Here is a 115,343-nt window from a genome sequence, read left to right on the forward strand (position 1 = left end):
ACGTTGAGTTTCCCCGCGATAACGTTCCCAAAGTTAATGACGCGCTTCAGCTTGTTGAAGGAGACTTAGTCTTTGAAGTCCAACAACAGTTGGGAGACGGCGTTGTCCGAACCATTGCGATGGGTACAACCGATGGTTTAAAGCGCGGTGTCAAAGCTGAAAACACTGGCAAGCCTATCCAAGTTCCTGTAGGTAAAAAAACCCTGGGTCGTATTATGGATGTTTTGGGGCGTCCAGTGGATGATGCTGGTCCTATTGATGCAGATGAGACGTGGGCTATTCACCGTCAAGCTCCAAGCTATGAAGAACAAGCTGGAAGTCAGGAGTTGCTGGAAACTGGTATTAAAGTCATTGACTTACTCTGTCCATTTGCGAAGGGTGGTAAGGTTGGTCTCTTCGGTGGTGCCGGTGTAGGTAAAACCGTTAACATGATGGAATTGATTCGTAATATTGCTATCGAACATAGCGGTTACTCTGTATTTGCGGGTGTGGGAGAACGTACTCGTGAAGGTAACGACTTCTATCATGAAATGAAAGATTCTAATGTACTTGATAAAGTATCTCTCGTGTACGGACAAATGAACGAGCCACCTGGAAACCGTCTGCGTGTGGCATTGACTGGTCTTACTATGGCAGAGAAGTTCCGCGATGAAGGCCGTGACGTATTATTATTTATTGACAATATTTACCGTTATACTTTGGCCGGAGTTGAAGTGTCAGCTCTGTTGGGTCGCATGCCGTCTGCGGTAGGTTATCAACCGACATTGGCTGAAGAAATGGGTATGCTGCAAGAGCGTATTACCTCTACCAAAACCGGTTCTATTACCTCTATTCAGGCAGTCTATGTCCCTGCGGATGACTTAACAGATCCGTCACCTGCAACCACCTTTGCTCACTTGGATGCAACAGTAGTGCTTTCTCGTCAAATTGCTGAGTTAGGTATTTATCCAGCAGTAGATCCTTTGGATTCAACTTCTCGACAATTAGATCCGCTTATTGTTGGTCAAGAACACTACGATACAGCGCGTCGTGTACAGCAAACACTGCAACGTTACAAGGAATTAAAAGATATTATCGCTATTCTCGGTATGGATGAATTGTCTGAAGAGGACAAGCGAGTGGTATCTCGTGCTCGTAAGATCCAACGCTTCCTGTCTCAGCCATTTTTCGTTGCTGAAGTATTCACCGGTTCGCCAGGTAAGTACGTTTCATTAAAAGACACCATCAAGGGATTCCAGGGAATTCTTGCGGGTGAATATGATGATTTACCTGAGCAGGCATTTTATATGGTTGGTAGCATCGAGGAAGCTGTTGCTAAAGCTAAAACCTTATGAGGCAAACAGACATGGCAATAACAACGCACTTAGATATCGTCAGTGCTGAGCAGGAAATTTTCTCCGGTGTCGTCGAAATGGTCGTCGCCACTGGAGAGCTTGGGGAAATTGGAATTGTACCTGGACATGCGCCTTTGTTAACTCTTTTAAAGCCTGGGGAGATTCGCGTAACGTTACCAGGTGGTGCTCAAGAAGTTTATTATGTTTCGGGTGGAATGCTGGAAGTGCAGCCTTACTACGTCACTGTCTTGGCAGATGCTGTTGAGCGAGCTGAGGAAATTGATGAAGCTGCAGCTTTGGCTGCTAAAGCACGCGCTGAAGAAGCAATAGCCAGCAAAGGTGCGGATTTGGATTACTCAAAAGCCGCGGCTGAACTGGCAAGAGCTGTTGCCCAAATTCGTGCAATTCAAAAAATTCGTAAGCACGTTAAGTAAACCACAACTGAACTGCTCGTCAGACAGTTCAGTTATTCTCTAGTAACAAGAAGTATTTTTCGAATACCTTTCTGCGTGGATATTCTTATCCTATTATGACCTATTGTATTTTCCGCAGAAAGAGACATAATTTATCACGAATATTTATTTTGCACAGACTGTGAATAACTTTATAATTTCATTGGTAACTATTTTCCCTTTCTGATAACTACATGATTGAATATAAAAAAATTTAAAAAGAAAAACTTTTTACATTCAGTGCATGTGGATAACTTTGTGAATTTTATGAGAAGATGCAGTGAATAAATCGCTGCCATTCGCATCTTTACAGGCTTTATGCTAGATTATTCACATTAGCCAGGGTAAACGCATCTAATAAGGTATAGCCAATCACAATGTCCATGTTCCCCGCTTTAAGTGCGGTACGTAGATAGAGATGGATAAATTTGTGAGGAGCTCAGGCATAAAGCACGGCAAATAGACAAAGCAATCTGAGCTTATTTAGCCGTATTATTCTGCACATAGAGCCTTAAAGCAAGAAAGTTTGTTGGCTAATATTTTGCAAATAATTGTAATTTGCCCTTATTAACCCAATTTGCATTATCGCAAATTCAGCATGAATCATAAGACTTATGAACCAGCTTATCGAACGCAAACCATTAACTGAGTTTACTGAAAAAGCTTATCTTGATTATTCAATGTATGTCATTCTTGATAGAGCTTTGCCCCACATAGCCGATGGCTTAAAACCAGTGCAACGCCGCATTGTTTACGCGATGTCTGAGTTAGGACTAAAAGCAACGGCCAAGTATAAAAAATCAGCTAGAACGGTAGGGGATGTATTGGGTAAATTTCATCCTCACGGTGATTCTGCCTGCTATGAAGCCATGGTACTTATGGCGCAACCGTTTTCTTACCGCTATCCTTTTGTAGATGGCCAAGGAAATTGGGGATCTCCTGATGATCCGAAATCATTCGCCGCAATGCGCTATACAGAAGCTCGTCTATCTCCCTATGCCGAAGTAATGTTATCAGAATTACAACAAGGTACGGTTGACTGGGTGGATAATTTTGATGGGACTTTACAAGAACCAGCATTATTGCCAGCACGTTTACCCAATGTCTTACTTAATGGTGCAACAGGAATTGCAGTAGGAATGGCCTCCGACATATTACCACATAATTTAACGGAAATTGCTGACGCCTGTGTTTATTTATTAGACAACCCAAATGCTAGTCTGGACGACATATGCACTTATGTAAAAGGCCCGGATTTTCCTACGGAAGCCGAAATTATTACCCCAAGTCATGCCCTTCGCACAATGTATGAAACAGGAAACGGTTCAGTTAAAATGCGTGCCGTTTACCGTCAGGAAAAGCACGATATTGTAATTACAGCGCTTCCCTATCAAGTTTCTGGGGCAAAAGTTATTGAACAAATTGCACTACAGATGCAACAGAAAAAATTACCCATGATAGAAGATTTACGTGATGAATCAGATCATGAGCATCCTACTCGTCTCGTCATTGTTCCTAAATCAGCTCGAGTCGATATTGATGGAGTCATGTCTCATTTGTTTGCCACCACTGATTTAGAACGCAGCTATCGGGTCAACTTTAATATGGTTGGTTTAGATGGCAAACCGCGAGTGAAAGGATTAGTTACCATTCTGCAAGAGTGGTTAAGCTATCGTTTGTTGACCGTTAAAAAGCGTTTGCAATATCGTCTGGAAAAAATTCTGGATCGCATTCATGTTTTAGAAGGGTTGATCATTGCTTTTCTTAATATAGATGAAGTCATTGCTATTATTCGAGAACAGGAGAATCCTAAAGAAGGATTAATGGAGCATTTTAAACTCAGCGAAAGACAAGCCGAAGCTATTCTTGAGATGAAATTGCGACATTTAGCCCGGCTTGAAGAAATTCGGCTGCGAGCAGAGTTGGATGAATTAAGTAAAGAGCGTGATTCTTTACAGGCCATTTTGGCCAGCGAGAAGCGGTTAAGAACATTAGTAAAAAATGAAATTACTGCCGATAAAAAGCAATTTGGTGATGCTAGACGCTCACCTTTAGTAGAACGTCAGGATTCGCAAGCATTAAAAGAAGAAGATTTTCTACCCAATGAGCCTATCACGGTAGTGTTATCGCAAAAAGGTTGGGTTAGGGCTGCAAAAGGCTATGATATAAACGGCCGCGAATTAAACTTTAAAGCCGGGGATGATTTTAAAGCCCAAACCAATGCCAGGAGTAATCAGCAAGTACTGTTTTTTGATAGCGAAGGCAAGGTCTACACCCTGCCGGGCTACACATTACCTTCTGCCCGAGGACAAGGTGAGCCACTCACAGGAAAATTAAATCCTTCTGACGGAATGTTATTTGAAGCACTTATTGGAGGTGATGCGGAAGATTGGGTCGTATTGGCAAGTGATGCCGGTTATGGTTTTATTACGCAGTTAAAAGAGTTATATGTGAAAAATCGTAATGGTAAGGCATGCATTAAATTACCTGAAAATAGTCGTGTTTTACCTCCGCGCTTAATTAGCAATAAAGACGCACAGTATATTGCTTGTGTAACGAATGTAGGGCGTTTGCTTCTCTTCCGTGCCAGTGAGCTTCCTCAGCTTAGTCGTGGGAAAGGAAATAAATTAATTAATATTCCCACCTCCAAAGCTATTCAACGTGAGGAATTTGTCGTTGACTTACAGATATTGTTTTTGGAGGATGCACTGACCGTTCATGCAGGTAAACGACATTTCACCTTAAAAGCTGCTGATTTTGAACATTATCAGGGTGAGCGTGGTCGCCGAGGAAATCGCCTGCCGCGTGGTTTACAAAATGTCACCGCATTACAAATTACTGCAGCAGCTACCGAAAAATAACATGAAATTATCTGCCAGAACATTACGCCTTATTTTAAACTGCTACCCTCCGTTCTGGGGGGCTGGTATTAAAGTAGAAACAATCAGCAGCAATTTCTCCTTTGCAAGAGTATCAATGGCATTCCGTTGGTATAACAAAAACTACATGAGAACGCAGTTTGGGGGCAGCTTGTACTCCATGACCGATCCTTTTTTTGCGCTAATGTTAATCCAACGTTTAGGTTCTGAATTTGTGGTTTGGGATAAGCATGGTGAAATTAATTATATTAAACCAGGTGAAAGCCGGGTTTATGCCGATTTTATTCTCGAGGACGAGCAGTTGGAGCATATAAAAACAGCCACCGTAGAAAAAGGCAAATTCCTTCCTGTCTTTCATACTGAAATTTATGATGAAAAAAAACAGACCATTGCGACAGTAAAGAAAACACTTTATGTCAAACGAGTAGCAAAACACTAACGATTTGGAAGGTTTCCCGTGAAACAATGAAAATATCATGCTTTTATTAAAGTAATGCTTCTAGGTAGTAATCAAGCTGAACTTAAAAACTTTGGGTAATATCTATTGATTATTTTCATTGGAACAATTCGGCATGGAGTCTGAATTTAACTGTCTAGAGAATATCCCAAAGTTAGAATAGAGCAGGGCTTTGGCAGCTAAAGAGTCTTGATGATAAAAATCATTGTAATTAGCAATGTAAGAAGCAGGTGGATGAATATTATAATAAGCCAAACGCTCTTTAATAAGCTTATCGGTTGTTGTTGTTTTTTATCTCCCATAATAGGAATTGAGCCATTTGGGAACCTGGTGTTGATGGAGATTTAGCTGCAGCTTGTAAATAAAAGGGTAATGGCATCTTGCAGACGTTTTTCAAGATAAAGAAAATGTTTTCTTTCAGCATAATTTTCTATCTCTCCTTGTAATAGTAAGCCGCAAGCCAAAAGACTTAGCTCTGTATTCTTTTTCTCTAATATATCAATAAGGTGACCAAGCCAAATTGCATCAATTTCAAAGGGGAGACGTATTTTTAAAATTAAACCGCTTTTCCAATGGTTCGGTCAGTAGTTTGGTTAATTGTGAAAGTAATTCTTGAGCACCGAAGCCAGGGGTATAAATACCTGTATGAATACATATTTGTTGATAACGTTGTTCCATTTTTAGTATGTCGAGATTGTTTTTTAATCCCCATTTCAAAATTTGTTGATAGCTAAAAGTTTGTTGCTAATTTTTAAATGGCATCTGCAGCCATAAAATGGCGATGAAAATTAAAATTATAAGAATTGGCAGGATAATGAGTTCTGCCCTTTACATTCGGAAAGTTATCGATGTCGGTTGTTTTTAAGCTAAAATCTCTATTAATATCCTGATCAAGCCAATCCTTACCTAAGGAAAAAACAAACCATCTGGTAATGCGATAGCCTCTTTTTTGATGATTAATTAAACCCATCAGACTGACATGCTGCGGACAAGCATCATCATTTTCACTGATTACCTCAGCCACTAATTTTTCGGCAAAACTGTGAGATAACAAGGTTTCTACGCTAGGACAAACTATTTCTTTTTCTTGATAATCGGCAGGTGCTTGGCTGCTGTATGGCAGCATCGGTTTGAAATTTGGTGGATCAATTGAAACTGTACCTTGAATATTACTTTTGTCATCAAGAACAATATACTCTTCCGAAACACTCTCTCCTAATACCCTGCGCATGCGAACGCTGTATGCCACGACAAATATTGCGGATAAAGATGAGTAAGTTTGATTAATTGGTCGATATACACCAGTTTTTTGCGTGTTATCCGTGTCAATAAATCTAACAATAATCGAATCATGATGCGTGGAATGTTTAATTCTTAATTGGCTACTGTATAAAATCTTCACTGGCAGGTGTAATTTTAATAAAATTAATTGGCAATTATAGACCAATCGATACAAATCAATACATTATAATTGATGCAAATTTAATTGTTTCTCTTCATCAAAATTTGTTATAAGCAAGGTGGCGGCAGTATAAAGTAATAAGATGATCACAAAAACAATAAAATGATATAATTTCGATTTTAACAGTTATCGCCCGGTGCCGTGAACAACATTTCTTGTGAAGTGAAAAGGAGGCTAATTGGGTGCCAAAAGAGTTTGAATGCGGCAAATAGTGAGTTCTATTTAACGAACATAAAATATTTTGGCGCCAATTTAGTCCCCGTTGCCACCAATTAATTTGTTCACGGAAATGAGGGTGGTTAACATTTAGACTTAAATTTCTTTTTAAAACTCTGGAATTGGCAACTTAGATGAAGCAACGAGCTCTCTTTCTTGTGTTAGCGTTTATTTTTTTTGAATGGTTAGATTTCAGCCTTTATCTTTATTTGGCGAAATCTGTTTTTGCAAAAGAGTTTTTCCCTGCCTCGAATTACAGTTTAATATTATCGTTTACCTTATTTGCCGCTGCCTATTTTGCACGTCCCTTAGGTGGATGGTTTTTTGGTCGCGCAGCGGACCTAAATGGACGTCGTCATCCTATGCTTCTTTCTGCTGCTTTAATGGGAATAGCGACATTAGGAATTTGCATTCTGCCAAATTATCAGCAGATTGGATTAGCTGCAACTTGGGGATTATTATTACTACGCATTGCACAAGCATTAGCTTTAGGCGGGGAAATTAATACCTCAGCGATGTTTTTGGTGGAGCATCACCCAACCAAGCCCCTCATCGCCGGTGGGTTGGTGGCAGTCAGCAGTGCTTTAGGCATGTTTGTGGGCGGCTCTTTAGCAAGTCTCTTGCAACTAATCAATTTTGAACAGGCGTGGCGCGTCGTTTTTGCAATCGTTGGTCTATTGTCTTTATGGATTTGTCGCTTACGAAAACAATTGACAGAATCCCCTGAATTTCAAAAAAATTATGCTAAGGAAATTTATCCGTGGAGACCTTATTGGCAAGGATTGGTTAATATTGCTGCCATGGGAGTTTTTGTTAGTGTGATGGTTTATATTTGTAATGTTTTTTGGGTTTCTTTTGCAGTTGATCAACAATTTATGACAAGGACTCAATGCTCGTGGCTAGGTTCTCTGGCGCAATTTATTTCTGCGGCGTTGGCTTTACCGGTTGCTTATTTTAGCCGCCCTCAATATGCCTATCGTTTGATTCAGGTGAGTATGCTTATTCTCATGCTAACAGCGCCCTTGCTTTTCCATTTTACGACATTACATTATCGATCAGCGACACTGCTTTTTCTGCTAGCTTATGCGCTGTCCAACAGTTTACTTTGTGCTGCTCTTTATTACTTTCTCTACTTGCAGTTGCCATCCCAATATCGCTGCCGTGGTGTTTCTACAATTTGGGCTTTGGCTGCAAGTGTTGGTGCTATTAGTTTACCTTTGGCTGAGCAAGCCAAAATTATGGGCGTTTTGTGGCTACCTGGAATGTTTGTAAGTATTACCGCATGCGTCTGTCTTATGCTGCTTCATTTCTCACATGAAAATAGTAAACCACTCCTTGCTGCTTGGCGACCATCATTGCCTGTTGCTGATTAATTGTATTGTCACCTCATTTACAAGCCAGTCGAGTATCACTTATTGCTCACTGAATTTACAATGTATTTTATGCGAATGCATTATTGCTTTTAAAAATACTATTGAACTAGAGAAGCTTTTCTGCTTAATATGAATATTCAATAAGGGAAAAATGAATAAGGAATGAGCCATGCCACTGCCAGCGAAGGCGTTACGTTATGGCCAGTTAAAAAGAAAAACTGCTGGATCAGCAGTGCCGACATCAGGACATGAAGTTTACAAGGTTGAATTTACTGATACTGATGGTCAAATAAAAACTGGATTTTATAAAGAACTAATCCCCGATGGGATTGGGGACGGAAGCTATCCCGCGCTATTAGCCAAATACTCTGTAGCGGCTAGTATTCTGGTTCGTCTTGCCTTGGGTGAGCGTGCTGCTGAAGAAAGATTGGTGTTCGATGAGCATGGGCGAATTAAGGGTACCGTTTCAATTACTCTGCCGAATTACATCCCTTTGGCTGTCTCTGGTCAATCCTTGCCTGCCGATTTACAAGAAAGAGAATTAGTTTGCCCATCCACCGAAACCTTATTAAAATACAATGTTGCAGAGCTTTTAGTAAGTGCCTGGCGGATAAAATGTGATGATCGTCATCCCGGCAATTTTAGTCTCTTTGGTCTGATTGACTGGGATATGGCCCTTTACCCTTACACCTACATTATGAAAGGCAAGCGCTGGGTGGATGGTATACTTAAAGAACTACCAGAGAAAGGAATGAAATTGCTTTCGAAGGATTTGGATAATTTTCCTGTTATTGAAGGACGTACTCATACACCAACCAATTCCAAGCCTGGCAATATTAATCTGGCAAAGCGCTTTCAATCGTTTCTTGAGTTTCAGAAATTAGCTGCAAACCAGGCGCTAAAAACGGAAACAGGGGATATTTCCTGGCAAGAGCAATTTTTCAGTGCTCTTTTAAAAGAATTGCTTACTTTTGACCCTGATATGCTACGTGCGCGTCTGCAGGAATATTTTGGACAAGAGTACGCATTGTATTATTCTTCTATTCCGCAAGAACTACGAAAACGCTGGGAAGAAAGCTATCCAGATCTAACCAAGCATCTACAGAATTTTTTTGGTAAAGCTGACATTATTAACTTAGATTACCGTTATCTTTCAGAAGACAGACTAGAACAATTTAAGAAGACATATCCGGATGTATTTCATTATGTAGAAGAGCATTTTGAAAATGAGCTAAAGCTTAGCAGTTATTCACTACCTAAGGAGAAACGTGATGAATTGAAAATCCTTTATCCCGATTTAGTTAATGAGCTGGAACTTGATTTTTATGCGCTGCCACAACATAAAAGGGAACAATTAGAAAAAACCTACCCGGATCTCTTCAATGAGAAAACAAATACACAGTCTTTTGTTAATCACATTATGCAGGTTTTTCAACGAGAATATAATGAACTATACGATGCCGTGGTATTGTATGCAGGCTGTACGCAAAATAATAGTGGTGCTCCTGTAGTAGGCTTTAATCGTTTTTTACGCAATAAACCGTCTGTTTTTCACAAAATTCAAGCTTGGGCAGCAAGTGAGAATGAAAAAATGCAAGAGCATTGGGAGAGATACGAAAAAGAGAAAGAAAACCACAATGCCCTGAATGCTTACACGACACCACCAGGAGGTCGTTATAATCTGCAAAAGATGACACAGCGTTATCACCAAATTTGGCGTGATGCACATCGACAAACCATCAAAGCAATCATCAATAGTGGTGAAATTTTAATTCATGATTTCGCTAACGCATTGCGCAAAAATCCTTTGCCAATGGCAGTGAAAAACGAAACGGATGTCAGCACCCTAACAGAATCATTTGAGCTTATTGATGATCCAAAGTTAATTACGGAGTCAGAAACTGTAGATTGTGACGATGCCAGTAATTCGAAACAAGGATTAAAGGCTTTAGAGGCTTTTGTGTATGAGCTCCATCAATGTACAAAAAAATATTACTCCGTAAACACAATAGAGCTGCAGGCTAGTGATAATCAGGAATTTTGTACTGCTGTTTCACAATTAATTATTAAGTCAGAAACAGAAGTTTTACCCCATTTGACGAGTCCGAAATGGGCCCGGGCCTTTGCGGATTGTATTAAAGATCTGCAGGAATTTTATAATGGATTGCATTTTCAACGTCATCTGATTAGTAAGGATGTGGAATTGAATAAAAATGCAACACATGATTATTCGGCCTTGTTGAACAGGAAACATACTGATCGAGAGGTAATATCCACTTGTCTGAAAACTTTATTTATCTGGGTTAATACCTTAGAGGAAGAAATCTTTAATAGCATGATTCTCAATAGCATCGAAAGCTATAAGCCTGTTTTTTATAATGTAACTGCCCAACGCTATCGAGCTCCCCATGTAGAAGCTTATTTGAAATCTACCAAGCATACTTGTGCGAATCGCTTGGCAACTATTTTAAGTGAGGGGGGATTAGAGAGTTCTTCCTTGAACACGCATTTGATGAAAAATCTTATACCCATGATGATCACAGCAACAGAGGCCCAAGTTGAGGTTAATTTGTTAAGTGTGCGAAATGCGATTGAACATGGAAATTTTCAAGCTGAATTTTATGCAAAACAAGCACAAGAATATGTTAAAGAGGACGAGCAATTTATCATTCCTGTTTCTAAGGCTCGCATTAAACAATTTAATAATGCGATGTTTGTCTGGATTGCCAGGAAATCCGATAAATTTATCGAAAAACTAGTTACTTCTGCGAAAAAAGACTATAAAGGCTGGGGTTTTTTTGGTGGTTCGCGGGTGCTCGAAGTCAATGGTTTTCTAGAAGAATTTCGGGCGAAAAAATATTCAAAGGAAAAACTTATTGCCATGATTTTAACTAACGGTGGTAATGAAGAGAGTTCTTTAAATACCCACTTATTAAAAAGAATTCTTACAAACATGAAACAAGACAGCAGCTCTAAAAAGATACCATTGCCTGTCGATTTAAGTGACATCACTGAAGCACATCTGCCCTATTATGGCACCCAGCTTAAATTCTATGCAAAACCCAAAACCTATGAAAAAACAGCAGAATCTAAAGTAGCCACTGTAGAGCCTAATTATTAAGAGCAGGATACGCCGATCAAGATCTGCGGCAAATCTTACACGCTCTCTATTAATGAGTTAAGGTTTGGGGCATATAAAGGGATAAATCTTGATGAATCTCTACCAATTCATCATGGAGACTTTGCATTCCACTGACATCAAACTGCCCTTTCCCCGCCTTGCCAATTAAATGATTGTATTCTTCGTTAACAAAGGGCAAAGAATAATTATATTCCTCCACTTTTAACGTATCCTGTAAATTGTTTACCAGGCTTAATAAATCTGCTGTTTTAATTTTGATTGCTTCAAAATCTGAAGCCTCATAATTGCTGTTTTGTGCAGAAGGTTGCCAGGAATCATAGAGCAGCTTAAGTGCTAAAATACTTAAAGGCAGTAAGACTAAGAAGCCTAGAGCCACTCCAGCATACAGCATTGGAGCAGTAGAATTGCCTGCATTGTTTTCTGCAGCAGAGAGCATCGGTGGTGTCGCATTGCAAGAGAGAGAATTACAGGGTCGTGGTGCAGGAAGGTAAGTGACCTGTGGCTGTGACCAAAATTGAAAAGGAGTAAGTTTAGAAGTCGATGAAGTCAAAGCAGTAGGCTCTTTAATGATCAATTTTTGATGGTGAGAATAGGTAGGCTGCTCGGTTTTGGGAGTATCAAGCCCCCTCTTTTCAGCTATAGGATTGAGCTGCGGTTTTTCAGGAATGGGTAGCCCTTTTAGTTCATATTGCCGCCCTATCCAGGCATGCATGGAATTCATTAATTGTTCTACCATCTCTCGAGTGCTGCTTACCAACTGCAACTGACTGGTTTCACTAGCATGTTGTATTAATTGATTAACCACCTGATTGACCTGTTGTAGTAATTCTTTATTAGCCATCTGTAAATCAGCAGGAGTCGTGTCAAAGCGCGCCAAATTATCTTGATTTGCAATAAAATTATCCATTTTTTCTTGCCGTTGGGTTAGCATTTTTTCCCACCAACGCAAATCCTGCTTTGCTTGAATGAATTGATGGTAGAGGTTGGTATTCGCTTCTAGAACCTGCATAATATTATGCTGGGAATGTTGAATAAATTGTTCAATATTTTTTAGTAGCCCAAGCATTTGCTCCCGAAACTGAATTATCGTAAATACTTCGCCTGCCTGATCAAAAAGTTGCAGCAGCTGATCCAGGATCCCTTGAAAGCGCAAAATTTCCTGGAGATCAATTAAGCTATTGCGATAAGCATCCTGTACAGCTTCAGGTAAAGCGGCTACAAATTTAAAATCCGGACACTGGGAAAGTGTTTCAGCTGACAACTCAAGAACATTTAATTGTGGATTTATCGCCGATTCTTCATTTATTTTAGCAAGTTCATCAGAGCGCATTGTGCCACAGGCCTTGGCTGCTAAAGTAGGAAATTCTTTTTTTGAGTCAAGCTGAGGTTGTGTTGGTGTGGCGAAATGCTCCCAGTAAGGATGAGGATTAACAGCGGAATCAGATAGGGCAAAATGCAATATAGTATGTCTTAATTCTGCGACCTGATTTAATTGTTGCTGTACTTGATGTATTTGGGTCTTCAATTGTCGGGAGTGAATTTCATTTTCAATGGTTTGCTGTTGATGTTCGATTGTAAGGCGACAATCACTCAAAAAAAGTCGGTCACTACCAACAGTTGCAGAGGTATGTATTTCTACTGTTCGCAAATAGTTATGCAATAATTGCAATTGTTTGGTGACATATTCAGCATTATCCGTGACGGAGAGGCGTTTAAGTATACGGATAATATCCAGTAACACATAATTCATGGGTTGATTGAGATGACTCGCAGGCAAATTGCTATTACGCAGTAATAGATAATCACCTATGGTACGGGTCATGGTTGCCAGTTCTGGCCAATTTAATCGTTGATTATCCACCAGGCTAATGTGAAAATCTTCGGTGCTAAGTGATTCTCGTGGCCGATATTCTGGATAAAAAAACCAGGAATTCTCATTAATATTGGTGAAGGCAGAATCCTCGTTAGTAGAAAACCAGCTGTTACTCGTTTGTAACAGATCAGCGTCTAATCCCGAATTTGCTCTTGCGCTTAGAATTCGTGTTCTAAATTGTAATTCTTCAGCGGTGTAACATTCTTCATTGTGAAGAACACCAAAAATAAGTCCAAAACGTGATTGTGCAGGCATAGCACGATAATGAACATGATGATATTTACTGCGCATAAGCACTCTCCCTGTATTGGTTTTTTGTTATCTTGACTACCCTCCTGGCGGCCAACAAAACCCGATGAGTGAACACACTAATTGAAGCGATGACAGTGCAATCTCTAAGTTTTAATCAAGCTATTTTTTAATTTGCCATAAAATGACTGGCACTTACAATATGTGGTTAAATCATTCACTAAATCTGAAATATTGCACAAATATGTTAGACTCTTTGTTTGGAGATAATTTTTTAATATTGATTTTATCGTGATGCTTAATGATTATATAAAAACGCTGCCGCAATTTTTTATACCAAAACAGCTGTTAACCCAGCTTTCAGGACTTTTGGCGAATGTTCGCTCACCAGCAATTAAAAATTTACTAATTCGCCGCTTTATTCGGCAATTTTGCGTTGATATGCAAGAGGCTCAGGAGCAAGATCTGGAAAAATATGGCTCCTTTAATGAATTTTTTATCCGTCATTTAAAGGCAGAATGTCGACCCTTGGCTACTGCAGATATCGTTTCACCCGTCGATGGATTTATTAGTGAAATAGGAACAGTAAAGCAGGGACAAATTTTGCAGGCTAAAGGTCGTTACTATACGGTGGAGCAATTATTAGCCTGTCAACCGGCATTAAGTGAGCAATTTATTAACGGCTGTTTTGCCACACTTTATTTATCGCCTAAAGATTATCATCGCATCCATATGCCTATCGACGCCACGTTAAGAGAGATGATTTATGTTCCAGGCAAATTATTTTCCGTACAACCTGCTGTTGCCCGCGTTGTTCCTCATCTATTTGCTCGTAATGAACGGCTGGTTATTTTTTTCGATACCAAAGTAGGACTCATGGCAATAGTATTAGTTGGTGCTGCTATTGTAGGAGCTATCGGAACCAAGTGGCATGGTGACTTAAAACGCTCGCGCAAGAAGCAATTTTTTAGCTATGCAGATCTAGAGCAAACTAATATCGCCATGTTACAAGGTGAAGAAATGGGCTATTTTAAGTTAGGCTCCACGGTTGTCCTGCTATTTGCCGACGGGGAAAAAGTTCATTGGCTTGATAATTTATCAGCAGGTCAAAGCATTCGCTATGGTCAGGCGTTTGGGAGAATAGCTTCTAATAGCGATGGCGCTTCAAATTAAACAAGTCGTTGAATAATGACTATTGAAATAGATACTTTACCCATAGAATGGGTATAGCTATATACTTAGTATCATTAATCGTCCTGCTTATTTTCCTATTTTACCCGACATATCGGTTTTCACTGCCTCCAAGTTTTTTTCAAATTGCTCCAATATTTTGGTAGAAGCCGTTTTTATTTCTTCCTTGTTCTTGAAGAACATGCCCACATAGCCTTTTTTGGAAGCTATTTGTACGGCTAATGCAGGGATAACTGCTAAAGCTGAAAGAATACCGACGATGGCTCTGACAACTACAGGAAAGTCATGCCAACCCCGATGTTCAGCCAAAATTGGTTTGGCCTTCTCAAGCGCCTCATGACACTCTTTTGCAAAATTTTGAAATGATTCAGCTGTGATTTCGCTAAAGAAAAATTTATTTCTCGCATAGGCTAATTGAGAGCTTAATAGTTCAATTGCTTGTCTTGCAGTAGACGTGGAGTAATAGTTAAGTTTAAATTCTGCTGCTTTTATTTGTATTTTTTCAAGCAACTCATTAAATTGAGCTTGATAAGGAAGCAGTTGATCTAATAGTTGTTGCTGAGCAAACTGTTTCGTGGTGCGTTGGAAATCGTCCTCACTAACCTTTAATTGGGGGCAATGCTTTTGAAACATCTCCACTAATTTTAAATCGCCGCCCTCTATAGCCCGAGTTAAGTGGGAAGCATCAAACCGATTCTTATACTCAGGATCTGCTGCAAAATTTCTTTCCATTTGTTCATGATAATTATCAAATAAAGTCAGTATTAATGCTGAATTCAGAGGATCTTTCTCATTTAGGGCTTTAGCCCATTGCATAGCCGACCTTCCCATGGATGTTTCACTGCGGCTGTATTCATAATTCCAGGGAGCTCTTGTTCTGACATGAATATTGGCGCCTGCGTCCATTAAATATTTCACGACCTCTGCTTTCCCAGTTAAACAAGCCCAAAGCAAGGGGGTTTGTTTAAATTTATCTTCATATTCCAGTAATTCAGGCCTATGTTGAAGGATGAGTTTCACTTGTTCCAAGTCACCATCCCTCGCTGCCAGATGTAAATTCTTACCTTTAATATATCGGCTATATTCAGAGTCTGCACTAAGAAATGCTTTAACTAAAGCAGGGTCCTCATTTAAGGCAGTAACAAACGCATAAGGAAAAAATCCCTCGTTGCTGTTTTCAATTAAAAGTTGAGCGTGTTGAGATTTTTTTTCTTTAATCGCCTTGACCAAGAGTTCCTGCTTTTGATTGTTGGATAAATTTTTAATATGAGATATAAATTCTTGACGTATTTTTGGATCGGTTACATTTTTGGTGAATAAAGATTTTATCTGCTGAAAAGCACGGGATTCTTTGACATAGGCTTCGCGCTTATTGTAAAAAATCTCGAAATGCGAAGCAGAAACCTCTTTTTGCATTTTTGGACTGTTTATATTGGTATCTTCAGTAATGGGTGTGGTACTCCAGCAAAGACGACTACCCATAACAATATAGTGTGCATTGTCCAGTGATTGTGTGGTGCAGGCGATTCGTAATTCATCAAAATGATCGGCATCAATATGAGCCATAGCGATTTCATAAGTTGCATCAGCAACGGATTGATACTCCTCAGCGGATAAATAAAATCTATCACGCATCATGTTCATGAACTCTTTTTCATTCGTACATAACTGGGTTATCAGATGATGTAATTCGTTTTTATCCTGAAAAATTTTAAGGAAACTCTGTGCGCTCTCTTTATTTTTAATACGCAGTTTTATAGCACATAAATAGAGAAAGGTTTGTAAGGTAAACAACTGGAAAGTAGAGGTTCGCTGCAAGTTAAAATTTTGCGGATCCGGATTTCTTTCTTGATAGCCTGCAAGGGCCAATTGATAGATAATCTCAAACGTTTTTTGCTTAACTTCTGTTGGTTCCTGAAGTATGTTGGCTTGTTTAAATATCGATTGAATGGCTTCTATCCTGTTTTGCTCAGTCCAGCTCTCATGCGTCTCATCGTCATCAGCAACGTAAACAAAGGGCCAATTTTCTTCCATGTTTTTAAAAATTTCCGGTATTTGTTCTTTTAATGAAGGATCTTCTTTTCGCATCGCTTCATAAATTGCGATAAATAATTGCTTGGGGTTTTCATCTTCTCCACGTAAAAAAGCCTGACCTTCCGAGATGTTTTTAATAATCCTGGCAATTAAAGATATTCTGTCTACTTTTGCCGCAGTTTGAATATGAAATAATGCTTCGAGGCAATCCTCAAGCATTTCTGCGGGTATTATTTTTTGGTAAGCTTGAGCCGTATTACCAGACAGACTCATTATATTGGGTAGATCCAAGTGTCTCCAATAATCAGGTATAACGCTAACAATAAACTCACCCTTAGAAACAAAAATTTCATCGCTGTGCTCTAAATCATACTGCATTATCTGATGACCAGGATTTTTTATTTGAAACTCATTTGCTTTTTGCTGGAAATCATAAAGATTGCTTATTATTGTTTGCAGAAACTGTTGTTCATCGACTGTTATTCCAGAAAGGTTGTTCAGGTTATTTAATTCCCGGATAAGCGCAGGGAACAAATATTCAAATGCACTAGCATCTAACGCTCCAAAAAACTTTCTTCTTTCCAAATCAGATTTACAGGTATTATCGCCAAATAAATAAAGAGAAACATCTTTAGAAAAATTGTCAGTAATTCTTTGTGCCCCGGTTAAGGGTACAATAATAGAAAGATCACCCAACATATCTATGTGAATAAAAGGATATTTTTGAAGCAATTGACTTAAGCTGTTTTTAAAGTTCATGGCGTTATTTCTATGTTCGGTAGACCCCTCTTATTTACAGAGTATAGATAAAATACATTAAGAAATAATTAAGTTCAAATTGGTCAATATGTATTCGACATGCGCATAAAAAACTATTGGGAGATTGCTATTTGTGTAGATAGGGAAATTAAAATTGCCTTTCATTCTTAATTTAATTTTTAGTTTGGAGAAAAATGGCTGGATGATAGTTAAATAATAGTATTCATATATGAAGTGCTTTAAACTTATTCAATGGTACCGAGAAGAGGACTCGAACCTCCACGGGGTCACCCCCACTAGCACCTGAAGCTAGCGTGTCTACCAATTCCACCACCTCGGCATGGTCGCTAAAATACTCAAGATTGATAACGCTGTCAATTGTTCGTTAAAAATATTATGCAGCGGGTGCTGCGCGCTGCTGTTTCTGGAGCTCTTCAATCTCAGGGATTATATCTCTTTTAAAAGCATGCAGGTTTTTTTCTGCTTTCGAAGCAAATAAACCCGGCTGATAGGCTTTTTCGCTTCCGGTGAGTAACTTGTGTAATGGTTGAATGAGTTTAGTTTCAATAAACTGAAATAATTCTTTTAAAATCGGTATGGAATCTGTGAGTTTGGATAAATTGGTCGCAGAAAGTTGTTCTTTCACACTTTGATCCAAGTATTGAAGGGTTTCCTGGTTAATGCCAATCATCTCGGCAAGAAAGCCCTTTGCTGTTGTTAATTGCTGCTTGAGATTTGTAGTATCTCTTTTTGCTTGAAGCACTTCCTCTATTCTTTCTTTTGCTGAAGTTAATCTTGCTGTTACCTCAATAAAAGGAATTTTTAACTTTTTTAAAAACGCTATTCGTTCATCCTGCGGGTTATTTTTTTCTATCCTTGTTATTTCTTCTTCTATTCTCTGACAGATTTTATCCGCTAGTTTTATCTTAGGTTCCAATAGATTCTCATGTTGTTTTAACTTAAGGCTAACCAACCTTAGTTCTTTTATCCAATTTTGATGCTGAACATACGCTGCAATCGCTTTTTTATTCTCCTCAAGGATTTTTAAATTATTTTGCAGTTGGCTTAATTTTACTGGAGTCATAGTTGATAAATTAGCTGCGAGATTGGTTGTAAGCGTTTGTTGTGTCAAATTATAACTCTCAACCGTTGCTTTAATGCTAAGAAGTGGATATGCAGTTGATGCATATGTGAAAGAATGGTTCTCAATAGGGATTAATGGATAGTGGATTAATTGCTCTTGCAACGCTTGTACTTCTTTGGCTATCTGGCGTCTCTCTTTAGTATAGTTTTCTATAAATTCCTCAATAGCTGCGCGACTGTCGTGAAGTTTTACCAGCTCGGCTGTATAGTTAATAGCAGCATATCTTGTTTTAGCATCACCGTGGGCAAACGCACTTTTAATCCTTTGCTGTGCGATATGATAGTCATTCAGTGTCTTATTCCAGGACTCTTGACGGGGATATCGCTCTCCTTTATAGGTAAAATGGTTGTCAGTAAAAAAGAGTTCGGGAAAATCTCGTAGGAATGTTTCTTGGAAGCTCTTTAAATCTTCTTGTCGCATTTGAACGCTTGTGACGGCAGAAGCATTCATTAGTAAATGGTTTAAATGCACTATAAATTCTGGCTTATCAACATTCATTTGGAAATTAAAATTAATTGATTCTTTAAGCCTAAGGTAATAGGGCAATGAATTTCTCTTGCCAAATGCTGTTTCCAAGGCTGCACGTTGGAGGCAATATTCCAAATCTTCACCAATGGCTTCTTTTAAAGTTTTTTGATACTCAACAATTACTTTAACTAGCTCCTGTGCAACTTGCTCTTTTTCCTTGAGTTGTCGAAGTAATTGCTCACGCTCTGTTTTAACGGCGGTGCGCTGACTGGCATTGTCACTCCAATGTAACGTTGTAACGGGGATGGTAGGTTTAAAAGAATCCGCTGAAAACGTTAATTTAAAGTGATAATTTTCGTTCACTAGTAGCTCTTTAAAGCGATCAGACAAAGTCCCATGCTGTCTATGGGTAACCACTAATTGATAGGTTGCTTCTAAGTTATTATAAATATTTTGCAGAATTGTTGTTTTTTCTGCGATGGTTTGATCTTGAGTGATAATTGTCAGGCGATCTTCTATTAATTTGCAAATTTGCGTAACCGCAAAGGCTTGGTCATTTAGCTCATAAAGTAAATTTGCCAAATGAGTATATATTTCTTTTGTTATTATTCTATGTTCGGAGTTTCTGGCTATCTTCTCCATTTCTTGGGAAATAAGATTGGTTTGCGAGAGCAGGAGCTCAAGCTGTTTCAGGTCTTCGTCCAGCATTTTTTGGGTTGATGCATCACATTGCAACAGTTGGAATCTTAGTGCGCTGACCTGATTTTTTAGACTGACGTAGAGTTCTGATGCTGCTTGCTTCTTATTATAAAAGACCTGTTCTTCACGTCGTTCTGGGTATAAATCTTTTTCAATGATAGAAAGATTGTGATGCAATGTGGCAAGATTGACTGCACAGTTATGTAAAATTTGATTGCGTTTTTCCAATAAATTATGGCGCTGTTTCGAATTTGCTGGCGATGCATTTTGCCTTAGCTCGTCTAAACGAGCATCAATAGCCTGTAATTTTTCTTGTAAGTCTTCATTGGCTTTTTGTACTTCTGCCCATAATTTTTTTGCTTGCGTATTGATAGTAACAGCACGGTATGTAATTTTCTTAAAACCTGCGATTTCTGCGGTATATTTAAGTTCATCGGAGATTCTGTATCTGCTATTAATACCCTTTGCCAGAGGTAAATTATCAGCAATGTTAGTCTTTTTTACTTTTAATTTTGCATTTTCAGGCTTTGCCTCTTTTACACCATTACCCATGAGCGGTTTTCAGCCAGTTGGTTGTTTGTATTTTGATTATAGAGATCATTAATTAAGCATTTATTAACAGAAGTGTTAAGATTAGGTAAAATTGATTAAGAATTTCAGATAATATGAGAGAACATCTTATTAATAGGGTTTTTCTTTATTACTTATGCGATTCCTGGACTTTTTACAGAAATGCGTCGACTGGTATTTTGCCAGCCTCCCCAGAAAAAAACCCGACGACTTCTTAATAGAGAACGCTCGCCTTATTGCTCATCGTGGTGCTCATGATGGAAATAAACGTATTTTGGAAAATACTAATGAAGCCTTTGCACGCGCTTTAGAACTTGGATGCTGGGGCATTGAATTTGATATACGAGAAACTGCTGATGGAGTATTAGTCGTTAATCATGATGCTACTTTAAAACGCTTGTGGGGAAAGAATGTTGCTATTAAAAAATTAACTTTTCCAAAGTTACGTCAAATAGTGCCGCAAATCCCTAGTTTGAAGGAAGTGGTAGAAAATTATGGCAAGCGGATTCATTTCTTTATTGAACTTAAAGCCCCATTCTCGGCAGAAGCACAATTGGTTGAGATATTGCAAGCGCTTACACCTTGTGAGGATTATCATTTACTCAGCCTTGATGAAAACATTTTTGCTTCTTTCTCGCAATTTCCTAAAGAGGCACTACTACTCGTTGCGGAGCATAATAATGTAAAAAAATTTTGTGAACTCAGCTTGCAAAAACAATATGGGGGGGTGCTAGGGCATTATGCGTTGATGAATCAAAAGACACTTAAACAATTGCGTGCAGAAAAGAAAATAATCGGTGTGGGCATGGTGAATTCAAGGTTTAGTTTATATCGAGAATTAAATCGTGGAATTGCGTGGTTATTTAGTAATAATGTTGCCGCTTTAAGCTATTGTCTGCAACGATTGAAAAATACTCTCCACGATTAGGAGCTATTGTCATGCCAAGAGATCTTAATCGTGGAATAAATAACACTTAACCAGGATAAACCATCTCTTCAGGCTTCACATATTGCTTAAATTCTTCGGCCGTTAGAAAGCCCAGCTTTACAGCAGCTTCTTGTAATGAAATATTTTCATGATGAGCCGTTTTTGCAATTTTAGCCGCTTTGTCATAGCCAATATGTTGGTTAAGAGCGGTTACCAGCATCAGTGAATGTTGAAGGTAGTAATCAATTGTTGCCCGATTTGCTTTTAGTCCATCAACACAAAATTCTTGGAAAGAATGACAGGTATCTGCCAATAAGTTCAAGGAATGCAGAAGGTTAAAAATAATGACTGGTTTAAACACATTTAATTCAAAATTACCTTGGCTTGCAGCAATAGCAACCGTCGTATCATTTCCAATTACTTGTGCACAAACCATGGTCATTGCTTCACACTGAGTGGGATTAACTTTGCCCGGCATAATGGAGGAACCAGGTTCATTTTCGGGTAAAATTAATTCACCAATACCGCAACGTGGACCAGAACCTAACCAGCGTACATCATTGGCAATTTTCATAAGCGCACAAGCTAGTGCTTTTAAGCTGCTGTGAGCCATCACCAACGGTTCATGAGACGCGAGTGCTGCAAATTTGTTAGGAGCGGAAATAAATGGAAGTTGAGTTATCTTTGCAATATGTTTTGCTGCAGTAACGGCAAATTCAGGATGAGTGTTTAAACCCGTTCCTACCGCCGTTCCGCCGAGAGCCAGCTCATATAATTCGGGTAACACCACTTCAAAACGATGAAGACAGGCATCTAATTGAGCAACATAACCTGAAAACTCTTGTCCTAAGGTCAAGGGGACAGCATCTTGTAAATGAGTTCTGCCAATTTTTACGATGTCTTTAAATTTTTCGGCCTTTGCAGCTAAAGCATCACGCAAGTTACGCACCGCAGGTAACAACTTTTCATGAAAAGCTAAGGCCGCGGCAATGTGCATGGCGGTTGGGAAGGTATCATTGGATGATTGCGACATATTCACATGATCGTTAGGATGAATAGGTATTTTACTGCCTCTTGTTCCACCTGCCATCTCAATAGCACGATTGGAGATAACTTCATTCGCATTCATATTGGATTGGGTGCCACTGCCAGTTTGCCAAACGTGTAGGGGGAAGTGTTCATCTAATTGACCCTTTTGTACTTCTTCGGCAGCTTTGATGATTAAATCGGCTTTATCATGGGGTAATTTACCCAGTTCCAGGTTGGTCAAGGCCGCTGCTTTTTTTAAAATTCCAAAAGCATGAGTCACTTCACGTGGCATAATATCAGAACCAATATTAAAATGATGCAGCGAACGTTCGGTTTGCGCTCCCCAATATTTATCAGCGGCGACAGCAATTTCTCCCATGCTGTCAGTCTCTATACGCGTAGTGCTCATGTTACCGATTCTCCCCATATATAAAAATAAAAATTTTAGCACAGCCCTTTGGTTTAATTCACTTTAAAAATGGCTATCATAGGTAACTCATGAGTCTATAAGTACTCTTAATGCTGAATTCCTATAGTTGAGAGGGTGTCGTGAGAGAAGTTCGTATTTATGAACCTGGTGACTATGCGCCAGATCAGGAGTTTGAATTGTCGGCTGCTGCTGGACAGCATGTTGGTGTAGTCTTGCGCATGCAAGCTGGTGAAAAGATTACTTTGTTCCGTGGTGATAATTATGAATTTGAGGCAGCAATTGTCTCCGTCCATAAAAGAAAAGTGACTGTGGCAATTTTAAATCAACGTTTAGTCAATCGAGAGTCACCCCGCTCAATTCATTTGGCACAGGTGATTTCCAAAGGGGAACGTATGGAAATTGTTATCCAAAAAGCAGTCGAGTTAGGTGTTAGTCGCATCACACCGCTGATATCCGAACGCTCGGTGGTTAAATTAAATGAGGAGCGCATGGGGAAAAAACTGACGCAGTGGCAGGCTATCGCCATTGCTGCTTGTGAGCAATGTGGCCGCAATCAAGTGCCTGAAATTGAACCCATACTTTATGTAAATGATTATTTGCAGCATCCTTTAAGTGCCTTAAAATTTGTTCTTCATCCTGATATGGGGAAGCGTTGGCGAGATTATCAGTTCTCTGCGGATGAATTAACAGTATTGATTGGGCCTGAGGGTGGTTTTAGCACCAAAGAAATCCGCCAAATCTTGGCTTTTAATTTCAACCCCCTAAGCTTGGGGCCAAGAATTTTGCGAACTGAAACTGCTGCCATTGCTGCATTAAGTGTCTTGCAAGCAATTTGCGGAGATTTATAATCTCTGTCAAACTAAGTTTTAGTGTGGATTTTATTTTAATCAATAAAGGTGATTATATGAGTACGAATATTAAAACGGTAACGGATGCCAATTTTGAACAGGAAGTATTAAATTCTGGTAAGCCAGTGTTAGTAGATTTCTGGGCTGAATGGTGTGGTCCTTGCCGTGCGTTAGCACCCATTTTTGAAGAAGTTGCCGCCAGTCATAGCGACAACCTGGTATTTGCAAAAATTAATATTGATGAAAATCCTCAAACCCCTTCGAAATACGGTGTAATGAGTATCCCCACTCTTATTCTATTTAAGAATGGTCAGGTTGAAGCCGTTAAGATGGGTTTACTTACCAAGTCACAGTTAAGTGCTTTTGTAGAAAGTAATGCCTAATCTTGGTGAAAAGAGTGGATCTCTCTGAGAGACTGTGTTAATCTGGTCTCTCAAGTGTGGCTACTTCTCTGGCCGCCACTTTCATAATTCACTTTGCAACTGTATTTCTACCAATACCTGTAGCGCGCAGTTGTGCTAAAATGAATGTTGATACTGGCGAACTTAGGGTTGCCTCTAGGCAGCAGCTTCCCAAGCTGTCCTCCCAATAAATTTTCTCGGAAAAAATTCATTTCGTTTAACAACACATCAAGTGAGAAGTATGAATCTTAGTGAACTTAAGCAATTGCCCATTGCCGATCTTGTCAACATCGCACAGGAAATGGGGGCTGAAAATACCTCCCGCATGCGTAAGCAAGATATTCTTTTTGCTATCCTTAAAGCGCATTCCCATAAAGGTGAAGATATTCTTGGCGGTGGTGTCTTGGAGGTCTTAACCGACGGTTTTGGTTTTCTGCGCTCTGAAGATGGTTCTTATCAGGCTGGTCCTGATGATATTTATGTGTCGCCAAGTCAAATCAGACGATTTGGTTTACGCACTGGCGATACCATAACGGGTAAAATTAGACCTCCTAAGGATAATGAGCGTTATTTCGCTTTATTGAAGGTTGATCAGATCAATTATGATTCACCTGAAAGTGCCAAGCGTAAAATTCTATTTGAAAACCTCACTCCTTTATTTGCTACAGAACGTCTGGTAATGGAGCAAGGCAATGGCAGTACAGAGGACTTAACTGCTCGTGTTGTTGATTTATGCGCACCTTTTGGCCGTGGTCAACGTGGACTTATTGTTTCTCCTCCCAAAGCGGGTAAAACCTTAATGCTGCAAAATATTGCCCATTCAATCGAAAAAAATTACCCGGAATGTTACCTCATTGTTTTATTGATTGATGAGCGTCCTGAGGAAGTAACGGAAATGCAGCGCTCTGTGAAAGGGGAAGTTGTTGCAAGTACTTTTGATGAGCCAGCCAACCGTCACGTTCAGGTTGCAGAAATGGTGATTGAGAAAGCGAAAAGACTTGTTGAGCACAAACGTGATGTGGTGGTACTCCTCGATTCCATTACACGTTTAGCGCGAGCTTACAATACCGTGGTTCCTTCCTCAGGAAAAGTACTGACAGGAGGTGTTGATGCCAATGCTCTGCAACGACCAAAACGTCTCTATGGAGCGGCGCGAAATATTGAAGAGGGTGGTAGTTTAACCATTATTGCTACAGCCCTGGTAGATACTGGTTCTAAAATGGACGAAGTGATTTATGAAGAGTTTAAGGGAACCGGTAACATGGAAATACACTTAAGTCGTAACATTGCTGAGCGTCGTGTATTCCCAGCCATTAATATCAATCGTTCCGGTACGCGTCGTGAAGATCTTTTACTTACACCCGAAGAATTACACCGCACCTGGATTTTACGCAAGATTCTGCAATCCATGGATGAATGCGACGCGATTGAATTCCTGCTTGAGCGCATGAAAAATCACAAAACTAATGCGGAGTTTTTTGAAGCAATGAAACGCCAAGAGTAACGGCTAATAAACTTCGCTCAGGATGACGTGGCTCTGTTAGGGGTGTGGCTCTATAAAGTAGGTTGGGTCGTTTTTCGACCCAACGCAAATGCATGGGTTGCAAGGTTGGGTCACGACACAATCTACCCCTGTCTAAAATAATCAGGACGTCATTTTATAGAATAGTTTATAGGATGGATTGTTTCTGTCTATTACAGCCTGTGCGATAATCAGTAGAATTCTATTTTTAAATAGCTATTATGAAATATGCCGATCTTCGCGATTTTATTGCTCAATTAGAAACCCGTGGCTTGCTAAAACATATTGATTACCCTGTCTCTCCTTATCTTGAAATGACTGTCGTCAGTGATAAGGTGCTGCGAGCGGACGGGCCTGCACTTTTTTTTACGCATCCTCAAGGTTATGACATACCAGTACTAACTAATCTGTTTGGAACAGTAGAGCGCGTCGCTTTAGGCATGGGTGAAGAGTCAATTCATGCCTTACGAGAAGTAGGTCAATTACTCGCGGCTTTAAAAGAGCCTGAGCCACCAAAAGGATTTAAAGACGCATTTGCCAAATTGCCCTTGTTGAAACAAGCATTAAACATGGCGCCTAAGTATGTAAGTTCGGCCCCCTGTCAAACCCATATCTGGGAGAAAGAGGAGGTGGATCTTTTCCGCTTGCCCATACAAACTTGTTGGCCAGGGGATGCAGCACCCTTAATTACCTGGGGCTTGGTAACAACGAAGGGACCTTATCAAAATCGCGAGAATTTGGGTATCTATCGCCAGCAAGTTATTGCCAAAAATAAATTGATTATGCGATGGCTCTCTCACCGCGGAGGAGCTTTGGACTATCAAGCTTGGCAAGAAATTCATCCTGGAGAGCGTTTTCCAATTGCCGTCACCTTAGGTGCTGATCCTGCGACAATATTGGCTGCAGTTACACCAGTCCCTGATACCTTGTCGGAATATGCTTTTGCTGGAATACTACGGGGACAGCGTACTCAACTTATTTCCTGTATTGGTAATAATTTGCATGTGCCTGCTACGGCGGAAATTATTTTGGAAGGTTATCTTGAACCAGGCTTGGAAGCTGACGAAGGCCCTTTTGGTGATCATACAGGCTACTACAATGAAGTCCAATCCTTTCCCGTTTTCACAGTGGAGCGTATCACTCACCGCGATAAGCCCATTTACCACAGTACCTACACAGGACGTCCTCCTGACGAACCGGCTATTTTGGGTTTGGCGCTTAATGAAGTTTTCGTGCCCTTGTTGCAAAAGCAATTTCCTGAGATTGTTGATTTTTATTTACCTCCGGAAGGTTGTTCTTATCGATTGGCTGTGGTAACCATTAAAAAACAATATCCAGGGCACGCAAAGCGAGTCATGATGGCGGTTTGGTCTTTCCTGCGACAATTTATGTATACCAAGTTTGTAATTGTATGTGACGAGGATATTAATGCACGAAACTGGCAAGATGTTATTTGGGCCATTACGACAAGAATGGATCCACTACGTGATACAGTGATGATTGATAATACGCCAATTGATTACCTTGATTTTGCCTCGCCAATTTCTGGATTGGGTTCAAAGATGGGTTTGGATGCCACCAGCAAATGGCCTGGGGAGACTCAAAGAGAATGGGGGAAGCCAATTGTTATGACAAAGGAAGTATTACAACAAGTTGAAGCCTATTGGCCAGAGTTGGGATTAGAGGTATGAACAAACCAATCACTGCTCAGGTCGAGCGGATTACACCACTGACAGACAGTATTTTACAGATCATATTAAAACCTGCCAAATATTTTGATTATCAACCGGGACAATATTTACAAATCATTACTCATAGTGGTGAGTTAAGCTATTCCATTGCTAATGCACCTTTAGGCTCTCACCAGTACGAATTACATATTCGTCATAGCCAGGATAATGTCATTAATCAACAACTCTTGAGTGAAATTAAGCAACATGGTGCTGTAAAAATCCGCGTTCCTCAAGGCAACTGTCATCTAGATAAACTTTCTCCAAAGCGACCTATTTTGTTCATTGCGGGAGGAACAGGGTTTGCCCCGATTAAAGCCATGATTGAACAATTGTTGGCTACAGGTGATAAACGGTTGTTTGAATTATTCTGGGGGGCTCGCTCGCAAAGTGATTTATACATGGATGAAAAAGTGATGCAATGGCAAGCGCATGTAGAGCATTTTCGTTATTTTTCTTTACTTTCCAATACCAGTAAGGAAACATTAGCATCTGTGATTCTTGATCATCATCGCGATGATCTCCAACAATGGCAAATAGTTATTGCTGGGCCATTTGACATGGTTTATGTCATACGCGATGTTTTGCTTGCGCATGGAGTTCCACATAAGCAGTTATTTTCAGATGCATTTGCTTTTGAAGAAATGAAAAGGGGAGAATAATGGAGACGCTGTATCAAATTCTTGGGATTATCGGCGCTGGACTTATTGTCTGGATTTTATATCGAGCTATTAAAGGACGTCCTGAGCAATTTAGTCGCGAGAACTTTAGCAAAAGTTTTGCTACCATGGGAATGCTGGCTTTAATTTTAATCGCTTTTGTCGCTTTATTGGTCTTTATGGTAAGACATACTTAAAATGGTTTAATGTTGGCGACTATTGCTGTGGTAGTTGCCCTGATTTTCGTGTAAATAGTGACGAATATGTGGATTATCTATGGTCTGGTTACTGCAATCTTTAATCAGCAGACATTCTTCGACATAAGTCATTTGACTACTCTCATCAACCAGAAGTCGATACCAGGGATTACGTGTTGCGAATTCGCGTTTGTGCACTTGGGGATTAATACGTCCTGACGGTTGGAAAAATGGATCAATGTCAATGATTACGGCACGATATCCCTGCTGTTTGTGAATCACGCAGTCACCTACATTGAATTTTGCGTATTTGTTCATCATTTGCTCCATATTTTGGCCAGTTCTTGCCTTTTATGGTTAATATCGGTTAGCCTCGATGAATCTTGAATAGAAAATCATGAAGCGGATGGAAAAGGATTTGCGAGCGTATAAACTACGGTTTATAACGATTATATTGCTTATTGGCTATACTTTTCTCCATATCAAGCTGACTGGTCGTTACATTGATGCAACCTTCCAACAATTAGTTGAATTTTCTGCTCGTTTACCTTTCGGTCAACGATTGTTAATGCCAGCACTGGCACGTGGAATTAATTTTTTAATACCCTTAGAAATAAATGAATTATTTTTAATACTTGAGTTGATCACAATTAGTTTGACTTATCTGACGCTGATAAAATTGTTGCAACAAGAGTTTAATCCTCGTCAAGCGCAAGTGTTAAGTTGGCTACTCATTTTATTGCTACCGCTGGTTACTGTAGTAAATTATCGTTATTCCATTGCAGGAGAAGCTACAGTTTATTATCCCTATGATACCTCTTCGCTTCTTTTTATGATGGTTGGTTTTTTATGTTGTCTTCGTACTCAATGGTTATACTTTGTTCTTTTAGTATTTTTAGCCACCTTTAATCGAGAAAGTAGTTTTTTATTGATCTTGCTTATTCCTGCGCTTCATTGGCAACGATTATCCGTGATAATTAAACCGCTATTATTGTCAATTTTGGCTTATGGAATAGCCAGGTTAATCGTTCTGTGGTTAGTTCAAGATTTTCCAGGAACCCTTGTAGAATTCCATTATCGAGCCTCTCACTATACTCATTTTGAAGTCAATCTGGCCTGGTTATTTGCAGAAGAACACCTCTTATTATTTATTTTTTGCTTTTCTGGATTGCCTTTATTCTGGTTTGCGTTTTATGACTACATCCCTTGGCAGTATCGCCCGCTACGTTATGTCGCTTTAGTCTATTTTTTAATGCTATTGCTGGTGGGTAACTTTATGGAAGCGCGAATATTCATAGAAATTGTCGCCATTTTATATCTACCGGTTTGTAGTGCGGTTAATCGTTGGCTACAGGGTCAAGAGCCTTTTGTGCCGGCTTATTCGGGTTTTAGTTATTATCTGGATAGATACTTGGTAATACTGGTACTGGTACTGGTGATTGTATTCCAACGTTTAATCAACAGTCTCATTCTTTGGTTGCTACCATTTTCCTAAGCTTGGAGGTTTGGGTGAAGGCTGTTAAAAGAAGACCAAATTCATAAAGTAAGCAGAGTGGGACGGCCAACATAATCTGTGACAAGACATCGGGTGGTGTCAGTAACATTCCAATGGTAAAGGCCGCTACAATGGCATAAGGTCTAATTTTTTTAAGTAAAGCAAGATCTGCCCATCCCAACCGAACCAGAATAAGGCTCAATAACGGGATTTGAAAACAAAAGCCGAATACCATTAACATGCGTGTAATAAAGTCTAAAGCATAAGCTATATCCGGTAGCAATCGCACACCAGAAGGAACAGCATGAGCAAAAAATTGAAACATGAAAGGCAGTACAATGTAGTAACAAAACAATAAGCCTAATAAAAAAAGAGCCAAACTAATTAACAAAAAAAATCGCAAGTTATAACGCTCATGATAGTATAATGCAGGAGCGATAAACTGCCAAAGTTGTAACAAAATAAAGGGTGAGGTACAAAGTATTGCAGCGTTCGCAGCAAGTTTAAGTGGTGTTAGTACTGGGGAAGTAATCTGTGTCGCAATTAATGAATCATGAGTTCCCAAAGCCTGCAATAAAGGAGTGACCAGGATTTGAAATAAGTGATTGGCAAAGAAAAAGAATCCACAAAAAAATAACACAAAAAAACTTAAAACATAGATAGCACGACGGCGAAGTTCTAACAAATGATTCAGCATGATGAAATGACTCTTCTCTTGATGAGCTTAAGTTAGCATGTTCTTTCTATTTAACCATTGCAATTAATATTTTGTAAGCTCTTTCTTTATGCCGGCTATACAGTATTTAGGAATGGCGAGGATGTAACATCGAAAACGCAGTCCAGCTCTACTTTCCGACGTCCCGCTGCTTGTCCCTTTCAATTAGCCTTAAGTTTTTCTTGACATTTTAAAGGATGATAAAGGTTTTCACCGAACCGTTCGTGCTGAGGAGGCGCGCAGCGCCGTCTCGAAGCATTTCAGGACAGGCATTATTTTCCGCGTTTTGCATAATTTAATAAACTTGACAGTCTGGATCAGAATAATATCGAACCAGAATGTGAATGACTTTAATATAAATGAGGGAACCGAATCCCATCAAAATGAGGGATTATAATAACTCGTTTAAGCATTGCACGACTCTTGTAGACGATAGTGTGTATAGCGCCATCCCAACCCTCTCCATCATCTCCATATTTAGTTTGCTTATAGGCGCCATAGGGAGCAAATCCTATCGTTTTATCTGTGACTTGAGCCCGCTGCTTAAAGAGGCAATCGAAAGTCAATATATGTTGTACTGATGTTTGCCTTTGCATTAGTAGTTTTGGATTAGTATAAGGTATAACTCACTTAAAAAGTTTAACCTTCAAGTTGATGACTTTTTCAAAAAAAAGATAACGTTTCAAGATTTCCTGGTTTCAAGCTAATAATGGAGAGCCGAAATATAAAAGCATTTAACTGATATGCTTCGGAATTATTTGATACATAATAACTGGTTTAATTAGAAATTTTGCTAAAAATTTTATAATTGAAAAGCGTATATACATTGTATATACGAGACTGAAATGAAAGTTCAGACAAAAATTCAAAAATGGGGGGAATGGACTTGCATTACGTGTTGCGGGAGTAATGCGTGATATTCCACATTTTCAAGAAGGTACAATGGTTGAGGTAGACATTAATGAAACCGGATTTACTGTAATAAAATGTGAAGAAAGAAAAGCGTTTTCATTTCCCTTTAGTGAATCACAACTATTAGAAGGATTAACACCTGCATTGGCTCACGCTGATTTAGTCGTACCTCCTCTGGCAAGTGAGTTAGGTGAATAATAACAAAAATATATATTCCAGAGCGTAATCATATTGTTTGGATGGATTTTGAACCAACGAAAGGGAAAGAGATAGGGAAGTACCGTCTGGCTTTAATTTTATCATCCAGAGATTATAATAATACCACTGGTCTCGTTATTTGTTGTCCTATTAGTACAAGCATCCGTGGTGGAATAACTGAAGTAAAACTTAATAACTTAGATGAGCCATCTGTGGTGGCGGCAAGTATAATTCAAACATTATCCTGGAAAGAGAGAAAAGTTAAATTTATTGTCGAGGCAGAATTGAATGTCATGGACAATGTTTTGTTTAGAATCATTCCTTTAATAGGTGCCGATGAGTTATTTTGAATATAAATGCACGTGACTTGCTCCTGATATATGCTTCGAGACGATGCTAGCGCATCTCCTCAGCACGAACGGTTCGGTGAAAACCTTTATCATCCTTTTAAAATGTCAAGAAAAACTTAAGGCTAATTGGAAGGGCAAAGCCGCGGGACGTAGGCAGAGATGTATTTAAGAAAGCTGCTTGTTACCCGGAATTTCGCATAAAGGAGGAATGATGCGCTTTTGCCAAGGATTGAAATAAGGGTGCTTCTAACATTCGTTCTATTGTTTTCCCTATATTCTCTTCATAGGTAGCAAGCACGCGATCAGCCATACGGCAAAGCCATGTACTGTTATCATTTACTATTTGCAGAAAAGAAGAAAGCTCTTCTGCCGCAGTAACTTCATCGGTATTGGTTATGGCGGATGGTGGGAGTGCATTGATTATTAAGCCTGTTTCGTAGATAGGAATGGAATCAAAATTCACAGTGACAGGTATTGGTTTAAAAAATCCAGTAACGAATTGTCTAACTGGTAAGTGATGACGAGTAGTTAATGCGAAAAGATGCTGTGAATGGATATCGGTAATTTGTGCGGGCTTTGGGTCTAATGTTAATTTTTCATTACTTATTAGTTTCAAGCAGGTTTTAAAAAAATCGGCATAACGGGTAAACACGATTGTTAAATCAAAATAATCGGTGGCAAAATGCAACGATAGATTTAAGCTTTTTTGCTGTAAAATGAATAGAGTATTTTTTTTAAGCTGGCGTAGATCTTTCACAGCATAACGCAAGCTGTTGATTGTTGGGATGGCGAAATCGATTGATAAAGCATTATCATCAACTTCTTTTTTTTCCTTGCCTTGTAAAATTAAAACATCAGACTCCGGTAATGAGCGAACAATATTGCCATAGTTAATTGTTTCTTTGGATAATTTAAATAGAGGTCTGGCAAGAGTGGAAAGTATTAACATCAGGGGGGTAATGAGCAAAAAAAACATCGCCAAAGCTTGGAACTTTTTAGGTTTCCCTACATCCGGTCTATCTTTAATAAAATGTGTATTAAACCATAAAAATCTTACGACAGTATGTAGTTGATAGAAATTGCTATAGCTGCTAGCAAAGCGATCGACAATTAGTTTGTAAGGGATTTTTTGTTTACACAAAGATTCAGCTGCAACAATCATATGGGGTGCGCCGCCGCACATGCCATATAAAACAATATTAGCTTGTTTTTTATAGTGGTTAACAAAGGCTATGATATCTTGAGCCACTTCAGCGGAATGAAGTGCGGCTTGAGAAGAGCGAGAGCTGGCGTTTCTGTTTTTTATAAAAACTACATCGGTATTAAATAATTTATAGTAATTTTCTAAATTATAAAACAAATAAAACTCTTCAGGTCGCATTGATGCAAATTGCATTAACACCACAGTTTTGGAGTGAACACCTATTTTAGAAACATGAAGCGCATCAAGAATAATGCCATTATCATTTTTAACGAATATATGCTTAAGTTCATATTGAGAAGAGCTATGCAAAGGAAAGATTAACTTCGCGTCAGATTTTTGGGAAATAGCTTCAATAACCATACGATGCAGATAGTTACTCACGGACGCTTTCCCAAAGGAGCGAAAGGTTTTGATAGCTATTTTGTCTTCTTTAATGAGTTCTATCGATAGCTCAATTTGGCAACGATCAGCGATTTTTTTTAATATCGTTTTTTCTATTCTGTCGGCTGTAAAATACTCCAGCTGATTTACTGCCTCTCTCCAATACTTAAGTAAGTTTTCGGGAGATTCTAAAAGTAATCGATAACGTCTATTAAAATGAAGTAGTAAACTCGTCTGACAGCGACGAATAATTTCCAAGATATTAGGATAGGTAGAAGCATGGGACGTTGCTTCATACTCCAACAGCAAAAAACAATTGTAAAACGAGTGCAAGTAAGATTTTTTAAAAGTTGGTTTCTCATTGAAAAGATGATTAATTTTCAAGCTTGATCCTAATATAAAAGCCAGAGCATATTTAAAGAGACGATGCTTATCACTTTGGGAAACTGAGTTTAATTGATTGATAAGATAATTTTTTATTGCGAGGGAGCTTTGTGCTTTAATAAGTATTTGTTTATTTGCTAGCATACGTTGAGTATCAATAGAAAAACCAGGTCGAATTGTAATTGGAAGTGTACTTACAATGGATAGGTAATTTTACCCAGCACTTATCGAGATATTAAGCAAACAAGCAAGTTGGTTCGCTTTAGACCAACGTAAAACCATGCATAGGCTTTAAATATGTGGTCAAAACGATCAATCTATTAAAAAACTCCGCTGTGGTTTGTTCTAAGGGTTAAGCTTCCGAAAAACGTCCCATGGCCTTACTGCTATAGTTTATAAAATAATGACAAGACTAGTTAATACAGCCGAATGCATTCACCGAGGCAATACCGTTAAATACTGAAGAGGAACAAAGAATGGATTTTCCCGGCGTTTCCAAGTCACAAATAGAAGAGAAATTAATTAGAGAATCCTACAAAAATTTTCATTTTATTATTTTGGCTGATTTCTTTGCAGTAATCCTCTACACAGTATTCCTATGGCCCTATGTCTCTCATCCAATGATGGTAATTAGCTGGATGGTTTTGATGATAGTGGTCAATAATGCTTCACGATTCATCATGATATTTTACTATAATCGAGAAAATAAACTGCCAACACTGTCACACCGTGCTTTTTGGAAAAATTATTTTATTTTAAATAATCTTCAATCCGGTATCTTATGGGCGCTGGGAGGATTGTTATTTCTCTATGTGAATGACCCACTGGTACGTGTGGTTATTTTTGTTTATTTAACCGGTTTATTAGGGGCTCCTGCCGCTAAGCTGTTAACTTATCACCGCGCTTATTTAAGTTTCATGACGCCAATATGGTTGGTTATGCTTTTATTATCCATTTCCATTACTGCCTCGCTTTCAATTATTTTATTTTTAGCGGTCATACTTTATGTTTCCCTGGTAATTTTTGCTACCGCCGGGGCGAATAAATTTTTACTGAAGTCAATTTATCTGGAGCTATATAGCTCAAATTTGCTACTTGATTTGAAGCGCAGTGAAGAAAACTTTCGCAATACCATTGAAAATGCGCCAATTGGAATGGCTATCGTTTCACCGGAAGGGACCTGTATTCATGCTAATCGCACTCTGCAAGATATTCTTGGCTATAACGATCAGGAGTTAAAGGATAAAAATCTTTTACAAATTACTTATCATGATGATTTGATCATCACTAAAGAGTCTATGTCAAAAATTCTTAAAGGAGAAATGCGCATTTCTCATCTGGAGAAGCGTTTTATTCGTAAAGATGGAAGCATTATTTGGGCTATGGTAAGTCTGTCACTTATTCGCGATGAGCAAGGTGAACCTATTAATTTTATTTTACAAATGAAAGATGTCAGTGATCGCATTCAAAATGAGGAGAAGATGCGTCAACTTAATGAAAAAACTTTAGAGACATTGAATGAGTTGAAGTTACTGGAACACGATGAAAGCTTATTAAATAAACTGAATCGTTCGCTGCAGATTTGTATCTCAGCAGAAGAAGCATACCCTCGGATCCATTTGGTGGCTCAGGATTTATTTCCGGGTTTAAGTGGGGGATTAATGGTATTTAATAAAACGATTAATCAGGTGGAAACAGTGCTGCAATGGGGAGAACAGCGGTTATTAGCCAAGACAAGCTTGCCATTGGATTGCTTTGTAATTCGAGAAGCTGACATTATTTGTGTGAATAATCCACAAAAAAGTATTCCATGTAATCATTACCTTCGACCTCCCTCAGGAGGTTATATTGGCATACCATTGATTGTACAAAATGACTTGATAGGTGTTGTCCATTTATTTGCCCCTGCGGGTAGACGGTTAACACAGCATCAACAGGATATGGCAATTGCCTTTGGTAATATTGTAAAACTGGCACTGGCCAATATTAATTTGCGCACTTCACTAAACGAACTTTCTTTACATGATCCTTTAACAGGTTTATATAATCGCCGCTATTTAAATGATTTACTTTCAAGAGAGCTGATAAGGCTTGCTCGTGAAAAAAATACCTTATGCGTTGCTATGTTAGACATTGATAATTTTAAAAATTTTAATGATACTTATAGTCATTTGGCAGGGGATGAAGTACTTAAATTACTGGGGCAACTGTTAAAGAAAAATTTTCGTGATAGTGATATTGCTTTTCGCTTTGGCGGTGAAGAATTTGTTGTCGCATTATTAAATACTACTCTTGAGCCTGCTGCGAAAAAACTTAATCAATTCCGTGAACTATTAAAAGACACGCCCATTACTTATAAAAACCAACAATTAGCCAAAATAACAATTTCCATTGGGGTAGCAGAAGCACCAAAACATGGTGCTACTATTGATGATATAATTAAAGCCGCAGACCAGGCTCTTTATGCGGCTAAACAGGCAGGAAAAGACAGGGTAAAAATTTATAAAAATAATGGTTGAATTACTTTAGTCCCTGCAAAAGAGTTTGATATAATTCTTGCTTTGTTTTAGGTGAAACAAAGTGAAGCATCAGCCCCGTAAGCGCTTTGGCCAAAATTTTTTGCAAGATAAAACTATTATTCATAAGATTTTGAGCGCGCTCAATTTGCAAGAAAAAGATAAGGTCGTGGAAATTGGCCCTGGACTTGGTGCATTAACTGAACCCTTATTACGGCAATTAAACCATGTAATCGCCATTGAAATTGATACTGATTTACAGACTCATCTGCAATCAATGCCTGCGGCTGTTAATAAATTACATTTAATTGCGGGTGATGCATTGACTGTTGACTACAGTCAATGGGGCGAACAGGTGCGGATTATCGGGAACTTACCTTATAATATTTCGACGCCCCTACTGTTACATTTGCTGGACTACGCCCCATTTATTGACGACATGCATTTTATGTTACAAAAAGAAGTCGTTTTGCGTATGTGTGCCAAACCAGGTACTAAGGCTTATGGACGGCTGAGTGTTATGTTGCAGTATCGTTGTGAAGTGGACTATTTGTTTGATGTACCGCCTGAAGCCTTTTATCCGAGGCCAAAGGTTGATTCAGCCATTGTACGCTTGACACCGTATCGAGTATCTCCTTATCCAGAGGTGGAGTTGACTGTACTGGAGTCATTAGTGGCTCAAGCTTTTTCCATGCGACGGAAAACACTGGCTAATAATTTAAAGTCTGTACTCAGTGCAGCACAGCTGACTGAATTAGGTATTGATCCGGTTTCACGTCCTGAGCAGATAAGGATTGATGAATTTATACGAATAGCGAAATTTATGATCAATTAGTGTAAAATTAATAGTACATGCCTGATCTTGGAGGTTGATTTGTTCCACCGTTATGGAAAAAAAGCGAAGTCGCTAAATGTTAAATCTCTGCGCGACTTAACACGTATCGTTCAAGCCCCACTTTTGTTGGCCGAAGACAAGCGAAAAGTATTGATTACACAAATTCGTGAGGTCAGTGCTTTAGAAGAAGCGCGGTTCGATAGTTTGTGCTTAAGTCTTATGCATAATTTTGTGAATCATTGTCAAAATTTACCTGAAACTGCAAACAGTTATTATTCACAGCCAGGCGGGTTTCTGGATCATGCACTAAATCGTACTGAAGCCGCACTGTCCCTGTTTAAACACTATATTATTCAGGAAGGTCAGGCAGAATTATCTGAAGAGCAAAAATTGTGGCAGTATGCGTTATTTTCTGCCGCTATGCTGCAGGGCATCGCTAAATTACAAATCGATTTTTCGATTGAACTTTATGATAACCATGGTCAATTTCTTAAACAGTGGAACCCTCTGCTAGAAAGTTTGGTGGCTATTGGTAGCCATTACAGCTATAAATTTCAAAAAGAAACGGATGAAGAATTTCGTCGTCGCCTTAATCTTTTGCTGGCACGACTACTGATGCCAGCCAGTGGTTTTGCCTGGATAGCTTCAAATCCACAAGTGCTAGCTGTGTGGCTTGCTTTACTTAATGAAGATTTGCAAGGTGCAGGCACCCTTGGTGCTATTCTTATAAGAGCAAACGCTATCGCCCTGCAGCGTTATTTTAACCAAATGATGGTACGAAATTATGGTGCAAGAAGCGGGCGTTATGGTCGGGTAAGTACTTTTGCGGGAGGAGTACCTGAATCTGTTGCAGAAATTGAGCAACAAATGGGTGTGGAATTTATTCAATGGTTAACCAAGGCGCTGGATAGTGGTCGCATTATGGTTAATAAAGCGCCCTTATTTATGGTTCCTGGTGGCATGCTAATGTCGCCTGATGTTTTTAAGTTATTCGTACGAGAGCATCCTGAATATAAAAATTGGCAAGCCGTGCAGAATGGCTTTTTATCACTAGGATTACATCGCCTGGCACCCGATGGCAGTATTCATTCTCGTTTTGAACAAAGTCATACTCAACAAATGCATAGCGGTATTGTTTTTGCTGATTATGCGGTAGCGTTGCCAGCAAAATTACAACTTCATCATTTAACCACCGGAAAAAATAGTACTATTTCTGCCACGGAGCTTATTTATCAATCCCAATCACACAGTCATTTGACGCGCCAACCTCCTAATGTGCAACTAAGTGTGATTCCTCACTTAAATGCTACAGGAAAATGGCAAGCTGTTACAACACCAGCAGTACCTTCCTTATTAAAGCCAGGAGTTACTAACGGTGCCTGATTATGCCATTGGTGATGTTCAGGGTTGTTATGAGCCTCTGCAACGGTTACTTGAGCATATCGAGTTTGATGACAAAAATGATCGATTGTGGTTTGTAGGTGACTTGGTTAATCGCGGACCACAATCCCTTGAAGTGCTACGCTTTGTGAAAAACCTACCAATTACTCCACGCATCACCTTAGGTAATCATGATTTACATTTGCTGAATAAGCTATTTGGTAGACATCCTCGCAAAAATCCTGATGATAGTTTACATGCAGTATTAGCTGCTAGCGATAGCGAAGAACTGGGACACTGGTTGCGTAATCAGGCTATTCTATACCATGATGCAACATTAAATGTCGTCATGTGCCATGCGGGTATTCCTCCGATGTGGAATTTAACCGAAGCGAAACAACATGCACGTGAATTGGAGTTAATGTTAGCAGGTGAAAATTATACTTATCTTTTTGATCACATGTATGGAAATAAGCCTGCTTGTTGGGCTGATGATTTAACCGGTATCGCCCGATTACGAGTGATTACCAATTATTTTACACGCATGCGCTTTTGCGATGCAAAGGGTTGTTTGCTTCTTGATTATAAAGGCACAATTCGAGCTGCTCCTGCAAATTATCTCCCCTGGTATGCAGTTCCTGGGCGCAAACCGATTCCGACGGATATAGTGTTTGGTCACTGGGCTGCTTTGGAGGGTAAATCTCCGGATCCCGCGCTTTATGCGATTGATACAGGTTGTTTATGGGGACGCGAATTAACGGCGCTTCGCTTACAGGATAGACAGCGCTTTTCTGTTCCTGGAATAAAAAATTAAAATTTCGCTTCTGAACAAGACAGCCCTGCATATTTTCTTTGCATCGAGTGTGAGAAAATCTTAAGAATGCCTTAAAGCTGCACTAGAGTGAGGTCACTGTCATTTCCTTCACCAAGTGTTAATCTATAGAGAAAGTCAGTAAGGGTGCTGTACTCAACAGTTATGAATTTATGAGAAAATTTTTTTGGCCAACAGTCGTATTATTGATTCTGCTAATTAGTGGGTGGTTTGGCCTGCCATTGCTAACGCGGGACACAATAGAGGTTGTTCATCCTGTCTATGGAAATGCCGTGCAAGCTGCCTATGCCACAGGGACGGTTGAGGCAACGGTCATGTTACCTATTTCTACTCATCTATCTGCCCGTTTAATTAAATTAAATGTGGATGAAGGCAGTGACGTGATTAAAGGACAAGTATTGGCTCAGTTGGAGGATGCTCAGTTACGGCATTCGTTGCTTGAGTTAAAGGAAAAAGAAACCCTGGCGCAAAAACGTCATGAACGAAATGCTGCTTTAGTTAAAAAAGGGGTCATATCAAAAGATGAATACGACAGGACACTTGCGGAATGGAATGCCGCGCGGGCCGCTGTGCAAGGTGTGGAAGCACAAATTAAGTATTTACAGCTTATTTCTCCTGCTGATGGTCGCATTATTCGTCGCGATGGCGAAATAGGACAATTAATTCCTGCCAATCAGGCTGTTTTCTGGTTGTCCTGCTGCGCTCCTTTGCGCATCTCCACTGAAGTTGATGAAGAAGACATCGCCCAGGTTCGTGTAGGGCAGAAAGTATTAATACGCGCGGATGCTTTCCCTGGGCGCATTTTTAACGGCAAAGTGCAAAGTATTACGCCAAAAGGCGATCCGATTGCCCGTAGTTACCGTGTGCGTATCAGTTTTACAGAAAAAACACCTTTATTAATTGGCATGACAGCAGAGACTAATATTATTTTGCATGAGAAACAAAATGCCTTATTGCTGCCGATGACTGCTGTTGTAGAAAATAAAATTTGGCGAGTAAAGCAGGGGCGGCTTATTCAGTCGTCTGTTGTGTTGGGCGCAAAAGGTTTTAAACAGGTAGAGATATTACAGGGGGTTAAGCCGGAGGATTTGATTGTTTTACGACCCACGCCTGCATTAAAACAAGGGGAACGTGTCAATACTGTTCTTGTCGAGCAGGAAAGAGAATGAAACTATTTTTGAGTATTGCAATAAGACATTTATTAGCTCGAAAACGACAAAGTATAGTATCGCTGATGGGAATCATTTTGGGTGTAGCTTTTTTTTTAACAATCTCCTCGTTAATGCAAGGTTCAGAAAAAGATTTTATTCGTCGTCTTGTTGATAATTCACCTCATATTACCATTGTGGATGAATACAGGAACCCTCGCTTGCAACCTGCGCAGCAATTTTACAAAGAGGGTGTTATCGAAATTCGTAATGTAAAACCCATGACCGAGACACGTGGGATTCGTGGTTATGAGCAAATAATGACTTATTTATATACCCTACCGGATGTCATTGCCTCACCCGTTCTAATAGGTCAAGCCTTAGTCAGTTTTGCCGGCAGAGACGTCTCTATTACCTTAAACGGTATGGTCCCAGAGGAAATAAAAAAAGTTTCAACCATTGAAAATTATATGCTTGAAGGGACAGTTGATGATTTGCTAGTAAATCCCGATGGTATTGTGATTGGTAGTGAATTAGCACGTAAGTTGTCATTAAAATTAAATGACAATATTACGGTAACAGCGCCCACAGGGCAGGTGCGAGTTTTTAAAATTCTCGGTATTTTTCGTACTGGTCGTTCAGATTTTGATGCAAGTCAAGCTTTTGTGAGTATCAAGCGCACCCAAGCTTTATTGAGCCGTACCCATCGCGCCAACAATATAGTCATCAAATTACTCAATCCTTATGAGGCGCATGCATTAGCTGCGCGCATTGAAAAGCAAGTGGGTTATCAAACTATTTCCTGGCAAGAAAAATCAGAGGACATGCTCAACACATTGGTTATTCGTAATATTATTATGTATAGCGTAGTAAGCGCAGTACTCCTTGTTGCCGCATTTGGTATTTATAATGTGATTTCCACGGTTGTCATGGAAAAACATCGCGATATCGCGATTCTTAAATCGATGGGATTTCATAAGCGTGATGTACAGCTTATCTTTGTTATCCAGGGAATATTGCTTGGCCTTGTCGGTTGTTTGCTGGGATTGCCGTTGGGCAGTGGCCTAATGTATAGCCTAATGCAGGTGAAATTTAAGCCTCCCGGCAGTACGGAAATAATTGCCATGCCCTTGGATTGGAGTTATCTTCAGTTTTTAATTGCTGCGGCTTTTGCAATGACTGCGGCCATCATTGCAGCCTTGCTTCCTGCCCGCAAAGCAGCCTTGGTTCAGCCCATTGATATTTTGCGTGGAGGCCTCTAGTGTCAGTATTAATAAAGGCTGAACAATTGACGAAACGCTTAACAGGGGAAGTGCCTGTTACTTTGGTCAGTGACATCACCCTTGCAATAGAGGCTGGCGAATTTGTAGTAGTTACAGGTCCTTCGGGCTCTGGTAAATCCTCCTTGCTTTATTTATTAGGCTTATTGGATAGGCCAACTGAAGGGAAATTATGGTTATTGGGAGAAAATACAGCCAACTACAGCGAGGATAAATTGGCTGATATGCGACTTGCTAAGCTTGGTTATGTATTCCAATTTCATTTTTTGCTTCCGGAATTTAGTGCATTGGAAAATGTCATGCTTCCTATGCAGCGTTTAGGGAAACTGTCGAAAGAGGCTATTAAAGAGCGTGCTGGTAATTTGTTAGTCAGTTTGGGTTTGGCAGAACAGCTCCATAAACTTCCCAAACAACTCTCTGGGGGGCAAAGCCAACGCGTAGCCATTGCCAGAGCGCTCGCCAATGAACCACAGTTAATTTTGGCGGACGAGCCAACGGGAAATCTCGACACCGCCTCAAGTATAAACGTGCAAACGATTTTAAGGACGCTTGCTCATCAACAACAACGTGCTGTCGTAGTTGTTACGCATGAACCTACTTTTGCAGCCATGGCTGACAGGGTTATTCATATCGTGGATGGCAAAATTCAAAGTTAATGTCCTTATTTAATCATTTTGGTATAATTTTGTGCTACTCTTAAAAAGTAGCTTTCTCTTATAAGGGCCTATCATGAAAAAATCTGCAAAAATTTCCCGACAAAACAAAGGCAAAAAAATTGCAAAAGAGCAGTTAAATAAGGTTTCAGGAGGTAGTAGCACACCACAAACTGAGCTGGGCTGTGACGAAAATGGTGTTCGTGTCGGTATATTAGGGCCAGTAGGAGGATCACCTCAAAACGCAAAAAAATAATAAACATCATCAGGTATGGCAAAATAGTTCCCCTCTTCCCTCGAAGGGCGAACATCCAAATCATTAGGCTATAGGATTTGCCAACAAGGTGGCTACATGTGCTTTTTATTGTATGTTGGTGGGCTTATTGTCGACTAGCCAAACCCACATGCTCCTATAAGATCACAACGTAATTTCATTATCCAATTCAAACAGGTAAAATAGCAGCTGGAGCAGAAGAGTATTTACAAATGGTTTTTATGCCTAATTTTAGTTGGATTTGATAGTGAACAAATTTTTATTTTTGCCAATCATTGCTGTTTATAATTTACTAATTATTTCGCAAGCTGTTGCACAACCTCATTTTTCACCTGCAAAACCTTTGCCTGCTTCTCATTATGCCATCAATAGCTCTGCCTTATGTGCTACCGCCAAAGAGACCCTGGCCTATTTAAATAAAGGGGAGCACTATGACCCACGGGTGATTCATGAGGGTAGGGTTTTTAAGCTTCCACTTGCACGTATTAAAGCAACGTTGCGATTTATTTGTCAGCATCAAAAGGAATTAAACAATCCTGTTTTTGTAGAACAACATTTTGATTTCATTCGTTGGTATCCAGATGTGGAGCAAACCAAACCGCTTAAATTAACCAAACCATTACTTGCAAAGTTACCGAATGATAAAATTTTAATGACCAAATATTACGTTCATCGGGCCAATGCTTCAAAGACACCTAATGCCACCTATCCTTTTGCGCTACATGCTTTGCCTAAAGATGAAGGAACATTGACCCTTGAGGACGCAGAGGCAAACCCTGCGCTACTGCGATTCCATTATGGAAAACAAGCCATATTAAAAGGGGCATTAACTAGAAAACAAGTCCCGGTACTTGCTTATCTAAGTCGGGATGATTTGGAAGCTGCTTTAATGCAGGGGACAGTGATCGCGGATTTTGGCAAGCAGCATATAAAAACATTCAATGTCCATCGCTGTAACAATATACCCTATGAGAAAGCCCAAAACCCTTACCAGCAAGAGCGTTATTGGTATTTTAAAGCGGTGGATGGGATTAAAGGCTATGGTAAAGACGCGGAACATAAAATTACAGTGAACACTGAAGTTACTTTTGCAGCGGATCTTGAACAATTAGGCTTGGGTAAAATTTTAATGATTCAGTACCTGGATGAGACAGGGAAAATAGTGACACGAGCTGGTATTTTGGCGGATACTGGTGGGGCTTTTCAACATAATTTATATCAGGTTGATTTTTTAGCAGGAAGTTATGCTGGGCGAGACGCATTTTATAAAGCAACTCGTCATCTACCCAACTACGTGACGGCCTATTTCATGGTATTGAAAAAATAAAGATGAAAATTTTTATACTGTTTTTATTACTACTAAACTCACTAGTGCATGCTTTTTCTTGTCAGGATGCTCAAACCATTCATCAAGCACCCATCCAATTCGACAAAGAGCGTATTGCCTTAACCCGGCAATACCAGCTAACCCATTATGGGATTGATTCGCAGTCGATTGAAATTGAACCAAAAATGATTGTCTTACATTGGACATGCATCCCTACGTTTGAGGCTACATTTCGTATATTTAATCCAGCTGTTTTTCCGCAAAGTTCACCACGTCTTAAAGAGTTGCCCGGCAATTTAAATGTGTCAAGTCATTTTGTAGTTGATCGCGATGGTACTATCTATCAATTGATGCCCGAAAACTGGATGGCAAGACATGTTATAGGACTAAATCATTATGCCATTGGTATTGAAAATATAGGTGGTGTAAACAGTATAGATGACTTGACTGAGGCTCAGGTGAAAGCCAATGCCTTTTTAGTGTGTCATTTAAAGAAAAAATATCCGGCTATAAGCCATGTCATTGGCCACAGGGATTATTTAAATTTCAAACACACCGCGCTTTGGTTGGAACGAGATCCTAATTATCAAACGGATAAGGATGATCCAGGACCTGTTTTTGTAGAGAAAGTAAAACGGTTGGTGGAGCAGAACTAACCCCTTTTTAATCAGTCATTAATCTAAGAAATAAATGCAACAAGAGAAGCAGGATAAGGACGGGAATATAAACAAACACCAAACCTTTATTAATGGGTTTATTTCCCGTATTTATATTAACCTTTAAACTGTTGTTAACGTTTGAATCATAGAAGGTGTCTTTATCAACAATGATTGCCTGGGGGGGAAGCTGACTTGATTCTGTCGTGAGACTACTGGTTTTTTTAATCGCCGTGCCTATGGCTAAAAATTCAATTAAGCCATTCCCCAATTGATACACATAAGTTTTCACACCAATCACATCATCCGCGCCAATTGCTTTGGCTTCTTCATTAATGATGGCCAAGGCATTTTCACGGGCATCATATATTAAACGGGTTAATTCATTAATTTCGCCGCGCACAAAAGATTTAATAGTTGAAGTAATACCGCCAATCATGCCTAGAGAATACACAGAAGTACCCAGCAGCAGACGCAGAGGCATGTAGCCTTTGCTAATCATGTTCCACAGTTCAATATTCGTCATATCGCTGCTAATGGGCTCATTAAATTTGTCACCTGGTAACTTTGGATGGTAGGAAGCAGTGCCCAGCATCAACATTTCATTAACGCCGCCGAAAGGAAGAATGGTGGTTTTAATGCCAAGCACCGCATTTGCCTTATGCTCTTTAGCATGACCAATGATACGACCTAATGCTAAATGGCGGGTATGGTTGAAAATATTAGAGTATTCTTTAATTTCTCCTCGAGCCAGTGTTTTTAAACTGCCGAGAAGACCTCGACCAATTCCCATCGAATAGGCCACATTGCCAAAGGCAAAGCAAATGGGCTTAAAGCCTGCATCCAATTGCGCATAAAGTTCTTGACCGTCTGCCGAAGTTGAAAATTTATTAGCTGGGGTTGTGCCGTTGGCATGAATGGCGGAACCAATTGCTAAAAATTCAACATTACCGCCATGAGAAATAAGTTGGCTATCGACGCCTGTGACACCTGTAGCATTGTAATTGACAGCCTCCTGCAGCAGGCGTTGATAAGCTGTTTTTCGACCATCCTCAATCAAGCGGGTAATCTGAGTTAATTCTCCGCCCAACATTGCTTTCAATCCGGTACCCACACTACGAATAAGTCCTAGGGAGTGAACACTATTTCCAACCACAATATTGCCGGGGGCATAGCCTTTTTCTGCTAAACAATAAATTTCATTACCCGATAATCCAGTGGTGATAGCCATAGCGCTACCTCGCTGCCGGAATTTGTTACACAAAGTATAGAACTAGTTTCATTAAAATGTTTAGTACAATACAATGCGATTAATGTCAGCTCTCTTAAAAGGTAGCCTCGATGCCTTCAATCGAAACAAAAAACCTTCTTTTAAGGCCACCTCAACCTGGTGATGAATTTCCGCTTAATCAGGCTATTAGGGCGTCTCTGACTGAACTTTCGCGCTGGATGCCTTGGGCCTCTGATCCGAGTCTGGAAGTAACAAAATCATTTATTGATGAAAGTAGGGCTAATTGGGGAACGCTGCGGCAGAAAGACATGCCCTTTATTGTCTTGTTAAAGCAAGAATGTTGTATTATTGGAGCCAGTGGTTATAACGATCAAAGTGATCCTGCCGTTCCCTATTATGAAATCGGTTACTGGATACATAGTCACTATGTGGGTAGAGGATTTGCTACTGAATTAACGATTGCCCTTACTCGTTATGCCTTTGATTATTTAAAGGCGGTGAGAGTACAAATTTGTTCTCAGTCATATAATGTTGCTTCACTGCGAGTCATTGAAAAATGCGGTTATAAGTTTGAAGCAAGACTTCACAATCAATGTCTGGACTTGCTAACTAGACAGCCCGTAGATAGACTGGTATTTGCCCGTTTTGATACAGACAGTCTTCCATCCCTTTATCTCAAAGTTACTTTATAGCTGTATATCAGTGAGAAATTGGTTTTTGCTTGCTTTTTCTATATTTTGCTCTATTTCTTTAAGAAAGAAAGGAAGGTAATTTTTTCTTTTTTCCAGGGGACTTTGAGCCATTGTCGCTTTATAAGGAGATAACTATGCTTAAATATATAATTGCCTGGCTATTAGGAGTTCCATTAAGTATATTGGTATTAATCTGGTTAATTTCTCATATTTTTTAATGCGAGAAAATTTCAATTAAACAAGGAAGGTTACTATGATAAATGAAACAAACCATTGTCATCATCTCTTTAAACGTATTTCCTGGACTGCAGTGTTCGTAGGTGCGCTTGTCGGCGTAGGTTTGGGATTCTTGCTAAACTTATTTGGGATTGCGATAGGTTTAAGTCTTTTTACCTTAAATGAGGAGGGCGCTACAGTACTTGCCATTGGCGGGTTATTGGGTTTGCTGATAGGTGTTATTGCTTCAATGATAGTGGCTGGCTATGCTGCCGGTTACCTGGGACGTTTTTATTGCCCTAAACGCAATCTGGGTATTCTTTACGGATTTACAACCTGGGTTATCTCTTTAATACTAGGTGCTATTATGGCAGGCCATATGAGCAATTACGTTTCTACCTATACTACTCATGTTTCTCGCGCAGTAACTACAACCGTTCAGGCCAATGCGCCGACTGGAGGTCAAGCAACCAATCAAACAGCAACCACACCTGCTGGAACTGCAGTCCCTGCAAATGTTTCTCCAGATAGTTTGGCTTGGGGTGCCTTCATGATCTTCGCACTCTTTTTTATTGGCGCTATCTCTACTTGTATTGGTGCCTGTTGGGGAATGAGTTGTAAAAGAGAGGATGAGTGACTTTATTCAAGTCGGGGATCTTTGTAATCCCCGCCCCTTGCTTCAATGAAATCTCTATACTTAAGGAAAGAATCAATGAGTAGGGAGGCTTATATGAATAAATTAAGTGGAGTTAGAGTCGCTATTTTGGCTGCCAATGGATTTGAACAGGTAGAGCTGGAAAAGCCTCGTAAAGCGTTGGAAGAGGAGGGGGCGGAAACAGTATTAGTTTCCCCAGAAAAAGAGCAGGTACAAGGTTGGAATCATTATGAAAAAGGCGATGTTTTTCCTGTTGATATGTCTCTGGATGAGGCAAGTGCCCATGATTTCGATGCCTTGCTGTTGCCAGGCGGGGTGATTAACCCAGATAGGCTGCGTACTTTTCCTAAAGCTGCTTCCTTTGTGAGCGAAATGGAAAAACAAAAGAAACCGATTGCGGCGATTTGTCATGGACCATGGCTACTGATTAATGCAGAGGTTGTTAAAGGACGTAAAATAACATCCTGGCCTTCTATAAAAGTCGATTTGAGGAATGCAGGCGCTGAATGGGTAGATCAGGCGACAGTCTGTGATAACCAACTATTAACCAGTCGCAAACCTGATGATATACCAGAATTTAATGAGGCGATGATTGATTTGTTTCAAAGTGCGGTGCATAAATGAGTCTACTCCCTGAATAAAACAAGGTTTGTTGACTTGTTTCATTCAGGGTATTACTCTTTGCAGGTTATACAGGAACCACCTGAAAGAGCAAAAGAAGCAACAAGATAATTATCAATACCCCTACAATTCCGGATGGACGATATCCCCAACCCCTGCTGTAAGGCCAAGCAGGAGCAAGACCTACCAAAAGAAGAATCAGAATTAGCAATAGAATCAAACCCATTTTAAATTCCTCCTTGAAAAAGACCTAAAGCTTTCACCTTTTAATTATAGTAAACCGCCGCAAAGCTAAAGAACATTACCGTTAATTTAGATTGCTAATCATCCTTAATGAATAATTTTAATCCATATGATATACTCCCGCCGCCACAAGTCCGTGGCATAACATTGGAGACTGACTATGAAGGTAGCAAAACTCGCCATTTTGTCGATGATTGTAAGCGGAAGCTTGGCGGCCCAAGATATTAAAATTGTGGGAACAGTAACAAAGACAGCGAAAGTTCCGGCTGCTAAAAATGCAGCTGCCGCAAAGAATATCACAAAAGCAGCAGGCAATAATGTAAAACAAATTAAATTTCTAGATATTCAATTATCAGCAAAAGCGAAACAAAATCTTGCTAACCGAGCTAAAAAGGCTCTCTCTCATACTCAGCAATTTACTTTCAGTGCTGGAGATGCTTCAGGTAGTGCTGTACAACTTGGAATGAATGACGTTCCTGTATTAAATCAAGGGATGCATGGTACCTGTGTAACGTTTGCGACTACAGCTGCAGTGGATGCTGCTTTAGGAAAAGGCGATTATATTAGCCAATTGTGTCAATTAGAGCTTGGTCGCTACCTTGAACAAAATGCCTATGGTAGCAGTGGTTGGAATGGTTCATTTGGCCGTATTGTGCTTAATCAAATGGATGTTTTTGGTATTGTTAGCAAAGAGCAACAACTTTCTCAAGGCTGTGCTGGCATTACCGAATATCCTATACACGGTAGTGAGCCTGATGTACAAATGACACCGGAAGAATACCATCAAATGAGCGAAAATCTCGGTGAAAAAATTGCCTGGTCTCCGGTTTTGGATATCATGAATGCTATTTCTGACCGTACTGATACTAATCAAGTAGTCGCTGAGGTAAAACGTGCGTTAAAAGCACAGGACAGACTTACTTTCGGGGTGTTATTGCTGGATTTTGACTTAGGTTTCATGGGGGCTGTTGGTACCAACAAGACTACTTTTGATTCTTGGGTATTAACACCAGAGATTGCCAGGGACGTTTATTTAAGTCCAAATTTTGGTGGTCATGAAATGGTAATTACCGGATATGATGATAATGCCGTAGCGATTGATGAGAAAGGAAATGAACATCGTGGCTTGTTTACTTTACGCAATTCCTGGGGTGATGATGTAGGTGATCACGGTAATTTCTATATGTCTTACGATTATTTTAAATTACTGGTGATTGAAGTACAGCGCATTCGTAATATGGAAGGTACAGAGGACTAATCATCTGACTTACCAGAAGTTTATTTACTTCTGGTAAGTTCTTTTATTTATTTTCAGAAATCGCAACAACCTTATTTTTTCCACTTGCTTTTGCACTATATAAAGCTTTATCTGCCAATTCAATCAATTCTTCTTTATTTTTACTATCTGTAGGAAAAACAGCAATTCCAATAGAAACAGTTATTGGTACTATGGGCTGAGCGCCATATTTAATTTGCAGTTTTGAAACAGCAACTCTAATTTTTTCAGCCTGCTTTTTAGCTTTGTCTAAATCGATATTATGAAGCATGATAATGAACTCTTCACCTCCATAACGTGCGGTAATATCTCCTTGTCTTGTATATCCTTCCAATATTTTACCAACTTCCCTCAAGGTGCTATCACCCGCGTCATGGCCGTAATTGTCATTAATTTTTTTAAAATGATCGATATCCAGCATTAATAAGGCGAAAGAAAGTTGACTACGCTCTGCCTGATGGATCTGCTTAAAAAGAGCATCTTCAAGATAACGTCGATTATAAAGACCTGTGAGAGGGTCGCGAATAGATTGATAACGTAAATTTTCCCGTAAACGTACATTGGCCAGAGCTAGTGCGGTTAATTCAGCAAAGGCAGTAATAATTAACCGAGATTCCTCATTTAAACTAAATGAGGAGTCAGAAACTTCAATAGATAGAAGACCGTAAATATCGTTTTGAGCCATGAGAGGGACACAAATAAAAGCAGGTAATTTTTTACCACCACTGATATCTATATGGTCACAAACTAATTCCATCTCTGCTTTTTTAATAAAGTGAATTCGCCCAAGTCTTATAGCCCAGCACCGTTCTGGTATGATTATTGATTCCTGACTGTGCGGTTTACCCCAACTCACGGCTTTCTCAAGATAGTTTTTAGAAGGATGCATAATAAAGAGATAGCCACTACTGAAAGTAAGTAATGAGTGCGCATATTTGGCCATTACTCTACTTAATTCTTCTTGTGAGTTGGCAGCCAACATGATATCACTCATGTCCACTAACAACGTTATTTGTTCGTTTTTTAGCTGTAACTTTTTCATTCCCTCTGATAATTTTTCATAAGACTCCTGAAGCTTGGAATGTTCTATCACTCGACTGGTGATATCACAAACGGTATGAACTACACCTTTCATTTCATTATGTTCACTTTTTATTTGGCTAGCGCTCAGTTCATAAACATTTTTGCCATGTTCATGCTCAACTTCCACGACTTGAGCAGTCTCATCCGGCTGTAAAGAACTTTTCCAAACCTCTACCAGGTATCGCTTATTTTGTGGTAGATCGGCTAATGCGTCATTTATATCCATGCCTATGCTTAATGTTTTACTGAATAAGCGTCTAAATTCTTGCTGATAAGCGTCATTAAAAATTTCAAAGCGATTTTTACTATCAAGTGCGGCTATCATATCTTTAGTGCTCTCAATAATCTGACGGAGATGCGTTCTTATATGGCGATTTTTATGTTCGATAATCTTGCGATTGATTAATTCTATATTGGCTAATATAAAGGGTATTATTAAAAAAACGAGGCCCAAAGTACTGCCGATAATTAATAGTACGCTGCCTATTTGCGCACTGTTAATGGTTAAACGATTTCTTTCACTTAATAAAACCTCTTCAACCGATTTAATTTCTTGAGCTAAACTTTTAGCCTCATTTGAGACTTGACTACTGCGATTAAATAGAGCAAGACCTTCGGGGGTGTTTAATTTATTATTAGCTTTTAAATCTATTACCTGGTGTAGAAGAACAAGTCTTTCCTCAATCAATGCTGCGTATCGACGGATTCTTTCATTCTGCTTGTGGTTATTTTTAGTAAGCGCCAAAGATGCTTGTAAATACTCATTAAGCTTGGGCCTGGTAATAGTCATGTCTTTGAGGAAATTTTTATTCCCCGATACCAGATAAGCACGTTGATCCGCTTCAATTTCTGCAAAAGCGTAAAGTGAGGCATCAATTTTTCCAAGAACTTCATAGGTGTGATTAACCTGCAGATTGGCTTCAATAAGGCTTTTCAACTGCGAGTAAGACAAATAACTAATAGTGCCCAGAGTTAACAGGGCTATTAAAAAAAGAAAGTTTAATACCAATAGATTAAGTCTAATGGGTTTTGATTTCTCGAACATCCCTATCCTTAGATTATCAGTACAAATTAAAATATAGCAAATCCCTTGTTCAAAATAGCAGTAAGCCCAGTTATGGGGCTAATTAAAATAGATTTTTAATGAGAGTAGCGTTCTGAATAGTTTCGCTGAATGATGTCTAATAGCTCAAATTGTAACAAAGGAGGAATGGGTAAATTTACCCATGTTTATATTATTTCCATTAAGATAAAATAATAAACAAATAGATTGTTTTTAATTAATTTAAGGAAGTAAGTATGCCTTATAAAGGTCCCCACAGCGATATGTTCTCACTACACTGGGCAGAAGGTTTGAACCCATCAGTGAAGGGAGTAATCCAAGAATTGAACACCATTTCCAAAGACGTAACCATGTTATGTCTTGATCTTAGCAGTTTTCAACATTTCTCCAGTGAGGAGTTGGTGGATATTTTTAAAGCTATTCCTGCTAACGTTACGTCCCTGCATCTGGCGGGACAATTTTCCGATGACCTATCGCATGAACAACTATTCGAGGTGTGGCAGGCAATTCCCAAAACTATAGCCTCTCTTCATTTATTTAAAATCTCACGCATAGTCTCTGTATTGCCTGAAAGTATCACTGCTCTGCATTTAAGTGGTGGGGCTCTTAACAATAAAGCTACCGAGGAATTAGTTCAGCTGATTCAATCTATTCCAGCCAGTGTTACTACTCTGGATTTAAGGAACAACAGCTTTGGTAGCAAATCTACCGATGAACTCATTGCAATTTTACAAGCAGTCCCAGCTAGCCTAATTTCATTATACTTAATGAATAATGGATTGGGGCATAAACCTGCCGAGGAGTTAAAGGCAATTTTTGCAGTGTTTTCGGGGCGTCCACTCTTATTAAACCTAAGTCACAATCATCTATTTAAAGACAAAAATGCTGCAGAAAAGGATCAGGTTCTTAACGCTTTAGGTGAGAATAGCCAGCGCTTTATTCTCACAAGAAATGGCGAATCCGATTTAGCCCGGGCACGGTGGTTGATGCCTGCAATAATGGAGAAATATAATCTTCCCTCTGAGATAGCAAGCCATATACTGTTTTTTCTAGGGGCAGATAGTCCTTATAATACAGGTCCTAGTTTTTTTAAATTTCAGTTAAAAAAAGCGACCAAGACAATAGAAGAGATTAAAGAAAAAAGAGCTGAGACACGACAATGTCTTTAGGTGGGGGCAGGGCGACTTCATACCATTTTGCGCAAGATAATCGTGTGAAATTAATGCAACATGTGCCCCTATTAGGTGGGTAATTAAAGTAAGAGAAACCGAGTCAGGACCACCTTTTACCTTTTTCAACCATACATCCTTCCCTTATAGCAAGCTACTAATGATTAGAAAGTGTTTTTTATCCTGCAGCACCAGTATTTTAAATCAACGCCTTTCATGGTTTATGATACAGTAAAGAAGGCAGCTCATGGATTAAAAAATAATGAAAAAAATACTCATCCTCTTGTTAATTTCGTTAAACTGTTTCGCAGATGATTATCCACATAATATTACTGGCTTGTATAAATGCAAGGGGGCGGAGATTGATACTGGAGCAGTATTTTCTTGTCGAATGAATATTAAAAAAACCAAACATACCTATGATGTGGTTACCAAATGCAATGATGGAGCATTTTATTTAGGAACAGGGATTTATGACCTGACAAAACACCATCTTTCACTGGTTTTTATCAATCCAAAGAATAAAGAAGAAACCGGCGTTGCAATTGCTGATATCAACAAAAATGGTTCTATGAATTCGGTATGGACGCATTTAAATAAAACAACGCTTGGACAGATGAATTGTACGAAATTGTTGCTGACAACTAGTTGAGTTTACTTTACCGCGCAAATTCTTGCTTTGCATACGCTACTCTCGCAGCAACTGCTTCCTTTTCTTTGGCGGCATGGGCTTCAATTTGTTGATAGCGTTTAAGCCCGCCTTCGCGGTTGGCAATTTGAATATTTAATCCAGGTCGTGCATTAAGCTCCAACATTAAGGGGCCGTGTTTCTTATCGAGCACAATATCGACACCTAAGTAGCCAAGACCAGTTAATTCATAGCAACTGGCAGCAATTTCCAAAATTTTATCCCAGTAAGGAACAGTAATATCTACAATCGGCGCCAGGGTATCTGGATGATAGTCAATCGGGTCATTTTGAAAGACACCACCTAGTGTTTTTCCTGTGGCCAAATTAATACCTACACCGATAGCACCTTGATGAAGATTGGCTTTTCCCCCAGATTGTCGTGTTGGCAAACGCACCATAGCCATTGCAGGGTAGCCTAACAGCGTAATAATACGAATATCAGGAATTCCCTCATAACTCACTTCTTTGAAAACAGGATCCACAACAACACGATGTTCGATAATGGCGTAATCACTGTGCCCTCCAAGGCTGTAAGCGCCGCTCAATAAACAGGAAAGATGGTAGCTAAGTTCCTGACTTGTAAACAATTTGCCATTAATTTGTCGATATCGACCAAAAACGCGATCAGTAATCACAATAATACCGTCACCACCTGCCCCATGGGCAGGTTTAATGACAAAATCTTTGTAGGGTTCTAAAATTTTATCGATGCTTTTGATTTGATGTTCACTGTCTATGAGCTCATAGAGTTTCGGAACGGCTATACCTGCCTGAATGGCCAACTTTTTTGTTTTTAACTTATCATCGACTAATGGATAAAGTTTACGGGCATTGTACTTTAAAACATAGTCGCTATTGCGACGATTAATGCTTAAAATTCCGCGTTTGTGCAGCCGGCGGTAGAGTTTCCACATTATAAGCGTTCTCCGCCCAGCGCTTTAAAGCGCAGCAACTCAGAAAGTCGATAGCCTCTGTATTGACCAAACCATAAAATAAGTGCCAGTAACACCAGGAGTAGCTCCGGAAACGCAAAAACCAGGTACTGCATGGGTTCATAATTCATGGCACCATAAGCAATGACTGCGGCAACAAGACTACCTATCCCTGATTTAATGGCATCTGCAGCGCCGCGCTCATCCCAGGTGATACACATGCGTTCAATAGTCATTGTTAAAATGACCATGGGGAATAAAGCTACAGATAAACCGGATTCTAATCCCAAATTTTGACTCATCACGCTGATAAAAATCATTAACAAAATAACGACGGTAAGAATCGCTGCCAATCGTGGCACCAAAAGCAATCGCAGTTGATCAAGATAAAATCTGGCCAGAAGTCCAAAAGAGACAATGATAACAAATAAGGTGATGCCCCAAATAACATGTGTTTCACGAAAGGCGAGAGCAATCAATACGGGCATGAAAGTGCCAAAAGTTTTTAAGCCCACAAAGTTGCGTAGCAACAGAATAATAAAGGCGCCGATGGGAACAGTAAGTAAAATTTTATAAGTTTCCTGGGCACTTACCGGTAATTGCAACAGTGAAAAACGAAGCAGTTGAGAATCCGTTTGCACACCTCGTGCTTTTGCAATGGATAAGGCATTAATTGGCGTCGGAGAAACAGTGAGATTAAAAACAGGTTTTTTTCCACCAATGACACCATAAACGGGTTCAAAACCATATTGCCAGACTAAAAAATCTTTTGGAAAACCGGCGCTACCCGTTCTAGGGTTGATGTATACCCAGTTCTTGCCATTATAAACCACCATAAATAATTTAAAATCCGCCTTATTTTGATGTTTAAAATAGATTCCTTTAACGGGCATGGCATAAATTTTAGCCTGATTTAATACTACAATGGCTGCTTTAATAACATTCTCATCGGTAAACTCGCTGCCCACTAATAATTTGGCATTACCGTCCTGTTTATTTAATTCTTTAATGGTGCCCTGGGCAAATGTTTGTATATCTGCTGAAGATTGACGAACCTGATTGGTAATTGCTTCCACTGCTGCTTGTTGATTTTCGTTTAAAAGCTGTGCTTTTACAGCCGGTGGTTTGGCCAGAGACGACTCATTGTTATCTGTTTCACGAAAAATGGCTCTATAGTAAAGGGATTGAGTTCCACTACTTCGTCGCAGAGACCAAATTGTCACGCGATTATAGCCGCTTAAATTAGTAGTGACCCCATAGTTATGGGAAACAAAATATTCATCCAGAATGGCAAAGTAAGGAGGCATGTAGGGAATTGTAAAACTCGCTTTCACCGGGGTATTTCTTTCAGCCGTAAAACGCAAATGGGCTTCGACCATCCAACTGTTTACTGTTTCGGTATCAGTAAGCGGAACATCAAGCATCAGATGGCGATAAAGGAAAACCCCACTTCCAATCACCAATAAGATAAGAATTAAGCCATAAACATGGCGTTTGTTTGACTTCATTTTTTCTCAATTTTTTCAGTTTTAATTAGAAAGGCATGTTGTGGATCAACAAGGCCATCAAAAGCAATGATGGCATCTCTGCCAAGCAGGAGAGGATAATTGAAACGTTTACGATTTGTTAAGTTGACTGGAATAGTCTGTATTTTATTGCCTATTTTAATAGCAATTTTTACTACCGGCCGTTTAATGGGCTCAACGTGATGTTGTTGTAATGACACATGCTCACCAGCCCGAACTTTAATTTTCACTTTGCCGACATATTCACAAGTAAATTCAACCTCTCCATGCTTTCCGGGTACTTTAAAGCGTAAAAAGGCCTTGCCATTCTCTTCAATTTCATGAATGTCAACTGCACTGAGTGACGCTGATTTCGCACCAGTATCCAATTTGGCTGATAAGGTCATATTTTTATCAATTAATGTTGCTTTTTCAACATAGCCATAAATAATTTTTTGATTGGCTGCCATGGAATGCCCTAAAAACAATAATAAAACGACAACAAGAAAACCGCGCAGATTCATTAAATCCTTTCCAAATAGGTGAAACCACTGTAATCCTAGCAGATTTGTAATTTTACGCCCAGAGTCAAGTTGAGTCATTAAGAATTTGTGAAGAATGCGACTTCTGGTTAATTGCTAAATTTTAGAGTAAAAAGAGGTCGCTTTTGGGTAAATTACTCTTGGTGCTGCTTAAAACCTTATTTCTCTGAATTCTTTTCAGAGAGATTGATGGGAAAATCAACATTATCAATAACTTAGACTTCAAAAAACAATAAAAATGGCATAAACATGTCTTTATTTTTCTTTGCTTTATGTTATCATTAACAATGGACCATGTTATTTTGTCCTATTTTAGCTCAAGATGAAAAAATGGTTGCCATTTAGTGCGTAATTAGATACAATTCCCCCCATCTTAGGCCGTGCCTCTATTCGTATGACGAGCGAGCTTACCCCTGAAAATTCTGAATCGGTTGAATCAAGTTCAATTTATTTAATTGCCGGGAGAATGGATGCTCAAAGTCGATTAATGGCAAAGCGATTGCATGAGCTTCGAATTGTATATGCCATATACGGCGCACTGGATGGTTTGAGCCTTTCTTACAGCATGATCAAATACACATTTGACTTGCTCTACGGAAATGGTAATGTCTCTACTTCCGATCTCATGCATGAGTGGATGCTTACTCCAGAAGGCATCGCTGCAGCAGCTACCAGCACCATTACATTAGTCGTCTTTGCAATGCTCGCCAATCATTTTCAGGACGATGATGCCAATAAGTTTAAAAGTTATTTAGCCACCGTTTGGCCTTATTGCCGTGATACCATGAAAGGCTTAAAAAATGCCTATAAGGGCTTTCGTAGTGCGGTACAGGTCATTGACCTCATTGGTGGGCAAAATTTGAATTTTATGATTGTGCCTATGGGGCTCCTCCTTGGGGTATTGTCCGCAGCAAATCGCATCTGGTTTCGTTATCAAGTTAATATTCGTAAAGACATGATGAAAGCCAATGCTAAATTATTGGACGCAATTAAAAACTCTGATAATTTGTCTCTGGCAGAAATAGAACAAAAGCATAGTGAGACTAAAAGCCAATCCATGACTTTAAGACGACAGATGCTGCTTTCTGCAGCTTATGGCGGTGTTGTGGATGGTCTCTATCTTTACGTAGGGGTTTTGTCTTTATGTGCTTTGGCGCCGCAAGTATTTTTAGCAATGACAGTATTTTGTGCCGTTTATTTTATAGCCTGTATTGCCACTCGAATCTACGAAGAATACGATTTTCAACGACGCTTGGTTATCACCCAGGCCAAAATTGATTTGGCCCTATGCGGAAAAAAATTGGAAGTTGAGTTTCTTAATCTTATGAAATCGGGCGAAAGGATTGGCTACGAAGAGCAAAAAAAGTTATTTGCAGAGCAGAAGAAGTTATTTACAGAGATTAATCACCTTTACGAGACGTTTGAAAAAAAGCGCGCTTATCTGCGTGAATTGTCTACTCTTTCCTACTCGTCTGCTTTTTTGGCTGGAATGAAAAATGGTTTAGCAGCTTATGGCGCTCTGGCAAGTTTAATATTTGGCGTGGCTACTATTCTTGTTTTAGCTTCTGCAAGCTTCCCTCCCTTCTTGCTTATTACTTGTATTTCTATGGGCATGGGATTTTTAATTGCCTTTATTGCTCATTCGCTTATTCATGCCCATCGACACCAAATTAAGCAAGAAGCAGAAACCATTCATAATCCACATAATCAACAATTAAATGAAATATTAGTATCACTCAAACAAGCGAATGATCAGGTAAAAGAGCAGATTGCGGAATTAAAACCAGAAAAAATAAAAACTGCAATTACGGATGGAATGGTCGTTGATCCTTCCCCGCAGTTTTTTTTCCAGGAATGGTTCGAGGTGGTACGTTCATTTTTTTCAGGGTTAGGCAAAGGCTCAAAAGCTGTTGACTTTACCATGAATAGCTTTCAGGAGCGGGGTGCAGATGGCCATTATCACGATACCCCTATTATGGTGGGTATCACCGCTCTGAGTGCGCTGGTGCATGGTATAGCTTTGGCCTTGAGAGCCCAGGCACGCGGGTTTGGCAAGGATCCTATTGATAAGGTCCCTTCAACAGTCAATGCAAGTGAAACAGGGGGGGCGCAATCACCTCGTCAAATGGGGAATCAGATAGTGATCGCAAGGTGTTTTCTGATTCCCCGGGTAAAAATCTATCTTCGAAATCTGATTCCATCACCAAGCCTGCTAATCATTCCACCCTTGAAACCAAGCCGATAACCCCCTCTTCAGATACTCCGAAAACAATGGAAAATACCCGCTCTATGTATAGATTTTTCCCGAGCACAAAAAATCAACTGCGGCGTATCCAGAGTGCACCGGAGCTAGGCAAATTAGCTTCCCTTCCTAATGGCCCTCAGAATAATTCGACGCTTGAGTGTTGGTAATTATTTTTGCTGATATAGTTCAGGATTTAACTTAGGATCATTGTACATTTTAAATTGATGATAAATTCGAAAAGTGCGTTGTCTTTGCATGACTTGCCTAACCAGTTCGTCAAGACAAATTAATAATTGATTTTGCTGTTCCTGAATAGTTTGCCATTTCCGTTGACAATTTTGACGATGGATTTCATCCACTTCTTCGCGATGAGTTTGCAATGCCATATGATAAGATTTAAGCGCAAGAATAGACAGGCGATCAATCATCATACCTGGTGTTTCAGAATGTACAGGACATTCTGCAGGTTGTGCTGGTTGTAATTGGGTATATAACCATTCGTCCATAGCTTCCATGCGATTATTACGTTGTTGATTACAATCATCAATCTCACGTTTTGCATGATAAACAAACTCAAATCCCATATCGTCTCGTCTAGCTCTATCTTCTGCATGCCATAAACGATAATTAAAAGCATGATTTTCTTCCACTAATCCCATAAAATTGGTTTCTTTCAAAAGAACCCCGTTGGTTTTCCACTGGACGATACTCTCCTCGTGCAGTTTGGCAATCTCGGAAACTTGCAGTTCAAACATAGTATTAATCAAGGATAAAAAACGTTATAGTATCACGGCTGCGCTTAAATCCGACAATTAAATCACAAATTAGGACAAATGCCTAAGTCTAAAGGAACTACATCCCTCAGGTAAACGCTACTAATTTTGCGCACAAAAATCCCCGCTTTTGTCTACAGATTAAAATAAAGTTTGTTGGATAAAAGACGCAGGATTTTCATGAGAGAAAAAATGTACACCAATTCCCAATAAACGAATGGGTTTAGCTGTCTCCCTAGTTATTTTGTGAAAAAGCGCATGGAATTTTTGTAATTCGGGTGTCGTACTTTTTATTTCTGCAGTAGCCAATTTAAAGTCATGAAATTTTATTTTAATGTACTGATTTTTAATCATTAAATGAGAAGGCAGAAACTGCATTCTTTTTATAAGTTTCTCATAAAGATCGGTGATAATAGCGGTCGCTAACTCGATATCATGAATGTTTTCGATCAAAGTGGTTTCTACACTAAGAGACTTGCGCTCTCTATTAGGCTGTACTGGCCTATTATCAATTCCACGTGATTGATAATAAAGATTTTCACCTAATTTACCGAAGTGATTAACGAGCATTGACAGAGACAGCGCTTGTAAATCAGCACCAGTATGTAAATTCATATGTTGCAGTTTTTTTGCGGTAACTTTACCTACGCCAAACAATTTAGTAACAGGAAGTTGGCTAACAAAGGACAAAACTTGTTCAGGACGAATAACGAATAAACCATTGGGTTTATTCCAACCAGAGGCAATTTTAGCCAAAAACTTGTTGGGAGCCACACCGGCTGACGCGGTCAGTTGCTCTGTTTGCCAAATTTTGTGACGGATAGCCTCCGCTATCCAGGTAGCACTGCCGCGGTAAAGCGCAGACTCACTAACATCAAGAAAGGCTTCATCCAGGGCTAAGGGTTCTACTAAATCAGTAAATTCTCTGAAGACACGATGAATCGATTCTGATATTTGACGATATTTTGGCATATTAACAGGTAATACAATCAAATCAGGACAGTGTCGATAAGCAATGGCAGTAGGCATCGCTGAATGAATACCATACTGCCTGGCAATATAGTTACAGGTACAAAGCACCCCTCGCTGATTGGTAGCACCGCCTACCGCTACGGGTTTTGTGGCTAAAGATGGATTATCGCGGATTTCAATCGCTGCATAAAAACAATCCATATCCACATGGATAATTTTGCGATGCTTAATTGCAGAACGGGCAGGCATAATTCATCAATTATAGCTAACGTAGTTGATTAATTTTATGTCATTCCCGTGAATATTGTTATATCTTCAGACGAAATCCTATTTCTGTTGCTTTGTTATTTTTCTTTTCCAGTTCAGACATGGGCATAAAATAACGCCGATAAATTTTTAAATAAGTACCATCGTCTTCCATATCGGTAAGTGCTTTATTGATTTGTTGAATTAAAGTTTGCGATTTTTTGCTAGCCATTATCCCATAACCAATGCCAATGGGAATAGGGTTGCCTAGTAATTTAAATTGCTCATCACTATTCACCATCCAATATTTAGCTGTTTCTTCGTCGGCAATTAAAACATCAATCTTACCTTCTTCCAGGGCTTGGAAAACCTCAGGCAGCGTTGGATATTCAATAATTTGCACCTTATTGTTGAATCTTTCCAGTGTAACTGCTTTAAAAACAGTACCTTTTTCAATCCCTACTTTTTTATTATAAATATCATCAATGGAATTAATGGGAGAGTGACTATAGGTGATATATTGGCCAGTACTGGAAAAATAGGGCAAACTGAATAAAAAAAGCTCTTCTCGTTCTGGGGTAATAGTAATGGAGCCTACTGCCAAATCAATTTTTTCCTCCAGCAATTGCTTTAATAATTGCTCAAAGGTTAATCCTTTAAATTCACACTCTGCATGAATGCGTTTACAGATTTCATTCATTAAATCAATGTCAAAGCCAAAGAAATGAGCTTTCTTATCGGCGGGAATCTCAAAAGGTGGATCGTAAATTAAGGCGCCGATTATAATAGTTTTTGCATTTACGGCTGGAAAAAATAGAAGAGCAATGATTAAAATAAATCCCCTCATTTACAATCCTTTAATTTTTTATTACAGAGTACTTTACTTGGCAGTGCTTGCCAAGTTAGCTTTTGAGTCACGCAAGGTAAGACTGTCTAAGCAAGGTTCTTCGCGTTGCTTAGGGGCGGTGAGTATGAAGCTTGAACAGGGCATTGAGTAAATTGCCCATAACAATAGTATGTTGTTTAGGATGACGAGAGTATAGCCTTGCTCTATTGAGCAATTTTTCTTGATGGAGGAAATAATGAAGTTTATAGTAGCCTTATTATCATTGTTGTGTTTTGCTGCGGCAAATGCCGAAGTGACTATTCCTGCTTCCTGTAAGCCGATTGCGGTAAAGGAATCAGTGATGTTGTCTACAAAAAAGCCATTGCTGGTTATGATACATAATTTATCAAACACTGATCTATGGATCACTCATCCTGTTTCTGACCCAAGTGCTAGCGCAGGTTGGAGCAGTCGTTTGCAAGCAGGTAATTGGTCTGCTTTAGCTTTGGATAAAGAATCTTTTGAATTAAGCTGCATTGAGTCCAAGCCAGGGCATGAACAGCAAGTCCCCTGCATGGGAGTAATTTCTGTTTGTCGTTGGCCTGCTGTAACCATGCCATCTCAGGCTTCCGGAACATTTTGGGCCGCTGAAGATATGAGCTTATCTGCATTAACAGAACATTTGGGTGGTCGAGGTTTTGGATTACCTGACTTAGAATAAGTGATAGACTGTAACAATACTATTAAAAAATGTGGTGAATGTGAGTAAAAAATCAAAGGATCCTTTTTATAAAAGGGAAAAAGAAAAATATGCCACCCCCATACCAAGCCGCGAGCTAATTATGCAGGTATTGGATGACTTTGGGCGCCCAATGTCTCGTAATCAATTAGTTAGCAAGCTTGAGATAGAGGATGCGACTGAACAAGAAGCATTGGGGTTTCGTTTGAAAGCCATGGTAAGAGACGGCCAAATTATGCAAGATCGGCGGGGTCGTTTTTGCTTGTTGGGACGCATTAATTTACAACGAGGGACCATTCAGGGACACCCGGATGGTTTTGGCTTCTTTATTCCGGAAGACGGTGGCGAAGATATGGTGTTGTCTGCCAAGGAAATGCAAACTGTCATGCATGGCGATTTAGTTCTGGCCTATCAAACGGGGGTTGATAGACGTGGTAGACCCGAAGGTAAAATCCACGAGGTATTGGAACACGCCAATCAAACCGTTGTTGGCCGTTTTTTTACAGAGCATGGTGTAGGATTCGTTATCCCTGATAATAAGCGCTTGCTGCATGATATTTCTGTTCCTCTGGAATTTGCTACCAATGCTAAAAATGGCCAAATGGTTTTAGCGGAAATAGTCGCTTTTCCAACAAAGCGTAATCAGGCTATTGGTAAAGTGATTCATATTTTGGGTGATCATATGGCACCCGGTATGGAAATTGATGTTGCTATTTTTGCGCATAGCATCCCTGCGGAGTGGCCCGATGAAGTGTTAACTGAAGTAGCCAAAATTCCCCAGCAGGTTGACGAGAAGACATTGGAAGGCCGCACTGATCTGAGGCATTTACCCTTTGTAACCATCGATGGAGAAGATGCAAAAGATTTTGATGATGCGGTGTATTGCTATCAAAAGCCTAAAGGGGGCTATCAACTCTATGTTGCTATTGCTGATGTAAGCCATTATGTCAAAGTAGATTCCGCTTTGGATAAGGAAGCTGCAAAACGAGGTAACTCGGTTTATTTTCCTGGCCGGGTTGTTCCTATGTTGCCAGAAGCCTTATCTAATGGCATTTGCTCCTTAAATCCCCATGTGGATAGACTATCTATCGTTGCTGAGATGGCAATCTCGGCAGAGGGAAAAATAATGCGTTCCAGATTTTATCGAGCAGTTTTTCATTCTCATGCTCGTCTTACTTATACCAAGGTAGCGCAATGGCAGGAGAATAAACAGCAAAGTGGTATTGACGAAGCGTTATGGCCTGCACTGGAGTCGCTTTATGGATTATTTCATGTCTTATTGAAAGCGCGCAAAGATCGTGGAGCTATTGATTTTGATACTACCGAAACGTGCATTGAGTTTGATGAGAATAGAAAAATTAAACGTATTTTACCTGTAGTCCGTAATGATGCTCATCGTCTTATCGAAGAATGTATGTTGGCTGCAAACGTAGCGACCGCGCGCTTTTTAGAACGGGCGCAAATACCCACACTTTATCGTGTGCATTCTTTACCAGATGAAGACAAAATTAATGCACTGAGACTTTTTCTGGGTGAACTGGGTCTAAGGCTTGGTGGCGGCAAAAAGCCTCATCCTAAGGATTTTCAAAGAACTATGGCGGATATAGGAGACAAACCCGAAAAGCATCTTATTGAAACAGTCATGTTGCGTTCACTAAAACAGGCGCAATATGTAGAAGAAAATGATGGTCATTTTGGTCTTGCCTATCCTGCCTATACTCATTTTACTTCCCCCATTCGCCGTTATCCCGATTTGTTAATTCATCGAGCCATAGGGCATCTTATTGACAAGCAGGAGGTGAATGAATTTATTTACACGAATGAGGATATGAGTCGTTTAGGCAAACATTGTTCTGCCACTGAGCGGCGTGCGGATGAAGCAACGCGCGAAGTTGTTTCCTGGCTTAAATGTGAATACATGCAGGATAAATTAGGACAAGTATTTCAGGGGACAATTTCAGCGGTTACCGGTTTTGGTATTTTTGTGGAATTGAATGATATTTATGTTGAAGGACTGGTACATATTACTTCACTTCGCAACGATTATTATGCATTTGATGCAATAAAACATCGTCTGGTAGGAGAGCGCAGTGGTCATGTCTATCGTTTGGGTGACAAGATGTCGGTTATGGTCGCTCGAGTAGATCTTGATGAGCGTAAAATTGATTTTGAGCCTGTAGAAAATGAGGCGAGGCATGAGTGAACATTATGTCTATGGTTTGCATGCAGTTCATGCTTTATTGAGCAACTCTCATCGTCCCACTAAAAAATTATACCTGAGCCAGGAGCGTTTGGATAAAAAAGTGCAAGCACTCCTTGCTTTGGCAGAGCAGAAAGGGATTCCTGTTGAGAAATTAACGACACAAAAAATGAATCAACGTTTTCATGAATTTGCGCATCAGGGCGTTGTCGCCAGTGCAGGCAGTTTACCCCAATATAATGAAAATGATTTATTAACTTTATTGGCAAACGCTAAAAAGCCGTCTCTTGTTTTAATACTCGATGGTGTTACCGACCCCCATAATCTAGGTGCTTGTTTACGTACGGCCGATGCAACCGGTGTTGATTTTGTCATTGTTCCGAAAGACAGAAATGCCAGCATTACACCCGTGGTAAGTAAGGTGGCTTGTGGTGCAGCAGAGTCAATTCCTGTCGTTCGTGTGACGAATTTAGTTAGGGCTATGGAAATTATTAAACAGGAAGGGGTCTGGGTTTATGGGGCTGCTGGCGAGGCGACAGACAGTATTTATTCCCTTGATGGTAAAACTTCGCTTGCTATCGTTATGGGGGCAGAGGGAGAAGGTTTGCGTCGTTTAACTAGAGATCATTGTGATGGTGTGTTTGCATTGCCCATGTCAGGCAGCGTGGAGAGTTTAAATGTATCGGTTGCGACAGGAGTATGTTTGTATGAAATTGTGCGGCAACGTCAATATGGGGATAATGGGTAAAGTTACGTATATAAAAATAGCCAGAGTGCAATTATAATTGTGTTGCTCTAGTTTTTAATCTCCTAAAATATAGGAGATTGCATGGAGGCAACAAGGGATTGTTCTCTTCTTTCCTGTTTAATAAATTGGCTTCATTCTCATTGCTAACGCCAATAGCTGCTTTAATTTCAAGATTAAGCACTATGTGCAATGCTACTATGAGAGAGGTTACTCCCTGAGCATGGAGATAATCTTTACCTCACTGTTGGGTAAATAAAGCTCAGACAGTTTCACATAACCATTTTTTTCATAAAGAGTCTGATTCTCGACGGTTGCGGTTTCCAGATAGCAAGGATAACCACTTTGTTTTGCTAAGGCAAACGTATAGTTCATTAGAGCAGTACCAAAGCCTTGGCGCTGATATTCTGGGTTCGTAGCGAGACACCAGCAATACCAAAAAGCTTTATTTCCCATGTGTTTCTTACGTTCCTTTTGGGTTATGTCGTCAAATAACATGAGACGTTTGAAGGCAGTATTTCCCATACGCCGGGGAAGACTAAAAAAGCCAGCTCGAAATGTTTTCCACCAGGAAAATTTTTTATCGGCGGGGCTTTTGCGAAGCGCTACCGCTTCCATTTCACTTGTGCAAAAGGCTTTACCATATAACATACAATAGCGGGTGATTGCCTCAAACATGGCAGGCGCTTTTTCTTGATAATTCTCACCAAAAACCCATTGCATAACCGGATCTTTAGCAAATGCTTGTGTTAAGATGGCAACAGCATTGGCCAATTCATCGGATTGTAAATCTCGTACTTCAATTGTTCGATCTATCATGGTTTCCTTCAAGAAATTGTATGATTGTCTTTGTAAGTCTTAAGACCAGTTCTTGAATTTCTTCCTCATTAATAATTAAAGGAGGAAGTAGTCTAATAACAGTATCTGCGGTCACATTAAAAAGAATACCATTTTCAAGGCCAAGCATTCTGGCATCACTGGCAGGTCTGTCAAGTTCAATGCCTAACATGTACCCTTTACCGCGAAAAGCGCGAACATTCGGATGTTCCCCAAGCTCCTGCATCAATCTTTCTCGTAAAATGGCGCTGTTATGAGTCACAAGATCACATAACTTGTTTTGCTCAATCACATCTAAGACAGTCAATGCAGTGGCACAGGCAAAGGGATTACCGCCGAATGTTGAACCGTGGTTGCCAGGTTTAAACAAATCACTTGCTTTTTCACCCATTAAACAAACACTAATGGGGATACCATTACCTAATCCCTTAGCGGTAGTAAGAATATCGGGTTGGATACCATAATGCATATAATCAAAATACTTACCGGTTCTGCCATTTCCAGTTTGAATTTCATCCATAATGAGTAACCAGTTATTCTTTTGACAAAGTTTGGCAAGTGCACGCAAATAGGTGTCATCGGCGACATAAATACCACCTTCGCCTTGAATCGGTTCAATCATAACGGCTACTACATCAGCACGATTGGCAGCAATGGTATGTATTGCTTCAATATCATTGAAAGGCGCTCGAATAAAACCAGGAACAAAAGGCTCAAAGCCAGCTTGTACTTTACGACTACCTGAGGCAGTTAATGTGGCCATCGTGCGGCCATGGAATGCTCTTTCCATAACAATAATCGATGGTGTCTCAATGCCTTTTTTGTGGCCGTAGAGACGCGTCAATTTAATGGCCGCTTCATTAGCCTCTGCACCTGAATTTGCAAAAAAAGCCTGTGTCATCCTGCACATGGTTGTCAGTCTTTCGGCTAACAGCTCCTGCTCTTTAATATGGTAGGCATTCGAGGTGTGCAGCAGTTTCGCGGCTTGTTGTTGAATGGTGCGCGTGACATCGGGATGCGCATGGCCCAATCCACAAACAGCAATCCCACTTAACGCATCAAGATAGGCTTTACCTTGATCATCGTATAACCAAACGCCTTCTCCATGCGTAAAACTGATGGGTAATGGGCTATAGCTGGTGATTAGTGCCATGAGAACTCCTTGCTGATTATTTTGCTAATAAAGCGACTGCAATTTAAATTAACCGAGATTACTCGCTACAAAATCCCAATTGACGAGTGACCAGAACTCTTTTATATATTCCGGACGAGCATTTCGGTAGTCAATATAGTAGGCATGCTCCCATACGTCGCAAGTCAATAGGGCTTTTAATCCTTCTGTCATAGGCGTGCCGGCATTGCTGGTGCTCATGATTTTAAGCGCCCCTTTATCATCTTGAACCAGCCATGCCCAGCCTGAACCAAAAGTAGTGGCGGCAACTTGAGAAAATTCCTCTTTAAATTTTGCAAAAGAGCCAAAATGTTTGCCTATGGCGTCGCCGATTTTACCAGTGGGTTCGTCACCACCGTTCGGACTTAAACAATGCCAATAAAAAGTATGATTCCATACCTGTGCCGCATTATTAAAAATGCCGCCAGAGGATTGTTTGATAATCGCCTCAAGACTTAGATTTTCGAATTCAGTTCCGGAAATTAATTTATTAAGATTAGTCACATAAGTGCTGTGGTGCTTGCCATAGTGATATTCTAAGGTCTCTTTGGATATGTGGGGTTCTAAAGCATCCATAGCATAAGGTAGTGGTGGTAGTGTAAACGCCATTTTTAATCCTCCAATTTAAAGAACATTAAGTTTAACAGGAAGGGGAACATATTCAATCTTTACTGGAGAGTTGCGAATTGATCTCATTTTCGCCATAATTAACACTGCTTTCTTTTATTTTTGTCGTTATGACAGGTGACCTAGTGGATACAATAGAAAAGATTAAACAACAAATTGCAGATAATGCAATACTACTCTATATGAAGGGTACTCCTAAAATGCCTCAATGCGGTTTTTCCGCTCGTGCTGTACAATGTATTGATGCCTGCGGGGTAAATTTTGCTTATGTGGATGTTCTTGCGAACCCAGACATTCGTCAAACCCTGCCGCAATATGCCGATTGGCCTACTTTTCCGCAGTTATATGTGAAAGGTGAGTTAATTGGTGGTTCAGATATCATTGCGGAGCTTTACCAACAAGGTGAGTTAGAGTCACTATTGCGTGAAGCTGTCGCACTTTAAATTAATATGCGCACCTGGTGCGTTTCTCAAGGAGACATAGATGAGTGTTTTAGTTGGACGTAAAGCCCCTGATTTTACTGTTCCTGCAGTATTGGCTAATGGAGAAATTACTGACAAATTTAATTTGCATGATGCAATCAAGGGGAAATTTGGTTTGGTATTTTTCTATCCCCTGGATTTTACCTTTGTATGTCCTTCAGAATTAATAGCGTTGCATCATCGTATGGATGAATTTAAGCGTCGTGGCGTTGAAGTGGTTACAGTCTCTATTGATTCACAATTTACTCATAATGCCTATCGCAATACCAGTGTTAAAGACGGTGGTATCGGTCCTGTGAATTTCACCATGGCTGCGGATATGACACATACCATTTGCCAATCCTATGGGGTCGAGCATCCTGTAGCGGGCGTAGCATTTCGCGGTGCCTTTGTTATTGATAAGAATGGTGTTGTTCGTTCGCAGATTGTTAACGATTTACCAATTGGTCGTAACATTGACGAGATTATTCGTATCATTGATGCTGTTCAATTTTTTGAAGAGCACGGAGAAGTTTGTCCTGCTGGTTGGCAAAAAGGGAAGGCAGGTATGAAAGCTTCTCCTAAAGGTGTTGCCGAATATCTATCCACTCATTCCGATGATCTGTAATAATCCATTTGCATTTTGCGCCATGTATTAAGCATGGTGCAAAATAATTCTGCTGTTTTCTCTGCATCATAAATCGCTGAGTGTGCTTCGTTTGCATCAAAGTCAATTCCCGCCGCCTTTGCTGCCTTTGATAGGACAGTTTGACCATAAATAAGTCCTGAGAGGGTGGCTGTGTCAAAACAGGTAAATGAATGAAAAGGGGATTTAATTCCCGTTCTTTTTACCGCTTCTTTTATAAAAAGTAAATCAAACCAGGCATTATGGCCGACAAGAACTGCCTTTTGGCATTTTTGTTCTTTTAATGCTTTATTAATCGGGGCAAAAAGATTTTGCAGGGCTTGCCGCTCATCAAGGGCAAATCGTAGAGGTTGGTAAGGGTCGACCTGAATGAATGCAAGTGACTTCTCATCGAGTTCTGCTCCTTCAAAAGGAAGGATATGTTCAAAGTAGGTGGAATGAGAAGTAAAAACTCCGTGACTATCAATTTGAATAAGAACAATGCACATTTCAAGTAAAGCATTTTTAAAAGGATCAACACCGGCTGTTTCCAAATCAACGACTACCGGTAAAAAGCCACGGAATCTTTCCTTTAGTTGTGAACAAAAAATAGTGTCAGGTGGATTCATGAATACTCCATGATAGGATTTCTCCAGCGGCAATAGGAATAACCTGTTCTGCACCAAAGGGAAGTATTGCAGGTACAAGTTGAGAAGATTTTAGCAGCGTGAGTTGCTCTTTATTGAGCGGTAATTGATAGAACTCAGCACCAAAGCGACTTAGAAAATCATTCAACTTGTGCAACGCTTCTAATTCTTCAAAAATCTGGGCATAGAGTGCCACCGCGTAAGGAGCCGAAAAAATACCGGCGCAACCACAAGCGCTTTGTTTGCTGGTTATTGCATGTGGTGCGCTGTCTGTTCCGGCAAAAAATTTTGGATTACCGCTGACTACCGCTGCTCGTAAAGCCTGTTGATCTGTTTCTCGTTTTAATATGGGTAGACAATAGTAATGAGGTTTGACTCCTCCAACCAGTAAATGATTGCGATTATACATTAAATGATGAACGGTAACGGTGGCTGTGACCGTGTCGGGTGCTTGTAGAATGAAATCAACAGCCGCTTTGGTTGAAATATGCTCAAGGATAACCCGCAGTTTAGGAAAATTACGCACCAAGGGCACTAAATTATTTTGAATGAATGCCGTTTCACGATAGAAGATATCACCCTGTGTAGCTTCGCCATGAATTTGCAATACCAAGTTTTCAGCTTGCATTGTTTCAAATAAAGGATACAGCGCTCGTAAGGAGTGAACCCCTTCCTCGGAATTCGTTGTTGCACCTGCAGGATAAAGCTTGGCTCCCAATATAGAAGGGTACTGTTTTGCTTGGGCTAATTCATCAACAGTGACAGACTCATTAAGATAGAAGGTCATATAGGGAGAAAATGTGGTTTCTTTGGGTAAAATAGAGAGAATGCGTCGCTGGTAATCAATAAGATCCTGGATGGTAGTCAGCGCTGGCTTAAGATTTGGCATAACAAGTGCACGTGCAAAATGCTGTGCTGTCGCCGGGACCGTATCTTTTAGATAATCACCATCACGAAGATGTACGTGCCAATCATCAGGACGTGTAATCGTAATATATTCCACCATAAAGATTCCGCTAAATGTGCCGATATTTGAAGCATAACATGAATTTGCCAAGCGGGATGAGCAAAAAATGGCATTTATACCGTTTGCTATACAATGTCGCGCCCGAATTGTAACGTTATGTTGGTTACTCCCTATGAGTACCTTGGCAGCGGTCCATGTTGATTATGCCAGCCCCATGGGCGATGAGAACTGGCGGATGAGTGGCAATAAATTACGTTGCGGCTTGGCGCTTACTGTTCCTAATTATGGAATTGCCTATTTCGAACAGTATGCTGCAAAATCGCCGCACTTTATTCTAAGTAAATGGCAACAAGTGCAAAAGCAACTGCCCGCGGTTGTCTACGCAACTCCGCCTGTCTGGAAACCCTATGGGAAGTCTTATTTTATTACTAAAACAACAGTCAATCCCGGCCAATATGGATTTTATTTGCCACGCGAGCCCGCGCTAAAGATCCTGGCTTTTTTGGCAGAAGGCTTTCAAGCTAAATTTGAGTATCAATCGGAAGAAGGATTCCCTGTTACAGTGGCGCTTTCTCCTGTTCGATTTCAACCAGTCTATGCCAAGTATCAGCGTTGTCTGGGTAATTTATTGCCTTTTGATTATGACAGTGTAAAAACCAGTATAATTTATTTCAATACAGACAGTTTTGAACTTAGTGATGAAGCAAAAGAACAATTACGGAAAGTGGCGATTTATTCACGCGCCGATCGCCAGGTGAGGAAAATTCAGATAGCAGGTTATACGGATGATACAGGGCGTAAATCCTACAATAATGCTGTATCAGAAGCCCGAGCCAAAGCAGTTGCCAATTATTTACGCAGTCAGGGAGTGAGTGTTGAGCGGTTATCAGTAACCTGGTACGGCATAAAAGATCCAGTCGCCCCTAATGATTCAGAAGCGGGCAAAACGTTAAATCGGCGAGTTATGGTAAAAATGATTAAATCAAATAATTGAAAAATAACTCAAAAAAAAATTCACCTTTAAACTTTTATCTGTTACAGTCAAAGAAATAAACCAATCTGTTGCTTCGAGAAAATTATTTTCATTAATTGAATTTTAATGAGGTAATTTTTTTGGTGTTTGAGAAGGTTTTTAAAAGGGAATTGTCATCTGATAATCCAGTAAGTGTTTAAAAAAAAACTTGTATGGTCATCAAAGAGACAATTTCATGCGTTAAGCCAACTAAATTATCGAATTTATAGAGAATTTTTGTGGAAATAGTGTTGACTTTGGCAAAGTAGCGCTTGATAATCTGACCATGTACGTTCTCGGATAGAGCGATGATTGCGTACTATAGTCAATACCATGTTGTGGTTTGACGGCTAAACGGGAAATTAATAATAAAAAAGTGGAGATGAAGCATGTTAAATCTGAAAAAAACAGCGGTAGCTGTTCTTGCTTTAGGTAGCAGTGCAGTATTTGCTGGTACCATGGGTCCTGTTTGTACCCCTGGTAATGTTACTGTTCCTTGCGAAAGAACAGCTTGGGACTTTGGTGTATACGCTTTATACCTGCAACCAACTTATGATGTCGGTTTCGGCTATCCTTTCTTTACTACCGTAGATGGTACTGTTCGTTATCGTGATCTCGATCCTGATTGGGGATGGGGCTTCAAATTGGAAGCTTCTTACCACTTTAATACAGGGAATGATTTAAATCTTAACTGGTACCACTGGAACAAAGAAACTACTGAAGGTTTTTCTGGCGTAGGTTTCTCTGAGGAATTCGATGGTCCTTTCGTTGGTAGCCATCGTTTCGAACCTAAGTGGGATGCTGTTAACTTAGAATTCGGTCAACACGTTGACTTCGGTGAGTTCAAAGACATCCGCTTCCATGCTGGTGTTCAATATGCACGCATCGAGCATGAAATCACTGCTTCTGGTTATGTTCCACCAGCTTCTGTATTTACAGGTTTCTCTGTAAACGGTGATCATGAGTTCAACGGCTTTGGTCCACGTACTGGTATGGACATGACCTACAACTTCGGTAATGGCTTTGCCATTTACGGAAACGGTGCTGCTGCACTGCTAGTTGGTGATGCTAAGTTTAACACCGCATATGGTGCAGGTGGTCTCTTATTGGGTACTGCTTCTGGTTCTAAGACCACTATCGTTCCTGAGTTGGAAGCCAAGCTGGGTGCTAAATACACTTACGCTATGGCGCAAGGTGATTTGACTCTGGATGCTGGTTGGATGTGGGTTAACTACTTTAATGCTAACCACTTCATCAGCCCAGTTACTGGTTTAGGCCATGAGTCAAACTTTGCTCTGCACGGTCCTTATGCCGGTTTGAAGTGGGTTGGTAACGTTTAATACCCAAAACCGGAATATGTTTTACTAAGCCCATCCTCGTTGATGGGCTTTTTTTTGATAAATGGAGTGATCAATGTTGAAAAAAACAACTCTCGCTATTCTTGGCTTGGCAGCAAGTAGTTTGGTATCAGCAGGAAGCATGGGACCTACTTGTGTTCCTGGTGATGTGACCGTACCTTGTGAAGTTAAGAAATGGGATATTGGCGTGCAGGCTCTGTACTTGCAGCCAGTCTATAGCCTTCACCGCGGTTATGAATTAACTCCAGTTGGTACTTTGCGTGAAATTGATGAAGACTGGGATTGGGGCTATCGTCTGGAAGGTTCCTATCACTTTAACACAGGCAATGACATTACGATGACTTGGGTTCATTTTGATAATGAATCTGATCATTATGGCTATGCTGGTTTTACACCTTTTACAGGTCCTCTGCCCTTTGCCCTTTCATTGGATACCCGCTTTGATCAAGTGAATCTCGTGATGGGACAGCATGTTGACATGGGTCTGGTAAAAAATGCTCGATTTTATGGCGGCTTACAGTATGCACGAATCAGACGTGACATGGACTATACTTATACACCATTGCCAGCCACGGGTTTTTTTCAGGAGCGAGATGCTGATTTTAATGGAGTTGGTCCGGTTGTCGGTATAGATTATTCCTACGATCTGATCAATGGCTTTAGCATTACAGCAAATGGCGCAGCCTCACTTCTATACGGCTCAAGTCGTTACAACGATAGCTTTATTCTTGTTCCTGCTAATCTGGTAGCTGTAGATATTTATGCCAGTAAAAAATCCATCGTTCCCAGTTTGGAAGCTAAGCTTGGATTAAATTATGCGCATGAAATGGCTCAAGGTACCTTTAATATCGAAGGCGGATACCAAGTAATTAATTATTTTGATGCGTTACATGCACTGGATCTTAATTGCAACTGCTTACAAAACTCTGATTTTGGATTATATGGTCCTTATCTTGGGGTGAAATGGGTGGGTAATATTTAGGATTAAATCACTTAAAAAGCCCTGAACAGGGCTTTTTTTTGTCATAGACATGTCACTCTTTTCGCCAGGCAATGGCAATTTACAAATATTGTGCGCAAACGCTGGTCACTGCGACCAATGCAAGCTATAATTCACGTCGATAAATACTCAGGAAGCAAAAAAAACAGTCAGGAGTACCCCGCGTGAAACAGAAAGCACTAATAATGGCCATCGCTGCTATTTCAGCGCCGCTTTACGCTGCAAGCAATGCAGAGTTACAACAAGAAATTCAAAGGCTACAAGAACAAACAAAATCATTACAAACACAGCTTAACCGTCTACAAAAACAATTAATCTCTGAAACAACAGGAAGCGCTAAACAGGCTCCAGAAAAAACAACTAACAGTAAAGAAACGGCTAAATTTCTTGCTACAGGTTCGTCTGAGAGAGCCGTCAAATCTGAAAAAGTGAAAGGAAAGTATCATTCAGCACACGTGCTTGTTCACACCATAGATGGCGATCCTCATTCCAGCAGCTTTTTCCCAACGGCACTTATTGCTGATAATGAAGTCGTTACTTATATTGCTGGAACACCGGTGATCACATCCCCTTATACAGGAGATAGACCTGCTTTTGATGGTTCAGATTATATTGTTAATATCTCCAGTATTAACCGCGATATTCGATTAATGGAGCAGCGACGCCGGGTTTATAGAGCTTATGAACAAATAGGATACCCCATTCCCAATATTCCCATTATTGCCTTGAGTGGAAAGGCAGAGCCTGTTGCTGATATTACACGTCCCTATATTGGCGATACGACCGGTGATATTAATTTAGGCTCAAGTGAACTTGACATGGCAGCATTGCTAAATGATAAAGTCGAAGCGTTTATGTCAATCGCTTACGATGATACTCCTCCAGCAATAGGCGGAACAAGGGTAGAAAATTCAACTTTTTTCCTGAATCAGGGCTTTGTTAATATCGGCAACTTAGATCTTACCCCCTACTATTTTACGGCGGGCCAGCTGTATGTGCCTTTTGGAAGATATTCCAGTTCCATGGTCAGTTCTCCTTTACCCTTAAGACTCGCTCGCACCAAATCACGACCATTTATATTTGGCTATAAATCTCAAACAACCTCAGGACCTTTTGCTGCTCTTTATGGGTTTAGATCCGATACAACGGATGGTCATTCAGGAGTTGGTGGTGTAAACGCAGGATATGCCATCCATTATGGCAATACCAATGGTGAAATTGGTGCAAGTTACATTGGTTCAATAGCTGATTCAGCGGGTATGCAAGATACGGGTTCAGCACCTGGAACAACCTTTGGCGGCTTCGGCTCACCGACTAACGGAAGTGAAGCTGTTCATAAAGTACCTGGCGTTGGTGTACACGGGACAATAAGTATTGACCGGTACAATTTTACGGCGGAATGGGTTGCGGCTGCTGAAGCTTTCAGGCCGCAAGATTTAAGTTTTAATGGCCATGGAGCACGGCCACAAGCTGGTCAGTTGGAAGCGGGTGTCACTTTTATGGCATTTAACAAGCCTGCTTCATTCGCTCTTGGCTATCAATGGACTCAACAAGCGCTGGCACTAAATTTACCACAACACCGCATCGCTGGTGTGTTTAATATTTCCATTTGGAAAGATACGGTAGAAAGTCTGGAGTACCGCCACGACATCGATTACAACAGAAACCAATTTGCCAATGGCATTGCTCCACCAGGTGCTGTTAATCTAAACACCGTTGGTACGGGGCAGGCCTCTGATTCGGTCGTTGCCCAAATTGGAGTCTATTTTTAATTTAACAGTCGTCTCGTGAATGTTGCACGTGAAAGCTTCACAGCATTCAATGGCAGTTATCTTAATGAAGCAATAGCCATGATCAGGTAACTGCTTATCAAGCTCCCCGGTTGATAAAGTGATAACTTCAGTTAAAGAAAATATTAATGTATTTTTAAGAGGGCAAAGCGCAAGGCGAAAAAAAATTGAATCTGGTATTTGCAAGTAGGTAATTATCGAAGATTATAACCTTAAAGCGTATAAGAGTACCTATAAAGCTCCTTCTACTGATATTCCAAAAAAATGCTATTCTTATCCCATAGGTAATAATCAGGGATCTCTATGGAAGGTTTTCACACCCTGGTGTGTGTGGTTCTGTTAAAAAAGATACTCTCAAATTTCTATTTGCACCTTCAGCGTAAATTGAGTAGCTGGTTGTGTTATGTCATTGTGTTTATTGGCTTATGGAGTATTGCTCTTCCTGGAATGGCCAATAAAATTGTCGAGATGGAAATTAAAGGCCCTATCGGGCCGGCAACGGCTGATTTTATAAATCGCGGTATTGCAAAAGGCCAGGATGCGACCCTGATTTTGATAATCATTGATACACCAGGAGGCCTGGATAAGTCAATGCGCCTTATTGTACAAGACATTTTGACGTCCAAAGCGCCAATTGTCACTTATGTGGCACCTAATGGAGCACGTGCTGCGAGTGCTGGTACGTTTATCGTTTACGCCAGTACGATAGCGGCGATGGCACCAGGAACACATTTAGGCGCCGCAAGTCCTGTTTCTTTGAGTGGTGGTGGTTTTACTGAAAAAGAAGATAAAAAAGAAACACCCAGTGCCATGGATAAAAAAATTACCAATGATGCCATCGCTTATCTTCGTTCCCTAGCGCAGCTTCGTGGGCGTGATCCAGCTTTTGCGGAAAAAGCAATTCTCAATGCGGCTACATTGACTGCAAATGAAGCACTGCGAAGTGGGGTAATTAATCTTGTTGCAACGAGTAAAGCGGATCTATTCAAGCAATTAGAGGGTATGGAAGTGAGTCAGAATGGGCGAAAAATTAAATTGCTTACTAAAAATGCTGAGGTTATTAAGCTCACTCCGGACTGGCGTTTGCGTTTTTTACAAGTCATCACTGATCCCACAGTAGCCTATTTGTTATTATTGCTGGGGATTTATGGGATTTTCTTTGAATTAGTCAATCCTGGCTTTATAGTGCCTGGTGTCGTGGGTGCTATTGCAATCTTGGTGGCCTTATATGCCTTACAATTACTGCCTATTAACTATGCTGGACTCAGTCTGATTATTTTAGGCATTTTCTTTATTATTGCTGAAGCATTTGCACCCAGTTTTGGTGCTTTAGGCTTAGGAGGAACTGCGGCTTTTATTATCGGTTCGATTCTATTAATAGATACGGAGCATAATAACTATCAAATTGCGTGGTCAGCTATTTGGGCAATGGCGGCTGTCAATTTGGTTGTTTTACTAACTTTGGCAGCCATGGCGGTGAAAGCTAAGAAGCGTAAACCACAACATGGAGTTAACCTTCTATTGGGCGCCGAAGGTCGTGCGTTAAGCGAGATTGCTCCACAGGGACAGGCTGTCATTCGAGGAGAGATATGGGCCGTTCATGCCAAAGAGCCCATTGCTGCCAATAAACGTATTAAGGTCGTGGCAACCCAGGGATTGCAACTTGAAGTTGAGGAAATGGAAGCAACGGAAAAAAAATAAACTATCATTAATTAAAGGAAGAATTAGGTTCTGTGCAGCATTGTAGGCAAAGGAGAAAAAAATGTTCTCATTCATGGGTTTTTTCATAATAATTATTGCCATCTTTTTAATGTCTACCTTACGTGTTCTTAGAGAATATGAGCGCGGCGTCGTGTTTTTGCTTGGACGCTTTTGGCGAGTTAAGGGACCAGGACTGATTATTATTGTTCCTGTTATTCAGCAGATGGTACGTGTGGACTTACGCACCATTGTCATGGATGTACCCAGTCAGGATGTAATTTCAAGGGATAATGTTTCCGTACGGGTCAATGCCGTCATCTATTTTCGTGTCGTAGAACCGCAAAATGCGATTATTCAGGTGGAGAATTATTTTGAGGCTACCAGTCAATTGGCACAAACCACCTTACGCTCTGTGCTTGGCCAGCATGAATTGGATGAAATGTTAGCAGAAAGGGAAAAGTTAAACAGTGATATTCAAAAAATTCTGGATGCACAAACCGATAGCTGGGGAATTAAAGTTTCAAACGTGGAAATTAAACATGTAGATTTGGATGAAAGTATGATACGGGCTATTGCAAAGCAGGCTGAAGCAGAGCGAGACAGGCGGGCTAAGGTGATTCATGCAGAGGGTGAATTGCAAGCTTCAGAAAAATTACTACAGGCCGCTCAGGTGTTAGCAAAGCAACCACAATCACTGCAATTGCGCTATCTACAAACATTAGCGACACTTGCCACGAATAATCCTTCAACGATTATCTTTCCGATGCCAATAGAGTTAGGTGACTTGCTTGGTAAACTAAGCTCTAAAAAGGATTGATCATAAAAAGCAAAGCTCTTTTTATGATCGCCTTTGTGTTAGCGTTTCACTTATCTCATCCACAATTTCAACACTTGCCGTTTTAGTCTGAAAGAAGCGCCAATTGTTAGAGAATACGCATTTTAAGTTTAAGGTAACAGTTGCCAGAATAGCATTCACAATATCTACCAAAATTTGTTTATAGCCACGATGAACTTCTAAAACTTCTTTGGCTTCGCTTATCGCTTTCAGACATTTCATTTGAAAGTCTTGTAAAGTAGTCGCTGGAGATTTAAGAAACTCTTCTCTTTCACGCTTCAACGTATGATAAAGCGTGATTGCTTCCCTGGCTGCGTCTTTATAATTATTATCATGGAGTGCTTTTACGGCATGCTGGCAGCCCTTGATTCTCAGCTTCTCTAACGAAAGTATCCACTTTTTCTCAGCATTGTCCGCAGAAGCGGGTTCTTCTTTAATTTTCGTTTCATATTGTCTGTTTAGCGCTTCGAGCCACTGTTTTCGACTTTTTTCCGACAGAAGAGGATGAGAGAGCGCATGATGCAAATTGTCATAATCAGGCGTGTGATTAAGTATGGCATACAGTATGGTCTCATTCAGGTTATCCTTTTTGAGAATATTGGCAAAGTGCTCTGGCATTTGGCATTTATTCACCAACAGTAATAAATTATCTTCAGAAAGTGGCCCTGTATTTTCATGGTTAAGAAGAAACGTAATATCCTTGGGTTTGGCAATTTGAATCATTGGTTGCATGGGCAAGGCCGGTGCTACTTCTTTGCCCAATTGATGTAGAATTTTCAAACCGAGCTTGGGGCTTAAGTATCGTTGTTCTTTAATAAGAGTAACGATGTCGCTGGCAGTATCGGTTCCGCTTTTATATTTTTTTATTAACTTAATAAGACTTGGCTCCCAAACATCTTCCTCTGTTGGCTTGTATTGCTCAAATAGTTTAGCCAGAAGTGTTTTTAATAAACTATGGTGCTTATCAATACTGGCGTGGAGGATAATTTTTTCAGCTACTGTGGGTGAAATATAAGAATTTGCGAGTAACTCATTCATAATTTCACCAATGAGAGGGTTATTTCCATATTTATCAATTACCTGAAGAAGGCAATTTTCCCAATCAACAGCGTGTGAGGTGCGAGCATGCACGGTACTCTTACGAACGAGTTGTAAAAATAGCGGGTGGTTATTCTCAATATCACAGCTATGAATTATTCGTTGCACAATTTCTGGGGATAGATTCCGATGGTCGAGAATGAGAGCTTTGACAACCGAGTCAGCAGCTTGATGCTCGCTTACTTGTAACAAAAGTGCAGAAGAGGGAGTATCACGTAAAGCGATTGCTTGTAAAACAGCAGAGGTAATTGCTGTAGGATGCTTGAGAGCCAATCTTATCTCATCAGATGTTGAAAAATTTATTAGCGACAGCATTACGTCAGGAGAAAGTGCTTTATGCTGCAGTAATAGTTTACAGACCATGCTGTCCATACGATATCTCTTGGCAATCGATCGTAATGTTTCTGATGTTTTAGTTCGCTCAAGAATAATTTTTAACTGAGATAATGTAAGATTAGGTCTAGGATTGTTATCAACAATAGTCTGAAGTATTTTTTCCGTGAGGTCCTTTCGCTGTAAAAGTTGATCATGTAAATTTTCAGTCTTGCATTTCGCCACTAATACAGATAATTGTTCCTCAGCGAGTTCTGGAATATCAATCAATCTGGCAAGATCATTGCTCTCAGTGGCGCTATTTATCATGGCGGTAATAGGCAATTTAGCCACCACCTTATTGCCATAAAAACGAAGAAGCTCAAGACCGAGAGTTGGACTTTGAATTGCAGGTTGTTGATTGATAATTTGAATTACTTCCTCTACCAAAATAGAGTTTGAGCCAGACTTTATAAGTAATCTAAGCAGGACAGATTCCCAATACTCTTGTCCCTTATGCAGACACTCAAAACTTTTTGCGATTAATTTTTTTATTAAGTTTTGAGACTTCCTCACATCCTCTATTTTATGAAGAATCCATTGAGCTGTATGAAGAGAAAACTCTTTACTGTCAATTATAAGTGTTATTATCTCTTCATTGCTTTGCGGATGCGATACGATATCGGCCAGAACATCAGCAGAAAATTTCTTCTCGATCATTGTTTTTAAAATATCTGCGGTAATGGGGCAGTGAGGATTATTTAAAGCTTTGGCGGCTTCAGCATTCCTAACTCTATTTTTCTCCAAGAATGATTTTAAAAGATCAATACTCAGATGGGGACTTGAGCAAACATTTTCTTTGTTTGCAGCAGAGGCAGCAGAATGTTCATAAACACGTCCCAGAATTTCAGGGGAAGATGCCTTTTGAATAATTACTGCCAATTGAGGTGCTTTTAATAAGGCACTATTTAACATTTCCCGTAGTATATTGTCGGTGAGGGTTGATCGTTGAAGAAGCAGCTCGCTTAATTGCACATCATGACAGTTTCCTGCAAGCATGAGTAATTTTTCTTCCGGAAGAGGCCCTGTAATATCTTCATTGAAGAGTAATTTTAGTGCCTCTATATCTACCATAGCGGCCATTTCTTTAAAAGGTATAACTGTTATAGCGTGTGCTCCAAAATAGTATAAGAGAGAACACCCAAGTTGGGCGCTTATTTTGATTTGGCTAAGATTTTCCTTGATCTCGGTTTTACGAAGAAGATTAGGGAAACTCCTAAGAATTTCTATAAGATACTCTTCCCAATCTTCCCTCTCTGATGCTATCTGAGTTTCATGGTATTGCACCAATGCTTTTACAAAGAGGTTCTCCAGTAGTTCTTCATCCTTTCTGCCTCTAAGGATACTTCCAGTCATTGCCAGTGAAAGTTTATGTTGCTCGAGGACGAGTTTTTTTAGTGCAGAAGTCGCAGTTCGATGGGAAATAATGTTTGCTATAAGTTCAGGATTTACTGTCTTTTTGGTCAAAATTTCTAATGCAGCTTCTGTAATAAGAGGAGAATTTTTTAAAAGTTGTAAAATAACCGCTTCAGAAGGTATTTTTGCAGATAGCAATTGAAACAACAACCTGGAAGTCAGTGCAGGATGCGTCAGAACTGCTTGCTGAGTCATCTCAACCGCGGCTGGATGAGAATATACCAAAAAAAGTGTTGTAGCATCCGCAGTGTCCCCCAAAATGGAAAGTAATTGTGTTTTATTGAGCTTCCCATTCTTAAGTAAAATTTGTAAAGCTCTCTCAGGAAGGCGTCCTCGTTGGTAAAGCTTTTCGGCCAATTTATTGGAATGACATTTGCCAGCAAGCAGTTCGAGTGTTTTGCCAGAAAATATTCTTTCTGACTCCAACAATGCTTCAACGATGCCACTGTCACAGCATGAATTTTGCAAGATAGCATCAATTATTGCATCTGATGGATTGCCGTTTAGAAAAGCTGCTAATACTTTTTGCGAGGTTGCTTTTTTCGCCCCACTTTCAAGATAGATGTCAATGCCTGTGAGCCGTTCTTTCGCATTAAAAGCCGGATGGTTTTTTAAGGTCAGCATCACTTCAATTGCTGCTACAGCCATTTCCTCAGGCATAGCTTCTTCAGAATTTTTAATACCTTGAAGTTCAAAGAATTTACTAAGGGGGATATCAAGGCAGGTTTCAAGGTAATGTTTTTCTTCCCTGGATAAATTTTTAAGGAAGGATGCTAACGGTTGTTTCAGGCGCTCCTTAAGTCGTAAAAGAGGTTGCAGATGATTATCAAGATAACTAAGACTATTTAAGGGTAGGTTAAATTTTTCCTGTAATTCCTCCATGGTCAAATGTCTTGCCCAAAAATTACTATTCACATAGACAAAAGCCTCAGCCATTTTTTGATATTCCGCAATTTGCACGGGAATAATGTCGGGATGCAACGTTTTCCAGTCTTGTTGGGTCAAATCTGCAAAGGGATGTTTGGCAATATGGATAAACCCAGCAACATTTCCTTTTAACAAGACTATCTTTAATTGTTCTAGCTCATCTTCGCTGCCTGGCCTATACGGGAGCAAATGTTGTTCAAAGAAGGAAATTTTGTCCGCGGATTGTTCATTAAGCCAGAGTAAAGGTGTTTCCTGGTTTAAGAGAGAGGCGCATTCACCATTAAAAAACCGTACTTGCTCGCGTAATTTTTGATAGTCGGAGCTAGAGCAAATGTTGCTTGGTACTTGTCCTGCAACAACAGTATCTTCGGTAGTTGCTATCCAATTGTCTGAAGTTTTAATATTTTGTTGTAAATTTTCTGCTTCTTGCGGAGTAACAATAGTCGCAAGAAGCTTGTCTTTTTCAAGACGATACCAAACTAAAAACACTGGTTTTAGAAAGGCATCCGTATACTTTTGCTGGCCCTGGTAAGTTTGAGCGTAATTTTTACTGACTCTTAGATTGTGAGAAAATAATTCGGGTGTGAGGCTATTGGCGCAAAATGTATTCAAAGGGAGAGTTAAACTATTAAAGTGATAATCAAAGTTAATTCCTAAATTATACCAATAATAGGCATCCTTCGGTTTAAGATTTGCAGTATAACAGGCATCAAGAGTAGCACGTTGGCTCTGTACTTGTTTTTGTACTTGCTTTTGTATTTGAACTTCTTTGGCAACCAAAGCAACAGTGTCTTCATATTCCGCCAGACAGTTTGGGATAGCACGGGTAATAATCAGTTGTAAATCTTGTTCTGTTTGCGCAATATCGGTCTCAGATAATTCTATCCTGGCCTTTGCATGACACATTTTCCAGGTCTCAAGTAACTGTTCTTTGAAACGTGCAAAAATAGTTGTAATGTCTTCTTTCTTACTGATGGCGCCATAAAGTGCAAAAAAATCACGTGAGGGCGTATCAATAAAAAACGGTGCAAAATGCTTAATTAACTCAGCTTTGCATTCTGCTTTCTCAGAAGGTAAGTCCTGAATAAATGACAGGCAAGTACGTCGTAAAAGGTTGGTCATTTGAGCCTTTGCTGCATAAAAATTATCCAGCTCTAATACTCTTTTATCATTATCTTGCATCCGTTGAATCCATTCATCATAAGACAACTCTTCAAGGCGTTTCGGTAAAATGAATTCAAGAGTTTGACTTTGACTTAATCCTCTCATTCTGTCATTACCTTGCTTCCAGGCTTGGAAGGAGATTTTTTCATCAGCAAGTACTAGGGCATGAGCTTGTGAATATTGAGTTATATCAGTACCCAAAGTATGGACTTGATCATAAAACGTGAATCGTTCTTCAGGTGTTGAGCCAAGCAGGAGGGAGATTTCTTTTTCTTCACTGGTACCAAGCACAATCGGTTTTTCAGGTTTAGTGACGTCAAGCGCACAAAGCACCTGCTCTTCATTAAAGTAAAGCACATGCTTGATAGGGGGGGTAAAATGAGTTGGATGCTTAGTAATGAAATGGACTATCTCTTTAGCGACCTTAAGATTGGTAACCCCGGTGAAGGTTGCATTAATATCAATGATGGCACGAATGCGCTCGGGTGATTTCGAATCCGTCAGTGCCTTTGCCACGAATTGGGCCGTGGTTTCGTAATCAAAATAAGAAATTTTACTTTCCTTACTACGCAATAACTCAACCGTGTAAGCATCACTGCCAAAAGAAGATTTAGGATTGTAGTTTAATCGCTGATGGTAAGTTGTATAATTTGAGGGTGTTCCAGATACACCTTGGGTGCTGCGACAAATGTCCACATGGTTATAAGCGTCACTATGAAGAATTGCCCCATCCTGATGAATTTGTCTTAAAACCCGCTCCTGCAAAAGTGTGTTAATGAGGGAGCGATTATGTTTATGCCGTTGATGTAATGAGGCTATCTGCTGCGCATCATTCAGTTTAATCTGACTTAGGGTAAACCCTGTGTCTTTTTCTAATAGAGAAAAGCCTTTTGCAGTTGGTGTAGCATCCAAATGTTTATAACTGGGATTTTGGAATAATTCTTGACGGGCTGCAACAAGCCAATTGGTAATAAGTTCAACAAAGAGCGCTTCACTAATACCCTCAATAAGCATCATTTGAATGGTATAGTTCATTGCTTCCAATTCATTTCCAAAACGACTGCTCTCATTAGCCAGACCGTTACCAATATAAGGAATAGCAAGCGTATATTGAATAGGGCTTAAGTTTTTAAGTTGTGAACTACCATAAGTTACATTGAGTTCACTCACAGTAGTACGTCCTTGCAATGTTGCAGGTAACAATACATTAATTTGTTGCTTAAAGAAAGCAAGAGCAGCTTTTTCCTCTGAGGTAGCTTCAAGAATAACAGGACTCAACGCCGTGGCCTTATTGAGGAGATAGTCTATCAGCTCTTTTTTAATATCCGCACCATAAATCCGAACCGCTTTATTGATAAATGAAACCAAAGGACTGGTGGAATCATTAATAAGTCTGGTTGCAAGATCAGCTTGAAAAGGATCCCAATTATAATCCTGCGGTAGTTTATGCGCTGTTTTAATAAAGTTGGCATCAATGAAACTGTACAGGGCAATGATACTCTTGATAAGAGTGGGCTCAAGAGGATGTGATTCACTCAAGGTGTAATTTAATTTGGACTTTAACCACAATCCCTTATGTACTTCATCAATAAGATTGTCTGCATTGTGATGCAGAAGATTAACAAGTTTATCCAGCCAGTATACTTGTTTGTGCCAGGTTTTGTCTCTTTCTTTAGCAGATAATAATTCAATATATTTTAGTTCAAGTGAGCGAAGCGAATCACCTGTTGTCATTAAATAACTCTTAGTGGTCATGACTTCTACAAATTGAAGGTATATCTGCTCGAGACGCTTAGGGGAGACAGTGCTGTTACGATCAAATTCAAAACGATGGGCGCGTTTGCCAAACAAGCGTTGTGAGGTACGGTTGGCATCGACATAATTGGTGGCTAATAGCGCAGGAGGAACTTCAATAATGACTAAATTATCACCCCGCGCTTTCATTTCTGCAACGACCGGGATAATGACTTTTGATTTTCCTCCTCCAGGAATTACTTTCTCGACCACATTCTTATAGCCGTGACCATCCTCGGCCGGTTCAAGCAGCGACTGCAGTGCCGCAACCTGACGTTTACGAAGTAAAATATCTTGTTCGTGTTGAATAATCACTGTTGCTGGTGAGGCAAGCGCAGGAATTTCTTCTCTTGCTAAAATGTCCAGGGCTTCTACAGCCAAATTGACATCACCGATTTTTGTGGCACTGGCAAGTTTATTTTTTACGGTATTAAAGAGTTGATGTTGTATACCGTTAACAAGAGCAACATGGATTAACTCATACAGCTCTTTTGCCTTGAGCGGGTTTAATCCTGTTATTTCAATTATATGGTTAAGATCAGCTCGGCAATAGATAGATAGAAGCGCTTTTTTATCAAGAGTCGGTTTTTCCCTTGCTTGCCTGGAAATCTCCCACGCCATATGTCGTTTGAGTTCCTCTGGGCCTGAATTGGCAAGTACTAAGGCCCTTTTCCAGGCGCTTTCTTTTTCCTCACCAAGGGGGGGTGCAACAACGTTCACCATATCGAGGATTAGTGATGCTAATTGCGGCTTGTCAATAAATTGCTGAGCAAGTTTTTTCTGCTGTTGTTCTGCTTGAAGGAGCAATTTTCCAGCGGCATCTTCAGTTTCTGTATCTTGTAAGCGCTGGGCAGTGTCAGTTTGAAGCTTACGATATTCTATAATCAAACTGTTAAATTGAGCGCTTAATTCTTTGGCTTCTTCACTATTCGCTGTTGCTTGCTCGTTTTTCAATGAATCGGACGATCGTTTGGCAAAATACTTCTTAATTTGGGGTTGCTCTAATAAAGCAGTATTTTCCAGCAGAGGGGGTGTCAGAGGTAGCGTGTGGGGGCGCTTTTTAGCCAGGATGTCTTCGGGTGAGGCCAAAATGTGATGATAGACATCGATAGCCTCATAAACTTTAAGGGGGGGTAATAGCGTCGACTTAATAAAGTAATTAATTCAGCTAACTTAACAGTATGCGAGGCAAAAATAGCCTGATTGTTGTAGGTACGATACAAAATATTACATAAAAGTGGGACACAGGACTTCTGTTTGTCCATCGTAATATGACGGTTGGCAATTAGAGTTGCTGTGCAAAAATCTGACAACTGTTTAAATAGCTGTGGATCTTGAGTGGTAGCCGCTACTTTTAAGTAAACGGGAAAATAACAAATAAAATCATGTTCACTAATTTCTGAATTTAATGCATCAAAAGCATCTTGTAATTTCTGGGTGTCCGATTCCGCTAGAAGAGAGAGTTGATTTTGCCATCCCTCAAGAATTTTTTTAGTTTCTTGGGAAAGAGCAGCTTCATTGACGCGACTAGTAGAATTTAAAGTTAAATCTATTTCTACTAATTGCAGTTGAGAAGATTTAGCGCGTGCTGGTTTTATCTTTTGAAGATGCTTTTCGATAGATGCCAGGCGTTTTTTATCATCTGGTGATAAGGAGTTTGATTGTTGACGCGCTATCAATGTATCACGCTCCTGCTGAACTGCTTCAAGACTTAAAAGCATCCATTCATAACCTAAGGCGCCTCTTGGATATTTCTTTTTAGGTTGAGATTGCTGATAGTAATCCAGCAAGCGTTTACGTTCTATCGTGGACAAGGTATAGCCATGTTCCAGGTGACGACGAACGTGCTGTAAGCGAGAGAAGGATTCATATATTTTTGCAGGAAGAGAAGAAAGAAAATCCTTCATTTGCTGATACTGAAGTTGCGCATACTGTGAATTGGCTGTTTCCTCAACCGTTGGAGCCTTTAGATCAAACGTTCTGTCCTGTAAGAGAAAATCAGACACAAGACTCATTGCTTTAAGTTGACAGGCTACATAGGGAGGAGTTCGTCGAGTCACTTTTTTATCCGTATTGGGTAAGCGATGGGGGACATCTTCACAAATCCAGCTAATGAATTGTAATTCTGCGGGATCACCGGTAAGTCCTCCCAATCTTGTATTGCAATCCTGCAATACAGCCCAAGCTTTTTCAACTTGATTGGTAGCAAGGTAGGTGTAAGCTAAGTAAAGTGCATCAGCCACGGTGTCAGCGACAGGATTGCCCTCTTGTAAACGAAAACTAACGGCTCTTTCACTATTTTGATAATGCCACAGAGGCTCATGTCGAAGCGGATGTTGATGCCATTCTTGCTTAAGCGTCGAATGAGCAATAGTGCCATAGATATCATGAACTACTGGATAAAACTCTCCTTGTTCAGCCTCTTTACTGGTGGCATAAAAACGAGAGACAGGTACTATATAGCGTCTGTGCCCATTTTTTTCAAGCACCAGTCCAGCTACTGCAGGATGAATGGGAGAAGCGCTCTCAATAACGCGTTCATCAGTCTCTGCATTAATGAGTTGAGGGTCTGTAGCCTGCAGATTCAGTTTAAATGTTAAATTATACCGTGGAAGTTTTATAATCGCCTGTGTCAAGCTGGAGTGCGTCAAAATAAATTTATTGCTCTCAAAGGCCTTAAGCGAGTGGCAGCTTAAAGGAAGTCTGGCAAGTTGATAGTCTGTTTCCTTTCCCTGTTCATCTAAAACAGTCAGTGCCCCTTTGGTTATTAAATAGACGGGTTTATTATTACAAACTAAAAGCCCCTCATTCCTATTATCGGTTGCATGCCAATAATCCATCGTACCATCGGTGAGCACAAGGGGGAGTGAAGCCTGAATAGAATTGGCGAGTTTATTAGCTTGTTGCGCAAGATGGTTTTTCGAAAGCGATTGTAATTCAAAATTACGGGAAGTTTCTCTAATAGTCCACTCTTTTTGGACAATTAGATTGCTACGTCTATAAAAGAGTTGAACTTTATCTTTTGGCAGGTATAAATAACTACCTTCTGAGTTGACAAGACACTCCTGGTTATCCTGCAAATTCAGATGCCTAATAAGTGGATGCTTTTGGAGTTCCAGCGGTAGTCCACTGTGCGCTAATCCTTCCTCAAAGAGCTTGCATTGAAGAATGTTAAAATAACGTATTCTCCCATCCTCTTTATGCGTTAGTTTGTACAAGGGAAATGAGACCGGAGCAATTTCCCAGTCCTCCTCTTTGAATTCAGTGGCTATAAAGTGTCTAATTGCTTGTTTAACGTTCGAGATGGATTGATGGCTGATTAAAATTTTGAATTTAGCAATGTGACTATCAATGTCAATCCGATGAGCAAGAGCATCATGAACAGAGGGATTAGCATGACTCTGAAGATAAGCATAAGCTTTAAATGCTTGCTCAAAAAGCTCGCCTGAATCTTCGCCCAGTTCGATACGAGTCATCACCGTTTGAAATAAATACTGCTGCATAACATAGGTAACGTCAGGAGCATTTACTAGAGAAACTTGGTTTAAAAGCGATTCTTGAATAGTTTTCAGTCGGGGAAGCCCCTTTTGCGGATCAATTTCATAGAGATATCGGCTTACCAAAAAATCTAATCGTAAAAATAACAGGGAATCGGGAGTAAGTTGTCCATTTTTATTGAAAAAACGATAGCCTGTTTTTAGAAATTTATCGAATTGCGGCAAAAATGCCCTTTCTTTAAGGGCATTGAGTAAAAGACCGGGTTGAAAAATATTCGCTTCAATATAATATTGATTTTCTGGAAGAGAAAGTTTACTAATGTGGCGGGTAAAATAATCAAGTGTTAGTGCTATTTGAAAACCCGGTTCACTTCTTAGATGAAAATAATCACGAGCCAAAATGTCTGCTGGAGTTACTGGTCTTTTCGTCTCCTCTTTGGAAGATTCTTTTGGTGTGAGTTGAATCTTATTGGCACTAGGCGGTCTTATTTGATTATCATAATTACTTTTATTAGGGACATCTGCTTTTAATGCTTCTTTTGCAGGTGAATCAGGGAATACACCTTCTGGCTCAGAAAGCTTGGTTGATAGCTCTTGCCAGGTTAGAAATGTCGGATACAAGGGAGTATAAAGATAGAATGTCCCCTTATCTATGACAAAATCAAGTCGTCGGGAATCACTTAATTCTTTTGTAAAAAAAGGATTAATTGCACGTCTTAATTTGGACTCATAAGCCAAGTGATCGACTACTTTATCAATAATAGGACTAAAATCTGTCCTTCCCAAAAAGGAAGAGGTAGAAAGAATTTCAATACCTTTTAAATGTTGCGCGACTAAATAAAGAGCCTCAAGCCCATTCTCTCTAATTGCAGTATGCAGCTCAGTTGCAATGTAAGCATATTTTTCACTGTAGAGTTTTTTTAGTTGCTCATTAAGCTCAGGCTCAGTTGCTAATAATTGTTTTAAATAACCATAAAAAGCACTATGTGTGTTAAATGGCGCCAAAGCATATTTTCTTTGTAAGTCTTTAAATTTTTCATCCAATATAGGTCGATTGGTCGCATAAAAGGGATTACGCGTATTATTACCTAAAATGGTGTTTAGCATCGTAGAGGCAAAGGGCATAAAAGAAGGTAATTTATCCTCTTTTTTTATTTCCTCTCGTACTTTAACTTGCATATGGAGTAACTGTAACTGCATCACCTGCAAGCTGGGAATGGCGTTTTTCTTAAGCCAATCCTCTTGCAAATTACGCATAATGATTTGCAGTGAATAAAGATGTTGCTCGAAAATCTGATACCGATGGTAGGTCGTAAGTTCAGCATAAAACGGCGTGGAAGCATCTACATCAATGGGGAATGAAGCCATTAATTGTTCAAGGTAATAGTATTGGGTTGCCGGTTCCAAAGCATCAATTTGCGTAATGGCTTTCTCTAAATTGCTGAGAAGATTTTTACCATTCCCTAAGCTAATAGGTAAGGGTAGTTCTTTAGCAGGGGGGAAACGATCTAGCGAAGGTTTCGAGGCTATTGTCGTATTTCCTTGTACTGTTAATTGAGGTATGGGATCATCTTCTGTTATTTTTTTTGCAGTTCGTGGGAATTTGTAATTATTAATTCGCTCTTTTATTTGGTAAAGCTCAATAAAATAACGTTGTGTTTCTTTTGCATCAAACAGGTTTGGCAGATTCAGGATTTTTAAATTATTTTCTATGGCAAAGCGAATTTGGTGAATAACAGCTGGCGTAAGAGGTTGTTCTTTTGTGTCAAAGCAAGCCCTTACATAATCAAGCAGCGCATAGTGTTTAAATTTAAAAATAAAGCGCTCATAGGCTTCAGCGGAAGGTGAATTTATTTTAAGCAATTGATGAATACAACGCTGCGTGCAAGTGCCTGCTAATTGACCAGCTGTATAACCAAAATCAGGAATGTTTTCAGGGTCAACTTCATAACCACCGATGTGGCTAATACTGGCTAGAGTTTCTTTATAGAGTATTTTTTCATCAAATGCTTTACGAGTTGGTGTGGGTATCTTTGCATTAAGGAGACGTGCTATAAAAAGTTTGATCTCTTGCTCTTCATGAGGCGTTTTAGGGAAAGGGAATTCCCAAGTTTTGGTTGGATTATAAAGTTCTTTTTCAAGGCTTGATTTTTTATGGTGATATTCAATACCTGCACCGGCATTAATGGCTGTAAATCGAAAGCCGTTATCGGTGCGGGTGATTTGGTAGACCATCGCATGTCCACCGTCAAAATTTTGCCATCCACCCGGCAGAAGTATTTTTTCTCCTTTTTTAAGATGAAGAATATCATTGGTAATGGTGGTTGCCAGTTTACTAACATCACTACTGTGGGAGATATTTAATAGTTCTTCTTGAATGAACTTAAGATAATTTGTGTCGACAATTAATTTTGCATAGGCAGGAGGCACTTCACCCTTGTCTTGCAGCTGATCCAAATACTGTTTAAGATAATTGATAGGAGTAATAAATTGTTGTCCTTCCAGCTCATAAACTCCGGAAAGATTGGCATCGTTCTCTATATGTGCAAACAAAGAGGCAGTAATTTTTGGCATTTTAAATTAACAACAAGAGTCGCAGACAAGTATTAATGAATTATAATTGGTCATTCTTAAGCAAATATTAACTTCCTCTTTGTGATTGTTTGTGATAGAAAGCTTTTTTAGTAAAAATGGGTGATACAGCATGTCGATAAAATCAGATCGTTGGATAGAGAAAATGGCACTGGAGCATGGGATGATCTCTCCCTTTCAGCCAGAACAAGTTCGTCATACTGATAATGGGCGAATTATTTCCTACGGAGTTTCCAGCTACGGTTATGATGTTCGCTGTGCCAATGAGTTTAAAATTTTTACCAATATTAATTCTGCAATCGTTGATCCGAAGGCATTTGATGAAAATAGCTTTGTAGATGTCCAATCCGATATCTGTATTATTCCTCCGAATTCATTTGCCTTGGCTAGAACTGTTGAATATTTTCGAATCCCGCGTAATGTATTAACAATCTGTCTTGGTAAATCAACTTATGCGCGTTGTGGCATTATTGTGAATGTAACCCCCTTGGAGCCGGAATGGGAAGGTCATGTGACTTTAGAGTTTTCAAATACTACCCCTTTACCGGCTAAAATTTATGCTCATGAAGGTGTTGCTCAAATGTTGTTCCTGGAATCTGATGAAGTGTGTGCAATTTCTTATCGAGACCGTGGTGGGAAATACCAAGGACAAACAGGAGTTACACTGCCTCGAGCTTAGGTTTTACGTAATTATCTTTATGCTGAATATAGCTTTAGCAAAATCCTCACGAAAGGTATTTCAGCGTCTGGTATTGTCTCTTGATGACTCTGCCTATGCTCCGCAGCTTGTCCTTGAGAGATGGTCACAAAATAGGTAATTGATTCTTTAGAGATTTTTATAGCTGCTTACGTACCACGCGTAAGCATGGTACGTAGAGATATAGAAATAAGCCTTAGTTATCCTCTTTCTGTTGCAATTTAATTTTGGCACGAGAGGCATCCACACGTTCCCTAAGTTCCTTCCCAGGTTTGAAATGAGGACTATACTTTTCCTGCGTGATCACTTTTTCACCCGTTTTAGGATTATGAGCATTGCGAGGGGGGCGGTAATGTAGCGAAAAGCTACCGAATCCTCTAATTTCAATGCGTTTTCCCTCTATGAGTGCTTGACTCATGAGCTCTAAAATACGATTTATGCTGTCTGTGACTTGCTTCTCAGGCAGATGTGTCATTTTGGCAGCAAGGTTTGCAATGAGTTGCGATTTAATCATACCCACCTCGGTTAGCCGCGTTTCTGGGCGCCATCACCAGGACACAACAGGTGATTGACTTCTATTTAGCATTCAATTTTTAGTATAGACTCGAAAAAAAATTATTCAATGTTATCAAGTAACTGTAACAAGGTTTTTAGCTTCAATGCAACTAGATTGTGTAAACAATCTCTACATTTGGAAATCCCCATTGACGCGAGATTAGCTTCATTCAGTGCATTTTTCCTGAATAAAGGCTTTGACGATACCCCAGCTCATGCGAACAGCGGTCACTTTTCTGATAATAAATTGATTTGCAAGTAAGGCTTTACTGGTAGAAATTACCAACGTTCCCGGTTGTAGCTGTTCTAAATGTTTACTAATACTATACCAATGCTCACCAAAAAAGGCAGTTGCATTAATGAATACCAGTGAAGCATCGGTGAATGTGCACTCTAAAAAATTCCCTCTTATAAATTCAATTCGCTTTGCTTTTTCCTGATAATCTTCATACTCTTGCAACCGTTGTTTTTGCTTGAGTGCGTAATTGTGCAACTCAGGCAAGATTTCAATACCACAGCTTTTTCGGACTTCGAATACCAATGCGCAGGCGATAACAGCTGTTCCCGTTCCGCTTCCCAAATCATAAAAGATAGTCGCAGGATTAGGTTGACATAACGACAATAAAGCAATGAATGATTCAAATTCAATCTCGCCATAGGTATATTCCATCACTGCTTGAGTTTTTCTAGCCTGCTGTGACAGTGCAAATCCATGGGTATTCCCGTAGAGTTTTTGATAAATAACTCTATGTTTGTTCAATGACAGGGCGCTTCGCCAATGGTTGACAGCGCGTTGCTGTCGCATGCCAAACCACAATAAAAGAGCGGTTATGAGAAGGAGCAGGAAAAGAATAAGCATTAATCAGGCTTTATGAGGTTTTTGATAGCTTAAGATCTTGGCTTTTTCCTCTTGTGTCAATGTGGGCCATGCTTTAATTAGAACTTTGCCTGCTTCGCGTTCATTTTTAGCGTGTTGATGAATTTCCCAAGGTAATTCATTACTAATATAAAAACCCATTACGCAGGCAGTAATAACCGTGGTAATCAAGGCAAGCGAAGCCGCGCGCCATTGAAATCTGCCGAGAATTCCTTGACTTTTAATCACTGCATTGTGTGCTACTCGCTCTACCTGTTCACAGCTTTCATTCGCGATACGTCGAAAATGGTGAATATCGTATTGAGTAAAATGCTCATCTAATCTTTCTATTGCCCGTAAAGTATATTGTTCGAGTTGATTAAGGCTTTTTTCCAAAAATTTGCCTAATTCCTGGTGTTTATCAGTAATTTCATCCAACAGCTGTTGACTTGCTTTCTGTAGATTACCGAGATGATCTTCACCTTGCTTTAGTATTTTTTCAGCACTTAGACGGAAGCGTGCAATGCCGGCCTGAGTTAATACTTCTTGTAAGGCATCCAGTTCATTATGAAGATTTTGCAGTTGCTGTTGCGCTTTATTTTGTTGAATTTGCGCCTGTTGTTCAATATCATGTCGCCATTCGAGCATTTTAGTTTCGGCAAGTTCAAAATAGGCGATAAACTCCCCGGTGTGCCGTAGTAATTCTTTTAATTTAGCAATATCCTGATCCTGTAATTGCTCCATGGCAGCCTCCTGGCATTAAACGTTAAATGGATTCGAAAAATTAATCGCTGTCGCTATACTTAAGAACTCGTATTAATAAACTCGAATCAACTTATTCTGTTAACTGGTTCTAAAACATGATTAAGCAATTGTTTTTTATTAGTATTACGCTGTTTACTATTCTAACTTTATTGATCTATCTCTTACAGCGGAATTTGATTTATTTTCCAGCAAAAGAAGTGCCAAGTCGGGCAGTGTTTCAGGCAGAGGATATGCAAACAGTAACTCTTCATACTGCAGATGGTCTGGAGTTAATGTCTTGGTATAAGCCTGCTCTGCCTGATAAGCCGACCATTCTTTATTTGCACGGGAATGCTGGTCATATTGGGTATCGAATGCCGTTAGTACGGCAATTTCTTGCTGCAGGTCTTGGGGTATTGCTTTTGGAATATCGTGGTTATGGCGGTAATAAGGGACAGCCTAGTGAGCGGGGATTGTATAGTGATGGAGAGGCTGGACTTGAATTTTTACAGCAACAAGGTGTTTCCCTTCAACGTACCATTTTATATGGCGAATCATTAGGCACAAGTGTAGCCGTTTATTTGGCTGCAAGGCATAAAGTTTGTGCTGTGATACTGCAATCACCTTATACCTCTATGACACAGGTGGCGCGCTATCATTATCCTTGGGTTTTTATTCCTCCATGGGATAAATTTGATTCTTTGTCACGTATTGCAAATGTTAACAGCCCTTTGCTCATTTTGCATGGCGAAAGGGATACCATTGTCCCTTACCAACAAGCGCGTACTCTCTTTGAGTATGCCAATGAACCTAAGCTCCTGATTAATTTGCCAGGTCGAGGCCATAATGATTTATGGGACGATGGTTTTGTTAGTAAAATAGTTACTTTTATTGGAACGAGCTGCACATAACTTAGACTTTTTAGTTGAAATTTCAGCATAATAATGTAAAATCTTAGTTAATATTTCCTTAATCTGAATTGATTAGAATGGAATTATGAAGTAATTAGAGGAGAACCCCATGCCAGTTGCCACCACAAGGTTTTTTAAAGGCCTTCCCGCAAAGGGGGTGACCAGTGCTTTCAAATCAATCAGAAAAACCTCACATTTTGTAGATGTGGGAGGTAATGGTGATTGTGGTGTGCGAGCGATTGCTGCCGGAATAATTAGTAAAGTATTGTTTGAGCAGCGCAGTACTCCAGAGCTTGCAGCTTTACTAAGTAAGCATTTTGAATATTTTCCTGAGCAGAAGCCTCGGCTACCTTTAGCTACTCCTGCTGAACAACTCGAGTGCATGACTGAGAAGGGTAAAATGGCAACAGCGATTCAATCTCTTGCCTACACGATACGCCAATTAGCCGTTGATGAAATGGTTGCAAATCCCGCCCATTATCGTGGTGCTTTTGTGGGCAATGAAGCAATGCCTACCTCTCCTGAGGCAATGCGCTTGCCAACCACTTGGATTGATGAGTCGGTCATTGCAGCCGCTGCAAAAGCAACTGGATTTCCCATTAATGTTCGAGTGGTTAGTGAAGGCAAAGAATTACCTATGCGCTTGCACTATAGTGCTAAAAAAGAAACTTCCGTGACTCCTTTGGTAATTCAGTTACAAAATAAGCATTACATTCCTAGTGTACATCATCCAGCTCCGTTTCAAGCGGTAAAATCAGGACACATGCACAGGGTTGAGCCTCGACAGATTGCAAAAAATGATCCCAATCTTGAAGAAGTTTTAGCTAAAATTGAGAGGGAAGATAAACGCTTGCTGAAAGAGTTTGAAGACACCAAACGACGTTTAACAGCTGCGGTTGAAGTGGATGGGGCTCCTAAAGAGTTATTGCTTAATATTTACATTGAAGGGCTTAAGAAGAGTGATTATCTGCAGGGCTATGTGGGTATTGAGCATGGTAGTGAGGATTTCTTTAAAGCTATCAAAGATGTGAATGGTGAATTGGAAGTCGTTCGTAGTGAACTTGACAATCCTGATCAGCATTTTACCAAACAATTAATTCACGCGATTGCCCGGGCAGTAACCATCAATCATTTAGACGCGAGTGAAGTATTTGAGAAAATCGAAAGTGCTCTCTCCGATAAAAGAGTCAGTGCGCATGTTTAAGCGTTGAGCTAAATTAGACGTCAAAGGACTGAGATTATTGTCAGTCCATCTGCCTCTCTTTCTATTAGAGCTAACTGTCATATCTTATCTTATCAGTAGAAAGTTCAGCACTTATGGCATTCTTAACCTCAGTGCTATGTGATGTTAAATCTAGGGTAGCTACTCCAAGTTTTTCATAGACTTCTTTTTGTTGGGGTGAAGAAAAACTCGCTAGATGGTTTTTAATAGTTGATAAATCACCTCGTTGAATAGGTCCTGTCAAAGACTCGCCGGGAGATAGTGTTTTCTCTAGATTTAAAACGGTACCTTTCATTAAATTTGTTATTATCTTCATTGCAATTTCATGTTCAACGCCAGCTTGATTTAGACATAGAAGAGCTTGTTGAGCCAAGGTCACTAAATAGTTTGACGCGAAGACACCAGCAGCATGATAGAGGCTTTTCTTATTTTTATCAATTTGATATGTTTTTGCTCCCATTGATTTTAAAATTGGCTCTAATGACGCTAATGCTTCTTTATCGCCTTCCATTGCACAATAAGTTCCTGCAAATTCTTCGACACTTATTGTCGGATTGGCAAAGCTTCTCATTGGATGAATACTGGCAACAAAACAACCAAACTCTTGTAGGGGTTTTAATACCTCTGAGGATAGAGAGCCACTACAGTGAACGATAATATTTTCAGATTTAATAGATCCATTAGTGGCTAATTCTTTGGCAATATTCTCAATCATATCATCTGGGGTGGTAATCCATGTCATATCAGCGGGAGGTAATTCCTTGATTGAGGGACAATATTTCCCATCTCCAATGAAGGAGATTGCCTCAGAAGTGCTCTCAAATGATCGATTGCAAATTGCACCTACTTTGACCTTGGGATGTTTCAAAATAAGTCTCCCTATCGTTTTACCTAAATTTCCCGCGCCTATGAAATTGACTATGAAAGTCATATGATTTCCTTTAATACAATTTGTAAAAATTAGAGAGTGTATTGAAATAGTATTATTTCATCTATAGTTTTAAATTCATTTATGGAATAACTAGGGTTACCTTATAAAATAACCCTAAATAAAATAGGCGAACCGCATGGCAAGAAGAACCGTTTATAACAACCACGCATTAATCAATTCCACCAGTCGCCAGAGGTATTGAATTATAAAAATCCTTGCTCTTTCATCCATTCATCATTCGCATATTTAGACATGTAATTACGGATGGAGTCAGGCAGGATAACCAGACAGCGTTGCCCGGCTTTCAACGATTTTGCTGCTTCCAGGGCTCCCCACATCGCAGCACCAGAAGAGCCTCCGACCAATAAACCCTCCTCTTTAATTAAGCGTCGTGCCATGTGGAATGAATTTTTATCGTTTGTTTTAATGTAATGATCGATTAATTGATTATCGAGGACTTCGGGGAAGAAATCATACCCTATTCCTTCAACCTGGTAGGGCTTAATCTCATTGCCGCCGCCTAAAATCGAGCCCTCTGGATCAACGCCAATCATTTTGATTTCTGGGTTATATTCTTTTAAACGCTTGGCAATACCAGTAATGGTACCACCGGTTCCTACACCAGCAACAACCATATCTAGATTCAAGCCAAAATCCTCAATTATCTCCTGCGCTGTCCCATAATAATGGGCATTGGGATTATCCGAATTTGCATATTGATCAAGAATATGAGAATGAGGTATTTCGCGTTGCAACTCTTTAGCTAGCGAAATATGGCTATCCGGATCATCCCAGGCTGCTTCAGTTCGGGTCCGATAAATGGTCGCACCCAGCCGCTCTAGGACGGATTGTTTTTCCTGACTCATTTTATTAGGCATGGTAATGACAACCTTATAGCCCAGAACTGCACCTGCTAATGCAATTCCAATACCGGTATTACCAGATGTCGGTTCAATTAAAGTATCACCTGGTTTAATACGGCCAGCTTCCTGGGCCTTTTTAACCATTTCAAAGCCAATGCGATCTTTTACTGAACCACCTGGATTTAAAAATTCACACTTGGCGTACAATTCACAGGCAAGCTCTTTACCAATACGATTTATTTTTACTACAGGAGTATGGCCTATGGTGGCGAGAATGTTGTCATAAATCATTGCAAGTCCTTATCATCAAAATTCCTGCTCAGTATACGTCAAACTGACTCTTGTTGTTACCCCAAAAGGTAAAGCTTGGATTCACTGCTAATAGTATTTTTTCTGCCGCATCCAAATCTGCTGGTAGACCATACAAGATTAAAATATCTCCGGCGCGAAACTGGATATTGGCAGTCAGCTTTACATGCTCGGTTGGCCATTTAAGCCGGTCGGAGTGTAGCACTAAGTGTTACAAGAATAAGGGATATCCTATGCCGAGTAATTATTCAATCTTTAGATTTTATTGATTAAAATATATTTAAAATCAGCAGTCTGGATTTTACAAGCTGGCTGACACCAGCTAGAATGCAAGATAGTACAAATCACCTACTTCCAAGGATGACACTATGAAAAAAAATCTGCTTTTTTGGGGTATCACGGGTACATTGACTTCAACTTTGCTATTAACGAGTTGCCAGGGTATAGAACAATTGTTTACTGATTCGCCAGCCAGAAATTCCCAGCCTAGCTATGGCACAAGTCAGCAACGGACTACGACAATTTATCAAAGTGGCTCTTCAACCCGAGCAAACTCAACTGCACCCAGAGCAACAAGCAGTTCCACTTCGGCGAATCGTTCCAATACCAGTTCCTATTCGAACCCATCGTCAGCCTCCTCCTCCTCCTCATCATCATCATCATCTTCTTCTTCTTCCTCCTCTTCAACGTCGACACAGCCTGCGTCACAAGCCGCTAAGAAAACTGCTGGCACCGCTGTGCCATTGGAAGCGCCCACTGTTGGCCAGTAGGAAAACGAGGAAATGCAGTATTGAATAGCTATGGTTTTTATCTCTGGTGATTCTTTAATGAGTCACCCTATGCCTTAGAACAGTAAAACCTATCCAAAATAGTCTTATAACGTTAAAATTAATCCATCATTCTAGAGTTATGGATAAAAAATGCATGCATTGAAAGAAGCCGTGGCCAGGGAAGCCTTAAATTATCTTAACGATGATGAAATGATTCTTGGCATTGGCACCGGTTCCACTGTTAATTATTTTATTGAACAATTAACCACCATTAAGCATCGTATCGATGCCTGTATAGCCAGCTCAAAAGAGACAGAAGTTCGATTGCGAGCTCTGGGTATTCCTGTCATTGATTTAAATGTTGCCAAGGAAGTACCTATTTATGTTGATGGTGCTGATGAAGTGACCGAGCAGCGTCAAATGATAAAAGGCGGCGGAGGTGCTTTAACACGGGAAAAAATTTTAGCGTCAGTGGCCCATCAATTTATCTGTATTGTCGATGAATCAAAACTTGTCGGTCATTTGGGAACGTTTCCGATTGCCGTTGAAGTCATTCCTATGGCGCGTAGCTATGTGGCCCGTGAACTTGTAAAATTGGGTGGAGATCCTGAATACAGAGAAGGATTTACCAGTGATAACGGTAATATTATTCTTGATGTTTATAATTTTGAGGTAACAACACCCGTTGAATTGGAAGAATCCATTAAATTAATACCAGGCGTGGTGGATAACGGTTTATTTGCCAAAAGACTTGCTGATACAGTATTAGTAGCTACCTCAAATGCTATTAAAATTTTGAATTAATTTCTTAAGTTTCTCTTAAGGTTTGGGCGTTATACTCCTTTCTGAAAGTTGAAGGGAGTTTCTATGCGTGTCTTAATTGTTGAGGATAATGCATTTAATGCATTTTGCTTAACCCGATTACTGACGATGGTTAATAAGCAAATTCAAACGACAGTCGTAAGCGATAGCCTCAGCGCTTTAAATTATATTGCCCAAAATAATGTGGCTTTTATTGTAATGGATGGTAATTTAGGGGCTACAGATGGCATCTATTGCAATGGACCTGCTTTAGCAGAAACAATTTGGCAACAAATGCCTAAATTGCCAATTGTTGCCTGGTCTGATTCTGAACCTATGCGAAAAGCCTTCGCTGATGTTTTCAGACAATATAATAAGCCTTTGAATGACTATACTTGTTGGACGAAAGTAGTTAGTCAAGAGCGGATTTGTCAATCACTACCTTATTTGCTAGCTCAAAATGGTGATTCTTATTTTCCTGCTAAATCAGAGAAACAAGAGCATTCTTTGCCTGTTGCCTAAAATTTACCTACTCTCTACAGTCGATGTGCTTGGCATAGAACTTGTTTCACGTTAGGATTAGGTTTTTTGCACAGGGTATGACTCATGGAGCAGTTAGAGGTTACTTCAACAGTTCAGGAGCACCTATCGCAGATAAGCGCCCATTTAAATACACGCATCCTTGGTCAACAGGATTTGATTTCAAGGTTGTTAATCGCCTTATTAGCAGATGGGCATTTATTGGTTGAAGGAGCGCCTGGATTAGCCAAGACTAGGGCAGTAAAAGAATTGTCCGCTGTCGTAGAAGGTGATTTTCACCGTATTCAATTTACACCTGACTTATTGCCTGGGGATTTAACAGGTACTGATGTTTATCGTCCAGAAAATGGTTCTTTTGTTTTTCAGCCCGGCCCTATTTTTCACCACATGATTCTTGCTGATGAGATTAACCGTGCGCCAGCAAAGGTACAATCGGCGTTACTTGAGGCTATGGCTGAGCGACAAGTCACTATTGGTGGCACTACCTATCCTTTACCTGAACTATTCCTGGTGATGGCCACTCAAAACCCTATTGAGCAGGAAGGCACCTACCCTCTGCCTGAAGCACAACTCGATCGTTTTTTAATGTATGTAAAAATTAGTTATCCTGATGCCAAAGTTGAGCATAATATTTTGGCGTTAGCTCGCTCAGAAGCGAGAGGAAGTTTGACATTAACTCCTGATGCGTCACTAATGAAACCCTTATCGCAAACTACGCTGTTTGAAGCAAGGCGACAGGTTTTGGATGTTCACACCAGTGAAGCATTGGATAATTATATGGTGCAACTTGTGGTTGCTACGCGTAATCCTGGGGTATATAGCAATCAATTGGCTCGCTGGTTACGTTTTGGTGCAAGTCCGCGTGCGACCATTGCTCTTGACCGATGTGCGAAAGCCCATGCTTGGCTTGCCGGACGAAATTATGTAACGCCGGAAGACATTCATGTGATAGCCCATGATGTGCTGCGACATCGTATTCTTTTAAGTTTTGAAGCGGAAGCTGAGGGCGTCAATAGTGATGACTTCATTGATTCATTGTTGCATTTAATCGCTGTGCCTTAGAGGTGATTTAATGAGCGATGGAATAACTGCCAACCTCGAGGAATTACTTGCTTTTAAGCGTTATGCTCAGAAAATAAATCAAAAACCTGAAACTAACGCAGCCTATGCAGGTAATCACACGTCAAAGTCGCGCGGACGGGGAATGGATTTTGCTGAGGTACGTAATTATCAAGCCGGCGATGAAATTCGCCATATGGAATGGAGAGTGACAGCGCGCACCGGTCGCGCCCATGTAAAACTTTACCAGGAGGAGCGTGAGCGACCGGTTGTTCTTCTTTGTGATTTTAATCCTTCTATGTACTTTGGGACTCGATTGGCTTTTAAATCAGTGGTTGCCGCGCGTTTGGCAGCAATGATTGCCTGGACTGCCATGAAACAGGGTGATAAAGTCGGCGGATTAATTTACTCAGCAACAGAGCATAATGAATTTACTCCCCACAGTCGCAACTTGGGCGTCTTGCCTTTTTTGGCTGCCTTAAGCCATTACACCAGTGCTTCTTTAGAGAATAAGGCGCAACCCAAGCCGTTAAGCGAGGTATTGGTTCGTTTAAGACGAGTCACTCGACCTGGGAGTATTGTAACAATTATTAGTGATTTTTATGCTTTGGATGATGAGAGTGAGCGACATCTTAGTCGATTGCGACTTCACAATGATGTATTGGCTTATCATGTGTGTGATCCTTTAGAACTGGCTCCTCCTAAGCCTGAGCATTATCCGATTACGGACGGTCAGCAGGAAACAATACTTGATACAACCAGCGACGATGTTGTAAGAAGCTATCAGGCTTATTGTGAACAACGCATTACTCACTTGGAAGCGCTGTTCAAACGCTTAAAAATTCAGTATATACAGGTTACCGCGGAAGACAATATTCCAAAACTGGTAAGAAAAACATTTCCCAGGAGAACAAGTGGCTGATGCAGAGGTACTCAATCAATTGCGGGATATTCAATTACCTCAACCGGTGGGTTGGTGGCCATTAGCTCCAGGCTGGTATTTTTTAATAGCCCTTGGTTTTTTGTTTGTCGGGCTATTGCTGTTTCTGGGTTATCGGCGCTATCAGCGTGACCGAGCTAAGAAAGAAGCATTGAGTCTACTGGCAGCGATGCAAAAAGAATATCAACAGGGTGCTGATAGTCAAATAACTAGCATGAAAATTTCAGAATTACTGCGTCGAGTGGCTCTGGTTTATTATCCAAGAGAAGAGGTGGCTGGCCTACAAGGACAGCATTGGCTAGATTTTTTAAATAGAACGGCAAGAGGGATTGATTTTAACAAGGTTAGCTATCATCTTCTGCAATTACCTTACCAAAAAACAACAGGAGTGAATCTGGATCCTCTCTTCCATTGTACAAAAATGTGGATAAAGCAGCGGGGGGTGCCATGTTCGAATTAGCCTTGCCCTGGGTGTTATTTTTTCTGCCCTTACCTCTGCTTCTATGGTTTGTCTTACCCAAAGCCTCTATTCGATTACCGGCGGCACTAAAGATTCCATTTTTCAATGCCATATTGCCTATTGTAAATCAAAGACCGCGCTTTTGGGTAGCTCAGGCACAAATGGGTTTGTTTTTTGTAATATGGGGCTTGCTTCTTTTGGCGGCAGCGGGCCCACGCTGGATTGGTGAGCCATTACCATTAGAACGGCAAGGTCGCAATATTATGCTGGTTCTTGATCTTTCTGGTAGTATGGAATTGCCTGATATGATATTTCATGGCCGACCTGTTAGTCGGTTAACTGTTGTCAAACATGCTGCCGAGGAGTTTGTGCGCCAACGTGTGGGGGATCGCATTGGACTTATTTTATTTGGAGCACGTGCATATTTACAAACGCCCTTAACGTATGACCGTCAAACGGTATTATTACGCATTGAGGATGCCACAGTAGGACTTGCCGGACAAACTACTTCCATTGGTGATGCGTTAGGATTAGCGGTAAAACGATTACAAGATGTTCCTGCAAAAGGACGTATGATCATTTTATTAACGGATGGAGCCAACAATTCGGGTATTCTTGCGCCATTAAAGGCGGCTGAGCTTGCCAAACTTGATGGTATTAAGGTCTATACGATTGGGCTGGGAACTGAAAGTGATCCCCGCGCATTGAGAAATCTCTTTTTAAATGTAAATGCATCTTCTGATCTGGATGAAGAAACTTTACAAGAAGTCGCCAAAATAACGGGGGGACGTTATTTTCGTGCCACCGATGTGCAATCGTTGCATGAAATTTATGAAACAATTAATCAATTAGAAACCGTAACCCAAGAGCAAGCGACTATTCGTCCTCAACACGATTATTATCCTTGGCCCTTGGCGTTTGCATTTCTATTATTCTGTTATTGGCTGGCAAATAAAGCGAAATTATTCGCTGGTTTGAATAGAGCGGTTAATCGCAAGGTTTCTATATCATGACCGAGTTTCATTTTATCCGTCCCTGGTGGCTGTTTGCTATATTGCCTTTACTGGCATTGGCCTGGTATCTGTGGCGTCGGCGACCACAGTTGGAGGTATGGGCTGCTATCTGTGACCAATCACTGCTGGAGCATCTGTTAGTGGCTAAGGGAAGCCACAACCGCCATTTTGCATTATCGCTCTTGGTTGCGAGTGCTTTATGCATGATTATTAGCTTGTCTGGTCCGAGTTGGATGCGCCTGCCTGTGCCCACTTACAAACAAATTCAGCCAAGAATTTTAGTATTGGATATGTCGGATGCAATGCTGGAAAAAGATTTATTACCTAATCGCCTGAGTCGTGCCAAATTCAAATTACATGATTTATTTAAGCGAGGCGATGTAGGACAGCTGGGATTGGTAGTCTATACCGGTGAACCATTTATAGTTTCGCCATTAACAGATGATGCACAGACCATTGATGCACTTCTGTCCTCGCTTTCACCTGATATTATGCCTGTAGAGGGAAATCGCCTGGAAACAGCACTCGAAGAAGCAGCTCAACTCTTTAGGCAAGCCGGTTTTCGCCAAGGACAAATTTTGGTTCTAACGGCAGAAACACCGAGTGCGGCGGCAATTGCTACTGCCAAAAATATGGCAAGGCGGCACATTATTACTTCAATCATGGCTGTAAAAGCGAATGGAAATTTAAACCCTCTATTTCAGGAGTTTGCTAATGCTGGAGAAGGGGTATTATTGCAACTTGCGGATAACAGTAGTGATTTAGATAAATGGCTAACGATGAAGACAAATAACAAACAATTTCAGCGTAGCCTGCAGGATGATATTCCTCTATGGCGGGATGAGGGGCGCTGGTTTTTAATCCCGGCCCTTCTTTTTCTCTTGCCAGTTTTCAGACGAGGTTGGTTGCAGAGGTTAGAAACATGAAAAAAGGTTGCTTTTTTCTATTGCTAGGTATTTCTCTTTCCAGTTATTCCTTTAGTTGGCGGGATCTTTGGTTTACGAAAGACCAGCAAGGGCAAACTTTAATGCAGGAAAAACAATTTGAACAGGCAGCAGATACTTTTCAAAATCAGGCTTGGCGTGGTGCTGCGGCTTATCGTGCAGGAAATTATAAAGAAGCTGCTAAATATTATGAGACCTTGCAAAACGAGCAAGGTTTTTATAATCAGGGCAATGCTTTCGCCAAATCAGGACAATATGAAAAAGCATTAAAGGCTTATGATAGCGCATTAGCGCTTAATCCCAAGAATAAAGATGCACAATTTAATCGCCAATTAATTGAAAAGTTACTAAAACAACAATCCAATAACCAACAGAACCAGAATCAACAAAATAAAAATCAGCAAGAGCAGGGACAGCAAGATAACCAGCAGAATAAAGAACAAGAAAGTCAGGGACAACAGGACAATCAGCAGAATAAAGAACAAGAAAGTCAGGGACAACAGGACAATCAGCAGAATAAAGAACAAGAAAGTCAGGGGCAGGAGGCTAATCAGCAGAATAAAGAGCAAGAAAGTCAGGGGCAGGAGGCTAATCAGCAGAATAAAGAACAAGAGAGTCAGGGGCAGCAGGCTAATCAAGAGAATGAGAATAAAGAGCGGCAAAAACAGGGACAACAAAACAGTCCACAGAATAAAAATCAGCAAAATAAGAAACAACAAAATCAGCAAGAACAAGATAATGAGAGTGTTGGAAAAGAGGCCCAATCAGCGGAAGAGCGTGAGAAACACCAAGCAAAGGAACAATGGTTGAGGCTTATTCCTGACGATCCTGGCGGGCTATTGCGAGAAAAATTCTTACGCGATCATATACGTAGACAAGGTGGTTGGCATCCATGAAAAAAATTTTACTCGGTTTGATACTATTTTGTGTGGCACATGCAGGGTTTACTACTGTAACGCTGCAGTTGGAATCATCAAAAGTTCAGGCAGGAGATACGGTAAGACTTATTTTAACTTTAGATGGTGCTGAAGCAGATAATGTTCCTGATCTCACGCCACTACAAAAAGAGTTTACGATTGTTGGTACTGAGCGCAGCATGAATTACACTGTAATCAATGGCCGAGCTCAGTCCATGGGACAGTGGCTGATTTTACTGCTACCTAAGAAAACAGGCATTCTAACAATTCCTGAAATTCAGGTCGGTCAGGAAAAAACAGCACCGGCTACTCTTGAAGTTACTGAAGAATCACTGCAAACTCAATCCTCAGATTCTAATCAGCCGAAAGATGTTAAATTACTGGTTGAGGTGAGTGAAGAAAATCCTTTTATTAATCAGCAAATTATCTACACAGTTAAACTATATAATAGCCGACATTTAGTGAATGCCGACTACCAACCCCCTCAAGTTGAAGATGCTTTACTTATTCCCTTAGAAACTGGGCGACGTTATCAAACAGCAGAAAATGGCCGTCTATACACGGTTGAGGAGCAACGATATGCCATTTTCCCGCAAAAAAGCGGCCCTTTAAAAATTATTCCTCCAACGTTTAATGCTGTGATTTATGAGGCAGTTCCCAAGCGGGTAAGGGAGCGTGCCAAGCCAATCTCCATTAATGTGAAGCCTGTTCCCACTCCATATACAGGGAAAACATGGCTACCTGCCAAACAGGTTAATTTAAGTGAAAGTTATGACAACAGTGGATTATCCTTACAACAAGGCACTACCTTAGTCCGCACGGTAACACTGCAGGCAACCGCGGTGCCTGCACAGTTATTACCAAGGCTTGATTTTGGTAGTAGCACTGATTTTTCCATTTATCCAGAAAAACCGGTTGAAAAAAATTCGTTTCAACAATCCGACTTGGTCGGCACAATCACTTTTAAAATGACTTATTTATTTAATAAAGCGGGTCAAATTACCATACCGGCCTTTAAACTAATGTGGTTTAATACTGTCACTGGCAAAGAAGAAATAGCCGCCCTGCCAGAGCGTATTATTCAGATAAGAGCTACAAACAATGTCACATCAAATACAACTAAATCATCTGCCATTCCTGCCGCTCAGTCTCTTAAAGAAGCACCTTCAGTTGATAACCCTGCTGTGGTCGCAAAAAAAGAAACTACTGAGCTAGCACCGGCGGTAAATGCTTCGAGTAATTTGGGCTGGTGGATTGCGCTAGTATTTGCACTGGCCTGGTTGTTGACTTTAGGTTTATGGTTTTGGCAAAGAATGGGAGAAAACTCGCGTTACACGAGGAAACATGCGTTAAAAAATCTGCAAGATGCTTGTTTACGAAATGATGCCTCTGCAGCCAGGGATGCCTTAATGCATTGGGCGCATAAGCAGTGGCCAGATACAAATTTGTTAAATTTAACTGATGTTGAAAGTAAAGTGGATGATGTAATACTCAGGGAACAAATCAGAGAATTAGCGCAGGCATTGTATCACAAGAATGCGAAAGCCTCTTGGCGAGGTGAGCCTCTCTGGCGGGCGATTCTTTCTTTTAAAGAGAAAGGTGGAAAAACTACCACTCACAATAATAATTCCCTACCGCCTATGCACAAATTATAAGTTGATTAAAGCCAAACGGTGCTGAGTTCTGCGCGCCAATTCGCTATCTTTGCCTTGTCAATAGAAGTACTAGATTTGAAATTTATGAAACTAGAGACAGCTCATCTGGGGCATTGTTTATTCTTAAGTATACTTCTACCTCCTCTCGCGGTTAGGAGTTGAATTGGTCTCTCTGATATTCCTTGGTCTTGTTGATAATTCATCAAATTTTTATATTAAGGCTGTTCCATCTTTAGGGAGAAGGGCCAATAGTAATCACTGGCCTGGCAAAACTAACTCTTCTTTCTAAAGAGCGTTCTATTTTTCTATGCAAATTAACCTTACCAATCATACCCCGATGAATCCCCTCCACTACCGCTTCGATAAGGGTACTGCAATTAAATACTTCACGGGTGTGTTTTAAATACTTTTCCACGGTATAGGGGCTAATTTTAAGAAGTTGAGCAATTTGTTTTACGGAATTACCCTGAGCGGCAAGCCATAAACATTCCTGTTCACGAAGCGGTATGGATTCTTTTTCAGAATAGCCCCCTTTTATAACCGCATGTCGGTGTGTCTTGTTAGTCAGGATAAACGAATACTTGTATTTCGTATTGCAGAAAATAATTAATTCAAGAAAGGTATCCACAAAATGAACACAGAAATTTTCAAAGGAGCGAATCGTTTTCGTATAAAATTGCTCTGAATCCGTTGGTGTATCGCGTATTGCACTAAACACAAAAGTACACTCCGCACAGCGTCTGATAATATTGTAGGTAGGATAAAGATTATATTGCTCATTTAGCATGGTTCTAAGTCGTGGAGAAATAAATCCGACCTTATCACCCAAATAAAAATCACCTTGGCTAGAATCAATCATTCCAGGCGTGTAAGTATAATCTTCCTTATACAATGCATCCTGATAATAAGATAAAATAATGGGATAAACGTTCGATAGAATTAGTATATTGCCATCATTGAAAATCAAATACATCGCAAAATACTTAAGCCCCATCTGTCTTAAAGGCATGCATGCCTCATCAATTTGCTTTTTATAGGCCAAACTTAAAATGTAGGGTACTTCTTTCATAAATTCCTTTTTCCTTTATGTTGATACTTGCTGATGGTTGTAAAAATAAGGGGAACAAATTACTCCACCCATTAATTCAACCTTAGTTCCCTAAGTTTATTCATATTTAAAATATTATTATATAAAAATGGGTTAAAATGTAAATATTAAATTAACCACAAAGGATAATTTAATAATAAAAAAGTAACCACAACAAGCAAATTGTCTTGCGGAGGGCTAAAGTTTATGAGGATGTTTTAACCATTTTATTGTATTATCTCTTTTAAAAGACTAATTAATGCAATTTATGAGAAATCCCCTGCTCGATAAACTTTCGAGTCCTGAGGCTCGTGGTAAAAGAATTAGATTTCTTCGCGATCACCTCCTTTCGCTCACCAGAAGGGAATTTTGTGCTCATACTGATATTACACAACCTGCTCTAAAAGGTTGGGAACTAGGGTGGGGCGGTGGTTTGACTCCCCAAGGCGCTGAAAAAATTGTTAACCGTGCACGAGAACTAAATATTTTTTGTTCCGTAACATGGCTACTACATGGTATAGGAAAAGAAGCTACCTTTATTACCAAAGAGCTATTTATTCAAGAAGAAGATGAAAATCATATAGCTAAAGAATTATTATTATTTAGGGAGCTAAATAATTCCATTGACGCTATTATGCGAGATGATGGGATGATTCCACTCTTATTTCCTGGCAATTATGTAGGTGGCATTATTGTCTCTGATATTCAAAAGGCAATAGATAGAGAATGTATAATTGTAGATGAAAATAATGATATTTTTATTAGGATTTTAAAAAACGGGGATAATCTTAATCATTTTAATTTACATTGTCTTAATGAGCACACAATAACTGTCAACAAAGAAATCAAAAATGTAAAAATAAAAATTGCTGCCCCTATAATTTGGATAAGAAGAATAAACAGACGCTTATAAAAGAGATTACTGATCTTTCCTCGAAAAACCGGACACCAACATTATGCAACCAACCTAAAGTCATTCGTGGTCTGAAACCCTAAAGTTGAATGGATGCGCTGACGATTGTAAAACACTTCAATGTAATCGAATAGAGCTAATTGAGCATCCTTTCTAGTTTTAGATTGTTCCCCATAAATCATTTCGACTTTCAAAGTATGATAGAAACTTTCCATAACTGCATTGTCATAACAGTTACCCGAGCCACTCATGGAGCAAATAAAACCATGTTTTTTGAGAAGCGATTGATAAGCATTACTGCAATATTGAGATCCTCTGTCAGAATGATGAATGACGCCATTAGGTGGGTTATTGCGGTGAATCGCCATGATAAGAGCACCTTCAATAAGGCTTGTAACCAACCGAGTTCCCATGCTCCAACCGACAATCTTTCGATTGAATAAATCCATGACCGTAGCTAGATAAAGCCAGCCCTCATCAGTATGAATGTAGGTTATATCAAACGCCCAAGCGGTGTTAATAGCAACAGGATTAATTGTCTTCCCAAAATATTTTCGGCCACAGGCTTTGAGTGGCGACTATCTGTTGTCACTTTAAAACGCCTTGCCGCTTTAGGTTTGAGTCCTTCCTGCTGCATTAAGCGTTTGATCCTCGCTTTCCCATGATATTTACCCAACTTACGCAATGCCTGTTGTAATCGAGGCACGCCGTAGGTTTGACGCGATTGCAAAAATTCATCCCGAAGCGTTTGTGCTAAACGTTTATCTTCTTGTATACGTGAGCTTTCAGAACCTTTTAATCAAGCATAATAGGAGCTACTGGATACGCCTAATACCTGACAAAGCTTTTGTACACGATGGAAAGCCGATTGTTCTTTTATTAACGCGTATTTCGTTGGCCTTCCTTGGCGAAAAACGCTGCTGCCTTTTTAAGATTTCTCGCTCTTCTTCCAGCTCCGCTACGCGCGCTTTCAATCGCTTTAATTCTAAGTCTTTTTCATTTAATTGAGGTTGATTTGGGAATACTTTCTCTTGTTTGAGAAGGTATTGTTTGCGCCAGTTATATAGGTTATTTTCTGCTACACCAAGCTCCCTGGCTACTTGTCTTAATGGCTTATTACTTGATTCCACTAGTTCAATAGCTTTAATTTTGAACTCTTTTGTATAAACTTGTCTTACCATGATTACTCCTTGTTGATGAGATTATATCTCTTAAACAAGGTGTCCGGCTATTCGAGGGAAGATCACTTCAGTTAAGTGCATTATCTCTTAACTGGGGTGCTCAAATCTATTAAACCACGTCAAACTACCGCTTTGTAACTAATTACTTTATTCCAATTTATACTAGCAGTAATTTTCCCTTGAACAATACTATAAACATATTCTTCATTTAGTGCATGGGAATCAAAAATATATTTATCCCATAAACTAATTTCTTCTTTATGCTCTTTCTCTGAAAATAAAAAAAGCAAACTTTTCCTCATTTTAATTTTTTCGATTAATAGTTCAGAAAAGCTATACCCTTCTAAAAATTCAATATACTCGTTTAACTTTAATTGATCACAGACTATCAACCATGTAGGATTCCCAGTTGCAGTTAAAAAAAGAAAACTACCTATATTATCTAAAAGATAATACTCAATAGAATTAGTTTTAAAAAAAATATTTTTGAAAATTCTATTATAGTCATCATTATTTAATAATTTATTTAATGCAGGACCACATCCTTTCACTATTAGTTTTGAAACGTTATTAAAATACTTCAATGTAAATTCAGAAATAGATTTTTTTAGTTTTTCTAAAAAATTTGAATCTGTTTTAAGAATAAATTGATCGATAATTCCTTTATTAAATGCATCAATAGCTGTAGATTGATCAGCCTCTGCAGTAAGTAGAATTTTAAATAACTCTTTTCCCTTTAACTGTTTGCAGAATTCAACTCCATTAATAGTAGGCATAGAAAAATCTACTACTATGATCCCAGGTATATTGTAACGAGTTGAATCATATATAGGATCAATAATCTTATTTATATGAATACCACCGATTTGGTTTATCGAATCTTCAGTTGATACAGGATCTAAAATAATATTTAGATAATCTTTATAATTGCTGCTTATATAATTAAATGCTTCCTCTGGATTTATAAACATTAATAAATTATCAAATGCTGAAAAATTGTAACTAATAGTTTTTAGAAAGTCCGAATTATCATCTAAAAAAACTATTTTCATTGGATGATATAGACAAGGGATTGGTGAAAATTCTAGTATATCGGGATAGGTTTCCATTTTAGTTCCAGCTTTAATTAGATTATCTATTACTCTAGTTCTAGTCTCATATAATGAAGCTTATCGCTTATCATCTTACAGTTGTGAAAATTGTAAAATTCTAAAGCTTCTGAATTATCAGCAAGAACAACTCCCTCTATTCGAGCACAATCCGATGTTCTTGCTATCCTTTTTAATTCTTCAAAAAGAAGTGTGGCTCCTTTCCTTCGCCGATATTCTTTTTTGATATATAAATCGTTTACATAAAGATTAGCAGAAGTATTTACAGTAAAATTTCGATAATCAATAGAATAGTTGGCAAATCCTGCGCTTTGCGCATCAATGATTAATATTAAAAAAGTTGCTCGTGGATTTTTACCAAAGATTAAATCTTTAAATTTTTCTTTTGAGTATTGAAATCGATATAAAACGCCCTGCTCTTCTAAATCCTCCATTAGCATGGTGAAAATATCGTTAAAATCACTTTCATTTGCGCATCTTACGCTTGATTCCATAACCGGCCTCTCATTTAAAGAAGCGATTATATATCGTATTAGCAGAACTAAAAAACCCAAAACTAATAAAATTATGGTAAGATTGTTCGTAAATGGATATTTATAAAAAGAATGTTTTTATCAAAAAGGAAAATTTCTTTTACCCTTTATTTTTTATTTTTTATTACTTGTTGGCTCCTCTTATTTTTGCACAGGTATTTGAATTTATTCCTTCCTCTAAAATAAGTGCCCTAATTGCGCAAATTGAATTTTTTTGCATTTTATAATTTTATATCTGGCTTGGTCTTTGTTTCTGAATATGAAAGACACTGATAAAAATGTATTTAAATGGTTTTTATTTGCTAACTTTTTTTTATTTTTAAATGATATATCTTTTTATTTTACTGTATATTTTTCCAACAAATTTATTTTGTCCCACTCTTTTTTTGCTTTTCTACCCGGCTACATCCCATATTTATGTTGGATCTTCTCCATTTTAATTTTTTTGTCAAAAATACATACTCGCTATTTGTTCACTCTTTTTCATTTTTTAAATTCATTGCCATTATTTTGATTTTTAATTTTTTAATTTTTGTTTTATTTTTTTCTGCAGGAGAACATGCTTTTACTTACTTTAGTTGGGAATTTATTTCTCACGTATTAAGTTTTATATTTGAATTTATAATATTTAATTTCGCACTTGTATGTTTAATTTATTCTGAAAATTCTGGTTTCTTTCTTTCCTTGTCAGGCTTGATGATACTTATATCAGGCGATTTCTTCTTTAATTATTCATTTCTTTCGCAGACAAATTTTCTTTTACCTTATGGTGAACTGCTTTGGTATTTGGGTTTAATCCTTATTTTCTTTGGAATTTTAAATATAAAAATAAATAGAAACTATAAAATTAAGTTTTGGTTTAGCCAAGCAAATTCTATTAAAAATAAATTAGCATTTTGGAGTTTTGGCACATCCATCTCAAGTTTTTTATTATTTTTTCTTGCAGCCTATTTTTCAGGGATAGAGAAAAATTTACTCCCTGTTTTACCCTTGTTCGTAATGTTTTATTCCATAGTTGTTGTTATCTTTTCTATTTATATGGGAAAACGATTTGAAGCTCCATTCAAAAAATTGGCTTCAAATGTAAAAGACCTGATGATTAATAATAAAATTGCAGTTGATAATAATTTCTCTACTCAGGAATTTATATTTTTGCAAGATTTTATCATTAACACGTTCAAAGAGAAAAATGAGAAGGATTTAGCAAAACAAGAATTATTAAATTTAGCAACTCAAGCAGCACATGATATTCGATCACCATTAGCAGCTATTAATACAGTAGTTTTAGATATAACTTCTGTACCTGAAAAATATCAATTTATTATAAGAAATGCAGTAAATCGTATCAATGATATTGCTAATAATTTACTGTCAGGATCGAAAATTATGTCTAATATTGAGAGAATTAATGATTATAAGGAAAGGTTTTCTGAACCCATTTATTTAATTTTAGAAAGTATTGTTTCAGAAAAAAGATACGAGCATTACCAATCAGGTATAAATATAAATTTAAAATATGCAAAGGATTCATATAATAGCTTTGCTAAATTAAATGCGAGTATATTTAAAAGGGTTCTCTCCAATTTAATTAATAACAGCGTTGAAGCTATTAATATCAAGGGACAAAACAAGGGACAAATAGAGATTTCTTTATCTAATACTGATGAATATGTGCAAATAATAGTTAGGGATAATGGCTGTGGCATTCCTACTAATGTCATTCCATATATAACTAAACAAGGATATAGTTATAATAAACAAAATGGCGCTGGTTTGGGGTTGGCTTTTACAAAACAATGTCTAGAGCAAATAAAAGGGAGTTTAGAAATTGCGTCAGAGGAGTCAAAAGGTACTACGGTTATAATACAACTATTGAAATCTGAGCCTCCGGCTTGGTTTTGCAAAAATATAGATATTGCTACTAGCTCCATAGTAGTTATATTAGATGATGATCATTCTATTCATGAAATTTGGAAAGAACGATTAAAATTTATTCCTGAATTAAAGATAATTCATTGTTTTAAGAGAATCGATTTTCTTAATTTAAAAATTAACACTGCGGAGTCATGTTTATACCTGGTCGACTACAGAATTATGGATTCTGCTAGTGGCTTAGACATAATTAATGAATGCGGTATTAGTGAGAATTGTATTTTAGTCACAAGTAATTTTGAAAATTTAGATATCAGAAAGGAATGTACGAAATTAAATATTAAAATTTTACCAAAGTTTTTTGTCCCCCATGTTCGTATAACACAGGCTAATTATAATAAAATAAATACTGTAGTATTTATAGATGACGATAAAATGATGAGAGATACATGGTCAATTGCCGCAAGTTGTACAGGTAATTTAATAGACACTTACAATTCTGTTGAGCAATTCTTAGATAAATCAGATTATTATAATAAACAGACCGTAATTTATGTCGACTCGGATCTTGATAAAGAGATTCGAGGTGAATTCTTGGCAAAGAAAATTTTTGACAAAGGATTCACTGAAATTTATCTTGCTACTGGCTTTCCCAAAGAAAAAATTGGAAAATTTGATTGGATTAAAGAGGTAGTTGGAAAAGAACCGCCATTTAATGTAAAGGATGTAAGATGAACTTATCCGAAGTAGCTCAAATAAAACATGACCTTTTAAATTCCATCACTATTATTAATAGCTTAACAAAATCAACAACCAATATATTTCTTCAAGTAATTAATAAAAACCAAGGAAATATTTCTGATGAGCAAATGAATATTTTTTTTGAGTCGATGGATTTGATACGTCATCAAACGGCTAAAATTGAGAAGTATTTCCAAGTTCTACAAGATATTTTAATTTAAACCTAGCCTCAGCCAGATATGAGCGAAGACATTAACCTGATTTCTCACATCTATAAAAATCCAAATAAGTATAGTCAAAATAATGCATTACAATACAATTTTGCAATGCAATTGCTAAGTAAAATTACCTTTAGTAGTGGAGTTGCCCCTCCTAAACCGAACCATCTAGTTAGCTGAAATGGCCAATCGAAATTCTCTTGGAGCCATCCTATTAAGCCCTTTATGTGGGGCAAAATTATTATAATCCTCAAACCAAATCGGTAAGTTTTTCATTAATGATTCAGCATTCATAGGATCATAAAAAGCGATATAATCGCGTTTAAAAGTTTTTACAAAGGCTTCTGCCATGCCATTGCTT

98 protein-coding genes, 1 tRNA gene and 1 pseudogene (2 of these 100 cut by a window edge) are annotated in these 115,343 nt (G+C 39.5%); 61 read left to right on the forward strand and 39 right to left on the reverse strand.

The annotated features are described in order from the left end of the window. The 4 genes from atpD to clem_RS00280 form a co-directional block, all read left to right on the forward strand. On the forward strand, positions 1-1,334 hold the 3' portion of the coding sequence (gene atpD / locus clem_RS00265) for a F0F1 ATP synthase subunit beta (protein ID WP_094089772.1). 46 nt of this gene lie to the left of the window's left edge; the window shows 1,334 of its 1,380 coding nt (coding positions 47-1,380); the start codon falls outside the window, past its left edge; it ends in the stop codon at positions 1,332-1,334. An 11-nt stretch (positions 1,335-1,345) separates the two neighbouring features. Then, positions 1,346-1,768 (forward strand): F0F1 ATP synthase subunit epsilon, encoded by a 423-nt coding sequence (locus clem_RS00270; RefSeq protein ID WP_094092223.1) that lies wholly within the window; start codon positions 1,346-1,348, stop codon positions 1,766-1,768. Between the two features lie 632 nt (positions 1,769-2,400). Continuing rightward, positions 2,401-4,647: a DNA topoisomerase IV subunit A gene (gene parC / locus clem_RS00275; protein ID WP_094089773.1), complete on the forward strand. Its 2,247-nt coding sequence runs from the start codon at positions 2,401-2,403 to the stop codon at positions 4,645-4,647. 1 nt (position 4,648) lies between these two features. After that, the gene (locus clem_RS00280) at positions 4,649-5,104 is read left to right on the forward strand and encodes a DUF4442 domain-containing protein (RefSeq protein WP_094089774.1); all 456 of its coding nucleotides are present in this window, start codon (positions 4,649-4,651) and stop codon (positions 5,102-5,104) included. Positions 5,105-5,653: 549 nt separating this feature from the next. On the opposite strand, the gene clem_RS14670 is transcribed toward clem_RS00280, so the two are convergent. Next, complete coding sequence (locus clem_RS14670; RefSeq protein WP_157698125.1) at positions 5,654-5,800, reverse strand: hypothetical protein; 147 nt, start codon at positions 5,798-5,800, stop codon at positions 5,654-5,656. A 73-nt stretch (positions 5,801-5,873) separates the two neighbouring features. Continuing rightward, positions 5,874-6,524, reverse strand: a complete 651-nt coding sequence (locus tag clem_RS00285; protein WP_157698126.1) for a hypothetical protein — start codon at positions 6,522-6,524, stop codon at positions 5,874-5,876. A gap of 410 nt (positions 6,525-6,934) precedes the next feature. Between clem_RS00285 and clem_RS00290 the strand changes: the two genes are divergently transcribed. Together clem_RS00290 and clem_RS00295 are read left to right on the forward strand one after the other, a co-directional pair. Continuing rightward, a complete protein-coding gene (locus clem_RS00290; RefSeq protein WP_094089776.1) occupies positions 6,935-8,173 on the forward strand; it encodes an MFS transporter in 1,239 nt (412 codons plus the stop codon). A 169-nt stretch (positions 8,174-8,342) separates the two neighbouring features. Next, entirely contained in the window at positions 8,343-11,294 is a 2,952-nt protein-coding gene (locus clem_RS00295; RefSeq protein ID WP_094089777.1) for a hypothetical protein, read from the forward strand. Between the two features lie 49 nt (positions 11,295-11,343). Here the strand turns inward: clem_RS00295 and clem_RS00300 are convergent, their stop codons facing one another. After that, positions 11,344-13,479, reverse strand: coding sequence for a hypothetical protein (locus tag clem_RS00300; RefSeq protein WP_094089778.1), 2,136 nt, complete (start codon positions 13,477-13,479; stop codon positions 11,344-11,346). 252 nt (positions 13,480-13,731) lie between these two features. Between clem_RS00300 and asd the strand changes: the two genes are divergently transcribed. Beyond that, positions 13,732-14,610, forward strand: a complete 879-nt coding sequence (gene asd / locus clem_RS00305; protein ID WP_094089779.1) for an archaetidylserine decarboxylase — start codon at positions 13,732-13,734, stop codon at positions 14,608-14,610. Positions 14,611-14,697: 87 nt separating this feature from the next. Here the strand turns inward: asd and ankF are convergent, their stop codons facing one another. The 3 genes from ankF to clem_RS00320 form a co-directional block, all read right to left on the reverse strand. Next, the gene (gene ankF / locus clem_RS00310) at positions 14,698-17,421 is read right to left on the reverse strand and encodes a Dot/Icm T4SS effector AnkF/LegA14/Ceg31 (RefSeq protein ID WP_094089780.1); all 2,724 of its coding nucleotides are present in this window, start codon (positions 17,419-17,421) and stop codon (positions 14,698-14,700) included. 253 nt (positions 17,422-17,674) lie between these two features. Continuing rightward, positions 17,675-17,761, reverse strand: a tRNA-Leu gene (locus clem_RS00315). 54 nt (positions 17,762-17,815) lie between these two features. Beyond that, complete coding sequence (locus clem_RS00320) at positions 17,816-20,284, reverse strand: hypothetical protein (RefSeq protein WP_094089781.1); 2,469 nt, start codon at positions 20,282-20,284, stop codon at positions 17,816-17,818. Positions 20,285-20,438: 154 nt separating this feature from the next. On the opposite strand from clem_RS00320, the gene clem_RS00325 reads away from it, so the two are divergent. Further along, positions 20,439-21,230, forward strand: a complete 792-nt coding sequence (locus clem_RS00325) for a glycerophosphodiester phosphodiesterase (RefSeq protein ID WP_094089782.1) — start codon at positions 20,439-20,441, stop codon at positions 21,228-21,230. Positions 21,231-21,276: 46 nt separating this feature from the next. Here clem_RS00325 and fumC read toward each other — a convergent pair whose 3' ends face one another. Beyond that, positions 21,277-22,668, reverse strand: coding sequence for a class II fumarate hydratase (gene fumC, locus clem_RS00330; protein ID WP_094089783.1), 1,392 nt, complete (start codon positions 22,666-22,668; stop codon positions 21,277-21,279). A gap of 140 nt (positions 22,669-22,808) precedes the next feature. Here fumC and clem_RS00335 point away from each other — a divergent pair, with 140 nt between their 5' ends. The 6 genes from clem_RS00335 (at position 22,809) to clem_RS00360 (ending at position 28,046) form a co-directional block, all read left to right on the forward strand. Further along, positions 22,809-23,537 carry a 16S rRNA (uracil(1498)-N(3))-methyltransferase gene (locus tag clem_RS00335; RefSeq protein ID WP_094089784.1) on the forward strand — a complete coding sequence of 243 codons (729 nt, stop codon included), beginning with the start codon at positions 22,809-22,811 and terminating at the stop codon, positions 23,535-23,537. 56 nt (positions 23,538-23,593) lie between these two features. Then, positions 23,594-23,920, forward strand: a complete 327-nt coding sequence (trxA, locus tag clem_RS00340; protein WP_094089785.1) for a thioredoxin — start codon at positions 23,594-23,596, stop codon at positions 23,918-23,920. Positions 23,921-24,179: 259 nt separating this feature from the next. Then, positions 24,180-25,442, forward strand: a complete 1,263-nt coding sequence (gene rho, locus clem_RS00345) for a transcription termination factor Rho (RefSeq protein WP_058441321.1) — start codon at positions 24,180-24,182, stop codon at positions 25,440-25,442. Positions 25,443-25,681: 239 nt separating this feature from the next. Continuing rightward, positions 25,682-27,151 (forward strand): 4-hydroxy-3-polyprenylbenzoate decarboxylase, encoded by a 1,470-nt coding sequence (gene ubiD, locus clem_RS00350; protein ID WP_094089786.1) that lies wholly within the window; start codon positions 25,682-25,684, stop codon positions 27,149-27,151. Beyond that, the gene (locus tag clem_RS00355) at positions 27,148-27,852 is read left to right on the forward strand and encodes an NAD(P)H-flavin reductase (RefSeq protein ID WP_094089787.1); all 705 of its coding nucleotides are present in this window, start codon (positions 27,148-27,150) and stop codon (positions 27,850-27,852) included. The genes ubiD and clem_RS00355 overlap by 4 nt, the downstream gene beginning before the upstream one ends. Continuing rightward, positions 27,852-28,046: a hypothetical protein gene (locus clem_RS00360; RefSeq protein WP_094089788.1), complete on the forward strand. Its 195-nt coding sequence runs from the start codon at positions 27,852-27,854 to the stop codon at positions 28,044-28,046. The genes clem_RS00355 and clem_RS00360 overlap by 1 nt, the downstream gene beginning before the upstream one ends. Positions 28,047-28,052: 6 nt before the next feature. On the opposite strand, the gene hspQ is transcribed toward clem_RS00360, so the two are convergent. Continuing rightward, on the reverse strand, positions 28,053-28,364 hold the full coding sequence (gene hspQ / locus clem_RS00365) for a heat shock protein HspQ (protein WP_094089789.1): 312 nt from the start codon (positions 28,362-28,364) through the stop codon (positions 28,053-28,055). A gap of 79 nt (positions 28,365-28,443) precedes the next feature. Between hspQ and clem_RS00370 the strand changes: the two genes are divergently transcribed. After that, positions 28,444-29,541 (forward strand): hypothetical protein, encoded by a 1,098-nt coding sequence (locus tag clem_RS00370; RefSeq protein WP_232505517.1) that lies wholly within the window; start codon positions 28,444-28,446, stop codon positions 29,539-29,541. Here clem_RS00370 and tatC read toward each other — a convergent pair. Continuing rightward, positions 29,513-30,238, reverse strand: a complete 726-nt coding sequence (gene tatC / locus clem_RS00375) for a twin-arginine translocase subunit TatC (protein WP_094089791.1) — start codon at positions 30,236-30,238, stop codon at positions 29,513-29,515. The two genes, clem_RS00370 and tatC, sit on opposite strands and share 29 nt — an antisense overlap. Positions 30,239-30,606: 368 nt before the next feature. Continuing rightward, complete coding sequence (locus clem_RS00380) at positions 30,607-30,852, reverse strand: hypothetical protein (RefSeq protein ID WP_094089792.1); 246 nt, start codon at positions 30,850-30,852, stop codon at positions 30,607-30,609. 313 nt (positions 30,853-31,165) lie between these two features. Between clem_RS00380 and clem_RS00385 the strand changes: the two genes are divergently transcribed. Together clem_RS00385 and clem_RS00390 are read left to right on the forward strand one after the other, a co-directional pair. Then, positions 31,166-31,366 carry a hypothetical protein gene (locus tag clem_RS00385; RefSeq protein ID WP_094089793.1) on the forward strand — a complete coding sequence of 67 codons (201 nt, stop codon included), beginning with the start codon at positions 31,166-31,168 and terminating at the stop codon, positions 31,364-31,366. 41 nt (positions 31,367-31,407) lie between these two features. After that, positions 31,408-31,716 carry a type II toxin-antitoxin system PemK/MazF family toxin gene (locus clem_RS00390; RefSeq protein ID WP_198333156.1) on the forward strand — a complete coding sequence of 103 codons (309 nt, stop codon included), beginning with the start codon at positions 31,408-31,410 and terminating at the stop codon, positions 31,714-31,716. Positions 31,717-31,897: 181 nt separating this feature from the next. Here clem_RS00390 and clem_RS00395 read toward each other — a convergent pair whose 3' ends face one another. Continuing rightward, complete coding sequence (locus clem_RS00395; protein ID WP_094089795.1) at positions 31,898-33,829, reverse strand: hypothetical protein; 1,932 nt, start codon at positions 33,827-33,829, stop codon at positions 31,898-31,900. Between the two features lie 332 nt (positions 33,830-34,161). Between clem_RS00395 and clem_RS00400 the strand changes: the two genes are divergently transcribed. From clem_RS00400 to clem_RS00445, 10 genes are all read left to right on the forward strand, one after another. Continuing rightward, positions 34,162-36,204 carry a GGDEF domain-containing protein gene (locus clem_RS00400; RefSeq protein WP_094089796.1) on the forward strand — a complete coding sequence of 681 codons (2,043 nt, stop codon included), beginning with the start codon at positions 34,162-34,164 and terminating at the stop codon, positions 36,202-36,204. Between the two features lie 61 nt (positions 36,205-36,265). Next, complete coding sequence (rsmA, locus tag clem_RS00405) at positions 36,266-37,036, forward strand: 16S rRNA (adenine(1518)-N(6)/adenine(1519)-N(6))-dimethyltransferase RsmA (protein ID WP_094089797.1); 771 nt, start codon at positions 36,266-36,268, stop codon at positions 37,034-37,036. A 39-nt stretch (positions 37,037-37,075) separates the two neighbouring features. Beyond that, positions 37,076-38,419 carry a conjugal transfer nickase/helicase domain-containing protein gene (locus clem_RS00410; protein ID WP_198333161.1) on the forward strand — a complete coding sequence of 448 codons (1,344 nt, stop codon included), beginning with the start codon at positions 37,076-37,078 and terminating at the stop codon, positions 38,417-38,419. Next, on the forward strand, positions 38,412-39,230 hold the full coding sequence (locus tag clem_RS00415) for a symmetrical bis(5'-nucleosyl)-tetraphosphatase (protein ID WP_094089799.1): 819 nt from the start codon (positions 38,412-38,414) through the stop codon (positions 39,228-39,230). Before clem_RS00410 ends, clem_RS00415 begins: the two co-directional genes overlap by 8 nt. Positions 39,231-39,400: 170 nt before the next feature. Beyond that, the gene (locus tag clem_RS00420; protein ID WP_094089800.1) at positions 39,401-40,417 is read left to right on the forward strand and encodes an efflux RND transporter periplasmic adaptor subunit; all 1,017 of its coding nucleotides are present in this window, start codon (positions 39,401-39,403) and stop codon (positions 40,415-40,417) included. Next, a complete protein-coding gene (locus tag clem_RS00425) occupies positions 40,414-41,658 on the forward strand; it encodes an ABC transporter permease (RefSeq protein WP_094089801.1) in 1,245 nt (414 codons plus the stop codon). The genes clem_RS00420 and clem_RS00425 overlap by 4 nt, the downstream gene beginning before the upstream one ends. After that, the gene (locus clem_RS00430; protein WP_094089802.1) at positions 41,658-42,332 is read left to right on the forward strand and encodes an ABC transporter ATP-binding protein; all 675 of its coding nucleotides are present in this window, start codon (positions 41,658-41,660) and stop codon (positions 42,330-42,332) included. The genes clem_RS00425 and clem_RS00430 overlap by 1 nt, the downstream gene beginning before the upstream one ends. Before the next feature lie 73 nt (positions 42,333-42,405). Further along, a complete protein-coding gene (locus tag clem_RS00435) occupies positions 42,406-42,585 on the forward strand; it encodes a hypothetical protein (RefSeq protein WP_094089803.1) in 180 nt (59 codons plus the stop codon). 283 nt (positions 42,586-42,868) lie between these two features. Next, on the forward strand, positions 42,869-43,930 hold the full coding sequence (locus tag clem_RS00440) for a hypothetical protein (RefSeq protein WP_094092224.1): 1,062 nt from the start codon (positions 42,869-42,871) through the stop codon (positions 43,928-43,930). Between the two features lie 2 nt (positions 43,931-43,932). After that, positions 43,933-44,586: an N-acetylmuramoyl-L-alanine amidase gene (locus clem_RS00445; RefSeq protein ID WP_094089804.1), complete on the forward strand. Its 654-nt coding sequence runs from the start codon at positions 43,933-43,935 to the stop codon at positions 44,584-44,586. Positions 44,587-44,593: 7 nt separating this feature from the next. Here the strand turns inward: clem_RS00445 and clem_RS00450 are convergent, their stop codons facing one another. Further along, positions 44,594-45,817 (reverse strand): heavy metal-binding domain-containing protein, encoded by a 1,224-nt coding sequence (locus clem_RS00450; RefSeq protein ID WP_094089805.1) that lies wholly within the window; start codon positions 45,815-45,817, stop codon positions 44,594-44,596. A gap of 110 nt (positions 45,818-45,927) precedes the next feature. Between clem_RS00450 and clem_RS00455 the strand changes: the two genes are divergently transcribed. From clem_RS00455 to clem_RS00465, 3 genes are all read left to right on the forward strand, one after another. Next, positions 45,928-46,509, forward strand: a complete 582-nt coding sequence (locus tag clem_RS00455) for a GNAT family N-acetyltransferase (RefSeq protein WP_094089806.1) — start codon at positions 45,928-45,930, stop codon at positions 46,507-46,509. A gap of 253 nt (positions 46,510-46,762) precedes the next feature. Beyond that, on the forward strand, positions 46,763-47,362 hold the full coding sequence (locus clem_RS00460) for a hypothetical protein (protein ID WP_094089807.1): 600 nt from the start codon (positions 46,763-46,765) through the stop codon (positions 47,360-47,362). Positions 47,363-47,455: 93 nt separating this feature from the next. Next, positions 47,456-48,004 (forward strand): type 1 glutamine amidotransferase domain-containing protein, encoded by a 549-nt coding sequence (locus clem_RS00465; RefSeq protein ID WP_094092225.1) that lies wholly within the window; start codon positions 47,456-47,458, stop codon positions 48,002-48,004. A 64-nt stretch (positions 48,005-48,068) separates the two neighbouring features. Here the strand turns inward: clem_RS00465 and clem_RS00470 are convergent, their stop codons facing one another. Further along, positions 48,069-48,227, reverse strand: coding sequence for a DUF3309 family protein (locus clem_RS00470; RefSeq protein WP_094089808.1), 159 nt, complete (start codon positions 48,225-48,227; stop codon positions 48,069-48,071). 177 nt (positions 48,228-48,404) lie between these two features. Between clem_RS00470 and clem_RS00475 the strand changes: the two genes are divergently transcribed. Further along, on the forward strand, positions 48,405-49,502 hold the full coding sequence (locus clem_RS00475; RefSeq protein WP_094089809.1) for a C1 family peptidase: 1,098 nt from the start codon (positions 48,405-48,407) through the stop codon (positions 49,500-49,502). 43 nt (positions 49,503-49,545) lie between these two features. On the opposite strand, the gene clem_RS00480 is transcribed toward clem_RS00475, so the two are convergent. Beyond that, positions 49,546-51,648, reverse strand: a complete 2,103-nt coding sequence (locus clem_RS00480) for a sensor domain-containing diguanylate cyclase (RefSeq protein WP_094089810.1) — start codon at positions 51,646-51,648, stop codon at positions 49,546-49,548. 254 nt (positions 51,649-51,902) lie between these two features. Here clem_RS00480 and clem_RS00485 point away from each other — a divergent pair, with 254 nt between their 5' ends. Together clem_RS00485 and clem_RS00490 are read left to right on the forward strand one after the other, a co-directional pair. Further along, positions 51,903-52,835 (forward strand): leucine-rich repeat domain-containing protein, encoded by a 933-nt coding sequence (locus clem_RS00485; protein WP_094089811.1) that lies wholly within the window; start codon positions 51,903-51,905, stop codon positions 52,833-52,835. A gap of 262 nt (positions 52,836-53,097) precedes the next feature. Further along, complete coding sequence (locus clem_RS00490; RefSeq protein ID WP_094089812.1) at positions 53,098-53,487, forward strand: hypothetical protein; 390 nt, start codon at positions 53,098-53,100, stop codon at positions 53,485-53,487. A gap of 7 nt (positions 53,488-53,494) precedes the next feature. On the opposite strand, the gene clem_RS00495 is transcribed toward clem_RS00490, so the two are convergent. The 3 genes from clem_RS00495 to clem_RS00505 are packed head-to-tail and all read right to left on the reverse strand — an operon-like array spanning position 53,495 to position 56,486. Beyond that, a complete protein-coding gene (locus clem_RS00495; RefSeq protein ID WP_094089813.1) occupies positions 53,495-54,439 on the reverse strand; it encodes an alpha-L-glutamate ligase-like protein in 945 nt (314 codons plus the stop codon). Further along, positions 54,439-55,965: an inactive transglutaminase family protein gene (locus clem_RS00500; RefSeq protein WP_094089814.1), complete on the reverse strand. Its 1,527-nt coding sequence runs from the start codon at positions 55,963-55,965 to the stop codon at positions 54,439-54,441. Before clem_RS00500 ends, clem_RS00495 begins: the two co-directional genes overlap by 1 nt. Beyond that, positions 55,962-56,486: an ATP-dependent zinc protease family protein gene (locus clem_RS00505; protein WP_157698128.1), complete on the reverse strand. Its 525-nt coding sequence runs from the start codon at positions 56,484-56,486 to the stop codon at positions 55,962-55,964. The genes clem_RS00500 and clem_RS00505 overlap by 4 nt, the downstream gene beginning before the upstream one ends. A 412-nt stretch (positions 56,487-56,898) precedes the next feature. Here clem_RS00505 and clem_RS00510 point away from each other — a divergent pair, with 412 nt between their 5' ends. Continuing rightward, complete coding sequence (locus clem_RS00510) at positions 56,899-58,749, forward strand: hypothetical protein (RefSeq protein ID WP_094089815.1); 1,851 nt, start codon at positions 56,899-56,901, stop codon at positions 58,747-58,749. 167 nt (positions 58,750-58,916) lie between these two features. On the opposite strand, the gene clem_RS00515 is transcribed toward clem_RS00510, so the two are convergent. The 3 genes from clem_RS00515 to clem_RS00525 all read right to left on the reverse strand — a co-directional run bounded on the left by clem_RS00515 (position 58,917) and on the right by clem_RS00525 (position 61,587). Further along, positions 58,917-59,504, reverse strand: a complete 588-nt coding sequence (locus tag clem_RS00515) for a DUF4254 domain-containing protein (protein ID WP_094089816.1) — start codon at positions 59,502-59,504, stop codon at positions 58,917-58,919. A 159-nt stretch (positions 59,505-59,663) separates the two neighbouring features. After that, entirely contained in the window at positions 59,664-60,743 is a 1,080-nt protein-coding gene (gene dinB / locus clem_RS00520; RefSeq protein WP_094089817.1) for a DNA polymerase IV, read from the reverse strand. A gap of 58 nt (positions 60,744-60,801) precedes the next feature. Then, entirely contained in the window at positions 60,802-61,587 is a 786-nt protein-coding gene (locus clem_RS00525; protein WP_094089818.1) for a transporter substrate-binding domain-containing protein, read from the reverse strand. 235 nt (positions 61,588-61,822) lie between these two features. Between clem_RS00525 and clem_RS00530 the strand changes: the two genes are divergently transcribed. The 3 genes from clem_RS00530 to rlmB are packed head-to-tail and all read left to right on the forward strand — an operon-like array spanning position 61,823 to position 65,253. Further along, positions 61,823-62,287 carry a hypothetical protein gene (locus tag clem_RS00530; protein WP_094089819.1) on the forward strand — a complete coding sequence of 155 codons (465 nt, stop codon included), beginning with the start codon at positions 61,823-61,825 and terminating at the stop codon, positions 62,285-62,287. A gap of 40 nt (positions 62,288-62,327) precedes the next feature. Further along, a complete protein-coding gene (rnr, locus tag clem_RS00535; protein WP_094089820.1) occupies positions 62,328-64,508 on the forward strand; it encodes a ribonuclease R in 2,181 nt (726 codons plus the stop codon). Continuing rightward, positions 64,501-65,253 carry a 23S rRNA (guanosine(2251)-2'-O)-methyltransferase RlmB gene (rlmB, locus tag clem_RS00540; protein WP_094089821.1) on the forward strand — a complete coding sequence of 251 codons (753 nt, stop codon included), beginning with the start codon at positions 64,501-64,503 and terminating at the stop codon, positions 65,251-65,253. Before rnr ends, rlmB begins: the two co-directional genes overlap by 8 nt. A gap of 207 nt (positions 65,254-65,460) precedes the next feature. Here rlmB and clem_RS00545 read toward each other — a convergent pair whose 3' ends face one another. From clem_RS00545 to clem_RS00555, 3 genes are read right to left on the reverse strand one after another with little or no spacing between them, the layout of a single operon-like run. Further along, complete coding sequence (locus tag clem_RS00545; protein ID WP_094089822.1) at positions 65,461-66,069, reverse strand: GNAT family N-acetyltransferase; 609 nt, start codon at positions 66,067-66,069, stop codon at positions 65,461-65,463. Further along, the gene (locus clem_RS00550) at positions 66,050-67,240 is read right to left on the reverse strand and encodes an aspartate aminotransferase family protein (protein ID WP_094089823.1); all 1,191 of its coding nucleotides are present in this window, start codon (positions 67,238-67,240) and stop codon (positions 66,050-66,052) included. The genes clem_RS00545 and clem_RS00550 overlap by 20 nt, the downstream gene beginning before the upstream one ends. 48 nt (positions 67,241-67,288) lie before the next feature. Next, positions 67,289-67,867 carry a superoxide dismutase gene (locus clem_RS00555; RefSeq protein ID WP_094089824.1) on the reverse strand — a complete coding sequence of 193 codons (579 nt, stop codon included), beginning with the start codon at positions 67,865-67,867 and terminating at the stop codon, positions 67,289-67,291. 143 nt (positions 67,868-68,010) lie between these two features. On the opposite strand from clem_RS00555, the gene grxD reads away from it, so the two are divergent. Continuing rightward, positions 68,011-68,328 (forward strand): Grx4 family monothiol glutaredoxin, encoded by a 318-nt coding sequence (grxD, locus tag clem_RS00560; RefSeq protein ID WP_058449722.1) that lies wholly within the window; start codon positions 68,011-68,013, stop codon positions 68,326-68,328. Positions 68,329-68,368: 40 nt separating this feature from the next. Continuing rightward, complete coding sequence (locus tag clem_RS00565; protein WP_094089825.1) at positions 68,369-68,974, forward strand: peroxiredoxin; 606 nt, start codon at positions 68,369-68,371, stop codon at positions 68,972-68,974. Here the strand turns inward: clem_RS00565 and rnt are convergent. Continuing rightward, positions 68,956-69,600, reverse strand: a complete 645-nt coding sequence (gene rnt / locus clem_RS00570; RefSeq protein WP_094089826.1) for a ribonuclease T — start codon at positions 69,598-69,600, stop codon at positions 68,956-68,958. The two genes, clem_RS00565 and rnt, sit on opposite strands and share 19 nt — an antisense overlap. Beyond that, complete coding sequence (gene pyrC / locus clem_RS00575; RefSeq protein WP_094092227.1) at positions 69,587-70,621, reverse strand: dihydroorotase; 1,035 nt, start codon at positions 70,619-70,621, stop codon at positions 69,587-69,589. Before pyrC ends, rnt begins: the two co-directional genes overlap by 14 nt. A 70-nt stretch (positions 70,622-70,691) precedes the next feature. On the opposite strand from pyrC, the gene clem_RS00580 reads away from it, so the two are divergent. The 6 genes from clem_RS00580 (at position 70,692) to clem_RS00605 (ending at position 78,263) form a co-directional block, all read left to right on the forward strand. After that, positions 70,692-71,579, forward strand: a complete 888-nt coding sequence (locus tag clem_RS00580; protein WP_094089827.1) for a flagellar protein MotY — start codon at positions 70,692-70,694, stop codon at positions 71,577-71,579. A 407-nt stretch (positions 71,580-71,986) separates the two neighbouring features. Next, entirely contained in the window at positions 71,987-72,937 is a 951-nt protein-coding gene (locus tag clem_RS00585) for an Lpg1974 family pore-forming outer membrane protein (protein WP_094089828.1), read from the forward strand. A gap of 73 nt (positions 72,938-73,010) precedes the next feature. Then, positions 73,011-73,937 carry an Lpg1974 family pore-forming outer membrane protein gene (locus tag clem_RS00590; protein WP_094089829.1) on the forward strand — a complete coding sequence of 309 codons (927 nt, stop codon included), beginning with the start codon at positions 73,011-73,013 and terminating at the stop codon, positions 73,935-73,937. Between the two features lie 182 nt (positions 73,938-74,119). Beyond that, a complete protein-coding gene (locus clem_RS00595; RefSeq protein WP_094089830.1) occupies positions 74,120-75,727 on the forward strand; it encodes a FlxA-like family protein in 1,608 nt (535 codons plus the stop codon). A 321-nt stretch (positions 75,728-76,048) separates the two neighbouring features. Continuing rightward, a complete protein-coding gene (locus clem_RS00600; RefSeq protein ID WP_094089831.1) occupies positions 76,049-77,446 on the forward strand; it encodes an NfeD family protein in 1,398 nt (465 codons plus the stop codon). Positions 77,447-77,519: 73 nt separating this feature from the next. Continuing rightward, positions 77,520-78,263, forward strand: coding sequence for a slipin family protein (locus tag clem_RS00605; protein WP_094092228.1), 744 nt, complete (start codon positions 77,520-77,522; stop codon positions 78,261-78,263). A 21-nt stretch (positions 78,264-78,284) separates the two neighbouring features. Here clem_RS00605 and clem_RS00610 read toward each other — a convergent pair whose 3' ends face one another. Beyond that, on the reverse strand, positions 78,285-86,141 hold the full coding sequence (locus clem_RS00610; RefSeq protein ID WP_094089832.1) for a DUF3638 domain-containing protein: 7,857 nt from the start codon (positions 86,139-86,141) through the stop codon (positions 78,285-78,287). Further along, positions 86,087-91,123: a hypothetical protein gene (locus clem_RS00615; RefSeq protein WP_094089833.1), complete on the reverse strand. Its 5,037-nt coding sequence runs from the start codon at positions 91,121-91,123 to the stop codon at positions 86,087-86,089. The genes clem_RS00610 and clem_RS00615 overlap by 55 nt, the downstream gene beginning before the upstream one ends. A gap of 130 nt (positions 91,124-91,253) precedes the next feature. On the opposite strand from clem_RS00615, the gene dcd reads away from it, so the two are divergent. Beyond that, a complete protein-coding gene (gene dcd / locus clem_RS00620) occupies positions 91,254-91,820 on the forward strand; it encodes a dCTP deaminase (protein ID WP_094089834.1) in 567 nt (188 codons plus the stop codon). Positions 91,821-92,034: 214 nt separating this feature from the next. On the opposite strand, the gene clem_RS00625 is transcribed toward dcd, so the two are convergent. The 3 genes from clem_RS00625 to clem_RS00635 form a co-directional block, all read right to left on the reverse strand. Continuing rightward, entirely contained in the window at positions 92,035-92,352 is a 318-nt protein-coding gene (locus clem_RS00625; RefSeq protein WP_094089835.1) for an integration host factor subunit beta, read from the reverse strand. A gap of 207 nt (positions 92,353-92,559) precedes the next feature. Beyond that, positions 92,560-93,198: a class I SAM-dependent methyltransferase gene (locus clem_RS00630; RefSeq protein WP_094092229.1), complete on the reverse strand. Its 639-nt coding sequence runs from the start codon at positions 93,196-93,198 to the stop codon at positions 92,560-92,562. Positions 93,199-93,255: 57 nt separating this feature from the next. Next, positions 93,256-93,993 carry a hypothetical protein gene (locus clem_RS00635; RefSeq protein ID WP_094089836.1) on the reverse strand — a complete coding sequence of 246 codons (738 nt, stop codon included), beginning with the start codon at positions 93,991-93,993 and terminating at the stop codon, positions 93,256-93,258. A gap of 116 nt (positions 93,994-94,109) precedes the next feature. Here clem_RS00635 and clem_RS00640 point away from each other — a divergent pair, with 116 nt between their 5' ends. Next, positions 94,110-94,904, forward strand: a complete 795-nt coding sequence (locus tag clem_RS00640; protein WP_094089837.1) for an alpha/beta hydrolase — start codon at positions 94,110-94,112, stop codon at positions 94,902-94,904. Positions 94,905-95,013: 109 nt separating this feature from the next. Further along, positions 95,014-96,108: an OTU domain-containing protein gene (locus clem_RS00645; RefSeq protein WP_094089838.1), complete on the forward strand. Its 1,095-nt coding sequence runs from the start codon at positions 95,014-95,016 to the stop codon at positions 96,106-96,108. Between the two features lie 70 nt (positions 96,109-96,178). Here clem_RS00645 and clem_RS00650 read toward each other — a convergent pair whose 3' ends face one another. After that, positions 96,179-97,057 (reverse strand): Rossmann-like and DUF2520 domain-containing protein, encoded by an 879-nt coding sequence (locus tag clem_RS00650; protein WP_094089839.1) that lies wholly within the window; start codon positions 97,055-97,057, stop codon positions 96,179-96,181. A gap of 203 nt (positions 97,058-97,260) precedes the next feature. Continuing rightward, the gene (locus clem_RS00655; RefSeq protein WP_094089840.1) at positions 97,261-98,211 is read right to left on the reverse strand and encodes a pyridoxal-phosphate dependent enzyme; all 951 of its coding nucleotides are present in this window, start codon (positions 98,209-98,211) and stop codon (positions 97,261-97,263) included. A gap of 386 nt (positions 98,212-98,597) precedes the next feature. On the opposite strand from clem_RS00655, the gene clem_RS14675 reads away from it, so the two are divergent. The 10 genes from clem_RS14675 (at position 98,598) to clem_RS00705 (ending at position 107,328) form a co-directional block, all read left to right on the forward strand. Then, positions 98,598-98,999 (forward strand): hypothetical protein, encoded by a 402-nt coding sequence (locus clem_RS14675; protein ID WP_157698129.1) that lies wholly within the window; start codon positions 98,598-98,600, stop codon positions 98,997-98,999. 150 nt (positions 99,000-99,149) lie between these two features. Next, positions 99,150-99,803, forward strand: coding sequence for a ribose-5-phosphate isomerase RpiA (gene rpiA / locus clem_RS00665; protein WP_094089842.1), 654 nt, complete (start codon positions 99,150-99,152; stop codon positions 99,801-99,803). A 63-nt stretch (positions 99,804-99,866) separates the two neighbouring features. Continuing rightward, positions 99,867-100,322, forward strand: a complete 456-nt coding sequence (locus clem_RS00670) for a response regulator (RefSeq protein WP_094089843.1) — start codon at positions 99,867-99,869, stop codon at positions 100,320-100,322. A gap of 84 nt (positions 100,323-100,406) precedes the next feature. Then, entirely contained in the window at positions 100,407-101,402 is a 996-nt protein-coding gene (locus clem_RS00675; protein ID WP_094089844.1) for an AAA family ATPase, read from the forward strand. Positions 101,403-101,412: 10 nt separating this feature from the next. After that, positions 101,413-102,321 carry a DUF58 domain-containing protein gene (locus clem_RS00680; RefSeq protein ID WP_094089845.1) on the forward strand — a complete coding sequence of 303 codons (909 nt, stop codon included), beginning with the start codon at positions 101,413-101,415 and terminating at the stop codon, positions 102,319-102,321. Further along, positions 102,314-102,799 (forward strand): DUF4381 domain-containing protein, encoded by a 486-nt coding sequence (locus tag clem_RS00685; protein WP_094089846.1) that lies wholly within the window; start codon positions 102,314-102,316, stop codon positions 102,797-102,799. The genes clem_RS00680 and clem_RS00685 overlap by 8 nt, the downstream gene beginning before the upstream one ends. Beyond that, entirely contained in the window at positions 102,787-103,812 is a 1,026-nt protein-coding gene (locus tag clem_RS00690) for a vWA domain-containing protein (RefSeq protein ID WP_094089847.1), read from the forward strand. The genes clem_RS00685 and clem_RS00690 overlap by 13 nt, the downstream gene beginning before the upstream one ends. Further along, a complete protein-coding gene (locus clem_RS00695) occupies positions 103,806-104,738 on the forward strand; it encodes a vWA domain-containing protein (RefSeq protein ID WP_094089848.1) in 933 nt (310 codons plus the stop codon). The genes clem_RS00690 and clem_RS00695 overlap by 7 nt, the downstream gene beginning before the upstream one ends. Continuing rightward, positions 104,735-105,652, forward strand: coding sequence for a tetratricopeptide repeat protein (locus tag clem_RS00700; RefSeq protein ID WP_094089849.1), 918 nt, complete (start codon positions 104,735-104,737; stop codon positions 105,650-105,652). The genes clem_RS00695 and clem_RS00700 overlap by 4 nt, the downstream gene beginning before the upstream one ends. Then, positions 105,649-107,328: a BatD family protein gene (locus clem_RS00705; RefSeq protein ID WP_094089850.1), complete on the forward strand. Its 1,680-nt coding sequence runs from the start codon at positions 105,649-105,651 to the stop codon at positions 107,326-107,328. Before clem_RS00700 ends, clem_RS00705 begins: the two co-directional genes overlap by 4 nt. A 232-nt stretch (positions 107,329-107,560) precedes the next feature. Here clem_RS00705 and clem_RS00710 read toward each other — a convergent pair whose 3' ends face one another. After that, positions 107,561-108,397 carry a response regulator transcription factor gene (locus clem_RS00710; protein WP_094089851.1) on the reverse strand — a complete coding sequence of 279 codons (837 nt, stop codon included), beginning with the start codon at positions 108,395-108,397 and terminating at the stop codon, positions 107,561-107,563. Positions 108,398-108,683: 286 nt separating this feature from the next. Between clem_RS00710 and clem_RS00715 the strand changes: the two genes are divergently transcribed. After that, a complete protein-coding gene (locus tag clem_RS00715; protein ID WP_094092230.1) occupies positions 108,684-109,328 on the forward strand; it encodes a hypothetical protein in 645 nt (214 codons plus the stop codon). A gap of 41 nt (positions 109,329-109,369) precedes the next feature. On the opposite strand, the gene clem_RS00720 is transcribed toward clem_RS00715, so the two are convergent. The 5 genes from clem_RS00720 to clem_RS00740 all read right to left on the reverse strand — a co-directional run bounded on the left by clem_RS00720 (position 109,370) and on the right by clem_RS00740 (position 112,112). Beyond that, positions 109,370-109,864 carry an IS3 family transposase gene (locus tag clem_RS00720; RefSeq protein WP_094089852.1) on the reverse strand — a complete coding sequence of 165 codons (495 nt, stop codon included), beginning with the start codon at positions 109,862-109,864 and terminating at the stop codon, positions 109,370-109,372. After that, positions 109,822-110,058 (reverse strand): IS3 family transposase, encoded by a 237-nt coding sequence (locus clem_RS00725; protein WP_157698130.1) that lies wholly within the window; start codon positions 110,056-110,058, stop codon positions 109,822-109,824. Before clem_RS00725 ends, clem_RS00720 begins: the two co-directional genes overlap by 43 nt. Before the next feature lie 85 nt (positions 110,059-110,143). Next, entirely contained in the window at positions 110,144-110,509 is a 366-nt protein-coding gene (locus clem_RS00730; RefSeq protein WP_094089854.1) for a transposase, read from the reverse strand. 119 nt (positions 110,510-110,628) lie between these two features. Next, entirely contained in the window at positions 110,629-111,618 is a 990-nt protein-coding gene (locus clem_RS00735) for a response regulator (RefSeq protein WP_094089855.1), read from the reverse strand. 29 nt (positions 111,619-111,647) lie between these two features. After that, complete coding sequence (locus tag clem_RS00740; RefSeq protein ID WP_094089856.1) at positions 111,648-112,112, reverse strand: GNAT family N-acetyltransferase; 465 nt, start codon at positions 112,110-112,112, stop codon at positions 111,648-111,650. Between the two features lie 456 nt (positions 112,113-112,568). Between clem_RS00740 and clem_RS00745 the strand changes: the two genes are divergently transcribed. Together clem_RS00745 and clem_RS00750 are read left to right on the forward strand one after the other, a co-directional pair. Beyond that, complete coding sequence (locus tag clem_RS00745) at positions 112,569-114,758, forward strand: sensor histidine kinase (RefSeq protein ID WP_094089857.1); 2,190 nt, start codon at positions 112,569-112,571, stop codon at positions 114,756-114,758. Then, entirely contained in the window at positions 114,755-114,985 is a 231-nt protein-coding gene (locus tag clem_RS00750) for a hypothetical protein (RefSeq protein ID WP_094089858.1), read from the forward strand. The genes clem_RS00745 and clem_RS00750 overlap by 4 nt, the downstream gene beginning before the upstream one ends. A gap of 165 nt (positions 114,986-115,150) precedes the next feature. On the opposite strand, the pseudogene clem_RS00755 reads toward clem_RS00750, so the two are convergent. Beyond that, positions 115,151-115,343, reverse strand: a pseudogene (locus clem_RS00755) (IS3 family transposase); it runs 1,028 nt beyond the window's last position.

The organism is Legionella clemsonensis (genome assembly GCF_002240035.1).
In the GTDB taxonomy this organism is placed as follows: Bacteria; Pseudomonadota; Gammaproteobacteria; order Legionellales; family Legionellaceae; genus Tatlockia; species Tatlockia clemsonensis.

Bases quoted from the DNA above. Each gene is read 5' to 3' on its own strand.
- ankF (WP_094089780.1), bottom strand. From the start codon at position 17,421: ATGAACTTTAAAAACAGCTTAAGTCAATTGCTTCAAAAATATCCTTTT.
- clem_RS00455 (WP_094089806.1), top strand. From the start codon at position 45,928: ATGCCTTCAATCGAAACAAAAAACCTTCTTTTAAGGCCACCTCAACCT.
- clem_RS00525 (WP_094089818.1), bottom strand. From the start codon at position 61,587: ATGAGGGGATTTATTTTAATCATTGCTCTTCTATTTTTTCCAGCCGTA.
- clem_RS00395 (WP_094089795.1), bottom strand. From the start codon at position 33,829: ATGCTAGCAAATAAACAAATACTTATTAAAGCACAAAGCTCCCTCGCA.
- clem_RS00490 (WP_094089812.1), top strand. From the start codon at position 53,098: ATGAAAAAAATACTCATCCTCTTGTTAATTTCGTTAAACTGTTTCGCA.
- clem_RS00495 (WP_094089813.1), bottom strand. From the start codon at position 54,439: ATGTGGAAACTCTACCGCCGGCTGCACAAACGCGGAATTTTAAGCATT.
- clem_RS00460 (WP_094089807.1), top strand. From the start codon at position 46,763: ATGATAAATGAAACAAACCATTGTCATCATCTCTTTAAACGTATTTCC.
- clem_RS00590 (WP_094089829.1), top strand. From the start codon at position 73,011: ATGTTGAAAAAAACAACTCTCGCTATTCTTGGCTTGGCAGCAAGTAGT.
- parC (WP_094089773.1), top strand. From the start codon at position 2,401: ATGAACCAGCTTATCGAACGCAAACCATTAACTGAGTTTACTGAAAAA.
- clem_RS00320 (WP_094089781.1), bottom strand. From the start codon at position 20,284: ATGGGTAATGGTGTAAAAGAGGCAAAGCCTGAAAATGCAAAATTAAAA.
- clem_RS00390 (WP_198333156.1), top strand. From the start codon at position 31,408: ATGGATTTTGAACCAACGAAAGGGAAAGAGATAGGGAAGTACCGTCTG.
- clem_RS00740 (WP_094089856.1), bottom strand. From the start codon at position 112,112: ATGGAATCAAGCGTAAGATGCGCAAATGAAAGTGATTTTAACGATATT.
- clem_RS00295 (WP_094089777.1), top strand. From the start codon at position 8,343: ATGCCACTGCCAGCGAAGGCGTTACGTTATGGCCAGTTAAAAAGAAAA.
- clem_RS00370 (WP_232505517.1), top strand. From the start codon at position 28,444: ATGAAGCGGATGGAAAAGGATTTGCGAGCGTATAAACTACGGTTTATA.
- clem_RS00555 (WP_094089824.1), bottom strand. From the start codon at position 67,867: ATGGCGTTTACACTACCACCACTACCTTATGCTATGGATGCTTTAGAA.
- clem_RS00675 (WP_094089844.1), top strand. From the start codon at position 100,407: ATGGAGCAGTTAGAGGTTACTTCAACAGTTCAGGAGCACCTATCGCAG.
- clem_RS00670 (WP_094089843.1), top strand. From the start codon at position 99,867: ATGCGTGTCTTAATTGTTGAGGATAATGCATTTAATGCATTTTGCTTA.
- rnt (WP_094089826.1), bottom strand. From the start codon at position 69,600: ATGAATCCACCTGACACTATTTTTTGTTCACAACTAAAGGAAAGATTC.
- clem_RS00530 (WP_094089819.1), top strand. From the start codon at position 61,823: ATGAAGTTTATAGTAGCCTTATTATCATTGTTGTGTTTTGCTGCGGCA.
- rpiA (WP_094089842.1), top strand. From the start codon at position 99,150: ATGCATGCATTGAAAGAAGCCGTGGCCAGGGAAGCCTTAAATTATCTT.
- clem_RS00280 (WP_094089774.1), top strand. From the start codon at position 4,649: ATGAAATTATCTGCCAGAACATTACGCCTTATTTTAAACTGCTACCCT.
- clem_RS00485 (WP_094089811.1), top strand. From the start codon at position 51,903: ATGCCTTATAAAGGTCCCCACAGCGATATGTTCTCACTACACTGGGCA.
- clem_RS00615 (WP_094089833.1), bottom strand. From the start codon at position 91,123: ATGCCAAAAATTACTGCCTCTTTGTTTGCACATATAGAGAACGATGCC.
- clem_RS00360 (WP_094089788.1), top strand. From the start codon at position 27,852: ATGGAGACGCTGTATCAAATTCTTGGGATTATCGGCGCTGGACTTATT.
- clem_RS00425 (WP_094089801.1), top strand. From the start codon at position 40,414: ATGAAACTATTTTTGAGTATTGCAATAAGACATTTATTAGCTCGAAAA.
- clem_RS00400 (WP_094089796.1), top strand. From the start codon at position 34,162: ATGGATTTTCCCGGCGTTTCCAAGTCACAAATAGAAGAGAAATTAATT.
- clem_RS00300 (WP_094089778.1), bottom strand. From the start codon at position 13,479: ATGCGCAGTAAATATCATCATGTTCATTATCGTGCTATGCCTGCACAA.
- clem_RS00510 (WP_094089815.1), top strand. From the start codon at position 56,899: ATGACGAGCGAGCTTACCCCTGAAAATTCTGAATCGGTTGAATCAAGT.
- clem_RS00385 (WP_094089793.1), top strand. From the start codon at position 31,166: ATGCGTGATATTCCACATTTTCAAGAAGGTACAATGGTTGAGGTAGAC.
- rlmB (WP_094089821.1), top strand. From the start codon at position 64,501: ATGAGTGAACATTATGTCTATGGTTTGCATGCAGTTCATGCTTTATTG.
- clem_RS00475 (WP_094089809.1), top strand. From the start codon at position 48,405: ATGAAGGTAGCAAAACTCGCCATTTTGTCGATGATTGTAAGCGGAAGC.
- clem_RS00500 (WP_094089814.1), bottom strand. From the start codon at position 55,965: ATGAAGTCAAACAAACGCCATGTTTATGGCTTAATTCTTATCTTATTG.
- clem_RS00745 (WP_094089857.1), top strand. From the start codon at position 112,569: ATGTTGGATCTTCTCCATTTTAATTTTTTTGTCAAAAATACATACTCG.
- clem_RS00325 (WP_094089782.1), top strand. From the start codon at position 20,439: ATGCGATTCCTGGACTTTTTACAGAAATGCGTCGACTGGTATTTTGCC.
- clem_RS00700 (WP_094089849.1), top strand. From the start codon at position 104,735: ATGAAAAAAGGTTGCTTTTTTCTATTGCTAGGTATTTCTCTTTCCAGT.
- clem_RS00505 (WP_157698128.1), bottom strand. From the start codon at position 56,486: ATGAATCTGCGCGGTTTTCTTGTTGTCGTTTTATTATTGTTTTTAGGG.
- clem_RS00705 (WP_094089850.1), top strand. From the start codon at position 105,649: ATGAAAAAAATTTTACTCGGTTTGATACTATTTTGTGTGGCACATGCA.
- clem_RS00470 (WP_094089808.1), bottom strand. From the start codon at position 48,227: ATGGGTTTGATTCTATTGCTAATTCTGATTCTTCTTTTGGTAGGTCTT.
- clem_RS00435 (WP_094089803.1), top strand. From the start codon at position 42,406: ATGAAAAAATCTGCAAAAATTTCCCGACAAAACAAAGGCAAAAAAATT.
- clem_RS00715 (WP_094092230.1), top strand. From the start codon at position 108,684: ATGAGAAATCCCCTGCTCGATAAACTTTCGAGTCCTGAGGCTCGTGGT.
- clem_RS00450 (WP_094089805.1), bottom strand. From the start codon at position 45,817: ATGGCTATCACCACTGGATTATCGGGTAATGAAATTTATTGTTTAGCA.
- clem_RS00710 (WP_094089851.1), bottom strand. From the start codon at position 108,397: ATGAAAGAAGTACCCTACATTTTAAGTTTGGCCTATAAAAAGCAAATT.
- clem_RS00550 (WP_094089823.1), bottom strand. From the start codon at position 67,240: ATGGCACTAATCACCAGCTATAGCCCATTACCCATCAGTTTTACGCAT.
- asd (WP_094089779.1), top strand. From the start codon at position 13,732: ATGCTTAATGATTATATAAAAACGCTGCCGCAATTTTTTATACCAAAA.
- clem_RS00545 (WP_094089822.1), bottom strand. From the start codon at position 66,069: ATGATAGATCGAACAATTGAAGTACGAGATTTACAATCCGATGAATTG.
- clem_RS00625 (WP_094089835.1), bottom strand. From the start codon at position 92,352: ATGATTAAATCGCAACTCATTGCAAACCTTGCTGCCAAAATGACACAT.
- clem_RS00735 (WP_094089855.1), bottom strand. From the start codon at position 111,618: ATGGAAACCTATCCCGATATACTAGAATTTTCACCAATCCCTTGTCTA.
- hspQ (WP_094089789.1), bottom strand. From the start codon at position 28,364: ATGAACAAATACGCAAAATTCAATGTAGGTGACTGCGTGATTCACAAA.
- dcd (WP_094089834.1), top strand. From the start codon at position 91,254: ATGTCGATAAAATCAGATCGTTGGATAGAGAAAATGGCACTGGAGCAT.
- clem_RS00600 (WP_094089831.1), top strand. From the start codon at position 76,049: ATGGAAGGTTTTCACACCCTGGTGTGTGTGGTTCTGTTAAAAAAGATA.
- clem_RS00270 (WP_094092223.1), top strand. From the start codon at position 1,346: ATGGCAATAACAACGCACTTAGATATCGTCAGTGCTGAGCAGGAAATT.
- clem_RS00645 (WP_094089838.1), top strand. From the start codon at position 95,014: ATGCCAGTTGCCACCACAAGGTTTTTTAAAGGCCTTCCCGCAAAGGGG.
- fumC (WP_094089783.1), bottom strand. From the start codon at position 22,668: ATGAGCACTACGCGTATAGAGACTGACAGCATGGGAGAAATTGCTGTC.
- clem_RS00585 (WP_094089828.1), top strand. From the start codon at position 71,987: ATGTTAAATCTGAAAAAAACAGCGGTAGCTGTTCTTGCTTTAGGTAGC.
- clem_RS00750 (WP_094089858.1), top strand. From the start codon at position 114,755: ATGAACTTATCCGAAGTAGCTCAAATAAAACATGACCTTTTAAATTCC.
- clem_RS00680 (WP_094089845.1), top strand. From the start codon at position 101,413: ATGAGCGATGGAATAACTGCCAACCTCGAGGAATTACTTGCTTTTAAG.
- rho (WP_058441321.1), top strand. From the start codon at position 24,180: ATGAATCTTAGTGAACTTAAGCAATTGCCCATTGCCGATCTTGTCAAC.
- clem_RS00290 (WP_094089776.1), top strand. From the start codon at position 6,935: ATGAAGCAACGAGCTCTCTTTCTTGTGTTAGCGTTTATTTTTTTTGAA.
- clem_RS00655 (WP_094089840.1), bottom strand. From the start codon at position 98,211: ATGATTTATGACAACATTCTCGCCACCATAGGCCATACTCCTGTAGTA.
- tatC (WP_094089791.1), bottom strand. From the start codon at position 30,238: ATGCTGAATCATTTGTTAGAACTTCGCCGTCGTGCTATCTATGTTTTA.
- clem_RS00355 (WP_094089787.1), top strand. From the start codon at position 27,148: ATGAACAAACCAATCACTGCTCAGGTCGAGCGGATTACACCACTGACA.
- clem_RS00580 (WP_094089827.1), top strand. From the start codon at position 70,692: ATGGCATTTATACCGTTTGCTATACAATGTCGCGCCCGAATTGTAACG.
- clem_RS00420 (WP_094089800.1), top strand. From the start codon at position 39,401: ATGAGAAAATTTTTTTGGCCAACAGTCGTATTATTGATTCTGCTAATT.
- clem_RS14670 (WP_157698125.1), bottom strand. From the start codon at position 5,800: ATGGAACAACGTTATCAACAAATATGTATTCATACAGGTATTTATACC.
- clem_RS00465 (WP_094092225.1), top strand. From the start codon at position 47,456: ATGAATAAATTAAGTGGAGTTAGAGTCGCTATTTTGGCTGCCAATGGA.
- clem_RS00445 (WP_094089804.1), top strand. From the start codon at position 43,933: ATGAAAATTTTTATACTGTTTTTATTACTACTAAACTCACTAGTGCAT.
- dinB (WP_094089817.1), bottom strand. From the start codon at position 60,743: ATGCCTGCCCGTTCTGCAATTAAGCATCGCAAAATTATCCATGTGGAT.
- clem_RS00635 (WP_094089836.1), bottom strand. From the start codon at position 93,993: ATGGAGCAATTACAGGATCAGGATATTGCTAAATTAAAAGAATTACTA.
- clem_RS00565 (WP_094089825.1), top strand. From the start codon at position 68,369: ATGAGTGTTTTAGTTGGACGTAAAGCCCCTGATTTTACTGTTCCTGCA.
- clem_RS00650 (WP_094089839.1), bottom strand. From the start codon at position 97,057: ATGACTTTCATAGTCAATTTCATAGGCGCGGGAAATTTAGGTAAAACG.
- clem_RS00380 (WP_094089792.1), bottom strand. From the start codon at position 30,852: ATGCAAAGGCAAACATCAGTACAACATATATTGACTTTCGATTGCCTC.
- clem_RS00480 (WP_094089810.1), bottom strand. From the start codon at position 51,648: ATGTTCGAGAAATCAAAACCCATTAGACTTAATCTATTGGTATTAAAC.
- trxA (WP_094089785.1), top strand. From the start codon at position 23,594: ATGAGTACGAATATTAAAACGGTAACGGATGCCAATTTTGAACAGGAA.
- clem_RS00515 (WP_094089816.1), bottom strand. From the start codon at position 59,504: ATGTTTGAACTGCAAGTTTCCGAGATTGCCAAACTGCACGAGGAGAGT.
- ubiD (WP_094089786.1), top strand. From the start codon at position 25,682: ATGAAATATGCCGATCTTCGCGATTTTATTGCTCAATTAGAAACCCGT.
- clem_RS00640 (WP_094089837.1), top strand. From the start codon at position 94,110: ATGATTAAGCAATTGTTTTTTATTAGTATTACGCTGTTTACTATTCTA.
- clem_RS00605 (WP_094092228.1), top strand. From the start codon at position 77,520: ATGGGTTTTTTCATAATAATTATTGCCATCTTTTTAATGTCTACCTTA.
- clem_RS00630 (WP_094092229.1), bottom strand. From the start codon at position 93,198: ATGCGACAGCAACGCGCTGTCAACCATTGGCGAAGCGCCCTGTCATTG.
- clem_RS14675 (WP_157698129.1), top strand. From the start codon at position 98,598: ATGAAAAAAAATCTGCTTTTTTGGGGTATCACGGGTACATTGACTTCA.
- clem_RS00730 (WP_094089854.1), bottom strand. From the start codon at position 110,509: ATGGTAAGACAAGTTTATACAAAAGAGTTCAAAATTAAAGCTATTGAA.
- clem_RS00690 (WP_094089847.1), top strand. From the start codon at position 102,787: ATGTTCGAATTAGCCTTGCCCTGGGTGTTATTTTTTCTGCCCTTACCT.